This window comes from Nocardia sp. XZ_19_369, assembly GCF_015355715.1.
Taxonomy (GTDB): Bacteria; Actinomycetota; Actinomycetes; order Mycobacteriales; family Mycobacteriaceae; genus Nocardia.
Genome location: NZ_JACVED010000013.1, coordinates 111,043 through 226,385, shown reverse-complemented (window position 1 = coordinate 226,385; position 115,343 = coordinate 111,043). Strand labels below are relative to the sequence as shown.

The 115,343-nt window shown below is 67.8% G+C and carries 101 protein-coding genes and 1 tRNA gene (2 of these 102 only partly in view); 55 read left to right on the top strand and 47 right to left on the bottom strand.

Features of this window, described 5'->3' with window-relative positions:
- The 4 genes from IBX18_RS38670 to IBX18_RS38655 all read right to left on the bottom strand — a co-directional run.
- Nucleotides 1–1,011 carry the 5' portion of an ABC transporter ATP-binding protein gene (locus IBX18_RS38670; protein ID WP_194838363.1) on the bottom strand. 696 nt of this gene lie to the left of the window's left edge, so the window shows 1,011 of its 1,707 coding nt (coding positions 1–1,011); it begins with the start codon at nucleotides 1,009–1,011; the stop codon falls past the left edge of the window.
- Nucleotides 1,008–1,985 carry an ABC transporter permease gene (locus IBX18_RS38665; RefSeq protein WP_194838362.1) on the bottom strand — a complete coding sequence of 326 codons (978 nt, stop codon included), beginning with the start codon at nucleotides 1,983–1,985 and terminating at the stop codon, nucleotides 1,008–1,010. The genes IBX18_RS38670 and IBX18_RS38665 overlap by 4 nt, the downstream gene beginning before the upstream one ends.
- The gene (locus tag IBX18_RS38660; RefSeq protein WP_135234443.1) at nucleotides 1,978–2,904 is read right to left on the bottom strand and encodes an ABC transporter permease; all 927 of its coding nucleotides are present in this window, start codon (nucleotides 2,902–2,904) and stop codon (nucleotides 1,978–1,980) included. Before IBX18_RS38660 ends, IBX18_RS38665 begins: the two co-directional genes overlap by 8 nt.
- A 61-nt stretch (nucleotides 2,905–2,965) precedes the next feature.
- On the bottom strand, nucleotides 2,966–4,555 hold the full coding sequence (locus tag IBX18_RS38655) for an ABC transporter substrate-binding protein (protein WP_194838428.1): 1,590 nt from the start codon (nucleotides 4,553–4,555) through the stop codon (nucleotides 2,966–2,968).
- 414 nt (nucleotides 4,556–4,969) lie between these two features.
- Between IBX18_RS38655 and acs the strand changes: the two genes are divergently transcribed.
- The 4 genes from acs (at nucleotide 4,970) to IBX18_RS38635 (ending at nucleotide 9,845) form a co-directional block, all read left to right on the top strand.
- Nucleotides 4,970–6,922, top strand: coding sequence for an acetate--CoA ligase (gene acs, locus IBX18_RS38650; protein WP_194838361.1), 1,953 nt, complete (start codon nucleotides 4,970–4,972; stop codon nucleotides 6,920–6,922).
- 178 nt (nucleotides 6,923–7,100) lie between these two features.
- Nucleotides 7,101–8,360 (top strand): Na+/H+ antiporter NhaA, encoded by a 1,260-nt coding sequence (nhaA, locus tag IBX18_RS38645; RefSeq protein ID WP_306796598.1) that lies wholly within the window; start codon nucleotides 7,101–7,103, stop codon nucleotides 8,358–8,360.
- Nucleotides 8,357–8,863, top strand: a complete 507-nt coding sequence (locus tag IBX18_RS38640) for a phage holin family protein (protein ID WP_107653774.1) — start codon at nucleotides 8,357–8,359, stop codon at nucleotides 8,861–8,863. The genes nhaA and IBX18_RS38640 overlap by 4 nt, the downstream gene beginning before the upstream one ends.
- A 46-nt stretch (nucleotides 8,864–8,909) precedes the next feature.
- On the top strand, nucleotides 8,910–9,845 hold the full coding sequence (locus tag IBX18_RS38635; RefSeq protein WP_194838359.1) for an alpha/beta fold hydrolase: 936 nt from the start codon (nucleotides 8,910–8,912) through the stop codon (nucleotides 9,843–9,845).
- Nucleotides 9,846–9,910: 65 nt separating this feature from the next.
- Here the strand turns inward: IBX18_RS38635 and IBX18_RS38630 are convergent, their stop codons facing one another.
- From IBX18_RS38630 to nth, 4 genes are read right to left on the bottom strand one after another with little or no spacing between them, the layout of a single operon-like run.
- Nucleotides 9,911–11,104 (bottom strand): MarP family serine protease, encoded by a 1,194-nt coding sequence (locus IBX18_RS38630; RefSeq protein WP_147132046.1) that lies wholly within the window; start codon nucleotides 11,102–11,104, stop codon nucleotides 9,911–9,913.
- Complete coding sequence (locus IBX18_RS38625; protein ID WP_194838358.1) at nucleotides 11,101–11,817, bottom strand: CoA pyrophosphatase; 717 nt, start codon at nucleotides 11,815–11,817, stop codon at nucleotides 11,101–11,103. The genes IBX18_RS38630 and IBX18_RS38625 overlap by 4 nt, the downstream gene beginning before the upstream one ends.
- Nucleotides 11,814–12,452 carry a TlpA disulfide reductase family protein gene (locus tag IBX18_RS38620; protein WP_194838357.1) on the bottom strand — a complete coding sequence of 213 codons (639 nt, stop codon included), beginning with the start codon at nucleotides 12,450–12,452 and terminating at the stop codon, nucleotides 11,814–11,816. Before IBX18_RS38620 ends, IBX18_RS38625 begins: the two co-directional genes overlap by 4 nt.
- Nucleotides 12,449–13,282, bottom strand: coding sequence for an endonuclease III (nth, locus tag IBX18_RS38615; RefSeq protein ID WP_194838356.1), 834 nt, complete (start codon nucleotides 13,280–13,282; stop codon nucleotides 12,449–12,451). The genes IBX18_RS38620 and nth overlap by 4 nt, the downstream gene beginning before the upstream one ends.
- A gap of 106 nt (nucleotides 13,283–13,388) precedes the next feature.
- Here nth and IBX18_RS38610 point away from each other — a divergent pair, with 106 nt between their 5' ends.
- Together IBX18_RS38610 and IBX18_RS38605 are read left to right on the top strand one after the other, a co-directional pair.
- Nucleotides 13,389–13,616 (top strand): hypothetical protein, encoded by a 228-nt coding sequence (locus IBX18_RS38610; protein ID WP_107659949.1) that lies wholly within the window; start codon nucleotides 13,389–13,391, stop codon nucleotides 13,614–13,616.
- A 249-nt stretch (nucleotides 13,617–13,865) separates the two neighbouring features.
- Nucleotides 13,866–14,540, top strand: a complete 675-nt coding sequence (locus IBX18_RS38605) for a Crp/Fnr family transcriptional regulator (RefSeq protein WP_011206875.1) — start codon at nucleotides 13,866–13,868, stop codon at nucleotides 14,538–14,540.
- Between the two features lie 94 nt (nucleotides 14,541–14,634).
- On the opposite strand, the gene IBX18_RS38600 is transcribed toward IBX18_RS38605, so the two are convergent.
- From IBX18_RS38600 to IBX18_RS38590, 3 genes are read right to left on the bottom strand one after another with little or no spacing between them, the layout of a single operon-like run.
- Nucleotides 14,635–15,426, bottom strand: coding sequence for an MBL fold metallo-hydrolase (locus tag IBX18_RS38600; protein WP_194838355.1), 792 nt, complete (start codon nucleotides 15,424–15,426; stop codon nucleotides 14,635–14,637).
- A gap of 46 nt (nucleotides 15,427–15,472) precedes the next feature.
- A complete protein-coding gene (locus IBX18_RS38595; protein ID WP_107653768.1) occupies nucleotides 15,473–15,940 on the bottom strand; it encodes a RidA family protein in 468 nt (155 codons plus the stop codon).
- A gap of 11 nt (nucleotides 15,941–15,951) precedes the next feature.
- A complete protein-coding gene (locus tag IBX18_RS38590; RefSeq protein ID WP_014981181.1) occupies nucleotides 15,952–16,113 on the bottom strand; it encodes a DUF4177 domain-containing protein in 162 nt (53 codons plus the stop codon).
- Between the two features lie 172 nt (nucleotides 16,114–16,285).
- Here IBX18_RS38590 and IBX18_RS38585 point away from each other — a divergent pair, with 172 nt between their 5' ends.
- A complete protein-coding gene (locus tag IBX18_RS38585; RefSeq protein WP_194838427.1) occupies nucleotides 16,286–17,305 on the top strand; it encodes an ArsA-related P-loop ATPase in 1,020 nt (339 codons plus the stop codon).
- A gap of 2 nt (nucleotides 17,306–17,307) precedes the next feature.
- On the top strand, nucleotides 17,308–18,438 hold the full coding sequence (locus IBX18_RS38580; protein ID WP_194838354.1) for an ArsA family ATPase: 1,131 nt from the start codon (nucleotides 17,308–17,310) through the stop codon (nucleotides 18,436–18,438).
- Nucleotides 18,439–18,535: 97 nt separating this feature from the next.
- Here the strand turns inward: IBX18_RS38580 and IBX18_RS38575 are convergent, their stop codons facing one another.
- Nucleotides 18,536–18,859 carry a WhiB family transcriptional regulator gene (locus IBX18_RS38575; protein ID WP_014981178.1) on the bottom strand — a complete coding sequence of 108 codons (324 nt, stop codon included), beginning with the start codon at nucleotides 18,857–18,859 and terminating at the stop codon, nucleotides 18,536–18,538.
- 359 nt (nucleotides 18,860–19,218) lie between these two features.
- Between IBX18_RS38575 and IBX18_RS38570 the strand changes: the two genes are divergently transcribed.
- Complete coding sequence (locus IBX18_RS38570) at nucleotides 19,219–21,588, top strand: transglycosylase domain-containing protein (protein WP_194838353.1); 2,370 nt, start codon at nucleotides 19,219–19,221, stop codon at nucleotides 21,586–21,588.
- Between the two features lie 57 nt (nucleotides 21,589–21,645).
- On the opposite strand, the gene IBX18_RS38565 is transcribed toward IBX18_RS38570, so the two are convergent.
- Nucleotides 21,646–22,110 carry a GatB/YqeY domain-containing protein gene (locus IBX18_RS38565; RefSeq protein ID WP_107653764.1) on the bottom strand — a complete coding sequence of 155 codons (465 nt, stop codon included), beginning with the start codon at nucleotides 22,108–22,110 and terminating at the stop codon, nucleotides 21,646–21,648.
- 146 nt (nucleotides 22,111–22,256) lie between these two features.
- Between IBX18_RS38565 and IBX18_RS38560 the strand changes: the two genes are divergently transcribed.
- The 7 genes from IBX18_RS38560 (at nucleotide 22,257) to IBX18_RS38530 (ending at nucleotide 29,164) form a co-directional block, all read left to right on the top strand.
- On the top strand, nucleotides 22,257–23,219 hold the full coding sequence (locus IBX18_RS38560; protein ID WP_135234433.1) for a metallophosphoesterase: 963 nt from the start codon (nucleotides 22,257–22,259) through the stop codon (nucleotides 23,217–23,219).
- 38 nt (nucleotides 23,220–23,257) lie between these two features.
- Nucleotides 23,258–25,111 (top strand): hypothetical protein, encoded by a 1,854-nt coding sequence (locus IBX18_RS42940; RefSeq protein ID WP_194838352.1) that lies wholly within the window; start codon nucleotides 23,258–23,260, stop codon nucleotides 25,109–25,111.
- A 96-nt stretch (nucleotides 25,112–25,207) separates the two neighbouring features.
- Nucleotides 25,208–25,281, top strand: a tRNA-Pro gene (locus tag IBX18_RS38550).
- Nucleotides 25,282–25,491: 210 nt separating this feature from the next.
- On the top strand, nucleotides 25,492–26,682 hold the full coding sequence (locus IBX18_RS38545; RefSeq protein WP_194838351.1) for a DUF418 domain-containing protein: 1,191 nt from the start codon (nucleotides 25,492–25,494) through the stop codon (nucleotides 26,680–26,682).
- A gap of 111 nt (nucleotides 26,683–26,793) precedes the next feature.
- Nucleotides 26,794–27,546 carry an SDR family oxidoreductase gene (locus tag IBX18_RS38540; RefSeq protein ID WP_194838350.1) on the top strand — a complete coding sequence of 251 codons (753 nt, stop codon included), beginning with the start codon at nucleotides 26,794–26,796 and terminating at the stop codon, nucleotides 27,544–27,546.
- Between the two features lie 179 nt (nucleotides 27,547–27,725).
- Nucleotides 27,726–28,247 carry a GNAT family N-acetyltransferase gene (locus IBX18_RS38535; protein WP_194838349.1) on the top strand — a complete coding sequence of 174 codons (522 nt, stop codon included), beginning with the start codon at nucleotides 27,726–27,728 and terminating at the stop codon, nucleotides 28,245–28,247.
- Nucleotides 28,248–28,330: 83 nt separating this feature from the next.
- Nucleotides 28,331–29,164 carry a hypothetical protein gene (locus tag IBX18_RS38530; RefSeq protein ID WP_194838348.1) on the top strand — a complete coding sequence of 278 codons (834 nt, stop codon included), beginning with the start codon at nucleotides 28,331–28,333 and terminating at the stop codon, nucleotides 29,162–29,164.
- Nucleotides 29,165–29,239: 75 nt separating this feature from the next.
- Here IBX18_RS38530 and IBX18_RS38525 read toward each other — a convergent pair whose 3' ends face one another.
- The 5 genes from IBX18_RS38525 to IBX18_RS38505 all read right to left on the bottom strand — a co-directional run bounded on the left by IBX18_RS38525 (nucleotide 29,240) and on the right by IBX18_RS38505 (nucleotide 35,152).
- Complete coding sequence (locus IBX18_RS38525) at nucleotides 29,240–30,223, bottom strand: SCO2521 family protein (RefSeq protein ID WP_194838426.1); 984 nt, start codon at nucleotides 30,221–30,223, stop codon at nucleotides 29,240–29,242.
- Between the two features lie 3 nt (nucleotides 30,224–30,226).
- Nucleotides 30,227–31,252, bottom strand: a complete 1,026-nt coding sequence (locus IBX18_RS38520) for an SCO2522 family protein (protein ID WP_194838347.1) — start codon at nucleotides 31,250–31,252, stop codon at nucleotides 30,227–30,229.
- 6 nt (nucleotides 31,253–31,258) lie between these two features.
- On the bottom strand, nucleotides 31,259–32,179 hold the full coding sequence (locus IBX18_RS38515) for an SCO2523 family variant P-loop protein (protein WP_194838346.1): 921 nt from the start codon (nucleotides 32,177–32,179) through the stop codon (nucleotides 31,259–31,261).
- 3 nt (nucleotides 32,180–32,182) lie between these two features.
- Entirely contained in the window at nucleotides 32,183–34,081 is a 1,899-nt protein-coding gene (locus IBX18_RS38510) for an SCO2524 family protein (protein ID WP_194838345.1), read from the bottom strand.
- A 387-nt stretch (nucleotides 34,082–34,468) separates the two neighbouring features.
- Nucleotides 34,469–35,152, bottom strand: a complete 684-nt coding sequence (locus tag IBX18_RS38505; RefSeq protein WP_306796592.1) for an arsenate reductase ArsC — start codon at nucleotides 35,150–35,152, stop codon at nucleotides 34,469–34,471.
- Between the two features lie 176 nt (nucleotides 35,153–35,328).
- On the opposite strand from IBX18_RS38505, the gene IBX18_RS38500 reads away from it, so the two are divergent.
- The 3 genes from IBX18_RS38500 to IBX18_RS38490 all read left to right on the top strand — a co-directional run bounded on the left by IBX18_RS38500 (nucleotide 35,329) and on the right by IBX18_RS38490 (nucleotide 39,220).
- Nucleotides 35,329–36,030: a GntR family transcriptional regulator gene (locus IBX18_RS38500; protein ID WP_194838344.1), complete on the top strand. Its 702-nt coding sequence runs from the start codon at nucleotides 35,329–35,331 to the stop codon at nucleotides 36,028–36,030.
- Nucleotides 36,031–36,119: 89 nt separating this feature from the next.
- Nucleotides 36,120–37,844, top strand: coding sequence for an allophanate hydrolase (atzF, locus tag IBX18_RS38495; protein ID WP_194838343.1), 1,725 nt, complete (start codon nucleotides 36,120–36,122; stop codon nucleotides 37,842–37,844).
- A 143-nt stretch (nucleotides 37,845–37,987) separates the two neighbouring features.
- A complete protein-coding gene (locus IBX18_RS38490) occupies nucleotides 37,988–39,220 on the top strand; it encodes an FAD-dependent monooxygenase (protein ID WP_194838342.1) in 1,233 nt (410 codons plus the stop codon).
- 56 nt (nucleotides 39,221–39,276) lie between these two features.
- On the opposite strand, the gene IBX18_RS38485 is transcribed toward IBX18_RS38490, so the two are convergent.
- The 4 genes from IBX18_RS38485 to IBX18_RS38470 form a co-directional block, all read right to left on the bottom strand.
- A complete protein-coding gene (locus tag IBX18_RS38485; RefSeq protein WP_194838341.1) occupies nucleotides 39,277–39,867 on the bottom strand; it encodes a TetR/AcrR family transcriptional regulator in 591 nt (196 codons plus the stop codon).
- A complete protein-coding gene (locus IBX18_RS38480; protein ID WP_194838340.1) occupies nucleotides 39,864–41,090 on the bottom strand; it encodes a cytochrome P450 in 1,227 nt (408 codons plus the stop codon). Before IBX18_RS38480 ends, IBX18_RS38485 begins: the two co-directional genes overlap by 4 nt.
- A 793-nt stretch (nucleotides 41,091–41,883) precedes the next feature.
- Entirely contained in the window at nucleotides 41,884–43,371 is a 1,488-nt protein-coding gene (locus IBX18_RS38475) for a catalase (RefSeq protein ID WP_194838339.1), read from the bottom strand.
- Nucleotides 43,372–43,441: 70 nt separating this feature from the next.
- Entirely contained in the window at nucleotides 43,442–43,867 is a 426-nt protein-coding gene (locus IBX18_RS38470; protein WP_194838338.1) for a Fur family transcriptional regulator, read from the bottom strand.
- Nucleotides 43,868–44,202: 335 nt separating this feature from the next.
- On the opposite strand from IBX18_RS38470, the gene IBX18_RS38465 reads away from it, so the two are divergent.
- Nucleotides 44,203–45,555: a serine hydrolase gene (locus IBX18_RS38465; RefSeq protein ID WP_194838337.1), complete on the top strand. Its 1,353-nt coding sequence runs from the start codon at nucleotides 44,203–44,205 to the stop codon at nucleotides 45,553–45,555.
- A 68-nt stretch (nucleotides 45,556–45,623) separates the two neighbouring features.
- Nucleotides 45,624–46,964 (top strand): serine hydrolase, encoded by a 1,341-nt coding sequence (locus IBX18_RS38460; RefSeq protein WP_194838336.1) that lies wholly within the window; start codon nucleotides 45,624–45,626, stop codon nucleotides 46,962–46,964.
- 1 nt (nucleotide 46,965) lies between these two features.
- On the opposite strand, the gene IBX18_RS38455 is transcribed toward IBX18_RS38460, so the two are convergent.
- Complete coding sequence (locus tag IBX18_RS38455; protein ID WP_194838335.1) at nucleotides 46,966–47,466, bottom strand: PaaI family thioesterase; 501 nt, start codon at nucleotides 47,464–47,466, stop codon at nucleotides 46,966–46,968.
- 76 nt (nucleotides 47,467–47,542) lie between these two features.
- Between IBX18_RS38455 and IBX18_RS38450 the strand changes: the two genes are divergently transcribed.
- The 3 genes from IBX18_RS38450 (at nucleotide 47,543) to IBX18_RS38440 (ending at nucleotide 51,403) form a co-directional block, all read left to right on the top strand.
- Nucleotides 47,543–48,172 carry a TetR/AcrR family transcriptional regulator gene (locus IBX18_RS38450; RefSeq protein ID WP_194838334.1) on the top strand — a complete coding sequence of 210 codons (630 nt, stop codon included), beginning with the start codon at nucleotides 47,543–47,545 and terminating at the stop codon, nucleotides 48,170–48,172.
- A 64-nt stretch (nucleotides 48,173–48,236) separates the two neighbouring features.
- Complete coding sequence (locus IBX18_RS38445) at nucleotides 48,237–48,839, top strand: TetR/AcrR family transcriptional regulator (RefSeq protein WP_194838333.1); 603 nt, start codon at nucleotides 48,237–48,239, stop codon at nucleotides 48,837–48,839.
- Between the two features lie 125 nt (nucleotides 48,840–48,964).
- Nucleotides 48,965–51,403 carry a glycoside hydrolase family 3 protein gene (locus IBX18_RS38440; protein WP_194838332.1) on the top strand — a complete coding sequence of 813 codons (2,439 nt, stop codon included), beginning with the start codon at nucleotides 48,965–48,967 and terminating at the stop codon, nucleotides 51,401–51,403.
- 51 nt (nucleotides 51,404–51,454) lie between these two features.
- Here IBX18_RS38440 and IBX18_RS38435 read toward each other — a convergent pair whose 3' ends face one another.
- Both IBX18_RS38435 and IBX18_RS38430 read right to left on the bottom strand, forming a co-directional pair.
- Complete coding sequence (locus IBX18_RS38435) at nucleotides 51,455–52,489, bottom strand: aspartate-semialdehyde dehydrogenase (protein WP_194838331.1); 1,035 nt, start codon at nucleotides 52,487–52,489, stop codon at nucleotides 51,455–51,457.
- A 3-nt stretch (nucleotides 52,490–52,492) separates the two neighbouring features.
- Complete coding sequence (locus IBX18_RS38430) at nucleotides 52,493–53,758, bottom strand: aspartate kinase (protein WP_107653739.1); 1,266 nt, start codon at nucleotides 53,756–53,758, stop codon at nucleotides 52,493–52,495.
- Nucleotides 53,759–53,997: 239 nt separating this feature from the next.
- Between IBX18_RS38430 and IBX18_RS38425 the strand changes: the two genes are divergently transcribed.
- Together IBX18_RS38425 and IBX18_RS38420 are read left to right on the top strand one after the other, a co-directional pair.
- Entirely contained in the window at nucleotides 53,998–54,567 is a 570-nt protein-coding gene (locus tag IBX18_RS38425) for a hypothetical protein (protein ID WP_194838330.1), read from the top strand.
- Between the two features lie 157 nt (nucleotides 54,568–54,724).
- Nucleotides 54,725–55,159 (top strand): secondary thiamine-phosphate synthase enzyme YjbQ, encoded by a 435-nt coding sequence (locus IBX18_RS38420; protein ID WP_194838329.1) that lies wholly within the window; start codon nucleotides 54,725–54,727, stop codon nucleotides 55,157–55,159.
- A gap of 87 nt (nucleotides 55,160–55,246) precedes the next feature.
- Here IBX18_RS38420 and IBX18_RS38415 read toward each other — a convergent pair whose 3' ends face one another.
- Together IBX18_RS38415 and IBX18_RS38410 are read right to left on the bottom strand one after the other, a co-directional pair.
- On the bottom strand, nucleotides 55,247–55,822 hold the full coding sequence (locus IBX18_RS38415) for a dihydrofolate reductase family protein (protein ID WP_194838328.1): 576 nt from the start codon (nucleotides 55,820–55,822) through the stop codon (nucleotides 55,247–55,249).
- 29 nt (nucleotides 55,823–55,851) lie between these two features.
- Nucleotides 55,852–56,415 (bottom strand): dihydrofolate reductase family protein, encoded by a 564-nt coding sequence (locus IBX18_RS38410; RefSeq protein WP_194838327.1) that lies wholly within the window; start codon nucleotides 56,413–56,415, stop codon nucleotides 55,852–55,854.
- 73 nt (nucleotides 56,416–56,488) lie between these two features.
- Here IBX18_RS38410 and IBX18_RS38405 point away from each other — a divergent pair, with 73 nt between their 5' ends.
- The 4 genes from IBX18_RS38405 to IBX18_RS38390 all read left to right on the top strand — a co-directional run bounded on the left by IBX18_RS38405 (nucleotide 56,489) and on the right by IBX18_RS38390 (nucleotide 59,416).
- The gene (locus IBX18_RS38405) at nucleotides 56,489–57,094 is read left to right on the top strand and encodes a TetR/AcrR family transcriptional regulator (protein WP_373889267.1); all 606 of its coding nucleotides are present in this window, start codon (nucleotides 56,489–56,491) and stop codon (nucleotides 57,092–57,094) included.
- Between the two features lie 30 nt (nucleotides 57,095–57,124).
- Nucleotides 57,125–57,310 (top strand): DUF1918 domain-containing protein, encoded by a 186-nt coding sequence (locus IBX18_RS38400; RefSeq protein ID WP_194838325.1) that lies wholly within the window; start codon nucleotides 57,125–57,127, stop codon nucleotides 57,308–57,310.
- A gap of 333 nt (nucleotides 57,311–57,643) precedes the next feature.
- Nucleotides 57,644–58,114: an SRPBCC family protein gene (locus IBX18_RS38395; RefSeq protein ID WP_194838324.1), complete on the top strand. Its 471-nt coding sequence runs from the start codon at nucleotides 57,644–57,646 to the stop codon at nucleotides 58,112–58,114.
- Between the two features lie 90 nt (nucleotides 58,115–58,204).
- Nucleotides 58,205–59,416, top strand: coding sequence for a low temperature requirement protein A (locus IBX18_RS38390; RefSeq protein ID WP_194838323.1), 1,212 nt, complete (start codon nucleotides 58,205–58,207; stop codon nucleotides 59,414–59,416).
- Here the strand turns inward: IBX18_RS38390 and IBX18_RS38385 are convergent.
- The 4 genes from IBX18_RS38385 to IBX18_RS38370 form a co-directional block, all read right to left on the bottom strand.
- The gene (locus IBX18_RS38385; RefSeq protein WP_194838322.1) at nucleotides 59,394–60,233 is read right to left on the bottom strand and encodes an ion transporter; all 840 of its coding nucleotides are present in this window, start codon (nucleotides 60,231–60,233) and stop codon (nucleotides 59,394–59,396) included. The genes IBX18_RS38390 and IBX18_RS38385 overlap by 23 nt on opposite strands.
- 71 nt (nucleotides 60,234–60,304) lie before the next feature.
- A complete protein-coding gene (locus IBX18_RS38380; protein WP_228542433.1) occupies nucleotides 60,305–61,951 on the bottom strand; it encodes a GMC oxidoreductase in 1,647 nt (548 codons plus the stop codon).
- A 178-nt stretch (nucleotides 61,952–62,129) separates the two neighbouring features.
- A complete protein-coding gene (locus IBX18_RS38375) occupies nucleotides 62,130–63,749 on the bottom strand; it encodes an alpha/beta hydrolase (RefSeq protein ID WP_194838321.1) in 1,620 nt (539 codons plus the stop codon).
- 147 nt (nucleotides 63,750–63,896) lie between these two features.
- On the bottom strand, nucleotides 63,897–64,664 hold the full coding sequence (locus tag IBX18_RS38370; RefSeq protein ID WP_107653728.1) for a sulfite exporter TauE/SafE family protein: 768 nt from the start codon (nucleotides 64,662–64,664) through the stop codon (nucleotides 63,897–63,899).
- Nucleotides 64,665–64,933: 269 nt separating this feature from the next.
- Between IBX18_RS38370 and leuA the strand changes: the two genes are divergently transcribed.
- Complete coding sequence (gene leuA, locus IBX18_RS38365; RefSeq protein ID WP_194838320.1) at nucleotides 64,934–66,730, top strand: 2-isopropylmalate synthase; 1,797 nt, start codon at nucleotides 64,934–64,936, stop codon at nucleotides 66,728–66,730.
- Nucleotides 66,731–67,050: 320 nt separating this feature from the next.
- On the top strand, nucleotides 67,051–68,682 hold the full coding sequence (locus IBX18_RS38360) for a MinD/ParA family protein (RefSeq protein WP_194838423.1): 1,632 nt from the start codon (nucleotides 67,051–67,053) through the stop codon (nucleotides 68,680–68,682).
- Nucleotides 68,683–68,735: 53 nt separating this feature from the next.
- Here IBX18_RS38360 and IBX18_RS38355 read toward each other — a convergent pair whose 3' ends face one another.
- A complete protein-coding gene (locus IBX18_RS38355; protein ID WP_194838319.1) occupies nucleotides 68,736–69,995 on the bottom strand; it encodes a KasA/KasB family beta-ketoacyl-ACP synthase in 1,260 nt (419 codons plus the stop codon).
- A 242-nt stretch (nucleotides 69,996–70,237) separates the two neighbouring features.
- On the bottom strand, nucleotides 70,238–71,152 hold the full coding sequence (locus IBX18_RS38350) for a LysR family transcriptional regulator (protein WP_194838318.1): 915 nt from the start codon (nucleotides 71,150–71,152) through the stop codon (nucleotides 70,238–70,240).
- 115 nt (nucleotides 71,153–71,267) lie between these two features.
- On the opposite strand from IBX18_RS38350, the gene IBX18_RS38345 reads away from it, so the two are divergent.
- The 10 genes from IBX18_RS38345 to IBX18_RS38300 all read left to right on the top strand — a co-directional run bounded on the left by IBX18_RS38345 (nucleotide 71,268) and on the right by IBX18_RS38300 (nucleotide 81,184).
- Nucleotides 71,268–72,227: an EamA family transporter gene (locus IBX18_RS38345; protein ID WP_194838317.1), complete on the top strand. Its 960-nt coding sequence runs from the start codon at nucleotides 71,268–71,270 to the stop codon at nucleotides 72,225–72,227.
- A 275-nt stretch (nucleotides 72,228–72,502) separates the two neighbouring features.
- Nucleotides 72,503–74,278, top strand: coding sequence for an FAD-dependent oxidoreductase (locus tag IBX18_RS38340; protein WP_194838316.1), 1,776 nt, complete (start codon nucleotides 72,503–72,505; stop codon nucleotides 74,276–74,278).
- A gap of 57 nt (nucleotides 74,279–74,335) precedes the next feature.
- Nucleotides 74,336–74,959 carry a pyridoxamine 5'-phosphate oxidase family protein gene (locus IBX18_RS38335; protein WP_194838315.1) on the top strand — a complete coding sequence of 208 codons (624 nt, stop codon included), beginning with the start codon at nucleotides 74,336–74,338 and terminating at the stop codon, nucleotides 74,957–74,959.
- 68 nt (nucleotides 74,960–75,027) lie between these two features.
- A complete protein-coding gene (locus IBX18_RS38330; protein ID WP_194838314.1) occupies nucleotides 75,028–76,260 on the top strand; it encodes a MurT ligase domain-containing protein in 1,233 nt (410 codons plus the stop codon).
- Entirely contained in the window at nucleotides 76,260–76,970 is a 711-nt protein-coding gene (locus IBX18_RS38325) for a type 1 glutamine amidotransferase (protein ID WP_194838313.1), read from the top strand. Before IBX18_RS38330 ends, IBX18_RS38325 begins: the two co-directional genes overlap by 1 nt.
- Nucleotides 76,971–77,083: 113 nt before the next feature.
- The gene (locus tag IBX18_RS38320) at nucleotides 77,084–77,812 is read left to right on the top strand and encodes a DUF2637 domain-containing protein (protein ID WP_194838312.1); all 729 of its coding nucleotides are present in this window, start codon (nucleotides 77,084–77,086) and stop codon (nucleotides 77,810–77,812) included.
- A gap of 61 nt (nucleotides 77,813–77,873) precedes the next feature.
- Nucleotides 77,874–78,317: a hypothetical protein gene (locus tag IBX18_RS38315; protein ID WP_194838311.1), complete on the top strand. Its 444-nt coding sequence runs from the start codon at nucleotides 77,874–77,876 to the stop codon at nucleotides 78,315–78,317.
- Nucleotides 78,318–78,477: 160 nt separating this feature from the next.
- Nucleotides 78,478–79,365: an ABC transporter permease gene (locus tag IBX18_RS38310; protein ID WP_194838310.1), complete on the top strand. Its 888-nt coding sequence runs from the start codon at nucleotides 78,478–78,480 to the stop codon at nucleotides 79,363–79,365.
- Entirely contained in the window at nucleotides 79,362–80,429 is a 1,068-nt protein-coding gene (locus tag IBX18_RS38305; RefSeq protein WP_194838309.1) for an ABC transporter substrate-binding protein, read from the top strand. The genes IBX18_RS38310 and IBX18_RS38305 overlap by 4 nt, the downstream gene beginning before the upstream one ends.
- Nucleotides 80,426–81,184 (top strand): ABC transporter ATP-binding protein, encoded by a 759-nt coding sequence (locus IBX18_RS38300; protein ID WP_194838308.1) that lies wholly within the window; start codon nucleotides 80,426–80,428, stop codon nucleotides 81,182–81,184. The genes IBX18_RS38305 and IBX18_RS38300 overlap by 4 nt, the downstream gene beginning before the upstream one ends.
- 12 nt (nucleotides 81,185–81,196) lie before the next feature.
- On the opposite strand, the gene IBX18_RS38295 is transcribed toward IBX18_RS38300, so the two are convergent.
- The 4 genes from IBX18_RS38295 to IBX18_RS38280 all read right to left on the bottom strand — a co-directional run bounded on the left by IBX18_RS38295 (nucleotide 81,197) and on the right by IBX18_RS38280 (nucleotide 85,776).
- The gene (locus IBX18_RS38295) at nucleotides 81,197–81,571 is read right to left on the bottom strand and encodes a type II toxin-antitoxin system VapC family toxin (RefSeq protein ID WP_135234389.1); all 375 of its coding nucleotides are present in this window, start codon (nucleotides 81,569–81,571) and stop codon (nucleotides 81,197–81,199) included.
- Nucleotides 81,568–81,825, bottom strand: coding sequence for a type II toxin-antitoxin system Phd/YefM family antitoxin (locus tag IBX18_RS38290; RefSeq protein WP_194838307.1), 258 nt, complete (start codon nucleotides 81,823–81,825; stop codon nucleotides 81,568–81,570). Before IBX18_RS38290 ends, IBX18_RS38295 begins: the two co-directional genes overlap by 4 nt.
- Before the next feature lie 130 nt (nucleotides 81,826–81,955).
- Nucleotides 81,956–82,870 (bottom strand): transglutaminase family protein, encoded by a 915-nt coding sequence (locus IBX18_RS38285; RefSeq protein WP_194838306.1) that lies wholly within the window; start codon nucleotides 82,868–82,870, stop codon nucleotides 81,956–81,958.
- A complete protein-coding gene (locus tag IBX18_RS38280; protein WP_194838422.1) occupies nucleotides 82,867–85,776 on the bottom strand; it encodes a circularly permuted type 2 ATP-grasp protein in 2,910 nt (969 codons plus the stop codon). Before IBX18_RS38280 ends, IBX18_RS38285 begins: the two co-directional genes overlap by 4 nt.
- Before the next feature lie 406 nt (nucleotides 85,777–86,182).
- On the opposite strand from IBX18_RS38280, the gene IBX18_RS38275 reads away from it, so the two are divergent.
- Together IBX18_RS38275 and IBX18_RS38270 are read left to right on the top strand one after the other, a co-directional pair.
- Complete coding sequence (locus tag IBX18_RS38275) at nucleotides 86,183–86,389, top strand: hypothetical protein (protein ID WP_147132265.1); 207 nt, start codon at nucleotides 86,183–86,185, stop codon at nucleotides 86,387–86,389.
- A gap of 25 nt (nucleotides 86,390–86,414) precedes the next feature.
- Complete coding sequence (locus IBX18_RS38270; RefSeq protein ID WP_107659937.1) at nucleotides 86,415–87,059, top strand: hypothetical protein; 645 nt, start codon at nucleotides 86,415–86,417, stop codon at nucleotides 87,057–87,059.
- Between the two features lie 13 nt (nucleotides 87,060–87,072).
- Here IBX18_RS38270 and IBX18_RS38265 read toward each other — a convergent pair whose 3' ends face one another.
- From IBX18_RS38265 to IBX18_RS38255, 3 genes are read right to left on the bottom strand one after another with little or no spacing between them, the layout of a single operon-like run.
- Nucleotides 87,073–87,690 (bottom strand): LysE family translocator, encoded by a 618-nt coding sequence (locus tag IBX18_RS38265; RefSeq protein ID WP_147132269.1) that lies wholly within the window; start codon nucleotides 87,688–87,690, stop codon nucleotides 87,073–87,075.
- Nucleotides 87,691–87,748: 58 nt separating this feature from the next.
- Nucleotides 87,749–88,357 (bottom strand): recombination mediator RecR, encoded by a 609-nt coding sequence (gene recR, locus IBX18_RS38260; RefSeq protein WP_107653712.1) that lies wholly within the window; start codon nucleotides 88,355–88,357, stop codon nucleotides 87,749–87,751.
- 20 nt (nucleotides 88,358–88,377) lie between these two features.
- Nucleotides 88,378–88,719, bottom strand: a complete 342-nt coding sequence (locus tag IBX18_RS38255; protein WP_107653711.1) for a YbaB/EbfC family nucleoid-associated protein — start codon at nucleotides 88,717–88,719, stop codon at nucleotides 88,378–88,380.
- 166 nt (nucleotides 88,720–88,885) lie between these two features.
- Between IBX18_RS38255 and IBX18_RS38250 the strand changes: the two genes are divergently transcribed.
- From IBX18_RS38250 to IBX18_RS38240, 3 genes are read left to right on the top strand one after another with little or no spacing between them, the layout of a single operon-like run.
- On the top strand, nucleotides 88,886–89,449 hold the full coding sequence (locus IBX18_RS38250) for a hypothetical protein (RefSeq protein WP_194838305.1): 564 nt from the start codon (nucleotides 88,886–88,888) through the stop codon (nucleotides 89,447–89,449).
- Between the two features lie 54 nt (nucleotides 89,450–89,503).
- Nucleotides 89,504–90,319 carry a MerR family transcriptional regulator gene (locus IBX18_RS38245; RefSeq protein WP_194838304.1) on the top strand — a complete coding sequence of 272 codons (816 nt, stop codon included), beginning with the start codon at nucleotides 89,504–89,506 and terminating at the stop codon, nucleotides 90,317–90,319.
- A 16-nt stretch (nucleotides 90,320–90,335) separates the two neighbouring features.
- Nucleotides 90,336–90,686, top strand: coding sequence for a VOC family protein (locus IBX18_RS38240; protein WP_194838303.1), 351 nt, complete (start codon nucleotides 90,336–90,338; stop codon nucleotides 90,684–90,686).
- Between the two features lie 57 nt (nucleotides 90,687–90,743).
- Here the strand turns inward: IBX18_RS38240 and IBX18_RS38235 are convergent, their stop codons facing one another.
- Nucleotides 90,744–91,178: an SRPBCC family protein gene (locus tag IBX18_RS38235; protein WP_194838302.1), complete on the bottom strand. Its 435-nt coding sequence runs from the start codon at nucleotides 91,176–91,178 to the stop codon at nucleotides 90,744–90,746.
- 207 nt (nucleotides 91,179–91,385) lie between these two features.
- Here IBX18_RS38235 and IBX18_RS38230 point away from each other — a divergent pair, with 207 nt between their 5' ends.
- Both IBX18_RS38230 and IBX18_RS38225 read left to right on the top strand, forming a co-directional pair.
- On the top strand, nucleotides 91,386–92,825 hold the full coding sequence (locus tag IBX18_RS38230; protein WP_194838421.1) for an FAD-binding oxidoreductase: 1,440 nt from the start codon (nucleotides 91,386–91,388) through the stop codon (nucleotides 92,823–92,825).
- Complete coding sequence (locus IBX18_RS38225) at nucleotides 92,822–94,138, top strand: class I SAM-dependent methyltransferase (protein WP_147132288.1); 1,317 nt, start codon at nucleotides 92,822–92,824, stop codon at nucleotides 94,136–94,138. The genes IBX18_RS38230 and IBX18_RS38225 overlap by 4 nt, the downstream gene beginning before the upstream one ends.
- 7 nt (nucleotides 94,139–94,145) lie before the next feature.
- Here IBX18_RS38225 and IBX18_RS38220 read toward each other — a convergent pair whose 3' ends face one another.
- The 5 genes from IBX18_RS38220 to IBX18_RS43555 form a co-directional block, all read right to left on the bottom strand.
- Nucleotides 94,146–97,724 (bottom strand): serine/threonine-protein kinase, encoded by a 3,579-nt coding sequence (locus IBX18_RS38220; RefSeq protein WP_194838301.1) that lies wholly within the window; start codon nucleotides 97,722–97,724, stop codon nucleotides 94,146–94,148.
- A 467-nt stretch (nucleotides 97,725–98,191) separates the two neighbouring features.
- The gene (locus IBX18_RS38215) at nucleotides 98,192–99,298 is read right to left on the bottom strand and encodes an esterase-like activity of phytase family protein (protein WP_306796591.1); all 1,107 of its coding nucleotides are present in this window, start codon (nucleotides 99,296–99,298) and stop codon (nucleotides 98,192–98,194) included.
- 117 nt (nucleotides 99,299–99,415) lie between these two features.
- Complete coding sequence (locus IBX18_RS38210; protein WP_306796590.1) at nucleotides 99,416–101,566, bottom strand: 3-hydroxyacyl-CoA dehydrogenase NAD-binding domain-containing protein; 2,151 nt, start codon at nucleotides 101,564–101,566, stop codon at nucleotides 99,416–99,418.
- Between the two features lie 116 nt (nucleotides 101,567–101,682).
- Nucleotides 101,683–102,897, bottom strand: a complete 1,215-nt coding sequence (locus tag IBX18_RS38205) for an acetyl-CoA C-acetyltransferase (RefSeq protein WP_107653703.1) — start codon at nucleotides 102,895–102,897, stop codon at nucleotides 101,683–101,685.
- Between the two features lie 291 nt (nucleotides 102,898–103,188).
- Nucleotides 103,189–106,203 carry a DNA polymerase III subunit gamma and tau gene (locus tag IBX18_RS43555; protein WP_373889266.1) on the bottom strand — a complete coding sequence of 1,005 codons (3,015 nt, stop codon included), beginning with the start codon at nucleotides 106,201–106,203 and terminating at the stop codon, nucleotides 103,189–103,191.
- 469 nt (nucleotides 106,204–106,672) lie between these two features.
- On the opposite strand from IBX18_RS43555, the gene IBX18_RS38195 reads away from it, so the two are divergent.
- From IBX18_RS38195 to IBX18_RS38170, 6 genes are all read left to right on the top strand, one after another.
- A complete protein-coding gene (locus tag IBX18_RS38195) occupies nucleotides 106,673–107,497 on the top strand; it encodes a hypothetical protein (protein WP_147130387.1) in 825 nt (274 codons plus the stop codon).
- A 134-nt stretch (nucleotides 107,498–107,631) separates the two neighbouring features.
- Nucleotides 107,632–108,933, top strand: coding sequence for an ammonium transporter (locus tag IBX18_RS38190; protein WP_194838300.1), 1,302 nt, complete (start codon nucleotides 107,632–107,634; stop codon nucleotides 108,931–108,933).
- A gap of 86 nt (nucleotides 108,934–109,019) precedes the next feature.
- Complete coding sequence (locus tag IBX18_RS38185; protein WP_194838299.1) at nucleotides 109,020–111,302, top strand: MMPL family transporter; 2,283 nt, start codon at nucleotides 109,020–109,022, stop codon at nucleotides 111,300–111,302.
- A complete protein-coding gene (locus tag IBX18_RS38180) occupies nucleotides 111,299–111,976 on the top strand; it encodes a TetR/AcrR family transcriptional regulator (RefSeq protein ID WP_194838298.1) in 678 nt (225 codons plus the stop codon). Before IBX18_RS38185 ends, IBX18_RS38180 begins: the two co-directional genes overlap by 4 nt.
- A 115-nt stretch (nucleotides 111,977–112,091) precedes the next feature.
- Entirely contained in the window at nucleotides 112,092–112,796 is a 705-nt protein-coding gene (locus IBX18_RS38175; RefSeq protein ID WP_194838297.1) for a hypothetical protein, read from the top strand.
- A 406-nt stretch (nucleotides 112,797–113,202) separates the two neighbouring features.
- Nucleotides 113,203–114,492: an ROK family transcriptional regulator gene (locus IBX18_RS38170; RefSeq protein WP_194838296.1), complete on the top strand. Its 1,290-nt coding sequence runs from the start codon at nucleotides 113,203–113,205 to the stop codon at nucleotides 114,490–114,492.
- Nucleotides 114,493–114,619: 127 nt separating this feature from the next.
- Here IBX18_RS38170 and IBX18_RS38165 read toward each other — a convergent pair whose 3' ends face one another.
- Nucleotides 114,620–115,343 carry the 3' end of a DUF2207 domain-containing protein gene (locus IBX18_RS38165; protein WP_194838295.1) on the bottom strand. Its footprint extends 908 nt past the window's final position, so the window shows 724 of its 1,632 coding nt (coding positions 909–1,632); its start codon lies off the right edge, out of view; it ends in the stop codon at nucleotides 114,620–114,622.

Here is a 115,343-nt window from a genome sequence, read left to right as displayed (position 1 = left end):
CGAAACATCCTCCACCGCAAGGAAGTCGGTCGACTTCCACGGGGCGTTGCCCCGGATCTTGAACGCCTTGGTGAGGTTCTCGACCACTACCACGTCGTCGGGCACCACGGACAGCTCGGTGTCGGCCGCCGCGATCTGCTCGGCCACCTGCACCGCCTGTTCGCGGATCTCGATGCGCTGCTTCACCGAGGACAGCCGCTGCGACGCGAGCGAGGGCGCCGAGTTCACCAGCCGCTTGGTGTACAGGTGCTGCGGTTCGCGCAGAATCTGCAGGGCCGGACCGGATTCCACGACGCGGCCGCGATACATCACCACCAGATGCTCCGCGCGCTCGGCGGCGAGGCCGAGGTCGTGGGTGATCAGCAGTACCGCAGTACCGAGTTCGTTGGTGAGGCCTTCGAGGTGATCGAGGATCTGCCGCTGCACGGTGACGTCGAGCGCCGAGGTCGGCTCGTCCGCGATCAACAGCTTGGGCCGGCACGCCAGACCGATGGCGATGAGCGCACGCTGGCGCATACCGCCGGAGAACTCGTGCGGGTACTGGTTCACCCGGCGTTCGCCGTCGGACATGCCCGCTTCGTGCAGCAGTTCGATGGCCCGTTGCTTGGCCGCCTTACCCTTGGCGATGCCGTTGGCCTCCAACGTCTCCCGGATCTGGAAGCCGATCTTCCACACCGGATTCAGGTTCGACATCGGGTCCTGCGGGACCAGCCCGATGCCGCTGCCACGAACCGCGATGACATCCTTCTTCGACGCCTTCGCGAGATCCTTGCCGTCGAACAGGATCGAGCCGGAGGTCACCTGCCCGGTGCCGGGCAGCAGATCGATGATCGCGTGCGCGGTGGTGGACTTGCCCGAGCCGGATTCGCCGACGATCGCGACGGTCTGGCCCGGATACACCGACAGGTTCACATCGCGGACGGCGGGTATTTTCTTGCCGTCGGAGGTGAAACAGACGTTCAGGTCCTTGATTTCGAGCAGGGGCGACTGCGCGCTGCGGACTTCACTCATCGCTTCCTAGCCTTCGGGTCGAGGGCCTCACGCAGCGCGTCGCCCAGCAAGATGAAGCTCAGCACCGTGAGCGCGAGTGCCGTGGCCGGATAGAACAGGATCGCTGAGGTGCGAATCTCCTTCTGCCCCGACGAAATATCGGCGCCCCACGACACGATCGTGCGCGGCAGGCCGACACCGAGGTAGGACAACGTCGCCTCGGTGACGATGAAGACGCCGAGCCAGATCGTGGTGACCACGATCAGCGGGCCCGCCGCGTTCGGCACCACATGGCGCAGCAGCGTGCGTATTCGAGAGACGCCCAAAGCCTTTGCCGCCATGACGTAATCGCTGTTCTTCGCCTGGATCACCGCACTGCGTGCGATCCGGGCCGCCTGTGGCCAGGTGAACGAGGCGAGGACCAGGACCACGGTCCAGATGGTCCGCGCGTCGAGCAGCTGCATGATCACGATCGCGGCCAGCATCAGTGGGATCGCGAAGAAGACTTCCGCGATACGCGACACGATCGAGTCGAGTAGCCCGCCGTAGAACCCGGACAGTGCGCCGAGGACGCCGCCGATCAGCACGAACAGGACGGTCGAGCCGACGCCCGCCATCACCGAAGCCCGTGCGCCGTACACGGTTCGGGCGTAGATGTCACAGCCCTGCTTGTCGAAGCCGAACGGATGACCGGGACCGCGCGGATCCATGCTGAAGTCGCCGTTGCAGTAGCGCGGATCCTGGCTGGTGAACAGGCCGGGCCAGATGACGACGATGAGCACGAACACGATCATCAGCATGGCGACGATGAAGATCGGGTTGCGCCGCAACTGTCGCCAGGCGTCCTGCCAGATGCTGGTCGGCGAGCCCGCGTCGACGACCATGTCAGTGGCGAGCACCTCGACCTCGTCGGGCGGTGCGACGAAGTAGATCTGCCTGCCGCGGGCCGCGCTCTCCGCGAGATCGATTCCTTTTCCTTTGTCGAGGTCAGGCATAGCGAATCCTCGGATCGAGTGCGGCGTAGAGCAGGTCGACGACCAGGTTGGAGATCAGGAAGATGATGATCAGCACCGTCACGAACGACACGACGGTGGGCGGCTCACCACGGGTGATCGCCTGGAACAACGTGCCGCCGACGCCGGGAATGTTGAAGATGCCCTCGGTGACGATGGCGCCGCCCATCAGGGAGCCGAGTTCGGCGCCGAGGAAGGTGATCACCGGGATCATCGAGTTACGCAGGATGTGCACCGTCACCACCCGGGGCCTGCTCAGTCCCTTGGCGGTCGCGGTGCGGACGAAGTCGGCGGACATGTTCTCCGCCACCGAGTTCCGGGTCAGCCGCAGCACATAGGCGAACGACAACGATCCGAGCACGAAAGCGGGGACCAGCAATTCGGTGAAACTCGCCTTGCCGGTGACGGTCACCGGTGCGATCCCCCACTTCACCCCGAGCAGGAACTGCGCGAGGAAGCCGATGACGAAGATCGGCACCGCGATCACGACCAGGCTGACGACCAGCATGGTCGAGTCGAACAGCTTGCCCTTGCGCAGCCCGGCCACCAGGCCGAAGATGACGCCGAACACGGCCTCGATGCACACCGCCATGGCGGCGAGTTTGATGGTGATCGGGAAGGCTCGCGCCAGCTCGTCGCGCACCGGCCTGCCGGAGAAGGCGGTGCCGAAGTCGAACGTGACAATGCCCTTCAGATACAGCAGATACTGCATGATGAAGGGCTGGTCGAGGTGGTACCGCGCGCGGAGCTGGGCTTCCACTGCGGGGGTCATCGGTTTGTCGCCGGCGAGGGCCTGAATCGGATCGCCGGGAATGAGGAATACCAAGGCATAGATGAGCAGCGTCGCCCCGAGGAACACGGGGATCATCTGAAGCAGACGCCGCACGACATACCAGGCCATTTCGTCTCCTGGGTCAGTGGTGAGCCGCGCCGTCGGGTTCGACGGCGCGGCTCATCAGCGGCTACTTCTCGATGTTTTCGAAGTCGAACAGACCGTTCCAGGCGAGCTCGGCCTTCTTCACCTTGTCCGAGCGACCGGCGTTGGCGATGTAGTCGAGCACCGGGATGTCGGCCATGTCCCTGAGCATCAGGGTCTGCGCCTGCGCGACGATCTTGTACGACTCTTCCTGGGTCGGCGCGGCGAGCGCGGCGTCGAGCAGCTTGTCGAACTCCGGGTTCTTCCAGTCGACGTTGTTGGTCTCGGAGTAGCTGTAGTACTGCGAGGTCAGGAACTGCAGCATGGTCGGGTAGTCACCCTGCCAGCCGTAGCGGAACGCCTTGCCGATGCTCTCGGCGTTCACCTCGTCGCGGATGTTCTTGAAGGTCGGGTACGGCGCGCCGACGGCCTCGATGCCGAGGGTGTTCTTGATGCTGTTGGCCACGGCTTCGATCCACGCCTGGTGGCCGCCGTCGGAGTTGTAGGCGATCTCGTAGCGACCCGACCACGGGGAGATGGCGTTGGCCTGGGCCCACACCTTCTTGGCCTCTTCGGGGTTGAAGTTCAGCGCCTCGGAGCCGGGCAGGTTCGGGTTGAAGCCGGGCAGCGAGGCCGAGGTGAAGTCACGCGCGGGCAGCCGGGAGCCGTGGAAGATGTTCTGGCAGATCTGCTCTCGGTTGATCGCCATCGACAGCGCCTTGCGGCGCAGGACGCCTTCCTCGCCACTGAAGTGCGGGACGTTGGCCTGGATGCCGATGTGCTGGTTCTGCGCGGTGGGCTTGGTGATCGCCCGATCGCCGAGGTCCTGCTTGTAGGAAGCGAGCGCGCTGTCGGGAATCGTGTCGAGCGTGTCGAGGTTGCCTGCGAGCAGATCGGCATAGGCCGTGTCGAAGGACTGGTACATCACGAACCGCAAGCCCTTGTTCTTCGGCGCGCGGCCGCCCTTGTAGTCCGGGTTGGGCACCAGGTCGATCTGGACGTTGTGCTGCCACGCACCGTTACTGGCGAACTTGTACGGGCCGTTGCCGATCGGGTTCTCGCCGAAGGCCTTCATGTCCTTGAACGCGGCTTCGGGCAGCGGGTAGAACGGCGCGTAGCCGAGTTCGGTCTCGAAATCGATGGAGGGCGACTTGAGCTCAACAGTGAAGGTGCGGTCGTCGACCACCTTCAAGCCCCGGAGCGTCTGGGCCGTCGGCTTCTCCGCGGACACCTCCTCGAACCCGACGATCGGGGTGAACACGTAGCTCTGCAACTGTGCGTTGGTGCCGAGCGCGCCGTAGTTCCACGCGTCGACGAACGACTTCGCCTTGACCGGGGTGCCGTCGCTGAACTTCCAGTCCGGCTCGAGGGTGATCTTGTAGTTCTTCCGGTCGGACGACTCGATCGACTCAGCCATCTCGTTGTGCGCCACACCGTTGGCGTCGTAGTACTTCAGGCCGGCGAACAGCCGGTCGACTACGCGGCCGCCCATGTTCTCGTTGGTGTTGGTGGGCACCAACGGGTTCTGCGGCTCACCACCACCGGTGGTGACGATGCCCTCGTCGGTACTGCTGTCCGACGAACACCCGGCCAGGCCGAGGCTGGTAGCCAGCAGCGCGGCCGCGGTCAGCGCCATTGCTCTGTTGAATCTCAACGCGTTCTCCCGTTTTCGAGAAGGGCGGAATCCGTGGCATGCGCATGAGGTCACCAGGCGCATGCCAGCACAATCCGCCTTGGGTGTCTCGGAGGGTAGCCACCGAAACGGACTCTGTCATCGGATTGACCAAGGTTCATTCCACTTGTTACCAATCCGGCAACACGGTCGAAACACCAAAAACATCGCGCGAAAACGACCTATCCACCGGAACATTGCCTCCGTAGAGGTCGCCCGGCATCTCTCGGGTCGGGCCCCTCCGTTGCGGATTACGCGACGGCGTGACGGGACCGAAACCCGGTGGACACACCGGACGCGGCGTAGGTCACAGTTGATTACTGTCGAACGTGCTGCGTTTGAATTGTGCGCTCAGGCTACGTGGAAAGAAGATCCGAGATGACCGAAACCGCCGACCACAAGGACTCGTACTCGCCGAGCGCGGAGTTCGCGGCCGCGGCGAACGCCGGTGCCGAGCTCTACGAGCAGGCGTCGGCCGATCGCGACGCGTTCTGGGCCGAGCAGGCGAGCCGGTTGCACTGGCATCAGCCGTGGGGTCAGGTGCTGGACTGGAGCGACGCGCCGGTGGCGAAATGGTTCGCCGACGGCAAGCTCAACGTTGCCTACAACTGCGTGGACCGGCACGTGCTGGACGGCCACGGTGACCAGGTCGCCATCCACTGGGAGGGCGAACCGGGCGACTCGCGCGCCGTCACCTACCGCGAGTTGCTCGCCGAAGTCAGCCGTGCCGCAAACTATTTCACCGAGCTCGGCCTCGAAGCCGGCGACCGCGTCGCCATCTACATGCCGATGGTGCCCGAGGCCATCGTCGCGATGCTGGCCTGCGCCCGGCTCGGCCTCACCCACTCGGTGGTGTTCGCCGGCTTCTCCCCCACCGCGCTGCGCCAGCGGGTCGACGACGCGAGCGCCCGGCTGATCGTCACCACTGACGGGCAGTGGCGCCGCGGCAAGGCCGCCCCGCTGAAGGAGGCGGTGGACGAGGCGCTGTTCGCGAACGGCGATGTGCCGCACAGCGTTGAGCACGTACTGGTCGTGCGCCGCACCGAAATTGAAGTGCCGTGGACCGAGGGCCGCGACCTGTGGTGGCACGAGACTGTCGCCGAAGCTTCACCGGAACACGAGGCGCAGCCGTTCGATGCCGAGCACCCGCTGTTCATCCTCTATACATCCGGCACCACCGGAAAGCCCAAGGGCATCCTGCACACCTCCGGCGGCTACCTGACCCAGGCGTCCTACACCCACCACAACGTCTTCGATCACAAAGCGGGACAAGACGTCTACTGGTGCACCGCCGACATCGGCTGGGTCACCGGACACAGCTACATCGTCTACGGACCACTGTCCAACCGCGCCACCCAGGTGATCTACGAGGGCACGCCCAATTCGCCGGACGAGCACCGGCATTTCCAGATCGTCGAAAAGTACGGCGTCAGCATCTATTACACGGCGCCCACGCTGGTGCGCACGTTCATGAAGTGGGGCCGCGAGATCCCCGCCGCGCACGATCTGTCCAGCCTCCGGCTGCTCGGCTCGGTCGGCGAGCCGATCAACCCCGAAGCCTGGCGTTGGTACCGAGAAGTCATCGGCGGCAACCGGACTCCGATCGTGGACACCTGGTGGCAGACCGAGACCGGCGCGATCATGATCTCGCCACTGCCCGGCGTCACCGCGACCAAGCCCGGCGCGGCGATGGCACCGCTGCCCGGCATCTCGGCACTCGTGGTGGACGAGGAGGGTAAGCCGGTGCAGCGCGGCGAGACCGAGGCGAACGGCTACCTCGTGCTCGACCAGCCGTGGCCGTCGATGCTGCGCGGCATCTGGGGTGACATGGAGCGGTACCGGGCCACCTACTGGGAGCGCTACGCCGCGCAGGGCTGGTACTTCGCCGGTGACGGCGCCAAGCTCGACGCCGACGGCGACCTGTGGGTGCTCGGCCGGGTGGACGACGTGATGAACGTGTCCGGCCACCGGATCTCCACCGCCGAGGTGGAGTCGGCGCTGGTCGGGCACTCCGGCGTGGCGGAGGCCGCGGTGGTGGGGGCCAGCGACGAGACCACCGGGCAGGGCATCGTCGCGTTCGTCATCCTGACCGCCGAGGCCAAGGACACCGGCGCGGCGCTGGTCGACGAGCTCAAGGCCGAGGTGTCGCGCGAGATCAGCCCGATCGCGCGGCCGCGGGAGATCCACGTGGTGCCCGAGCTGCCCAAGACGCGCAGCGGCAAGATCATGCGCCGGTTGCTGCGCGACGTCGCCGAGGGCCGGGAACTCGGCGACACGTCCACGCTGGTCGATCCCAACGTCTTCGAGGCGATTCGGGCGACCAAGGCGTAGCCAGTTCAGCGGGGCACACATAGTAGGGCCGGTGGCGGTGTTTCGTCACCGGCCCTACCCGTTAGGATTGCGTAAGGTGTGCCGGGAAGTCTGGTCGGCCTGCGAGCGTGCCCGACCGCCGAGTCGGTGGATGGCGTGGTCGCAGCGTTGACCGACCGACGCCGAAAGGTTCTCCGTGATCACGCAGGTGCGCTCGGAACTATCCCGCTATCTCCGCACCGAAACAGTCGGCGGTGCCATCCTTCTCATCGCGGCCGCCGTGGCGTTGCTGTGGGTGAACTCGCCGTGGGGCGACAGCTACGTGACGATGACCGAGACGCCGCTGGCCATCGCGCCGCTGCACCTCGATCTCACGCTGGCGGACTGGACCAAGGACGGCCTGCTCGCCATCTTCTTCTTCGTCGCCGGGCTGGAGCTCAAACGCGAGCTCGTGGTCGGCGAACTGGCCGACCCGAAGCGGGCGGCGCTGCCGATCATCGCCGCGATCGGCGGCGTGGTCACCCCGGCAGTGATCGCCCTGGCGGTCGGCTTCGGCGAGCCCGGCATGGACCGCGGCTGGGCCATTCCGGTGGCCACCGATATCGCGTTCGCGCTGGCCGTGCTCGCCATGACCGGTTCGCGCATCCCGGCGAGCGCGCGGGTGTTCCTGCTCAGCCTCGCGGTGGTCGATGACCTGGTGGCCATCATCCTCATCGCCGTCTTGTTCACCACCACGCTGTCGCTGCTGTGGCTGCTGGCCGCCGTGGCCTGCTTCGCGGGCTGGGCGCTGGCCCAGCACAAGCGGATCAGCACGCCGTGGCTCTATGTCCCGCTGGCGCTGGTGTCCTGGTACGCGCTGCACGAGGCGGGCATCCATCCGACGCTGGCCGGCGTGGCTCTCGGCCTGCTCACCAGGGTGCGCCTGGACCCCGGCGAGGAGCAGGCGCCCGCCACCCGGTTGGAGCATCTCGTCCAGCCGGTCTCGGCCGGACTGTGTGTGCCGCTGTTCGCGTTGTTCGCCTCCGGAGTTCCGTTGGACGGCAAGGTGTTCGGCGACCTGTTCAGCGACAGGCTGGCGCTGGCCGTGATTCTCGGCCTCTTGCTCGGCAAGACCTTGGGAATCTTCGGGATCAGCTGGCTCGCAATCCGGTTGGGCGTGGCGAAGCGCCCGGCCGGATTGGGCTATCGCGACATGTTCGCCCTGTCGGTGCTCGGCGCGATCGGGTTCACCGTTAGCCTTCTGGTGGCAGAACTCGCGCTTGCCGACGTCGACGACGGCTCCGCGGTCGAATTGGCGAAGGCCGCTGTGTTGGTCACATCAATGGCGGCGTCGCTCGCCGGTTCGGCGCTACTGTTGCGACGTGGGCGTGTCCACCAGGCGCGGCGGGACGCCCGTGCGCTACAACGAAAGAGTGAGGCCGAAGCAGTGCCTGGACAGGGAGAAGGGTCTACCAAGTGAGTTTCACAAACGGCGGTAACGGGAACGACGCACAGCGCGGTCGTACAGTGACCTCCATCCCCCTGTCCGACGCCAACCCCAGCGGCAGCGCCAGCTTCGGCACGCTGGTGCGCGACGCGACCGAGCAGATGTCCACCCTGGTCCGCGCGGAGGTCGCCCTGGCCAAGGCCGAGGTGACCGGCGAGATCAAGAAGGGCCTGCAGGGCAGCGTCTACTTCATCCTCGCGCTGACCGTCCTGCTGTTCAGCACGTTCTTCTTTTTCTTCTTCCTCGGTGAACTGCTCGACGTGTGGCTGGCCCGCTGGGCCGCCTTCCTGATCGTGTTCGCGCTGATGATCGTCGCGACCGCGCTGCTCGCCTTCCTCGGCTATCTGCGGGTGAAGAAACTGCGCGCACCGGAGAAGACGATCGACTCGCTCAAGCAGGCCAAGGCGGTGCTGCCGCACGGCTTCGGCGCGGCCGCGCACGACGACTACCGTTCGCTGGAAAAACCCGCTTCGTAACCGCTCGCTCGCGCGCGGATACCCCGAACTACTAGGCTGCCTCGGCGTGTCGTCGCACTTCATTCCGGATCCGTCCAGCGTCCGTTTCGACGGACCGTGGGCGCATCGGGACGTTCATGCCAACGGCATTCGCTTCCACGTGGTGGATGCCGCCCCCGAGCGCACCGACGCGCCGCTGGTCGTGCTGTTGCACGGCTTCGCCGACTTCTGGTGGTCCTGGCGACATCAGCTGACGGGGCTCGCCGAACTCGGCTACCGCGCGGTGGCGGTCGACCTGCGCGGTTACGGCGACAGCGACAAACCGCCGCGCGGCTACGACGGCTGGACCCTGGCCGGCGATATCGCCGGGCTCATCCGCGCGCTCGGCTACACCGACGCGACCTTGGTCGGGCATGCCGACGGCGGGCTGGTGTGCTGGGCGACCGCGGTGCTGCACCCCCGGCTGGTTCGGTCCATCGCGGTGGTGAGCTCGCCGCATCCCGCGGCCCTCAAGAGCGCGGTGCTGCGCAACCGGCACCAGCGCGCGACCTGGCTGCCGAACTTTCTGCGCTACCAGCTGCCCCGCTACGGCGAACGGCTGCTGACCACCGGTGACGGGTTCGAGGTCGAGCGCATGCTGCGCGCTCGGGTGAGCGGATCCTGGTCCGGCACCACCGAATTCGTCGACACGGCGCGGCGCATGCGCTCGGCCATCCAGATTCCCGGCGCGGCGCACTGTGCGCTGGAATATCAGCGCTGGGCGTTCCGCAGTCAGTGGCGCCCCGACGGCCGCCGCTTCATGGCCACGATGCGCGAGCCGATCCGCATCCCGGTGCTGGCCATGCGTGGCGACCTGGACCCCTACGTGCTCGGCAGCACCTTTCGGCGCGGCAGTCACCTCTCCCCGGACCGCCGTCTGGCCACCATTCCCACTGCGGGGCACTTTGCGCACCAAGAGAATCCGGACGTAGTGACTGCGGAGCTGGCGAAGCTGCTCGCGTAGCGCGGCCGTGAGCCAGCCGGGTCCCGGGTCGAGTCCGACTGTGTCGAACCAGACCCGGGACCGTCTCAGCTCAGTACGCAGGCACCGGTGCCCACGGGGATATTCGACCCGGTCGCGGCGTCGAGTTGGGCGCGGACCTCGGCCAACGTGAGCACATAGCCCGTGTCGTCGTCGGTCACGGCGGCGCCGAAGACGACTCCGAGCACCTCACCCTCGGTGTCCACCAGCGGCCCACCGGAGTTTCCCGCGCGGACGCGGCCACGGACGGTGTAGACCTCACGTTCCACGGTGCCGTCCCGGTAGATCGTGGGACCGGTGAGGTCCAACGTCTCGCGGATACGGGCCGCACTCGCCGTGTACGGACCACCGCCGGGGTAGCCGAGCACGATGGCACTGTCGCCGGGCCGCGCGGCGGCGGGCGCCTGCGGCACCACCGGGGCGGTGAGCCCGGGCACCGCGAGCACCGCGACGTCCTTGGAGGGGTCGAACAGCACCACGTTCGCGTCCAGCGGTCCACGCACCGTGTCCACCACCACGCTGGTGGTGCCGGCGACCACGTGGGCGTTGGTCATGATCCGCTCGGGGGCGATCACGAAACCCGAACCTTCCAGTGCCCGCTGGCAGCTCGGCGCGACGCCGCGGATGCGCAGCACGCTCTGCTGCAGTGCGGCGGCGACCGGGCTGGACAGCACGCTCGGGTCCGGCGCGTCGACGGCGGCGATCGGGGCGCGGCCGAAGGGGCCGATCACGTCCGGCAGGCCGGAGGTGTTGAGCAGCTTGGAGAATTCGTTGGGCAGGCGGCGCAGCCAGTTCGGCGCGACCTCGTTGACGTCGGTGAGCACCCGCGAACCGTTGATCGCGGTGGCGATCGACGGCTGCGACGAGGTGGCCAGCGGCAGCGCGAGCAGCCACGCGGTAACCAGCACGGCCACCGCCTGCAGCACGGCACCGACCACGCTGTCGACGCTGCGGGTGAACGGATGCCGCATGCCGCTGCGCGCGGCGCGCCCGAGCACCATGCCCGCGACCTCACCGATGATCACCAGCACCACGATCAGCAGCACGCCGGTGAGCACCCGGGTGCGGCCCTCGTCGACGTGGATCAGGATGTGCGGCGCGATGAGAATGCCTGCGACCGCGCCGAGCACCACGCCGAGGAAGGCGAGAGCGGACGCGACCGCGCCTTGCCGCCACCCCGAGGAGGCGGCCAGCAGCGCGAGCAGCACCACCGCGATATCGAGCCAGGCCGAGGAGGTCATAACGTCATGCCCACGTCGGCGAGGGCGGTCTCTAGATCACGAACATCCTTGTGGTCCCACTCGCATTCCCAGCCCGCGGCTTTGAAGATGCCCGCCAGGATGCCGCCGGTGAGACCCCAGACCAGCATGCCGTCCACCTGGAAGGCGGGGCTCTGATAGCCGAGGCTGCCGCGCACCAGGAAGCGGTTCGCCGGGTCGAGCAACGCGGACAACGGCACTCGCACCACCCGTTCGGTCTCGCTCTCGTCGACCACGCCGACCTCGCTGGGGGTGCGCCAGTAGGCCACCACCGGTGTCACATCGAAACGAGACGGCGGCACGAACAACTTCGGCAGCACCGCAAGGGGTTCCACGCCGGAACGTTCGAGTCCGGTCTCTTCGCAGGCCTCGCGCAGTGCGGTGTCGATCGGACCGGTGTCACCGGGATCCACCGCGCCGCCGGGGAACGCGACCTGGCCGCGATGCTGGCGCATGGTCGCGGCGCGCTGGGTGAGCAACACTTCCGCGTCGGCGGGCAGACCACCCGGCGCGGCCGGATCGGCCTCGGGCGAGCCGCCGAACAGCACCAGGACCGCCGCCTGCCGCGGGGTCGCGGTGAGCGACATGGCGCGGCGCAGCGTGCGCGCGAGGGTGAGCGTGTCCGAGGTATCCGCCGCGGGCTCGGTGGCTTTGCTCAGCCACTTCGGAATGTCTTCGGGGACCGGGATGGTCATGCGGCGACTCCCAGTTCCCGCGCGACGGTGTCGCTGATGTCGTCCACCCCGCTGAACGCGCGCACCACGACCTGCGCGACCGAACCGTCCGCACGCAACAGCACCGAAATGGGCAGCACCGCGGGAGCGCCGACCGCCGTGCGCACCCGCGCGTCGGCATCGAGGACACCAGGGAGTTTCACGTTCAATCCGGTCAATCGTGAAATCGCCTTGGCCTCATCAGGGTCGCTGTGCACGGTCAGCACGGTAATCGCGTTTCCGGCACGTTGGGCGAACTGCTGCAAATACGGCAATTCTTGCGCACACGGTCCGCACCAGTATGCCCAGAGATTCAGCAGCGCAGGCTTACCCGCGAGCGCGGCGGCCAGGTCGACGGTTCCGCCGTCGGCCAGGCAGCCGACGGTGAGGCCGGCCAGCGGGCCGGAACCGGTGGCGCCCGCTGCGGGTCGCGGGCAGGCCGCGAGGTTCGCCGCGAGACGTTGCTGCTCGGACACCCCGGCACCGGCGCGGGCCTGTTGGCCGTTGTCCGCAGCGGTATCGGCCGCACGGTCCCGCGGCCACAGCGCAACCGCCAGCGCGATCACCGCGATCAATCCGGCCAGCGCCCATCGCCAGGCGGCCGGGAGTTGTCTCACCGGCCCACCAGCGCGAGCAGATGCTCCTTCTCCGGACCCTTGACCAGCTCGGCGGCGGTGTCCGGGTCGGTGGGGCCGGTCCCGAACGAGGGGCAGTCCTTGGCGAGCACGCACACACCGCAGGCCGGTTTGCGGGCATGGCACACCCGGCGGCCGTGGAAGATCACCCGGTGCGACAGCATCGTCCAGTCTTTGCGCTCGATGAGCTCGCCGATGATGTGCTCGACCTTCACCGGGTCTTCCTCATCGGTCCACTGCCAGCGCCGGACCAGCCGGCCGAAATGGGTGTCGACGGTGATGCCCGGCACACCGAACGCGTTGCCGAGAATCACGTTGGCGGTCTTGCGGCCGATCCCGGGCAATTGCACGAGTTCGGCCATGGTGTGAGGCAATTCACCATCATGTCGCTCCAGCAGCGCCTGACCGAGGCCGATCAGCGAGTTGGCCTTGTTGCGAAAGAAACCCGTCGAACGGATGTATTCCTCCAGCTCGGCCCGGTTGGCCTCGGCATAGGCACGCGCGTCGGGGTACTTGGCGAACAGCGCCGGCGTGGTGAGATTCACCCGCACATCCGTGGACTGCGCGGAAAGTATTGTCGCGACCGCTAATTCGAGCGGTGTGGTGAAGTCCAGCTCACAATGCGCATCCGGGAAAGCGGCGGCCAGTGTGCGATTCATCCGGCGCGCCCGGCGGACAAGTCCGAGTTGGGTTTCCGCCTGTCGCGCGCGGGATTTCCGTTTCGGAGCGGCGACCGCGGCGGGTTGCGCATCGGTCGCCTCGGGGGCGGACGCACGCCCGTTTCCGGCGGCTGCAGAGGGGGTGACACGCACCTGTCCACCATACGGAACCGTCGGCCAACGTTGCCCGTCCAGTTCGGTTGCCGTGTTCCATCTGAGACCTAGACCGTGTTTACTCCTCCGTATGCAAGGACTCGCTGTGGTGCTCTTCCCAGTGCTGTTGATGCTGTTCGCACTGGGTATGGAGCGGGTCGAGAACCGGCTCCGCAAACTTCTCGAACCCGACGAAGAGGTTCAGCAGTACCTGGACAAAGCAAGCAACGCAGAAGTGAAAGAGCTGACGAGGCTCGGCCTGCCGGCGGCCGTGGCACGGATGCGCAAGCGCCGTACCCGCGGCGAAGAGCTGGATGTGGCCCGGGCGAGTTAGCGCTCGCCCGAGGCGGGAACCGCGCACCATCCGCCGGGGCCGCGACGGGCCCGGCGGCGGCAGCTCGCACAAACCAGGTAGGGACCTGCGAACACCGCCGACAAACACTGGTACGGTTCTTCGCTGCGCCACGCAATCCACTCGTTACGTGGTGTCTGTCACTACGCTGTCATCATGCCGCGTAGACTGCGCTGTTGGCCGAGTCGCTTTCGGTCCAGTACGGAGCCATTTCCCATAAGGAGCACATAAGTGGACGAGGCCCTCGCCAGAGCAGGCATCTTCCAGGGCGTCGAGCCCACTGCGGTGGCCGCCCTCGCCAAGCAATTGCAGCCGGTGGATTTTCCGCGCGGCCACGTCATCTTCAACGAGGGTGAGCCGGGAGACCGGCTCTACATCATTACCTCGGGCAAGGTGAAGATCGGCCGCAGATCGCCGGATGGCCGGGAGAACCTGCTGACCATCATGGGCCCGTCGGACATGTTCGGCGAGCTGTCGATCTTCGATCCGGGCCCGCGTACCTCCACCGCCACCACGGTGACCGAGGTCCGCGCCGTCACCATGGATCGCGACGCGCTGAAGTCCTGGATCGACCAGCGGCCCGAGATCGCCGAGCAGTTGCTCCGCGTGCTCGCGCGTCGCCTGCGTCGCACCAACAACAACCTGGCCGACCTGATCTTCACCGACGTGCCCGGCCGGGTCGCCAAGGCGCTGCTGCAACTCGCGCAGCGGTTCGGCACCCAGGAGGCCGGCGCGCTGCGGGTCACCCACGACCTGACCCAGGAGGAGATCGCCCAGCTGGTCGGCGCCTCCCGCGAAACCGTGAACAAGGCGCTCGCCGACTTCGCGCACCGCGGTTGGTTGCGGCTGGAGGGCAAGAGCGTGCTCATCTCCGACTCGGAGCGACTGGCGCGCCGCGCGCGCTGACGCGAGCGCGAGACGACCGGACAACACGCTGGGTTCAGAGCTCCTGGAGCCCAGCGTGTTGTCGTGCGCTCAGCCTTCGGCTGGTAGGTGCCGCTCAGCCTTCGGTGCGTAGGTACTCCAGCTGCGCCTGCACCGAACTGCGGGCGGCCAGCCAGAGTCGCTTGTCGACGTCGGCGTAGACGCGACGGACCACGTCCATCGCGCTCGCCTTCGGGCCGAGCACCCGCAACGCCTCGCGTACCTGATCGAGGCGTTCCTGCCGGTGCGTGATGTAGTACCGGGCGACCGGCGCCAGATCGGGATGGTCCGGTCCGTGCGCGGGCAGCAGTGCCTTCCCCGCACCGACCTCGACCAGCCGGTCGAGCGACGCCAGGTAGTCGGCGAGGGTGCCGTCGCTCGAATCGAGCACGGTGGTACCGCTGCCCAGAATCGTGTCACCGGTCAGCACCGCGTCGTCGAGCAGGAAACTCGTCGAATCCCCGGTGTGGCCCGGTGTCGCCACCACGGTGAGGCGCAGGCCCGCGGCCTCGATCACCTCACCGTCGACCAGCGGTGCGTCCGAACCGCGCAAGAAGCCGGTGTCCTTGGCGCGCACGGGGGTTCCGGTCAGTTTCACCAGGTGATCGATGCCGCCGGTGTGATCGTGGTGCCGGTGCGTGATCAGCGTGAGTGCGATATCGCCCCCGGTGACCTCGGCGATCTCGGCGCTGTGCGCCTTGTCCTTCGGACCGGGATCGACCACCACACAGTCCGACCGCCCCGGCGCCCGCAGGATCCAGGTGTTGGTGCCGTCCAGCGTCATCTGGCCGGGGTTGTCCGCCAGCAGCACCGCTGCCGTCGGGGTGACCTGCCGTAGTTGTCCGTACGCGGGATGAGTCAGCGTCATCGATGTACCCCAGTCGATCGAATCCCAGTCCGGGACTTTTCAGTTGTTACCGCACCTCGGCGATGAGTTCTACCTCGACCGGGGTGTTCTTCGGCAGCTCGGACACGCCGACCGCAGAACGCGCGTGCACGCCCGCGTCACCGAAGACCTCGGCCAGGAACTCCGACGCGCCGTTGATCACGACCGGCTGGTCGTTGTAACCCGGTGCAGAGGCGACGAATCCGACCACCTTCACGATGCGCACCACCGCGTCCAGGCCGACCAGGCTGTGCACCGCCGCCAGCGCGTTGAGCGCGCACAGTCGGGCGGCTTCCTTCGCCTGCTCGGTGGTCACCTCGGCGCCGACCTTGCCGACCGCCGACAGCTCGCCGTCCACGAACGGCAGCTGGCCGGAGGTGTAGACCAGCGAACCGGTCCGGATCGCCGGAATGTAGGCGGCCACGGGCGCGGCCACCGGAGGCAGGGTCAGGCCGAGGCGGGTGAGGTTGGTCTCCCATTCGGTCACTGCGGTCATCCCCTTCTCCTTTACTTCGGGCGCTTGAGATAGGCGACGTGCTGCTCGCCGGTCGGCCCGGGCAGCACGGTCACCAGCTCCCAGCCGTCGGCGCCCCACTGATCGAGAATCTGCTTGGTCGCGTGCGTCAACAACGGCACGGTCGCGTACTCCCACAAGCTCGCTTCACTCATGCGAGTGAGCGTAGCTGTGTCTAATTTGCCGCGCCTGCGGCACGGCGTTGCTTACCGCGCAATCATCCGCTGTCTGGTACAGGTACACGCCCTGGACCAGGCACTAGGCGGATCCCTCGGGCGCGATCTCAGAACGAGTTATAGGCTCGCGAGCGTGGGAGTACCAACAGCAGTGCCTGTTTCGGCGGAGCCGGGACTGGAAACAGGGTGGCCGAAGCGTGCCGAGAAGGCGCGTCTGCACTATGTCTCCGGGAAGGGCGGCACGGGCAAGTCCACGGTGGCCGCGGCGCTCGCCTTGGCGTTGGCCGCGGGTGGACGCCGGGTGTTGTTGGTGGAGGTGGAGAGCAGACAGTCGATTGCGCAGCTGTTCGATCTGCCGCCGCTGCCGCCGACCGAGACCAGGATCGCCACCGCCGACGGTGGTGGCGAGGTGGTGGCGCTCGCGCTCGACATCGAGCATGCGTTCCTCGAGTACCTGGACATGTTCTACAACCTGGGCTTCGCGGGCCGGGCGATGCGCCGGATGGGCGCCATCGAATTCGTCACCACCATCGCGCCCGGTCTGCGGGACGTCATCCTGACCGGCAAGATCAAGGAGACCGCGGTCCGGGTGGACAAGGCGGGCAAGCGGGTCTACGACGAGATCGTGGTGGACGCCCCGCCGACCGGCCGGATCGCCAGCTTCCTCGACGTCACTCAGGCCATGCTCGAGGTGGCCAAGGGCGGGCCGATCGCCTCACAGGCCGAGGGGGTTTCCAAGCTGCTGCACTCCGATCAGACGATGATCCACTTGGTCACCCTGCTGGAGGCGCTGCCGGTGCAGGAGACGGCCGACGCGGTCGCGGAATTGAAGGCGGCGGATCTGCGCATCGGCACGGTGATCGTGAATCGCGCCGCCGAGGGCCAGCTGCCCACCGAGTTCCGCGCCAAGGCCGCACAGGGGCATGTCGACACCGACGCCGTCCGAGCCGGACTCGCCTCGGCGGGGATCACCCTGGCCGACAACGACTTCCAGGGCTTGATCACCGAAACCGTCGAGCACGCAGCCACTTTGCAGGCGCAGGACGACAGCGCAGCCGACCTCGCCCAAGTCGATGTGTCCCGCATGTACCTACCCGCCCTGCCGGACGGCATGGACTTGGGTGGGCTGTACGAACTAGCCGAACACCTGAGCAAACAAGGGGTGCGATAGCCATGACGACGCCGACTGTGGCCGCGCCACTGGATGTTTCGGACATCATCGACGACCGCACGGCGCGGGTGATCGTCTGCTGTGGCTCCGGCGGCGTCGGTAAGACGACCACCGCGGCCGCGATCGCACTGCGCGCGGCCGAGCAGGGTCGCAAAGTGGTGGTTCTCACCATCGATCCGGCCCGTCGACTGGCCCAGTCACTCGGCGTCGCCGACCTCGGCAACACCCCGCAGCGGGTGCCGCTCGGCCCGGCGGCCAAGGGCGAGCTGCACGCGATGATGCTGAACATGCGGCGCACCTTCGACGACATGGTGCTCGAGCACACCAGCCCGGACAAGGCCGAGCAGATCTTCGCCAACCCCTTCTACCAAACCGTCGCCTCCTCGTTCGGCGGCACGCAGGAGTACATGGCGATGGAGAAGCTCGGCCAGCTGGCCGGGCGCAAGGAGTGGGACCTGATCGTGGTCGACACTCCCCCGTCGCGCAACGCACTGGACTTCCTCGACGCGCCGAAGCGGCTCGGAAACTTCTTGAACGGCAGGATGATCCGGGTGATCATGGCGCCGGGCCGCGGCGTCACCCGGCTGGTCACCGGCGCGATGAGCCTGGCGGTGCGCGGGGTGTCCACCATCGTCGGCGGCCAGATGCTCAAGGACGCGTCGAACTTCCTGCAGTCGCTGGACTCGCTGTTCGGCGGCTTCCAGGATCGGGCGGACCGCACCTACGCGATGCTGTCCAAGCCGGGCACGCACTTCCTGGTGGTCGCCGCCGCCGAGCCGGACGCGCTGCGCGAGGCGTCGTTCTTCGTCGACCGGCTCTCCACCGAGCGGATGCCGCTGGCCGGGCTGGTGCTCAACCGCACGCATCCGGCGCTCAGCTCGCTGTCCGCGGACCACGCGCTGACGGCGGCCGAGCAGCTCGGCGACGCCGATCCGCTCACCGCGTCGGTGTTGCGGATCCACGCGCGCCGGGTCGCCACCGACAAGCGCGAACAGCATCTGCTGCACCGGTTTACCGGCGCGCACCCCCGGGTACCGATCGTCGCGGTGACCGCCCTGCCGTTCGAAGTGTCGGATCTGGCGGCACTGCGTGCGGTCGGTGATCAGCTCACCGGCCACCGAGCATCTGCTTGATACATAGACGCATCGGCTATTGGTCCAAACGGAAGTATTTGCCCCCAAACGGAACTGAGCCCGCTTTCGCAGGCTCAGTTCCGAATGTCGGTCGGGGCTACATGGCCACCTGATGTTGGCGTTGGGCCTGGAAGAAATCGGCCCACGAGGTGACCTCGGGATGCTGCTTGAGGAGCGCGCGACGCTGCCGCTCGGTCATACCGCCCCACACACCGAACTCCACTCGATTGTCGAGGGCGTCGGCACCACACTGCATCAGCACCGGGCAGTGCCTGCAGATCGTCGCGGCTTTGCGCTGCGCAGCGCCGCGGACGAACAACTGATCGGGATCCACTTCCTTGCATCGGGCCTGGGCTACCCAGGCGATCCTTGCTTCGGCCTGCTCCACGTCCAATCGAGCGATGGGGGTTGTCATGTGCATTTGGTGTGCCCCTTTGCAGTCCGAACACCGGGTCAACGGCGCTCCAGAATCGCGTGTCAGCGTCGCAGCAACCCAAACCCCGCTGCGAACTGCACCACATTCCACTTTGAGTGTTAGCTCTATCACACTGGGTTCTCAATCTAGGTAAAGGTATGGGCCTAGCGCAAGACCGCCCTCGGAATTTTTGGTACGTCCGTCCCTGCAAAATGCCGGGAGCGGCGGCGGGTCCGGCACATTCGCGGCGCGCCGTCCCGCGACACGCCAGACTCGCGGCCGCGACACGCCCAATCGCCCACACGAATCGGCTTCCGGTAAACGCACGGAAGAACCCTCGGACCCCACCCCGTAGGCTGGGGATCGTGCCGATCACACAAACGCTAGCGAGGCTGGCCGGCAGCTGCGCGCTGGCCGCCGTGCTCGTCGCCGGGTTGCTGTTCCCGCTCGCCGGTGGCTTCGGGTTCGTCTCGAACCGAGCCGCCGACGCCGTCGACAACGTGTCCTCGGAACTGGTCGAGGGCACGGTCCCCGCCGTCTCGACCATGGTCGACGCGAGTGGAACACCGATCGCCTGGCTGTACGAGCAACGCCGCTTCGAAGTCCCCAGCGACAAGATCTCCAACAACATGAAGCTGGCGATCGTCTCCATCGAGGACCGGCGCTTCGCCGAGCACGAGGGTGTCGACTGGCAGGGCACGTTGCGCGCGTTCCTGACCAACACCTCTAGCGGTGAGGTCCAGCAGGGCGCGTCCACCCTCGACCAGCAGTACGTGAAGAACTTCCAGCTGCTCGTCGTGGCCAAGACCGACGCCGAGCGCCGGGCCGCCATCGAGACCACACCTGCGCGCAAGATCCGCGAGATCCGGATGGCGCTCACCCTGGACCGCGAGCTGACCAAGGACGAGATCCTCACCAGGTACCTGAACCTGGTCCCGTTCGGTAACTCCTCCTACGGCATCCAGGACGCGGCGCAGACCTACTTCGGCGTCGACGCCTCCGAGCTGAACGTGCCGCAGTCGGCGATGCTCGCGGGCATGGTGCAGAGCTCGTCCAAGCTGAACCCGTACACCAATTCCGAGGGCGTGCTGGCTCGCCGCAACACGGTGCTGGACACGATGATCCAGAACATCCCCAGCCGCGCCGACGAATTCCGCGAAGCCAAGACCATGCCGCTCGGCGTGCTGCCGGAGCCGAAGGGCCTGCCGCGTGGCTGCATCGCCGCCCACGACCGCGGCTTCTTCTGCGACTACGCCATCCAGTACCTGGCCAACGCGGGCATCAGCAGGGAGCAGATCGACAAGGGTGGCTACCTGATCAAGACGACGCTCGACCCGGTCGTGCAGGATTCGGTGAAGCGGTCGGTGACCGACGCGGCCAACCCGAACCTCGACAACATCGCGCAGGTGATGTCGGTCGTAGCGCCCGGCCAGGACTCGCACCCGCTGATCGCGATGGCGAGCAGCCGCACCTACGGCCTGAACCGCGACGCCAACGAGACCGTGCAGCCACAGCCGTACTCGATGGTCGGCGACGGCGCGGGCTCGATCTTCAAGCTGTTCACCACCGCCGCGGCCATGGAGAAGGGCCTGGGCATCAACGCCCAGCTCGACGTGCCGAACCGGTTCGAGGCCAGGGGCATGGGTAACGGTGGCGCCCGCGGCTGCCCGCCCGCCACCTACTGCGTCGAGAACGCGGGCAAGTACAAGTCACCGATGTCGGTGACCGAGGCGCTGGCGACCTCGCCGAACACCGCGTTCGTCAAGCTCATTCAGGCCGTCGGCGTCACGCCGACCGTCGACATGGCGGTCCGGCTGGGCATGCGCTCCTACACCGAGCCGGGCAGCTCGGGCCACGGCAACCAGAGCCTCGCCGACATGATCAAGGAACAGAACCTCGGTTCGTTCACCCTCGGCCCGGTCGCGATCAACCCGCTGGAACTGTCGAACGTCGCCGCGACGATCGCCTCCGGCGGCAAGTGGTGCCCGCCGAACCCGATCAAGGAGGTCGTCGACCGCCAGGGCAAGCAGGTGCCGCTCACTCAGCAGGCCTGCGAGCAGGTCGTCGAGCCCGGCCTGGCCAACACCCTGGCCAACGCGATGAGCAAGGACGACATCAGCGGCACCGCGGCGGGCGCCGCCAAGTCCGTCGGCTGGAACGCGCCGATGTCGGGCAAGACCGGAACCACCGAGAGCCACCGCTCGTCGGCCTTCGTCGGCTTCACCAACGCGCTGGCCTCGGCCACCTACGTCTACGGCGACAGCCCGACGCCCGGCGAGATCTGCTCGTTCCCGCTGCGCAACTGCGGCGACGGAAACCTGTTCGGCGGTAACGAACCCGCCCGGACCTGGTTCAACTCCGTCAAGCCGATCCTCGACCGGTTCCCGGCGCCCGCACTGCCGCCGCTGGACGACAAGTACGTCCGCGGCTCGAACAACGCGCAGGTGCCCGACGTGGTCGGGATGACCCAGGGTCAGGCGACCGCGGCGCTGGTCGGCGCGGGCTTCCAGGTGACGCCGGTGACCGGTCCCGGCGCGCAGGCCAAGGGCACGGTGATGGGGACCGCGCCGAACGGTTCGGCGATCCCCGGTTCGGTGATCACCCTCTACATCAGTGACGGCACCCAGCGCGCGGCACCGCCGCCGGGCCCGCCACCAGGACCACCGGGGATCCCCGGGCTGCCTCCGCCACCACTGTTGCCGCCCATCCCGATCCCCATCCCCATCCCGCGCTGACAAAAGGGGCCGCGAACCAAAGGTTCGCGGCCCCTTTGCGTGGGACTCGAAAGGTGCTTACAGCCGGGCTTTCACGGCCGCCGACAGCCGGGAACCGTCGGCCTTGCCCTCCGCCAATGCGGTGGCGACCTTCATGACCTGGCCCATCTGCCGCATGCCCGGCCGCTCGCCGAGCTCCTCGGCGACCTGCGCGATCGCCGTGTCGGCGACATCGGCGACCTCCGCCTCGCTCAGCTGAGTGGGCAGGTACTCGTCGATGATCCGCGCCTCGGCGTGCTCGTTGGCGGCCAGCTCACCGCGACCGTTCTGGGTGTAGATCTCGGCCGACTCGCTGCGCTTCTTCGCCTCTTTCTGCAGCACGGCGATCACGTCGGCATCGGAGAGTTCGCGCGCCTCGGTGCCTGCGGTCTCGGCCGTCTGGATGGCGGCGAGCAGCATCCGCAGCGTGGCGAGGCGCAGCGTGTCCTTGGCTTTCATCGCGGCGGTCATGTCCGTCCGCAGTTGCGCTTTGAGTTCCGACATGAGGCTCACGGTAGCTGGTCCTTCGCAACCCGCCCACCACATTTGCGCTGCTGCGGCGAATCCCGACGCTGTTTTCCGGGGCCTGCGCAAGCACTTGTGCGTAAACACACTCGGCGTTCCCCAACGGGGTCACCTATGCTGGGCAAATGCCCGTAATCTCGACCTCTGCTGTCCGCACGACCGCGTTGGGAGCCGCCGGGGCGGCCGTGGCCGGAATCGGCTATGCCTCGCTGGTCGAACGCAACGCCTTCGTTCTGCGGGAGGCCACGATGCCGGTCCTCGCGCCGGGGTCGTCGTCGCTGCGGGTGCTGCACATCAGCGATCTGCACATGACCCCCGGTCAGCAGCGCAAGCAGCAGTGGCTGCGGGAACTGGATCGGCTGGAACCGGACCTGGTCATCAACACCGGCGACAACCTCTCGCATCAGAAGTCGGTACCCGCGGTAGTCCAGGCCCTCGGCGGATTGCTTTCCCGCCCGGGGCTTTTCGTTTTCGGGAGCAACGACTACTTCGCGCCGGTGCCGAAGAACCCGATGAAGTACTTCAAGAAGGACCACCGGCGCGTCTACGGCGCCCCGCTGCCGTGGAAAGACCTGCGCGCGGCCTTCACCGAGCGCGGCTGGCTGGATCTGACGCACATCCGCCGCGACCTCGAGGTCGCAGGCATCCGGATCGCCACCGCGGGCGTCGACGACCCGCACCTGCACCGCGACCGCTACGACACGATCGCGGGCGCCCCGAACCCGTTGGCCGACTTGCGCATCGGCCTGACCCACTCCCCCGAGCCGCGCGTGCTCGACCGCTTCGCCGAGGACGGCTACGACCTGGTCATGGCCGGGCACACGCACGGCGGTCAGCTGTGCCTGCCCGGTTACGGCGCGCTCGTCACCAACTGCGGCATCGACCGGTCCCGGGTCAAGGGCGCGTCCAAGTGGGGCGAGCACACCCAGCTGCACGTCTCCGCGGGCGTCGGCACCTCGCCGTGGGCGCCGTACCGTTTCTGCTGCCGTCCCGAGGCCACCCTGTTGACGCTGGTCGCCGCGCCGCCGAAGCGGCCGTCGGCCGACACCGGCCAGGGCGTGTCCACATCGGAGGCCGTCGCCCGCTAAGGTCGCGTGCCGAGACGTGTGTCAGGCAGGGGACAACTGTGAGTGGATTCGACGACCGGCGCGACGACCCGACGGTTCTGGGCCGACCCGGTGCGGCCCACCCAAATCAGCAACAGCCATCCGGCGCTGACCAATTCGACCAGGCAGGCGCGCAGGACGAGGCCGAGCGGCAGGCGCCCGCGCGGCCGTGGAAGCGGGATTCGGGCTTCCACGAGCAGGTGCAGTGGCCGCCTGCCGACCCGGGCGCGCAGTGGCAGCAGGGTGCGGCGGGTTCGAGCGGGTCGTCCACTCCTGATCCCACCGTGCAGTGGCAGCCGGGTCAGACGCCAACGCCCGACTATCAATGGCAGCCAGGCCCCAGCGGGCAATCTCAACCGGCACAGCAGTGGCAGGCCGGCGGCTCGCCCGCGGCCGACGCCCAGTGGCAGCCGACCGGCTCGACCCCCGACGCCAACGCCCAATGGCAGCCCAGCGGCAGTTCAGCGCCCAACGCGCAATGGCAGCCCGGCGGGAGCGGCCAGGCACCGCCGACGCCGCAATGGCAAGCCCCCGCAGCGAGATCCGGTCGCGCCGACCCAACTCAATTGGCACAGCCCGTATCCGGCGGGCAAGCGCAGTGGCAGCCGTCGACCGCCACGCCGGGACAAGCCGACCCAACCCTGTTGGCACAGCCGGTTTCCGGCGGGCAAGCGCAACCCGCGCAGTGGCAGCCGTCGACCGCCACGCCGGGGCAGGCCGACCCAACCTTGTTGGCACAGCCGCTTTCCGGTGGACAAGCCCAGCCAGCGCAGTGGCAACCGCCGACCGCCGCACCGGGGCAAGCCGACCCAACCCTGTTGGGACAGCCGCAGTCCCGCGACTTCGGTGAACCCGTCGGCCTGTGGCAGCCCAGCCTCGGCACGCCCGAGCCGAGTCAGCAGGCGCCGAGCGAGGCGGCACCGACCATGCTCGGCTACCCCAACGCCACTCGACTAGGCCAGCCCGACCCGGCCCTCCAATGGCAGCCTGCGCCCTCGGCACCCACCTATGCCGCGCCGCAGTACGGACAGCCGGTAGCGGGGGCGTACGCGCCGCAGGGCGGGTTCGGCGGACCGCCGGGGCAACAGCCACCCGGCTACGGTGCGGGCGGTCCGCCGCCCAGCGGGCGCGGGAAAGCGGTACTGCTGGTCGGACTGGTGGTGCTGCTGGTCGCGGCGGGCGCGGTGACCGCGGTGACGCTCGCGAAGCGCGGTTCGGACAACTCCGATTCGCAACGCAATTCACCGTCCATGGTCAGCGCGCTGACCACCAGCGCCGAGGCTTCCCCGACCCCCTCGAAGTCCAGCACCCCGACCACGCCGGCCAACGGCCGCAACGAGCCTCCCCTGATCCCCGGCTACCAGGTGGTCGTCGCCCCCGACCGCGGCGCGGCCTACGACGTGCCCGCAGGCTGGACGATCGCACCGGAGACCGCCATCGGCGGGTTCGGTGAGCCGCCGAACGCGGTGGCGGGCAAGGGCTACGCCAGCGACGGCAAGGGCTACTGCCCGGGCTCGACCCGCACCGCGTCGTTCCTCACCGGCTCGAAGGACCCCGATTCCGGCGCCGCCGCAACCGAACTCGGCACCCGAACGGCCAAACTCGCCTACACCGCCTCCGCCGACGCCCACCCGGCCCCGCCCGTGCCGATCGATTCGCTGGACGGGACGCAGCACGGCATGTTCGTGGAGACCAAGGGCACCGTCACCGAGGCCAAGCCCGGCTGCGCCACCGCGTACTCCGTCTACACCGCCGCCTTCCCCACCGAGAACGGCAGCTTCGTCATGGTGATCGCCGCCGACACCGGCGTCCCCAGCGCGCTGGACGCCGAGACCGCCAAGCGCATCTTCACCAGCATCCGCCCGCACGACTGACCGACCCGGCACCGAATCGCTCCGCAATAACCCCCTCTGAGCTGGGGGTTTAACGTCTACACCGACCTTGTTGTAAGGTAGTCCAGGTTCGATTCACGGGGTGTGGCGCAGCTTGGTAGCGCGCTTCGTTCGGGACGAAGAGGTCGCAGGTTCAAATCCTGTCACCCCGACTCGTGGTTGAGACGAACACTTTGCCCCCGGCCTGCCAAGGCCGGGGGCAAAGTGGTTTCCGGGCGGTGCCATTCGGCGCGGACCTGTTGAGACGCAAGCCATTCAGCTGAGGTGAAGCCGCGCGTGGTCGAGCAGTATCCGAATTAGTATTCATCATATAGTATCTGTCACATACTTACTTACCGCCCGATCGACGGAAGCCGAAAACCATGACCGATCAGCTGGTCGCACCCCGCGCCCGCATCTACGACGTAGACGCCCTGCGCGGGTTCGCGCTGCTGGGGATCTTCATCGTCAACATCACCTTCATGTCCTCCGGATACCCCGGCAACCTCGCGATCGACCCCGCCTACACCGCGCCGCTCGACGACCTGGTCCGCGCGCTCTCGTCGATCTTCGTCGACATGAAGTTCTATCTGCTGTTCTCATTCCTGTTCGGCTACAGCTTCACCCTGCAGATGAGCGCCGCTGCCCGGGCGGGCGCCGCCTTCGAACCACGCATGCTGCGCCGGATCGCAGGCCTGTTCGTGCTCGGCGCGCTGCACATCGTGTTCCTCTACGGCGGTGACGTTCTCACCACCTACGCGCTCGCCTGCCTCGTCCTGTTCTGGATGCGCGGGGCCACCGACCGCACCGCGCTGCGGGTGGTCGCCGCGATGTATGTCTTCGTCTTGGCGAGCCTGCTGCTGAGCGGCCTGCTCCTGGACACCTCGGCGATGCTGCCCTCGGCCGCCGAGGCGCAAGCCAACGGCAGGCAGGCCACCGACGCACTGCTCGGCGGCTGGGGCGAGATCATCGGCGGGCACCTGGCCGGACTGCCACTGCTCGTCCTGCAGGCGGTCACCCTGCAAGGACCGACCGCACTCGCCATGTTCCTGCTCGGCCTGATCGCCGGGCGCCGGAAACTGCTGGCTCAGGTGTGCGGCGACGAACCGATCCTGCGGCGCATCCAGTGGATCGGCTTCCCGGTGGGCCTGGCAGGCAGCGTGCTCTACACGCTCGGCGGCGGCACCGGCACCGCGCTGCCCGTCGCGGTCAGCGTCGCCACCGCGCCGCTACTCGCCGCCGCCTACGTCGCGACCCTGCTGCGCATGATGCACAGCCCGCGCACCGCCTGGCTGCGCACCGCGCTCGCGCCCGCCGGACGGATCGCGCTGACCAACTACCTCGGCCAGTCGCTGATCGGGCTGCTCCTGTTCACCGGCGTCGGGCTCGGCGCGGCGGGCCGCCTGTCCCCGTTGGCCACGCTCGCGGTGGCGCTACTGGTGTTCGCGGCCCAATTGGCGGTCAGCGCAGCGTGGTTGCGCCGGTATCGGTACGGACCAGCGGAGTGGCTGCTGCGCTGGATCACCAACGGCAGCCGCCCCGCCTGGCGAGCGGTCGAGAGTCGCACGGGGTAGCGAACCGGGGTCGATTCAGCCGGTCCCGGAATGCATACTGGCTCTGCCGGGTCACCCAGCGGCGAATGTGTCTCTGCGGTGGTGGTTTCCGCACAACGGAAAGGCGAAGTCATGAACGCGACCGGCCCGCTCGCCGGCAAGACGGCCCTGATCACCGGTGCGGACGCCGGGATCGGCAGGGCCATCGCCGGCACCCTCGCCAGGCAAGGGGCGCAGGTGGTGATCCAGCATCCGCACTCCCCGGAGTCGGCCGCCGACGTGGTGAAGGAGATCACCGCAGCCGACGGTTCGGCGCTCGCCCTCGCGGCCGACCTCGGCGATCGCGCCGAGTACGACGAGCTCATCCAGGTCCTGCTCGAGGACTGCGGACACTGGGACCTCCTGGTGCACACCGGGTCCACGGCCCTCACCACACCGCTGCGGGAGCTCTCGGCGGAAGAGTTCGAGCTCGGTTTCGCGGCTCCGGCCGAAGCCCTCCTCAACGGTATGCGGCTCGCCGCAACGCACCTCGCCGACGACGGCCGCATCATCACCGTCGCCGCGGCCACCGCGCCGGGCAACGCCGTCGACAACGCCGCCACCGGAGCCATCGCGGAGTTCACCCGCCTGCTCGCCACCGACTTCGCGGCGCGGCGCATCACCGTCAACGCGGTCACTTCGGCCGCGCATGCGGACGCCCGAGCTGAGAGCGACGACCAGGACAAGAGCGAGCACGAGCCGAGTTACGCACCGGGGTCGAGCGTGCTCGATCGACTCGCCGCGGCAACCGAGATCACCGATGTGGTGGCCTTACTGGCAAGCGAGGACGCCGCAGCGGTGACGGCACAGCACATTCGAGTCGGCGCCAAGGCCTCCGGAAGCTGACCCGCAGGTGAGGCAAATTATTCGCAAATGTGCGGCAACTGGAGTGCACGTACGATGGGAGGTAGCAGTGTCGCAGGATGGCGCGGCGGCGCGGCGCGGGGGGGCATAAACTACCTCGATGCGGATCGCGCGAGCCGGGTTCACCTCGACCGGCCGAGCAAACGCTTACGCTGTGGTTTATGACCCGTGTTACCGCGCAAGGGAGCACATTGGACATCGCGACGACGAAAATCGCGACGACGTCACCGACGCCCGTGTATCGGATTGCCGCGCTGTCCGATCTGGACGGCGTCGCCGCGATCGAGACCGAACGCTTCGGCGATCAGTCCTACCCGTACTTCGCGCTGCGCCAACTCTTCGACCTGCACGGCGCCAACTGGCTGATCGTCGAGGTCGACGGTGCCGTCCTCGGCCACGTACTGGTGGCCATGCTGCCGGATCGGCGCGCGTGGCTGCTCAGCCTCGCGGTTACCCAGGAAAGCTGCGGACGCGGCTACGGGTCGGCCCTGCTGACCGAAGCGATCAAGCTGTGCCGCAAGCAGAAGATGCGCAGCGTGCTCATCACCGTGCGCCCGACCAACCAGTCGGCATATAACCTCTACCGCCGCATCGGCTTTCAATGGACCGGACACCATGAAGAGCGCTATTTCGGTGCAGGCGAGCCACGGGACGTGTTGGAGTACAGGCTGTCCAACGCCTGATCAAGGGCTCCAGAAACTCCCTCGAACTCGGTAATCTGGATCAGGCGCGTCCAGGCGGGTGCCCGAGCCCCCGGGGGAGCTGAATGACCGAGCAGGAACCGCGTTCGGAATTCGTCGAATCGACCACGACGCGCATCCTGCGCCGGGCAGCCAAATACGCCGACGAGACCTACCGCGACAGCGCTCCCGGCGAGTACGCGCTGCTCGACGGGCTCAATGCCGACGTCGAAGCGGTACTCGGCAGATACCACCCGCCGAGCCCGTGGCGGCGCGGCGACAGCCTGGTGTTCGCACACCTCTACGCCGATGCCCGGGACGTCACCGCGGCGACCGACGAGGACGGACGCGCAGTGGTGGACGTGATCGCCGCGCTGCTCGCCGCCGAGGTCGAGTTCCGCGGGCCACTGCGGCTCAGCCATACCCAGAACACCCTGCTCGCGCAGGTATACGAGCGACTCGGCGCCCAACTGCGCCCGCTCGGCCTGCCCGCGCACGCCGTCCTTTCCTTCGGCCGGGCGGCCACCCTGCACCGCCTGAACGAGGACATGGACGCGGTGGACCGATGCGGACTGCTACAGGCGCGGGCGCGGCGCCAGGCGAAGCCACGCGGCTTGCCACGCGTCGGTTCGCTGCTGTCGGACCTGCTGTGCGGCTACGGATACAAGCCCTTCCGGCTGCTCGGCTGGATCGCGGTCCAGCTGGCCGTGTTCAGTGTCGCGCTGGACCTGCTGAGTCCGGAGTCGTTCGGCGACACGCTGTATCTGAGCATGACCAGTTATCTGAATCCCATGGGGCTCGAGGATACCGGCACATTGGCCGATGGCGGGCGGGCGTTGCTGGCCACCGAGTCCTGGGTGGGCACGGTGTCGCTGTCAGTGTTCTTCGCGCTATTGGTTCGCCGCTGGTTCCGTCTATAAGACTGCGCTGCAACGTAATTCGACGCGCGGTTGAAGTTCTGCCGGAAGTATTCTTGTGAATGTGCCTGTGCACGATCACCACTCGGTGGTGCTCACCTGAATACGACGGGAAAGGTTGTTCCACTGCGCCACTCGCAGCCGATCCCGCACCTGCCCGATCAGCGCGGTCCACTGGCGGGAGAATCCTGGATCGGATTGCAGATCCTTCCACAGGCTGCGCAGGGCGGGCGGGGTGTGCGCGCCAGGCATCCACAGGTGCGCGAGATGCTCCAGCACCGCGGCCAGGATCTCCATCTGTTCCCGGCTGGACGCGGGAAATCGATCGGCCTCCTCGATCGCGGTGTCACCGATTGTCAGCAACCAGTCGTGCGCCGCCAGATCCTCGCAGAACCGCTGTGCCGCATCGAGATCCGTCTCGCTCCGGAGGATGATCCAGGCCGAGCGCACCGAGTCGTCGTCCAGCCGCAGGCGCACCTTCGGCCCCGCCGAGCCGCCCACCTTCGCCGTCCAGCGCAGCCGCGTGGTCGCTACTTGCAGCGGCGCCTGCTGATCCAACCTCGGGTCGGCGCGTAATCGGGCGAGCAGGCGTTCGCTGATCGAGGCGAGATCGAGGGTGTCCGTCGAGGGGCGGCCGTCCAGGTAGCCGTCGGCCAGCGCGTCGCAGGCCGTCTCCCGGTCGCCGAGCCGGTCGAGCACCTCGGTCACGCCGACCCGGCTCAGGTAGTGCGACCAGGTCTGGCGCCGCCGCTCCGCCGCCCGGATCACCTGGGTGCGCACCGAACTCTGCAGCACCCGCCCGCCCGTCACGACCGCGCGACCCGCGACCGTGCCGACCACCCGCACCGGCTCGGCGTCCGGCAGCAACAGCTTGCAGTCCACCCCGACCGGTGTGGTCGGCGAAACGGCCAGCGTGCAGGGCCGTTGCCGCCACAGCACCCGCCGGCCGGGGACCAGGGCGAGCAGCTCGCCTGCTTCGGCACGGTGCAGGGTGGCGGACGCGGGGACCAGGCAGGTGCGCACCTCGCCGAGGGCGATCAACGGAGTGGTCGACGGCCCCATCACTCAGGATCCGTCGAGCAATAGGTGGGATAGGCGTTCGGTGACCTTGCGCGACACCGTCACCGGCACTTCGTCGTAGACGCCGCACCGGATGATCTGATCGACCACATCACCGTCCAGGTCGATGTGGTCGAGGATGAGCCGTACCGAATGTTCGATGGCCAGATAGCGTTTCGGCAACATCGACAGCGCCTTGTAGGCCGCGAACGGGGTGGCGTCCGAATTCAGCTGCACCACAGCGGGGATCTCGCGCCACCGACTCGGCCAGCCGTCGCCCGCCCGCCACGGCTGCGGCGCCACCACCGCCGCGCCGTCGTAGCGCAGCATGCCGAGCCGCAGCAGATGCCAGACCGAGGCAAGGAACGCGCACGACCATTTGGTGTGAATCTCGTTGCGCCCGTTGACCACCTCCGGTCGCTTGCTCCACAACTGCACGTCCAGGAAGATCGAGTGCTCGCGCCTGCCGAACTCCTCCGGCGGCCGGTACGGCTGCACCCGCATGGCCTGCGCCGGTTCGTCCAGCGACGACCGCCGCCCGTTGCACAGCCAGCCGGATTCGGCGGTCGGCGGCCGACGGCCGGTCGACGACGAAATCTCCGGCTCGGCAACGATTCTCGCGGCGACCATCTCGGCCAGCCGGATCGGCTCGTCCAACGGCACCCCGTCGACGAACGGATCCGCCTGCCAGCAGCCCGACTCGCGCGCCAAATAGTCGATGCGCAAACCGGTTTCGTCCGCGGCGGTGAGCAGCTTGCCGAGGATCTCGCGCGGATCGGTGTCGGGCTGGAAGTAGTCATCGATCAGATAGCAGGTGCTCACCCGTGCCCGCGGGCCGAATTGCACCCTGGCCGAGGCGATGAAGGCCTCGACCAGCGGCACGATCCGGCGGAACTCGCGGACCACCTGATCCATGTCGTTGGCGATCTCGTTCATATAGAAGTGCCCGACCTCGATCGACAGATGCGACAGCGGCACCCGATCGATCCGCGCCCGTTCGGTTTCTTCGCTGTACCCCACGGAGTCCCTCACGGCGGATCAGAACCTCTCCCAGGTCGCGGCGTCCAGCAGGCGCCTGGCCAGGTCGGCATACGCCGCCGTGGTGGCAGGGTTGGCGATCTTCGCGTCCACGTCCATATCCATGATCACCTGTTCCCGCCACTGCAATACCGGCTCCATCGGCGTCTCGCCGAGCAGCGCGCTGGCGCCGAGCTGGTTCGCCGATGCCAGCCGCTTGAGCGCGGCATTCTGCTCCATCAACCAGGCCGTCTGGGCGGGTCTGCGGTCCACCGAGCCGGGCAGGGTCGGCGCGGGTACCGCGGTGCGCACGTAGCGAACCGACTCCAGCAGCTCCACCGGGTCGTGCCCGCACTCCTTGCCCGTCTGCGTCAAACCGTGCGGGCCGTGCACCAGCCCGCTCGCCGCCAGAATGTGCTGGCGGGTCCACCGGTGAAAGATCAACCAGCGGGCGGTGAACGAACGCAGCTGCGGCAACGCGGTGGCCTTCAACACCAACTCCAGCGCGACCGAGCGGCCCGCGCTCAGATCGACCAGCACCACCTTGAACTCCTGCTCCAGCGCGAGCAGCAGTTCCGCGCACCGCGCGACGACCGCGTCGCCGGCCGTCAGGAATTCGGCACCGCCCTCGTCACCCGGCAACAGCATCAGCTTGCCCGCCCGTGGACCCAAGCGGCGCAACGCGGGCCGGTCCGACGCTGTGCGCACATCGATCCTGGCTGCCACGCCCGTTTCGCCCAGCAGATACGAATGCACGCCGTCCTGAAGGGGCGTACCGCGTTCCACCGCACTGATTTCGAACAGCGCGCCCGCGGTCGGTGACCCGAAATCGAAGTCTACGTAAGCGACATTGCGACCGCTCGTACACAGGCGATACGCGAGGTTGCAGCTGGTCACCGAGCGACCGGTGCCACCCTTGTCCGAAGTCGAGAACACCAGCATGGGTCAGGCCCTCGTCGCATCACGTCGCGCGTAGGCCAACTCGTACAACTGCAGCAGCGCCTGCCCGGCCAGGGTGAACGCGGTCGCCGGCTGCTCGTTCGACAGCCGCCGCGCCTCGTCGAGCTGATGTTCGATCCGCGACAGCATGACCTGCGAGACGTCCGGATCGCCGACCTCCAGCATTTCCTGATTGAGCAGATGTTCGGCCTCACTGCGCATCTCGACGGCGCGCGTGATCATCGACCGCATGGCCAGCGGTGGCTCACGGAAGTAGCGGTCGGCGGAGACCAAGCATTCGACGATACGCTCGGTCAGGTACCACGAGGGTTGCACCGCAACGTCTTCCGTTTCGGGCTCGAACTCGGGCTCCGCCGCCGTTCTCGCCAGACCGGGCCGCTGGCTGTCCGCCACCCGCTCCGCGTCATCCCAGAGACCGGTCGCCGGGCCGGTGCGGATCTGGCGCCTGCCGAGGTGATCCATGGTGAGTTCGGCCAGCGACATCAACCGGTCGCGCATGGCCACGTCGCCGGACAGCTTCCACGCCTGCAGCGACCGTTTCAGCAACAGCGTCGCGAAATCCGGCACCACCCACACCAGTGGCGGGCCGCCGCCGATGCCCTCGCTACCCGGCAGCGCCATCTGCACGCCGGGATAGTGCAGTGCCACAGCCGGATCGCCGGCGGTCAACCTGCTGATGATGCGCCCGCGCCTGGCGAGCTGGTCGAAAACGGCCACCAGCTCGGGTAATTCCTCGGTCGCCTGCCGATTGGCGAAGTCCTTCAGCACCATTGTCGCGACGGCCATGGTGTAGTAGTCGGATTCCTCGCCATCCGAAGTGCGCCACGGGATGTCCTCGAGCGGCCAGCGGCCGGGGCCGTAGCGCGCGGCGGTGGACCAGTAGCGCTGGGTCAGATCCCAGCGCAGCTCCAGCGCGTCCGCGAGCAGGCGTTGTTCGTCGTTGAGCAGGTCCATTTCCCGGGTGCGACGCCAGGTCAGATCGTCGATGCCGTCCAGCGCGACGATGGTGAAGTACAGGTCGGGACGGGAAAACGCATAGCCGGGCTGGCTGCCGATCCGGCCTGACACGAAGTCGATCGGCGACGCCTTCTGATCAATTCCCCAGCTCCAGCCGCACTCGAACAGCAGCAGATCGTCCTCGAGATCGATGTCCGGGGTCTGCCCCATTTTGACGTCGTTGGCCATCTGCACGCGGACCCGGTCGAGACGGCGGGCGATACCGGCGATCACCACGTCCTCGGGTGCGCCGATCTGGTTGAGCATGCCCAGGATCGCTTGTCCCTGAGCGGATTTCGGGCTCGGGGTGTGCACGACGAAGCTGCGCACCAAACCCGTCATCGCGGCGGTCAGCCGAGTGCTGACCTGCGGCATCAGTACCCGGATGCGGGCCGAGAGTTCCCTGGCCTCGCGCCGCACCTCCTTGTCCACGAACCGCTGGAAGACCCGCAGGAAGCGCAGCGACGCGATACACAGGGTGAGCGACATCGAGTATGCGTCGACCACTTCCAGGCCGTACTGCTCCGCGCTCGGTTCGCGCTCGTCGGTCGTGCGCAGATAGCTGCCCGCCGCGAAGATCGGTTCCCCGTCGGGCGCGGTGTAGCGGGTGAAATAGTCCTCGAGCACCCCCACCAGCGCCCCGCCGATCCGCGTTTCCTCCCCCAGCGGAATAAGCACCGAACGAATGTCGTCGGACATATCGTCGGGTTGATCCAGTGCGAATGCCTGGATCTCGGTGGCCGGATACAACAAACAAAGCAACTGCTCGGTATCGCTGATCGAGTTCGCCCCGTCGCGCCCACCCCAATGCCACGCCCCTTTGTCGTAGCAAGCGGAAAGCAACGACCGCCACACTTCCAAAAGCTGCTGTCGCGGCTGGATCCTCATCAGCCCCCCCGTTCTCGCTACGAACACTGACTGCTTAAAGTGTCCCCCCGTTCCGACTATTTACCAAGAGTATTGACCGACAACACGATCTACGCACGCTGTAGTAATCGGATATTCGGCGAGGTCACCGCGGTGTTGAAAACCGTTCGAGGACACGTCGGTACACCTCCCGGCGCGGCAGAACACTGATTCAACACCCTCCCCTCACGCCGCTCCCGTACCTTGCGGTCCATTTCTCCCCTCCATTCTCGAGCTGGATCCCCCCATTGCAAACAGATGCAGCATGGTTCAGCCGAGTGAATGTCCCGATGTCTGCAATCTAGAGACAAATGCGGTGTTCTGGCCCAAGTTCGGTGACATCAGGACATCGCAGCGAGCAAGAGGCAACTAAACAGCGACACCGAGTTCGGTGAGCAGGTGTTCTACTCGGGTGCGGATGGTGTTGCGGATGGGGCGGATTTGGTGGAGCGGGAGGCCGGCGGGGTCGTCGATGAACCATTCTTCGTAGCGGGGGCCCGGGACGAGGGGGCAGGTGTCGCCGCAGCCCATGGTGACGATGACGTCGGCGGCGCGGATGATTTCGTCGGTCCAGGGTTTGGGGTATTCGTTGGCGATGTCGACGCCGATTTCGGCCATGGCGGCCACCGCGGCGGGGTTGAGGGCCTGGCCGGGGTCGGAGCCGCCGGACCAGGCGACGGCGCGGCCCTTGGCGAGGTGAGCGAAGAAGCCGAGGGCCATCTGGGAGCGGCCCGCGTTGTGCGTGCAGAGGAACAGCACGGTGGGGCGCGGGCGGGCGACCTTGCCCTGAACCTTGGCCAGTGCCTGCAGCCGCTGCCTGCCGAAGCGTTCGGCGAGCAGCGGGAGGTACCGCGTTACCGTTGCGCGCGAAGCGAATTCGTCGTACGACGAATGCAGGTAGTGGTGGATGGCGGCGAGGTCGAACATGGTGGCGAACTCTTCGCGCAGCCGTGCTTCGGCATGCTCGAGCGCCGTCTGGTGATCGAGGGAGAGCAGGCGGTATGCGGGTGTCGCGGAGCTTTCGGTCGTACCCGACTTTTCAGGCTGAGACACCCACCCAGGGTCTCAGGCGGGCATTGACCTGGGCAAACGAACACCCTGTAAACCACGTCACACCGAGGTGAACGCGACACCGCGACGAGACGATCCGGCGGGCGGTGAGCAGGCCCTTACACCTCGCTAACCTGTCGTCACCTCACCGAAACGCGAGGTCCATAGCGTATACACCCATGTCGACACGGTTGGCCACACTCGAAGACGCCGCGGGCCGACCGCTGCGCGACGTGGTGTACGACGCACTGCGCCGCGAGTTGATAAACGGGGACATCAAGTTCGGCGAGCGACTCACCGAACCGAAACTGTCGGCCCGCTTCGGGATTTCCCGCACGCCGATCCGAGAAGCGTTGACGGTGCTGTGCTCCGACGGACTGCTGCAGCGCGAAGACTACGGTTTCAGCCCGGTGCGCCCGAGCGTGCCGCTGATCCGTGACCTCTACGAACTGCGAATCACGTTGGAGCTCGGCGGAATCCAGCGTGCGATGACCAACCCGGCGGTGGCCCACGACCGCGCGCTACTCGAGGTCGAGCGTGACGCCTGGCTGGCGTTGCGCGCCGACCCGCCCGAGCAGGAACCGGGATTCGTGGTGCGCGACGAGGAGTTCCACGTCACCTTGCTCACCGCGGCAGGCAATGCCGAAATGGTGCGGGCGCTGCGCGCGGTGAACTCGCGGATCAGGCACGTCCGCATGTACGACTTCATGGTCAACAACCGCATCGAGACCACCATCGCCGAACATCTCGGCATCCTGGATGCCGTACTGGCCGAGGACCTTCCGCTCGCCTACCAGCTGCTGCACACCCACATCGGCGAATCCCTCGATGTCGTGCTCGAGCGGGTCACCCGCGCCATCGCCGCGATGGCCGCCGAATAACGCCCACCGGAAGAACCGAATTCGCAAGCACTGGTCACGCAAGTGCCACAGTAGAACTGCGAACCATCAGCAGCGATCGGAGTCGACCAATGTCTGCCGACAGCCCAGGCAACAGCGCATCACCCACCGAGCGAGTCCGGGCCGCGTATCGGCGGATCGCCGAGGTGGATCGGCCCGAGGTGTGGATCACCCTGCGGCCGGAGCACGAGGTCGCCGCCGACGCCGCGGCGGTCGAGCAGCAACTCGCCGACGGTGCGTCGCTCGCGCTGGCGGGCGTGCTGCTTGCGGTCAAGGACAACATCGACGTCGCCGGGCTGCCGACCACCGCGGCCTGCCCGGAATTCGCCTACACCCCGGACGTCACCGCGTCCGCGATCGAGCGACTGGTCGCGGCGGGCGCGATCGTGCTCGGCAAGACCAACCTCGACCAGTTCGCCACCGGCCTGGTCGGCACGCGCAGTCCGTACGGCGCCGTGCGCAACGCGCACGATTCGGCGCTGATTTCCGGCGGTTCCAGTTCCGGCTCGGCGGCGGCGGTGGCACTGGGCATCGCCGATATCGGAATCGGCACCGACACAGCGGGTTCCGGTCGAATCCCGGCGGCGCTGCACGGAATCATCGGCCTCAAAGCCACGTTGGGCATCATCCCGGCCCACGGTGTCGTGCCCGCCTGCGCGGACTACGACGCGGTCACCGTATTCGCCGCCGACCTCGCCGACGCCGTGACGGCCGCCGCGATCATGTCCGGACCGGAGCCGCGCGATCCGCGCAGCCGCGGCTGGCCCGCCGATGTCCGGTTGGCGGCACCGCAGGCACCGCGCATCGCGATCCCCCGTGCCGCGGACCTCGCCCCGTTGAGCGGGCCGTACCGGGACGCCTTCACGCGGACCGCCGCTGCCGTAGCGGCATCCGGCGCGAAGCTCGACGAGATCGACATCTCCGGCCTGCTCGACGCCGCGCTGCTGCTCTACGACGGCGCGATCGTCGCCGAGCGGCATGCCTCCGTCGGCGCTTTTCTGGCCACAGCACCCGCGGGCGCCGATCCCACGGTGGCCGCCATCATCGAAGCAGCCGGTAAGACAACAGGTCCCGACTTCGCCGCCGATCTCGACGCACTCGCCCGAGCCCGGGCAGCGGCGGCCGTACTACTCGACGGCTTCGACGCGCTCTTGCTGCCGACCACCACCGAGCACCCGAGTATTGCTGCGGTACAAGCGGATCCGATAGGTATCAACAGGCGGCTGGGTACCTACACCAACTTCGGCAACCTGCTCGACCTGGCGGCGATCGCGATCCCCGGCCAACCCACCACCGACGGTGCACCGTTCGGCGTCATGCTGGTGACGCCGGCCTTCGCCGATCAGGTCGGCGTCGATCTCGCCGCCCGCCTGCTCGGTGCCGAGTCCACGCCGCTGCTGGTCGAGCGCGGTGTCGAGCTGGCCGTTTTCGGCGCACATCTGCGTGGCCAGCCCTTGCACTGGCAGCTCGAGCAGATCGGGGCCCGCTTCACCGGAGACATTCGCACCACCGACGCCTACCGCCTGACCGCCCTGGCCACCACACCGCCGAAACCGGGTCTCGTGCGCCATGGCGACGGCCGCGGTGCACCCATCGCCGGTGAGCTATTCCGCGTCGCCGAGGCGGGGCTCGGCAATTTCCTCGCCAATCTTCCCGCCCCCATGGCGCTCACCAGTATCGAATTGTCCGACGGCCGTTCGGTTATCGGCTTCGCCTGCACCTATGAGGCCGCGGCCACCGCGACCGACATCACCTCCTTCGGCGGCTGGAAGGCCTACCTCGAACAGCGCCCGTAGGTAGCACACCAGCCTCGATTTTCCGTGCTCCCAGTACCTCGGCCTTGCCTGCACATCAGTCTTACACATATGTACTAGACATTTGTGCAAGAGCCCTGTAGACATAGGTCCAAGACATTCGGAGTCGAGCAAGGGAACAGATCATGAGCGCCACCACCACCCAGCCCCGCGTCCTCATCGCCGGCGGCGGCATCGGCGGCAATGCGGTTGCCTTGCAACTGCTTCGGGCGGGCATCCGGGCCACCGTGGTGGAGCGCGCCGAGGCGCCGCGACCGGGCGGGCAGGCGGTCGACCTGCGGGGCCCGAGCGGCGAGGTCGCGGAGCGGATGGGGCTGATGCCCGGGATCCGCACGTATCAGCTCGACGAGCGCGGCTTGAAAATCGTGGACGCCACGGGCCGCACCCTGGTGCGCATGCCCACCGAACTGTTCGAAGGCAAGGGTGCCGTCGCCGAAATCGAGATCACCCGAGGCGATCTCAACCAGGTGCTGCTCGACGCGCTGGCCGAGGCGGGCGGCGTGGACTACCGCTACAGCGAGTGGATCACCGCTATCGAGCAGGACGCGACCGGCGTGCAGGTCACCTTCGCCTCCGGCGCGCAGCAGCGCTTCGACCTCGTCATCGGCGCCGACGGCCTGCACTCGGGCACCCGCCGAATGGTGTTCGGCCCGGAAGAGCAGTTCTCGACCTACCTCGGCGGTTACATGTCCTTCTTCACGCTGCCGTCCCCGGACGACGTGGAGCACAACTGGTTCACCATGCACTCGCTGGTCGGCGCGACCAGTATCGGACTGCGCCCCGACGCCGACCCGGCGACCGCCAAGGCCCTGATCACCATCCGTACCGACGCCGATCCGGCACTGCGCCGCGATGTCGCGGCCCAGCAGGACCTGATCCGGCAGCGGCTGGCCGGTGGCGGTTGGGAATCGGCCAGGATCGCAGGCGCGATGGGCGAGGCGACCGACTTCTACTTCGACGAGCTGGCCAGGATCGACATGCCGAGCTGGTCGAAGAGCCGGGTCGTGCTGCTGGGCGACGCCGGGTACTGCGGTTCACCACTCACCGGCAACGGCACCGCGATGGCACTGATCGGGGCGTACGTGCTCGCCGGTGAAATCGCCGCGCACGCAGACGATCTCGCGCAGGCGCTGGTCCGCTACGAGGAAGTGCTGCGCCCGTTCATCGCCGAGGCGCAGCAACTCCCGCCGGGCGGGCTGAAGGCCATGACCCCCCAGACCAGCTTCGGCATCCGCGCGGGCCTGACCCTCAGCAAGCTGATGACCACGAAGGTACTGCGGCCGCTCATGCTGAAGATGCTTACCAAGAACGAGTCCTACGAACTGCCCGACTACACCACTCAGACCGTCGACCGGTAGCTCGAAAACGCGACGACCGCAGCCGATCCCGGGCTCCGGTCGTTTGCGCACAGCCGTTACTCGATCGTCGTCCCCTGGTCGAGCAGGAACGGCAGCGCGAAGTTGCGCAGCAGTGCCCGCTCGTCGTCTTCGGTCGCACCGGGCAAGGTAAGCAGCGACACCATCACGCGCACGAACCATTGGCCGAGTCGGCGGGCAGCCGGCGCGGGGAGGTCCGGCCGGAAGCCACTGACGAAATCGGTCGCGAGGGTGTCCACCACATCCGACGAATTCGACAGCTGCGCAACGATTCCCGCATTGGCGGGCGCGAACCATACCGCCAGATGCGGGGTTTTGCGCACCTCGGCGAGCAGCGCGGTGAGACCGTCGAGCAGTCGCTCGCCCGGGTCGGTGGCGGCGGAAACGGCCGGGTCGCGCCACACCCGCTCGACCACCTGGCGGGCCTCGCGTCCGGCGAAGGCGACGTACAGCGCTTGCCGGTTGTCGAAGTAGCGGTAGAGCGTCGCCCTGGAACAGCCTGCGGCCTCGGCGACTTCGGCCATGCCGACGCCGCTGACCCCCTTGTCGATGAACAGCGCGCGGACCGCGTCCAGGATGCGCTCGCTCGCCAGCTCGGCGCGCCCGTCCGCCAGCCAGTCGCCGGTCATCCGGCACACCGGAACGGAACCGTGGTCGGCCTGCGCACGTATGGCCCCGGTGCGTATTCGACGGCGTCGATATCCACCGCGAAGTTCGGGAAGCGATCGAGCAGCTCTTCCAGGGCCACCCGGGCCTGCATCCGGGCCGCGGCCGCACCGAGGCAATGGTGCGGTCCGTGCCCGAAAGTGAGTATCCGCTGCGGATTCCGGTCGATGTCCAGCGCTGCCGCATCGGCACCGAAGGCGCGCTCGTCACGATTGGCGGAGCCGAATACGAGTAGGACCTTGCGCCCCGCGGGAATCGCCTTGCCGCTCAACTCGACCGCGCGCGTCGTCGTACGCGCCAAACACTGCACCGGCGCTGTCAACCTCGCGAATTCCTCTACGGCCGTGCGGATCCGGTCCTTGTCCGCGACCAACGCGGCGCGCTGCTCCGGATGTTGTTGCAGCAGTTGCACCGCACCACCGAGCAGCCCCGTCGTGGTGTCGTTGCCGCCGGCGACCATCGTCCAGGCGTAGGCCAGAATCTGCACCAGGCCACGCACATCCGCGTCGTCCGCCGCCATGCCCGCCTGTACGAGCAGCGACACCGTGTCCGTCCCCGGGTCGGTGCGCCGCCGCTTGATGAGTTCGGTGAAGTAGCCCATCATCGCCATCGATGCGGGCATGGCTTCGGTGCTCGCCCGATCGGTACTGCCCGCGACCACCGCGTCGGTCCATCCGTCGAACCGATCCCGATCCTCGGCGGGCACCCCGAGGTAGTAGGCCACCACCATGCTCGGCAGCGGCTTGAACAGCTGCTTGACGATGTCACCGCCGCCGTCCGCGGCGATCCGGTCGAGGCGTTCGCGGACGAAGGCGCGCACCACCGGTTCCACCTCGCTGACTTGACGCGGCGTGAATCCGCGGGCGACGAGCTTGCGAAAGTCGGTGTGCTCCGGCGGATCCTGCATCACCAGCGGCGGATTGTCGGTCAGCCCGATCTGTTCCAGCTCGCCGTACTCCACGGTCAGCCCGTCGCGCGAGGAGAAGGTCTCGCTGTCCCTGGCCGCCGCGTACACGTCCTCGTGCCGGGTGAGCACCCAGTAGTCGTGGTCGGGACGCGTCGGTGGCACCACGTGATGCACCGGATCATGTTCGCGCAGTGCGGCGTACATCTCCCACGGCGACGTCCAAGTGGCGCCGGAGCGGAGCTCGAAGACGGGAGCGGGCCGATACGCATCGATCACCATGTAGTGACGGTAAGACAGATAGACGATTATGTCTAGAACGAGTTCTAGTTCGGTGGCGCCGGGCCGATCACCCTCCGAAACCGGTCCGGCTGCCCTCCCGAGTCGGGACCGTGCCGCGCACCCGCGGTTACCTTCGGCAGTGGCAACACGGTGATCGTTGCCGGTCAGCTCCCGGAAGAGCCTGCGAAAACGTGTCCGGTACCCGAGTGGCCCGCCAGGCCGGTCACCCCTCGAAGACCGGCCCGGCAAGCACTCTCCCCGAGGCCCGACCTGTCAACCCCTCGAAGACAGGTCGGACCCCGTTCCCCACCCCCGGCGGTGGATCCAACACCGCCACCCGGCTCCCCCACCCGGCTCCCCATCCGGGTTTCCCACCCCCGAGTGGCGGTGTTGACACAAACAATGCACGGGCGGGCTTAGCACGCACTTAAGAACACCTTGCAGGCGGAAAGACGCTGGTGATGCGGCCATCTGGGCGGCGGATGCGCCGAGCCTGTAGCACCCGGCCCCCGCAGGCGGATGATAGAGGTGAGTGGCCGAGGAGATTGGGAGCGACGATGGAAACCGCAGTGGTCTGGGTGCTGGCCTGCCTGCTTTATTGGTGGGGCCTGCTGTAGTCATATCTATGCAGCCACGCCGGATCTCGGCGTCGGTCCCGCATTCACCCGATTACGTTGGGCTACCGCTTGTTCGCGGTTGACGACGACCGGTAGGCGAACGATTCGCGGGCAAAACGGACAGCAGGTGCGCACCCGAACGGGTGCGCACCTGCTGGTTATTTATCTAGCGTCGCTCAGCCCTGCGAAGGCGGCGGCGTCGGCGCACCGTCGCGCCCGGCGCGGACACCTTCCTCGACGCGCTTGCCCAGGTCGGGATCCACGTTGGTCCAGTACTCGAAGACGCGGCTCAGCACCGGCTCCTGCACACCGCCGAGCACGTGCCCGACGATATTGCTCACCAGCCGGTCGCGCTGATCATCGTTGAGCACCTCGCGGACCAGCGTGCCCGCCTGGGTGAAGTCGCCGTCCTCGGCATGTTCGACGTAGCCGGCCCGCACCATTGTCGGGTCGAACTCCCAGAGTCCGCCGTCGGGCGCCAGCGCCGGATCGGCGTGCGGGCCGCCGAAGGAGTTGGGCGCGTACACCGGCACGCTCGCGTCGTTGTAGAAGTACCGCATGGCGCCCTCCTTGGAGTAAGAGTTCACCTCCGCGGCCCGCGGCAGGTTCGGGGGCAGCTGCGCGTAGTTGGTGCCGATCCGGTAGCGGTGCGCGTCGGCGTAGGCAAAGACGCGGCCCAGCAGCATCTTGTCCGGCGAGAAGCCGATGCCGGGAACCACATTCGAGGGCTCGAAGGCGGCCTGCTCGATGTCGACGAAGTAGTTGGCGGGGTTGCGGTTCAGCGTCCACTTGCCGACCTCGATCAGCGGGTAGTCCTTGTGCGACCACACCTTGGTCAGGTCGAACGGGTTGAACCGGTAGCCCTCGGCCTCGGCGACCGGCATCACCTGCACGTGCACCGTCCAGCTCGGGAACTCGCCGCGCTCGATCGCGTCCCACAGATCCTTGCGGTGGTAGTCGGCGTTCTCGCCCGCGATCCGGTCCGCGTCGGCCTGGGTGAGGTAGTCGACGCCCTGATCGGTCTTGAAGTGGTATTTCACCCAGAAGCGCTCACCCGCCGCGTTGATCCACTGGTAGGTGTGCGAACCGTAACCGTTCATGTGCCGGTAGGTCTTCGGGATGCCGCGATCACCCATCAGCCAGGTCACCTGGTGCGCCGTCTCCGGGCGCAGGGTCCAGAAATCCCACTGCATGTTGTGGTCGCGAAGTCCGTTGCCGGGCAGGCGTTTCTGCGACCGGATGAAGTCGGGGAACTTGATCGGGTCTTTGATGAAGAAGACCGGGGTGTTGTTACCGACGAGGTCGTAGTTGCCGTCCTCGGTGTAGAACTTCACCGCGAAGCCCCGCGGGTCGCGCCAGGTGTCGGGGCTGCCCTGCTCGCCGGCGACGGTGGAGAACCGGACCAGCGACTCGGTCCGCGCACCCGGCTGGAACAGCTTGGCCTTGGTGTAGCGGCTGACATCGTTGGTCACCATCAGTTCGCCGTAGGCGCCCGCGCCCTTGGCGTGCACGATCCGCTCCGGCACCCGCTCCCGGTTGAACTGCGCGAGCTTCTCGATGAGGTAGTGGTCGTGCAGCAGGATCGGGCCCTGAGTGCCCGCGGTGAGCGATTCGTTGTCGCTCTCCACCGGCGTTCCGGTGTTGGTGGTTGTCGGCTTGGTCATCGTCGAAGCCTCCTCGGCTGGTGAACAACGTCCCGGGTGGGCTGACCCGGGCTGGTCAAAATGGCTGCCGCTACGCCGAACGGCAGGTCGGGCACAGTCCCCAGAAGACGACCTCGGCCTCGTCGACCGAGAAGCCGTGCGCGTCATCGGGTTCCAAGCAGGGCGCGCTGCCCACGACACAGTCGACGTCGACGACCGTGCCGCAGTTCCGGCACACCAGGTGGTGATGGTTGTCCCCGGTCCTGGCCTCGTACCGCGCGGCCGAACCGGCGGGCTCGATGCGCCGCAGCAGGCCGGCGTGCACGCAGGCGTGCAACACGTCATAGACGGCCTGGGTGGACACCGAACCCAACGCTGCGCGCACGGTGGCGGCCACCCGATCCGCATCGGCATGCGGGGTGGCGGCGACCGCCTCCAGCACCGCGACCCGCGGGGCGGTGACCCGCAGACCGGCCGCGCGCAGTTGCGCCGTGGCGTCGGTGTGGTTGGTGTGCATGTACTCGATACTCCTCCTTTTCTGGAATTAGTCAAGAAAATGATCCGATCCAGCGTGGCGCAGATCACCTTCGGCCGCGTGGAATACATCCGGGCGGATGGTCGTTGAAGCTCACTGTCGGCGTCCGGACAGCCCCGGGCCTCACCCCTTTGTCGCTACGAGCGACCACCCGCCGAGAGGCGCTTGTGGGACGTCGACCTCGAGTCGTGACGCTGGCGTGGCGTCCGGCGACTCAGCGCCGCCAGGTTTTGCGACCTGGCGGCGTTTGCGATTTCCGGCCCGGCTCGCCGCTCGGTGGCCGGGGTTGGCCGAGTGACCGCGATAGCCTCGTGCGCATGGGGCGATTCGGTGGGTTTCTCGTCGTGCTCGCTGCGTTATCGCTGGTGGCGGGCAATATGTCCACCAGTAAGGCGCAGGCGGTACCCCATCACGCGTCGGATGAGGTGCGCTGCACGCCGCAGTCCGGGCGCGAGTTCGCCCGGGCGAAGCCGGAACAGGTCGGCCTCGACAGCGAACGCCTCGCGGCGGCGTTGGCCTTCGCCAGCACCCGCAACCGGCTGAATGTGCAGGTGTTCCGGCACAACTGCCTGATCGGCGAGGGCCCGACGAACGACCAGACCGGCAATGTCGCCTGGAACATCTGGAGTTCCACCAAGAGTGTCGTCTCGCTCGTCGCGGGGATCGCCTGGGACCAGGGCAAACTCGATCTCGCCGCACCGATCGACCGCTACCTGCCCGCCGAGCTCGGCGACTCCGAGCATCGCTCGATCACCGTGCAGAACCTGCTCACCGAATCCTCGGGACTGAAGATCGGCGCCCTCACCGAGGGCATCACCGGGGTGGTCCCGATCGATCCGAACAGTGCCGTGCAAGCGCTGGGCATGCCGCTGGAGAATCCACCGGGTACGGAATTCAGCTACAGCCAGCGCAATGTCGACCTGCTCACCTATGTACTCGAACTGGCTGTCGGCGAACCGCTGCAACAATTCGCGCAGCGCGAGCTGTTCGATCCACTAGGTATCCAGCGCGACGACTACTACTGGGCGCGCGATCGAGCCGGGCACACCTACGGCTACGCCCATCTGATGATCCCGCCGAACGATTTCGCCAAACTCGGGCTCCTCGTCAGCAATGACGGGCAGTGGGGCACAAAGCAAGTCATCTCGGAGAAGTATCTGCGGCTGGCACTGACACCCTCGTCCGCCAACGACTGCTACGGGTATCTGTTCTGGGTCGGACCCGAGTGCGCGGCAAGCTTGTACAACGTGCCGCCCGACCTGTTCATGATGGACGGCCTCGGCATGCAGAACGTCTTCGGTATTCCGAGCCTGGACCTGACGGTGGTGTGGACCGGATTCTTCGGCAATCGCAGCAGCAAGGGCCTGACCGGCACCCTGCAGAACCAGGCGGAACTACCGTATGAGTTCTTCCGCAAATTGTTCGCCGCATTCCACCAGCGGCCGCTGCCCGATCCAGGTCCGTTCGTCGAACCGCAGGTGGAATTGGACCCGAGGCAGTTCGTCGATCCGAACATCCTGCTCGCCGTATTCGGTATCGGGCCGGACACCTATCCCGGCTGCAATGTCTTCTCCTGCCTGGACTATCCGCTCGCCCCACCCTTTTGGGATACCGCGCCGGGTTGCGCGATCCTGGTGTGCCTCGGTCCCGGCGCTCCCGGCATCGACTGACGACCCCCGGCACACCACAACACGCCATTCCCCCGTCCACGGCGACCGCGCACGATAGCCTCGTGCGCATGGGGCGATTCAGTGGGTTCCTGGTCGGGTTCGCTGCGTTATCGCTGGTGGCGGGCAACGTATTCACCGGGAGTGCGCAGGCCGCCGCGGACCCGGTGTCCTGCGACGTGCGCTCCGACCGCGCATTCGCCCGCGCGCTACCCGAGCAGGTCGGTATCGACAGCGCGGGACTCGCGGACGCCTTGGCTTTCGCCGCCACCCGAAACCGGATCAATGTTCAGGTATTTCGGCACAACTGCCTGATCGGCGAGGGGCCGACGAACGCGCAGACCGGCAATGTGGCGTGGAATATCTGGAGTGCCACCAAGAGCGTCGTCTCGCTGCTCGCCGGGATGGCCTGGGATCAAGGCAAACTCGATATCAGCGCACCGATCGACCGGTATCTGCCGCCTGGACTCGGTGACGTAGCGCATCGGTCGATCACCGTGCAGAATCTGCTCACCGAAACCTCGGGCATGAAGGTCGGCGTATTGACCGAGGGCGCGACCGCGGTCGTGCCGATTGATCCGAACAGTGCGGTGCAGGCGCTCGGTGTGCCGCTGGACAATCCGCCGGGCACGGTATTCAGCTACAGCCAGCGCAATGTCGACCTGCTCAGCTATGTGCTCGAATTGGCCGTCGGCGAACCCCTTCAGCAATTCGCGCAACGGGAACTGTTCGATCCGCTCGGTATCGAACGCGGCGACTACTACTGGGCGCGCGATCGGGCCGGGCACACCTACGGCTACGCCCATCTGCTGATCCCGCCGAACGATTTCGCCAAACTGGGGCTGCTGGTCAGCAACGAAGGGCGTTGGGGCACACAGCAAATCGTGTCGGCCGGTTATCTGCGGCAGGCACGTCAACCCTCACCGGCCAACCGGTGCTACGGCTATCTGTTCTGGCTCGGGCCGGGCTGCGCGGAATCCGCGACCAACCTGCCGCCCGACACCTACATGATGGCCGGGCTCGGTTTGCAGAACGTCTTCGTCATGCCGAGCCTGGATCTGACGGTGGTGTGGACCGGGTTCTACGGCAATGTCAGCCGGTACGGACTGACCGGCACCATCCAGAACATCGCGGAGCTGCCGTACGAGTTCTTCCGCAAGCTGTTCGCGGCGTTCCATCAACAGCCCATCCCCGACCCCGGCCCGTACGTCGAACCACCGGTGCGGCTGAACCCGAGCCAGTTCGTGGACCTGAACTTCGTGCTAGCGGTATTCGGCGCGGGGCCGTACGCCTACCCGGGCTGTGATGTGCTGTCCTGCTTGCACTATCCCCTCGCGCCACCCTTCGCGGATACCGCGCCGGGGTGCACGATCGTGATCTGCCTAGGCCCCGGCGCGCCCGGCATTCGCTGAATCACACACCGAGGAAAGGCAATTCGCCGTCTTCGGCGCCGTGGGCGCGGAAATGATCCGGCGATACCACGACGAACAGCGCGTCCGCCTCGGCGATGAGTTCGCCGTCGAGTTCGAGCCGCGCGTAGATGTGCAGCTTGCGGGTGCCCTCGCGGCGATCCACGTGCGCGGACACCGTCATCGGGCGGTGCAGCGGAGCGGGTTTGGCGTAGTTCACCGTGATTTTCGCGGTCACCGCCGGGATTCCGGCGCCGGTCGGGACGCTGCCGCAGGCCTCGTCCAGCACTGCGGCGACTACCCCGCCGTGCGCCAGACCTGGTGCGCCCTGGTGCCTTCGGTCGAAGGTGCAGCTACCGGTGAGGCGGCCGTCCACCAGCGTGGACACCATCGCGACACCGGCTCGATTCTGCGGGCCGCAGCCGAAGCAGTGGTCGCCGTGCGGGGACAACGCGTCGCCCGCGTCGCGCAGGCCGCGATCGGACGCTTCGGCAAGTCCGGTCATCCGCACTCCTCAATCGGGAATCAACTGTCTCCTGATTGAAGCTAGATTTAGGAAACATCCGTGTCAAGATGGCGTGGTGGCGAAGCAAGCACGGACCTACGGCGGGGTATCCGCCGATCAGCGCCGCGCCACCCGGCGCGAGCAGCTGCTGGAGGCGGCGTTCGAGGTACTGGCGCTGGACGGGCCCGGCGGGCTGACCATCCGGGCTGTCGCGAAGCAGGCGGGGCTGTCCACCCGATTCGTCTACGAGAGTTTCACCGATCTCGACGAACTGGTGGTGGCGGCGTTCGAGCTGGCCTTCCGGCAGATGGCGGCGGCGGTCGACGCGGCGGTCGCGGCTGCGGGACCGGACCGCCGTGCTCAGGTCACGGCGCTGGTCGAGGCGCTGGCCGACTTCTTCCTGAGCGCGCCCGCCAAGGGAAAGTTGCTGTCCACCAAGGCTTATGGGCATCCGGCCGTGGCGGCCCGCCGGCTCGCACGGTCCGAGGACGTGTCGCGGACCTACGGCGCACTGCTGCACGGACTGCTGCCCGACCGGCCGGCGGATGATCCCGCCATCGATCTCACCGCACGATTCCTGGTCGGTGGCTTCGGCGAAACCAGCACCGCGTGGATCCAGCAGTCGCTGCCCTACCCGCGGGACGAATTCGTGCACGACAATGTCGAGCTGTTCCTAGCGGCCATCGCCGCCCTCGAGCGGCTGTAGGGCCGAGCACCTCGTCGGCGATGACCTGAGCCGGTCTGAGATCACACGCAACTACGCTCGACCCGTGACGCAGGAACAACGAGGTGGGCGTGCGGGGCAGGCGGATCGGCGCCGGGCGGAGATCCTCGATGCCGCGCGGGAGGTGATCGCGGAGCGGGGGTATCGCGGGGCGTCGCTGGGGGCGGTGGCCGAACGGGTGGGGCTGACGCAACCTGGGTTGTTGCACTATTTCCCGAGCAAAGAGCACCTGCTGGTCGCGGTGCTCGAGGAGCGGGATCGATGGGATACCGCGGCGTTCCTGGCGGGGCCGTCGGAGAGTTGGCGGTTGTCGCATCTCGAGCAGTTGGTCGAGTACAACGCGATGCGACCGGGTGTGGTGCAGACGTTCACCGCGTTGGCGGGTGAAAGCGTGACCGGTGGGCATCCGGCTCGGGAGTATTTCATCGAGCGGTACGCGCAGGCGAGGGCGCGGCTGGCCGAGCTGCTGCGGGCGGAGTTCGGGGAGCGGTTGGCCGGTGGCCGGACGCCGGAGCAGGTGGCGCCGTTACTGATCGCGGTGCTGGATGGTTTGCAGACGCAGTGGTTGCTCGATCCGGAGGCAGTCGATATGGGTGTGGCGTTCCGGGACTTCGTCGCTTTGCTCGAGCCGAGTGCCGACGCCGAATAATATAACGAGCCAATAACAACACCTACTATTGATTAGGTGAGTGCGGCGGACCTGCGGACGCCCGCTCGGACTCATGGCATGCGTCAACCCGGTCCGCAACGACATCGGCCGACAAAGGAGTTCTCATGAGTCCAGGCGACGTAACCCGGGAAGCAGCGGTGACGGCGGCCCTCGGCAAGCTCGACCTGACCGCCAAAGCTCGACTGCTGATGGGCCAGGACATGTGGTCGCTGCCCGCACTGCCCGAGATCGGGCTGCGGTCACTGGTGATGTCCGACGGCCCGATCGGGGTGCGCGGCGTGCGCTGGACCGCCGACGACCCGTCCATCGCGCTGCCGTCGCCGACCGCGCTGGCCGCGACCTGGGATCCGGAACTGGCCAGGCGGGCCGGGCGGCTGCTCGCGCAGGAAGCGCGGCGCAAAGGGGTGCACGTACTGCTCGCGCCCACCGTCAATCTGCATCGATCACCGCTGGGCGGACGGCATTTCGAGAGCTACTCTGAGGATCCGTACCTGACCGGGCGGATCGGTACCGGCTATGTCAGCGGCGTGCAGGACGGCGGAATCGGCACCACCGTCAAGCATTTCGTCGCCAACGACGCCGAGACCGAACGCTTCACCGTGAACAATGTGGTCTCCGCACGCGCGCTGCGCGAGCTGTATCTGGCGCCCTTCGAAGCGATGGTGCGCGATGCCCGGCCGTGGGGCGTGATGGCCGCCTACAACCAGGTCAACGGCACCACGATGACCGAGCACGGTGCGCTGCTGAACGGAATACTGCGCGGCGAATGGGGTTTCGACGGCATCGTCGTCTCCGACTGGATGGCCGCGCGGTCGACGGTCGCCGCGATCACCGCGGGGCTGGATGTCGCGATGCCGGGACCGCGCGGCGTCTACGGCGACGCCCTCGTCGCGGCGGTGCGCAACGGCGAGGTCGACGAGTCCGTGGTGGACGCGGCGGTGCGCAATGTACTGCGGCTCGCGGCGCGGGTCGGCCTGCTCGAAGGTGCCGAGCCCGCGGTGACCACGCTGCCGGAACAGATCGACGGAGTCGCGTTGGCCCGCGAGATCGCCTCGCGCGCTTTCGTTCTGGTACGCAACGAGACGATCGGCGAACGCCCCGCCCTCCCCCTCGACGGGAAACGAACGAAGGTGGCGCTGAGCGGTCTGGCCGCCCGGGATGCCCGCATCCTCGGCGGCGGCTCGGCCACCGTCTTCCCGGAATCCGTGGTGTCGCCGCTCGACGGTCTCACCGCCGCGCTGCCGGCGGGCGCACTGAGCTACTCCGTCGGTGCCGCCCCGAGCGACGTCCTCGGTGCCGCGGACCGCGGATTCGACCTGCACGCCCGCGTTTTCGACGCCGAAGGGACCCTGCTCGGCGAGAGCTCGCTGCCCAACGGCATGGTCAACTGGCTCGGCGAACTGCCCGACGGTATCGACTACGACGCACTGCACACCGTCGAGGTGCGCGGCACCTTCACTCCGGCGGAAACCGGCGCGCATGCGTTCGGCACCAAGGGGGTCGGTGATTTCCGGCTCGTGGTCGACGACACCGTGCTGTTCGAGGGCGCCGAAACCCTCACCGGCGCAGACCCCTTCGAGGCTTTCTTCGGTACGCCGACCGAACGCGGCACGGTCGAACTGACCGCGGGCACGACGGTCGAGGTGGCGATGACGCACACGCCGATGAAGTTCGCGGACATGCCGATCCAGGCGATCCTGTTCACCCTCGCGCACGGCGACCCCCGCCGTGATCCGGACGAGCTGATCGACGAGGCCGTCGAAGCGGCACGCGCCGCCGACGTGGCGGTGGTGGTCGTGGCCACCACCGAACAGGTCGAGTCCGAGGGCTTCGATCGCACGAGCCTGAAACTGCCCGGCCGCCAGGACGAACTGGTCAGCCGGGTGGCCGCGGCCAACCCGAACACCGTCGTGGTCGTGAACGCCGGGTCGCCGGTGGAGATGCCGTGGCGGGACGAGGTCGCCGCGATCCTGTTGAGCTGGTTCCCCGGGCAGCAGGCCGGCGCAGCTCTCGCCGAGGTACTGCTCGGCGACGCGGAGCCGGGCGGTCGATTGCCGACCACCTGGCCGGTCGCGCTGGCCGACTGCCCGGTCTCGGAGGTGACCCCGACCGACGGCGAACTCGTCTATCGGGAAGACCTTTTCATCGGCTATCGCGCCTGGGAGCGGGCAAGCACCGCGCCGGCTTTCCCGTTCGGACATGGATTCGGTTACACGACATGGGATTACGAGTCGATCGACCGCACCGGGACAACGGTGACCGTTCGCCTGCGCAACACCGGTTCACGCCGGGGTGCCGAAGTCGTGCAGGTCTACCTTGCCCCCGTTGCGGATTCGGTGCTGCGCCCGGCCCGCTGGCTGGCCGGCTTCGCGCGCGTCACGGCCGATCCGGGTGAGCTGGTCACCGCCGAGATCCGAATCCCGCAGCGCGCCTTCGAGATCTGGGACGACAACGCCTGGCGCTCGGTGCCCGGCTCCTACGAGATCCAGGCGGGTTCTTCCTACGCCGACCGCCCATTGACCATCGGGTACGAAGCGGAGTAAACGACGACGGCCGTGGATCCACCGGGGATCCACGGCCGTGCCGACAACGCCTCAGCGATTGCTGAGCAGCACCTCGGCGATTTGAATGGTGTTGAGGGCGGCACCCTTTCGCAGGTTGTCACCGGAGATGAAGAGCGCGAGCCCACGGCCGTCCGGCACGCCCGGATCCTGGCGGATCCGGCCGACCAGCGAGTCATCCGCACCGGCCGCCTGCAGCGGCGTCGGCACGTCGACCAGCTTGACGCCGGGCGCCTTGGCCAGGATCTCCTTGGCCTGCTCGACCGACAGCGGCTCGTCGAACTCGGCGTTCACCGACAGCGAGTGACCGGTGAACACCGGAACGCGCACGCAGGTGCCGCTGACCAGCAGGTCGGGCAACCCGAGAATCTTGCGGCTCTCGTTGCGCAGCTTCTGATCCTCGTCGGTCTCGCCGGAGCCGTCGTCGACCAGCGAACCGGCCAGCGGCAGCACGTTGAACGCGATCGGCGCGACGTACTTGTTCGGCGCGGGGAAGTCGACGGCGCTGCCGTCGTGGGTGAGCTTCTCCACGTCGTCGATCACCGCACGCGCCTGTGTCGCAAGCTCTTCCACACCGGCCAGGCCGCTACCGGACACCGCCTGGTAGCTGGACACGATGAGGCGGCGCAGCCCGGCGAGGTCGTGCAGTGGCTTCAGCACCGGCATGGCGGCCATGGTGGTGCAGTTCGGGTTGGCGATGATGCCCTTGACCAGGTTGCGGGTCTGCTCGGGATTGACCTCGCTGACCACCAGCGGGACATCGGGGTCCTTGCGCCAGGCCGAGGAGTTGTCGATCACCGTGACGCCCGCTGCCGCGAAGCGCGGGGCCTGCACCCGGGACATGGTGGCACCGGCCGAGAACAGCGCGATGTCCAGGCCGGCCGGATCGGCGAGCTCGGTGTCCTCGACGACGATCTCGCCGCCGCGCCACGGCAGCTTCGTACCCGCCGAGCGCGACGAGGCGAAGAAACGCACCTCGTCGGCCGGGAAGTTGCGCTCCTCCAGCAGTTTCCGCATGACGGCGCCGACCTGCCCGGTCGCGCCGACGACGCCTACTCGAATGCCCATGGTTTAACGCCCCGTTCCCGCGTGCACCACGGCGACCTCGTCGCCGCCCAGCTCGAAGGCCCGGTGCAGCACCTTGACGGCCTCGTCCAGTTCGGTGTCCTTGACCAGCACCGAGATCCGGATCTCGGAGGTGGAGATCAGATCGATGTTGACGCCCGCCTCGGCCAGCGCCTCACAGAACTTGGCGGTCACGCCGGGGTGGCTCTTCATGCCCGCGCCCACCAGCGACACCTTGCCGATGTGGTCGTCGTAGAGCACCTGCGAGAAGCCGATCTCGTCCTGCTGCTTGGTCAGCATCTCCACGGCGCGCGCGCCGTCGGTCTTGGGCAGGGTGAAGGTGATGTCGGTCTTGCCGGTATCGATCTTGGAGATGTTCTGCAGCACCATGTCGATATTGATCTCGGCATCGGCGACCGCGCGGAACACCTTGGCGGCGTAGCCGGGCACATCGGGCAGCCCGACCACGGTCACCTTGGCCTCGCTGCGGTCGTGCGCGACGCCCGTGAGGATTGCTTGCTCCAAGGGGATGTCCTCCATCGATCCGTAAACGTAGGTGCCCGGCTTGTCGGTATAGGACGAGCGCACATGCACAGGCACGTTGTACCGGCGCGCGTATTCGACGCAGCGCAGCATCAGCACCTTCGCGCCGCAGGCCGCGAGTTCCAGCATCTCCTCGTAGGAGACCTGCTCGAGTCGCTGCGCGTCCGGCACGATCCGCGGGTCGGCGGTGAAGACGCCGTCCACGTCGGTGTAGATCTCGCAGACGTCGGCCTCCAGCGCCGCGGCCAGCGCGACCGCGGTGGTGTCGGAGCCGCCGCGCCCGAGCGTGGTGACGTCCTTGCTGTCCTGGCTGACGCCCTGGAAGCCGGCGACCAGCACGATCTGCCCGTCGTCGAGCGCCTGACGCAGCCGGCCCGGGGTGACGTCGATGATCTTGGCGTTGCCGTGCGCACCGGTGGTGATCACCCCGGCCTGCGAGCCGGTGAACGAGCGGGCCTCGGCGCCGAGCGAGTGGATGGCCATGGCGACCAGCGCGTTGGAGATGCGCTCACCCGAGGTGAGCAGCATGTCCATTTCCCGGGCCGGCGGCGCGGGCGCCACCTGCTGGGCCAGGTCGAGCAGTTCGTCGGTGGTGTCGCCCATGGCCGAGCAGACGACCACCACGTCGTGGCCCGCCTTCTTGGTCTCGACGATCCGTTCAGCGACGCGCCGGATGCGCTCGGCGGTAGCCACCGAGGATCCTCCGTACTTCTGAACAACGAGAGCCACGACAGGGTCCTCCAAGATCGACTACCAGCTGCTAACAGCCACTCAGCGTACCGGCCGTGGTCCAGCGGATTCCGCCTGCCTCCTCAGGCGACCGGTCCCGAGGACCTGCCGCGCAGGTCGGGCCCGGTGGGGACCCCCACCGGACCGCAGATCGGCGAAGCCGAAGACCCGGACACATCCGAAGACCCTTCCGTATCGAACCAACTAGGCCGAGTCGGCTTCACTACGTAGGAGGAATAATGGCCAAACCGCTGGCCGCACTGATTGCAGCAGGATTCTCGGCTGCACTCATCGCCGTGGCCGCCGCGGCGCACGCGATTCCCGCTCCGATCGCCGATCCCGGCGAGCAGGCGGCAGCGTTGCAACAGGAACAGGCTAAAGACAATTTTGCCAAGTGGTCGAAGATCGCGGACGAGTTCTGCTCGGGGGAGAAATTCAGCGATCAAGGAATCAGGGACTACTACGAGGCCTACAAGCTCTCCCCGCTGCAGTATCGGAACAACGTCCATCCGGCCGACGAGGCTCGCCGCGCCTTGATGGGGCCGGACCGCAAGTACGCGCCGCCGCTCGGCTCCTCAGACGCGGACGCGCTGCGGCATTGGCAGCATCTGATGTGCAGCAGTGCGGAATTCAAGGCCGACTGGAGAAACGCATTCAAGACTTATGAGGAGCAACTCGGTACGAAGATGAAGCCGGGTATGGACGAGGAAGAGGCGATCCTCGAGCTGTACGACAAGAAGATGCAGATGATGCTGAAGGTACTGGCAAAGGAAAACGGGGAGGGACCGGCGGACGACGAAGAAGACTGAAACCGCAATCACTGTCCCAGCGGGCAGACTTTGGTGTTGCGGCGGTTGCCCTCGAGTACTGAGCCCCCGGCGTGGAGCAATGCCACGTCGGGGGTGAAGCTGGTCCTGGAATCACTTCGGGGGGACCCGGGCATTGCGCGCCGACGAAACCGGGTGAATGACGCACCATGGGGTCACGAAGAGCACGGTAATCACGGTGACCACCGGACGGACCGAGGTCGTGCAGGACATCACTGGGCAGTGCGCGTCCTTCGTGCGCGACGCCTCCGGTGGCGGTGACGGACTGCTGAACGTCTTCGTCCCGCACGCCACGGCCGGCCTGGCGGTGATGGAACTGGGCGCGCGCAGCGACGACGATCTGCTCGCCGCGCTGGGGGATCTGCTGCCCGCCGACGATCGCTGGCGGCACGCGCATGGGTCGCGCGGGCACGGGCGCTCCCATGTGATGCCCGCGCTGATCGCGCCGTACGCGACGATCCCGGTGATCGGCGGCGAGCTGGCGCTGGGGACCTGGCAGTCCATCGCCTTCGTCGACCTCAATGTCGACAACCCCGATCGCCAGGTGCGGTTGTCGTTTCTGCGCGAGGGCTGAGTTACCCACGACCGTCGAGCCGGGGCCGACTCGGTGAGACGACGACGGCCCAGCGGCGAGTACCGCTGGGCCGTCCGTGGATTCGGGTCAGGCGCGGGTGAGCCAGGTGACCTGGTTGCCGTTGCTGAATTCCCGGCGCCCGGTCGGGGTGAACAGGGTCGGGCGGAACTCTCCGGCGAAAGCGGGGATGCCGGTGCCGGCGACGACCGGGTAGCTCTTGATGATCATCTCGTCGATTTCACTCAGCAGAGCGGCGGCCAGCTTTCCACCGCCTGCCAGCCAGATATCCAGGCCCTCTTCCTTTTTCAGTTGTTGCACCAGGGCCAGCGGGTCTCGCTCGACCAACTCGACGGTCGGGTCATCGATCCGGCCGAGCGTGGTCGACACCACGTACTGCCGCATATGCGCGTACGGGCTGGTCACCCCGATGGCCAGGCCGGGTTCGTAAGTCCCCCGGCCCATTACCAAAGTGTCGAACTTCTGATTCGGCGCGTCCGCCGCGACGCCGAAATACGAACGAGCATGGGTGGGCAGGGTTTCCGGGTAATCCTGTGCGATCCAGCCGGTGAAATCCTCGGGCAGCGGATAGAAATCGATTCCGCCGTCGGGTCCGGCGATGTAACCGTCGAGCGACATACCGACGAAGTAAACGAGTTTTCGCATAGCAGAGCCTCTTTCGTGCAGGGGATTGATCAGGCGCGGGTGAACCAGGCGACCTGCGCGCCGTTGCCGAATTCTTTGCGCCGGGTCGGGGTGAACATGGTCGGCCGGAACTCCCCGGCGAAGGCGGAGATGCCGCTGCCCGCGACGACCGGGTAGCTCTTGATGATCATCTCGTCGATCTCGCCCAGCAGCGCGGCGGCCAGCTTGCCGCCGCCGCACAACCAGATGTCGAGGCCCTCTTCCTTTTTCAGCCGCTGTACCAGGCCGACCGGGTCGGACTGCACCAGTTCGACGGCCGGGTCATCGACGCTGCCGAGCGTGCTGGACACCACGTACTGCCGCATGTGCGCGTACGGGTTGCTCACGCCGACGGCGTACGTGGCGCGGCCCATGAGCACCGTGTCGCAGCGCGTGTTCGGCGTATCCAGGGGCATGCCCACCTGCGGCCGGAACGACGTCGGGACGAAGTCCGGGTACTGCGTGTTGAGCCAAGTAAGCATCTTTTCGTCGTAGGGGTAGAAGTCGAACTCGCCCGCCGGACCTGCGATGTATCCGTCGAGTGACACGGCGACGTAGTAGACGAGCTTTCGCATTCCGGGACCGCCCAACCTGTTGTACTCTGATCGAAGTGGTTGAAATGTAGTACTACAGATGGAGTGGTGTCAAGTGCGGACCAACCCTGAACGTCGACAGGCGCTGCTCGACGCCGCGATCGAGGTCCTGGCCAGTGACGGAGCCCGCGGACTCACCTTTCGCGCGGTGGACAAAGAAGCGGGCGTGCCCGCGGGGACGGCGTCGAACTACTTCGCGAACCGCGACGATCTGCTGACCCAGGCGGGCGGGCGCTTCTACGAGCGGTTGCAGCCGACCGAGGCGACCATGGCCAAGCTGGCCGAAGGGCCGCAGACCAGGGCGCACATCCTCGAACTGATGAAGGAGACCGTCGGCCGCATCGAGGCGTTCCGCACCGGCTACCTCGCGCTGCTGGAGCTACGCCTGGAAGCGACCCGGCGACCGGAACTGCGGGCGGTGCTGACCGATCGGGTGCGCGCCGACATCGACTTCAATGTGCGCAACCATCTCGACGCGGGCCTGCCCGGCGACGAAAAATCCGTGCTCCTGCTCTATCTGGCGTTGAACTGGCTGATCGTCGACCGGCTCACGCTGCCGGACGTATTCACCGAACAGCAGAGCCAGGAGCTGATCGAGGCGGCGGTCGATCGGGTGATCGGCCGGGAAGACCAGGAGGTCTCCATACCGGAAACCTTGTGACCCCTGTCACTTACGTCCGATAATGGGGCGATGATCGCGAATGTCGGAGATCGACTGCTCGTACACGGACACGTTGTGGGCCAAGGTGATCGCCAAGCAGAGATCATCGAGGTCCGCGGACCGGAAGGATCGCCGCCCTACCTCGTGCGCTACGCCGACGGACACGAGTCGCTGGTGTACCCGGGGCCGGACGCTGTCGTCGAACCGGCGGGCTGAACCGGCCCGACCAGGCCTGGGGGCGCGGAATGACAGTGCCCGCACGGCAACGTGCCAGTGCCCGCGGTACCGCGCGGCGGCGTCCGCACAGCGATTCAGCAAGCGACGCCGCACACCTGGCTTTTCGATGACAACTCGCCCGAACACACGCGCGATGTTGTACCAAACCATTCCACCTGCAAGTTGTTCACCGTTCTCCCGAGCTACGTTCTGGACACATACGTCCATGTCGACCCCTCGACGGACCATTGACCAGGACGTCGAGGTTGACGAATCAGATAACCGATAGAGAGAATCGGGCTGAGTTGTCCATCGGGGGTCGGAAGGTTTTACATGCGCACGAGAACCGATATTCGATTCGTCGTCGACGCCGATTCCGCGCAGGTGATGGATGCGTTGGCAGCTGTCGAAATGCTCCCGGAATGGTCGCCCGGATATACCGATGCCCGAGTCGCCTCCCGCGACGACCGAGGAAGGCCGGTTCGAGTTTTCGTCAAGGCCGAACTGATGAACGGCTCGGATCTGCAAGTGCTGGAATATGATTGGACCGACGTCCGGTCGTCCTGGCAGGTCACCGACAGCACCAGGGGCGTCAAGGGCGGCGGCTGGTTCGAGGTCTCCGACGGCCGGGAAGGCACCGACGTCTGGTTCCACACCGAGATCTACCTACCCATCCCGGTGCCCGGCCTACTACTCAAGCGCACCGTGCGGAAGCAGAATGAGATCGCGGTGCAGAATTTCATCGAATTTGCCGAGGGATTTCCCGATCCGGAAACAATCAAGCCGTATAGCTATAACGAATAACCACCGGTAGACGTACGCGCAGAGCGAAATCGGGTGACGCGGGGCGCGGCTGACACGCGCCGACCCGATCGGGGTGCGACTATGTGCACCATGATCGGTTCCAAACGGGTTCGGCTCCAGCCGGTGGCCGAAGGTGCGTCGGTGACGCAGCTCGAGCTGTTCTTCGACCTCGTCCTCGTTTTCGCGTTCACCATGGTCACCGACCTGGCAGCGGAAGAGACCAGCGCCAAGAACATGCTGCGGGCGTTCCTGGTGCTCGCCCTGATGTGGTGGCTGTGGATCGCCTACTCCTGGCTCGGCAATGTGATTCGCGCCGACGAGGGCTTCGCCAGGGTCGCGATGTTCACCGCGATGGGTGGCGCGTTCCTGGCCGCCCTCACCATTCCCGAAGCGTTCCACGACCTGCCCGGCGGCTGGTACGGGCCGCTGGTCTTCGCGATCGCCTACCTGGTGGTCCGGCTGGTCCACGTCATCATGTTCTGGCTCGCCAGCACGGAGGACGCGCAGTTGCGCAACCAGGTGCTGCGCTGGGCCCTCGGGTCGATCACCATCGGTACCACCCTGCTGGTGATCGCCGCCATGACCTCCGGCACGCTGCAGATCGGCCTGTGGATCGCCGCGATCGCGGGCGACTACCTGTGGACCCTGCTCGCGGGCACCGATTGGCGGCTGAATTCGGCGACCCATTTCGCCGAGCGATATGGGCTGATCATCATTGTGGCGCTGGGCGAGTCGATCGTCTCGATCGGTATCGGCGTGGCGGGACTGCCGATTTCGTGGCCGATCGCCGTCGGCGCACTGCTCGGGCTCGCGGTGTCCGGACTGCTGTGGTGGACCTATTTCGATGTCGCCGCGCTGTCGATCGAGCACGAGCTGAAGCACGCCGACGGCGCGAAGCAGATCAAGATCGCGCGCGGCGCCTATACCTTTTGGCATTTTCCGATGATCGTCGGGATCATCGGGCTCTCACTGGGTTTGAAAAAAGTTCTCTACTATGTCGGTGACTCTTCCCATCACACGTTGAAAGACGCGCTGTACGGAATTCCGTTGTTCGCGTTGTACGGCGGGGTCGTGCTGTATCTGATCGCGTTGGTCGGCGCGAAACACTATGCGACAGGGATGATCAGCGTGCCCCGCGTGGTCACGATCGTGCTGCTGCTCGCCTTGATCCCCTTGGCGGCCGCGCTGCCCGCGCTGGCGTCACTGGCCCTGCTGTGTGCCGTGCTCGGCGCGCTGATCGTCTGGGAGACAATCAAACTGGCGCAGCCGCGCGACGAGATCAGGCACGGGGTATCCGGCTGAGGTGATGCCGCACGCCGTGTTCGTCGGCCGTCGGCCCGTACGCGGACGGCGGCACCCGGATATCGTGCTGCACCGCCAGCCGGATCTGATCGATGTTCTCCCGCAACACATCTGAGACCAGTTCGTCGGTGCGCGGATCCTCCAGCACCTGGAACAGGATGCGGAAGGTGGTGTCGGCGATCAGCCGGATGATGTCGTCGTGGAACGGGATGTAGCGCACCCGGCCCGCCTGCGGGTCCTTCTTGATCAGCTCCAGGATCATCTCGTCCAGCTCGGACCGGTTCTCCTGCAGCGCTGCCGCGATATTGCGGGTGTAGTGGCCGGTGCGCATCACGTGGGCGACCTCGTCCATCACCGCGATGGTCATCGGCCGCTTGATCGTCTCGACGATCGTCGAGACGAACCGGTTGACCAGCGCGGCGGTTACCCGGTCGCCGAACACGCGATCGGCGACGCGGCCGAGCCGGACCACGATCACCACGATCCGCAGCAGCCGGAACCCGCGGAAGAACGGGCTGGTCACCGGGATCATGCCGAGGACCTCGTACCAGTAGACGAACGGAAACGTCCACGGCCAGCCGGCCCGGCGCCAGCGCCACAGGAACTCGATGGCGAACACCCCGCAGACCGCCCAGTCGACGATCACGATCGTGCGATAGGTCTGGTCGGACACCGTGAAGAAGGTGATCCAGCCGACCAGCACCACCGAGACGATGGCCAGCGCCAACATCACGAAGTCGGTCCACAGGGTGGGCGGCTTACGCGGGTAATCGCCCTCCGGGAGTTCCTCGCTCACCGCAGTGGTGCTCGCAGCCATCACCTGGGTTCCCTTCAACGCCGAACGGTCAGGCCGAGGGTAGTCGGCAGCACCGCCCAGCGGCGGTAGGTCTACTTTCCGGTGCGGATGATGGCCTCGATATTGCGCTCGGCGAGCGCGGCGATGGTCAGCGACGGGTTCACGGTTCCGGTGCTGCCCGGAATGGCGGCCCCGTCCATCACGTACAGCCCCGGGTGCCCGTGCACCCGCCCGTAGCCGTCGGTCGCCTTGCCGAGCACCGCGCCGCCCAGTGGGTGTGCGGTGAACAAAGCGTTCGCGTCGTAGCCGAGGGCGCCGTATTCGAGGACGGCATCGGCGCGTTCGGCGATCCGGTGGTCGACCGCGCGGGCCGCGGCCACCATCTCGTCCCGGTTCCTGCTCGGCCAGGACAGCCCGACCCGGTTGGCCGCCGCGTCGTAGCCGAACCGCGTGCGTGCCGGGTCGAGCACCATGCCGAGCGAGGCGAGCGCACCCGTCTCGAACGGGATGCCGGGGATGTACCAGCTTTCCAGGCTGAGCGGCAGCCCGGACTCGTCGAAGATCCGGCTGGCGCTGGGCACGCCCTGGCCGAGACCGGCCAGCGCGCTCGCGCCGCGGCCGAGGACCACGTCACCGTTGGTGCCCCAGCCGTCGCCGATGTGCTCGTTGAGGTTCGGCAGCGCGCCGGTCGCCTGGGCCCGGACCAGCAGCTCCGAGGTGCCCACCGAGCCTGCGCCGAGGAAAAGCCGGTCGCAGGTGAGGGTGCGGGTGCCGAGCACCTCGCCGGTCGGCGCCAGCTTCGTCACCCGGACCGAATACCGGCCGCCCGGCTCCTGGGCGATGGACTCGACCTGGTGGCCGGGGAAGATCGCGGACCGGCCGGTGCCCTCGGCGTACTTCAGATAGTTCTGGTTCAGGTCGAACTTGGCGCCGTTGGAATTGCCGAGATTGCTGCGGGCGGCGGTGGCCGAGGCCCGGGTGCTGCCCGCCAGCTCGCCGCGCAGGATGTCCCAGTTGAAGATCGAGTCGTTGGGCATCGGCTGGTAGCCGGCCTTGCGGACCTGATCGTCCCAGGCTCGCGAGTGGGTGAACGGCTTGGCGGCGTAGATGTCGCCCGGCATCGAGCTCAGCCGCAGCATCTCCCGCACCCGCGGGTAGTAGACACGGTCCAGCTCGCCGTACTCGACGGTGCCGCCAAAGAGGTGGTCGAAGAAGCGCCGTTCCGGGGCGACCATCGCGCCGGTGAAGATCACCGAGCCGCCGCCGACCGCCGACGCGCGCCACACGTCGATGCCGGGGTATTCGGTGCAGTCCAGGACGCCGCCGAAGCTGGCGAACCGCATCGGCACCTTGCTGACACCGGTGAAGCTGGTGCGATGCCAGAAGCCGCGGCCGTCCGGCAGGTCGTCGCCGGTGAAGATCTCCCGCCACGGGTCGTTGGGCCAGCGCGACCCGCGCTCCAGCACCGTGTTGGCGATGCCCGCCTCGGCCAGTCGCAGCGCGGTGACCGCGGCGCCGAAGCCGGAGCCGACCACGATCGCGGGCGAGTGTTCGGGCGGATCGAGTAGTGGCGCAAAGATTTCCGGCACCCAGGACTGGAAGAGCACATTCCAGGCCGGGTCGGCGGACGCCGGTCGGGCGGGCAGCGACGTGCTCGCGGCAGCACCGAACAGCGCGGCTGCACCAACAGCTTTGAAGAAGGCGCGTCTACGCACCCAGCCACCTCCCTCATCACGCATGGCCGAGCGCAGATTACCGGTATTCCTGGCGGCTGAACAGTCGTCGTCTGCCCGTCATCCGTTGTCCCCCTTCCGTTGTCCCGCCGGATGAGCCTCGAGGACCGCCGGGCGGCAGGAACGGCCAGGTGACGAGCAGGCCACGAAACGCCGCGGCAAGTGGACGCCAGGAGTCGGCGGCTCAGCCCGCGAACGGCGGCCGATCGGCTTCGCAGGTCGCGCCGGGGGCGGGAAGTTGCTGGTCGATGAGGTAACGCTCCTGCAGCCGCCGGGTGCAGTCGAACGTGGTGTCGTGCCCGTAGCCACCCTCGACCACCACCAGGCGCGCGTTGACCAGGGCCTGCTGGGCCTTGCGCGCGGCGGTCAGCGGCGTCGCCGGATCGAACCGGTTGTTGAACAGCAGCGCGGGTACGTCCGAGCGCAGGATCCACGGTCCGGCGTAGCGCTGCGGGTAGCCACCTTGCGGGGACGGCCACGCGGCGCACGGTTGCCGCAGGTACAGCCAGAACGCGCCGAAGGTCGGTCCGTCCGCGCCCAATTCCGCGGCCAATGCGGGCCACTGCTCCGGGTCGCGGGGAAAGGTGTTGTCCGCGCAGGAGATCGCGGTGAACGAGTCGAGGAACGCGGGCGACAACTTGCCCGCGTCGAGGATCGCGCGCACCACCTCGGGGTTGCCCGCCGCGCCGCGCTCCAGTTCGGCGAGCAGCTGGGCCAAGGCGGGCCAGCCTTCCTCGGCGTCGTACAACAGCAGCGCGTGCGTGGACATGACCTCGGTATAGGTGATCGGCCGGGCGCGCTCGCCTTCACCGACCACTACCGGCCCCTGCCGCAGCCGCTCCAGCAGCGCGGTGTCGCGGACCCGCAAATCCTCACCGCCACTGGGCTTCTGGTCGCTGCGGATCTGCTCGATCGGGTCGGCGGGCGCCTTACCGCCCGCCGCGAAAGCACAGCGCGGTTGGCCGGCTCGGGCACACAGCCGGAAGAATTCCGACAGCACCTCTTCGGTGCCCGCCGCCATGGCGGCGATCTCGGAGCGGGTGTCGGCGGTATAAGCATCCGGGTCGATCATCGAGCTCAGACTCAGCGCGCGCACCCGGTCACCGAAGACGGCGCCGTACACCTCGCCGAGATAGCTGGCGTAGGAACCACCTTCGTAGGTCAACCGCTTGTCACCGACGGCACGGCGCAGCAGATCCAGGTCGCGCGCGGCATCCACGGTGGTCAGATGCGGCAGCAGGGCGGGGCTGTGCTCGGCGCAACCGGCCGCCAGGTCCCGGCTGGCACGCGCCTGCGCGGCCGCCTGCTCGGCTCCCACCGGCGGCAACCGCACACCGGACCAGAATCGTTGCGCCGCTTCGGTATCGGCGAAGCAGCGGACCGGCGAGCTGCGCCCGAGACCACGCTGATCGAAGGTCACCACATCGAACCGGCGCGCGATCTCGCCGGGGAACATCTCGCCTTTGCTCGCCCAGTTTATGCCGGAGGCACCGGGTCCGCCCGCCGCGGTGAAGAGGGTGCCGATGCGGCGCGACTGATCGGTCGCGGGCTGGCGGACCAGCGCGAGCCCGAGCGTCGGGCCCGCGGGCTGCGCGTAGTCGACCGGTACCGCCGCCGTCGCGCATTGCAGCTTGCTCAGGGCCTTCTCCTGGCACGGCACCCAGTCCAGCCGCGGGGTCGGCGCGGCATCGGCCTGGGCGACCAGGTCGGCCACTGCCTGTTCGTGTTTGGCGGGCGTGCCGCAACCGCTCACTGCCAGCGCCGCGGCCAGTGCGGCAACGACGACGATCCTCCACCCACGCATACCGATCATCTTGTGCCGCAACGGCGCGGGCGTCGTCCGTCGTAGGGATGAATTGCACCCTGAGAATTCCGGTGCCGCAGACCCCGAGCGCACCACTACGCCGGAACCAGGCCTGGGCCGCGGTTCGTCGACACCACGCGCCACCTCCTAAGTCATCAACAATCGGACCACCGCGATGAGGCCGACCACGACGATGACCGCGCGCAACGCGGTCGGCGGCATCCGCCTGCCCATCTTCGCACCGAGTTGTCCACCGATGATCGAGCCGAGCGCGATCAGCAGCACCGCCCGCCAGTCCACGTCGGCGATCACGATGAAGATGACCGCGGCCACCCCGTTGACCAGCATGGCGAGCACATTCTTGATGCCGTTGAGCCGCTGCATGTCCTCGTGCACGAACACCCCGAGCAGCCCCATCAGCAATACGCCCTGCGCCGCGCCGAAGTAGCCGCCGTAGATGCCGGTGGCGAAGATCGCCACGAACAGGATCGGGCCACCGTGTTTCGGCGCCGGGCTGTCGCCGTTCTCCCGCCGCAGCTTGACCCAGCGCGAGAGCCGCGGCTGCACCACGACCAGCACCAGCGCCGCGATGATCAGCACCGGCACGATCGCCTTGAACGCGTCGGCAGGCAGGGTGAGCAGCAGTATCGCGCCGGTGATGCCGCCGAGCAGCGACGCGGTGCCGAAGCGGAGCAGCCGCTCCCGCTGCCCGGCGAGTTCCCGGCGATAGCCGTGCACGCCGCTGATCGAGCCGGGAACGAGGCCGATCGTGTTCGACACGTTCGCGGTCACCGGCGGCAGCCCGAAGGCGAGCAGTACCGGAAAGGTGATCAGGGTGCCCGAACCCACGATCGTATTGATGCCGCCGGCCGCGATGCCCGCACCGAAGACGGCCAGTTGTTCTAACCAAGTCATGCCCGAGTCCGTTCGACGTCCCGTCGGATCGCCAGATCCGTACAAGCGTTTGCTTCTGGCGCGAACGCTAGCCGCCACGTCGGATGACCCGACGACGGGACCGGGGTTCCGGAGGTGTATTGCCACACGGTAAACTCGCCGACATCATGCAGCGGGCACTTCTTCTCAGCCGCCGCGACGGGGTCTGATCGGACCGGCTCCCGCCGCGGGGTTTTGCCGCGCCGGTCGACCCACCCTTTGGGAAACACCACACCCTCGGAGAAATCGCCATGTCCCCTGCTGACGCTTTCGTATCCGGCGCGCGCACCATCACGCCGCCCTCCAAGCCTGCCCCCGGCGACCAGCCCGCCTGGAACACGCAGAAGAACTCCTCGATGCCGACCTTCCGGTACCGGCCCTTCGCCGAGGAGGTCGAGCCGATCACGGTGCCCGACCGCAGCTGGCCCGACAAGATCATCGACGTCGCGCCCGGCTGGTGCGCCGTCGACCTGCGCGACGGCAACCAGGCCCTGATCGACCCGATGAGCCCGGCCCGCAAGCGCCGCATGTTCGACCTGCTGGTGCGGATGGGCTACAAGGAGATCGAGGTCGGCTTCCCGTCGGCCAGCCAGACCGACTTCGACTTCGTCCGCGAGATCATCGAGGACGGCGCGATCCCCGACGACGTCACCATCCAGGTGCTGACCCAGTGTCGCGCCGAGCTGATCGAGCGCACCTTCGAGGCCTGCGCGGGCGCCCAGAACGTGATCGTGCACTTCTACAACTCCACCTCGATCCTGCAGCGGAAAGTGGTGTTCCGCGCGGACCGGGCCGCGGTCAAGAAGATCGCCACCGACGCCGCGACGTTGTGCCTGCAGATCGAGCAGCGCTACCCCGACACCAACTGGCGCTACGAATACAGCCCGGAGTCCTACACCGGCACCGAACTGGCGTATGCCAAGGAGGTCTGCGACGCGGTCTCCGAGATCATCGCGCCGACCCCGGCCAAGCCGCTGATCATCAACCTGCCCGCGACCGTCGAGATGGCCACGCCGAACGTCTACGCCGACTCGATCGAGTGGATGAGCCGCAACCTGGCCCGCCGCGACTCGATCGTGCTGTCGCTGCACCCGCACAACGACCGCGGCACCGCCGTGGCCGCCGCCGAACTGGGCTACCAGGCCGGCGCGGACCGGATCGAGGGCTGCCTGTTCGGCAACGGTGAGCGCACCGGCAACGTCTGCCTGGTCACCCTGGGCATGAATCTGTTCTCCCGCGGCGTCGACCCGCAGATCAACTTCTCCGATATCGACGAGATCCGCCGCACCGTCGAGTACTGCAACCAGCTGCCGGTCGCCGAGCGCCACCCGTACGGCGGCGACCTGGTCTACACCGCGTTCTCCGGCAGTCACCAGGACGCCATCAACAAGGGCCTGGACGCGATGAAGGTCGCCGCCGACGACGCGGACGCCGACGTGGACGACATCACCTGGGCGGTGCCGTACCTGCCGATCGACCCGAAGGACGTCGGCCGTACCTACGAGGCCGTCATCCGGGTCAACTCGCAGTCCGGCAAGGGCGGCGTCGCCTACATCATGAAGACCGATCACGGCCTGGCGCTGCCGCGCAGGTTGCAGATCGAGTTCTCCCAGGCGGTCCAGCGGATCACCGACGGCGAGGGCGGCGAGGTCACTCCCAAGGAGATGTGGGACGTCTTCGCCGACGAGTACCTGAGCCCGATCCGGCCGCTGGAGCGGATCCGGCAGAAGGTCACCGCGTCCGAAACCGACGGCGGCACCGACACCATCGCGGCGGTGGTGAAGGTCGACGGCGCCGAGCAGGAGATCACCGGCACCGGTAACGGCCCGCTCGCCGCGTTCGTGGACGCGATCGCGACCGTCGGTTTCGACGTCCGTGTGCTGGACTACTCCGAGCACGCCATGTCCGCCGGTGACGACGCGCAAGCGGCCGCCTACGTGGAGTGCGCGATCGGCGACAAGGTGGTGTGGGGCGTCGGCATCGCCACCTCCATCACCACGGCGTCGCTGCGCGCGGTGGTCTCCGCGGTGAACCGCGCACACCGGTAGCAACCGCATCGGTGCGCGGTGGGCTCCTCGGCCAACCGCGCACACCGATAGCGCAGGTCGAGTACGGTAGAGCCGGATGCGGAGGTCGTTGATCGGCCCGGCATCCGGCTCTCGATCTTGCTGTCGGAGACCAGATATCGGCGGTGTGTCATCCATGCGCGTCTGCCGTCCATACCGCGACGCGAGCCCGCGAACCCCGTGCTAGCGTTGGTTTCGCACTCAAGCGCCGAGCTCTCTGCTCGTAGTCCCGAGCAGATGGGGGAACTGTGACAACAAACGACCACAACCCGACCTCACCGCCCTGGCTGCAGAGTCAATCGGTGGACACGGCCGACGCGAAAGAGTCGGAGCCCGCCGCCGATCCGTCGGCGGAGCAGTCCGGCGACGTGGAAGTGGCCGAGCCCGAGACGGCCGAGGCGCAGCCGGAACAGGAGCCGGCCGAGCCCGAGTTCAGCGGCTCGACCGACCAGACCGTGTCCTACCCGCACGCGATGTCGCAGCAGTCCTACGGTCCGCCCGAGGGATTCGCGCCGCCTGCCCAGGCCGAGCAGCAGTACGGTGGCTACGCGCCGCCGAACGCCGGACCGTTCGCGCCACCCGGCGCATATGAGCCGTACCAGACCGGCCAGTACCAGCCGGCCGCCGCGCACAGCGGTAGTCACCAGATCGCGCCCGAACCGCAGAACCCGGGCTACGGCGAATACCGCCAGGAGATCGGCCCCGACGGGCTGGTCCGCCGGGTGCCGCAGGAACACGCCGAAGCCGCTGCGCCGCAAGCCGAACAGCAGGCCGCGCCCATCTACAGCTGGGCGCCGCCGCCACCGCCGGTGACCCATCAGCCACCGCCGCAGCCTGCCTATCAGCCGCCGCCCGCGCCGATGGGACAGCAGCAGCCGCCGGCGATGGGACAGGTGCCCCCGCCGAGCTGGCAGGGTGGACCGAACCCGCACCAGCCCGCGCAGCCGTTCCAGCCACAGCATGTGCCCGCGCCGGGCCAGCCCGGCCACTCGGTCAACGACCTGAACCTGCTCAAGCGGGCCCGCCGGGCGCCGCGCAGCGGTTGGCGGCGCGCGGTGCACAAGGCCACCGGTGGTGTGCTCAACCCGGGCGAGTCCGCGGCCGACGTCGTCTACCGCGACCTCGTCGACCGGGTGAATCAGCCGGTGCGCGGCGACTATCGGATCGCGATCCTGTCGCTCAAGGGCGGTGTCGGCAAGACCACCACCACGGTCGGCCTCGGCTCCACGTTCGCGTCGCTGCGCGGTGACCGCGTCATCGCGATCGACGCCAACCCCGACCTCGGCACGCTGGCGCACCGGGTGCCCCGGCAGACCCGGTCCACCGTGCGCAACCTGCTCGAGGACCAGCACATCAGCAGGTACTCGGACGTGCGCGCACACACCTCGCAGGCGCCCAGTCGCCTGGAAGTGCTTGCCAGCGAACAGGATCCGGCGGTCTCCGAGGCATTCAGCGAGGCCGATTACCGCAAGGCCATCGGCATCCTGCAGTCGTTCTACAACATCATCCTGACCGACTGCGGCACCGGCCTGATGCACTCGGCCATGGCAGGCGTGCTGGACATGGCCAGCTCCCTGGTGCTGGTCACCTCGCCCGCCATCGACGGCGCCCGCAGCGCCTCGGCCACGCTGGACTGGCTGGACCACCACGGCTACGGCAAGCTCGTCGAGCGCACCGTCGTCGTGGTCAACGCCTCCCGCCGCGGCGCCTCCACCGTCGACCTGGACCAGCTCCGCAAGCTCTTCCTCGACCGCACCCGCGCGGTCCAGGTGGTGCCCTTCGACGATCACCTCGCCGAAGGCGCGGAGATCGACCTGGAACTGGTGAGCAAGCCGACCCGCCGCGCCCTGCTGGAACTGGCCGCGATGGTCGCCGACGACTTCGGTTACGTCGGCGCGCAGCAGTACCACCACCCCGGACCGATGGGTCACTGAACGATCGAAAGACGGTGCGGCCCCGATGTATTCACATCGGGGCCGCACTCTTTTCAGTATTTCCCGAACAGCACCGCCGCATTGTGGCCGCCGAATCCGTACGAGTTGTTCATCACGTACCGGATGTCCGCGTAACGTGCTGCGCCGCCGACGATGTCGAGATCGATGTCGGCGTCCTGGTTTTCCAGGTTCAGGGTCGGCGGTATCACCCCGTCGCGTAGGGTCAGCACCGAGATCGCCGCCTCCAGCGCACCGACCGCGCCCGCCGAATGACCGAGCGCCGATTTGGGCGCGTAGACGGCGGGATGCTTGCCGATCGCGGCGGCGATCCCCTTGGCCTCGGCCAGATCTCCGAACGGCGTTCCGGTGGCGTGCGCGTTGACGTGGTCGACCTCGGTGCCGTCGACGCCCGCGGTCTGCAGCGCGCGGCGCATGGCACGGGCATTGCCGCGACCCTCGGGATCTGGTGCGACCAGGTGGTAGCCGTCGGCGGTCAAGCCCGCCCCGAGCAACCTGGCCAGCGGCCGGGCACCGCGCCCCAGGGCGTGCTCCTCGGACTCCAGCACGAGCAGGGCCGCGGATTCACCGAAGACGAAACCGTCCCGGTCGCGGTCGAACGGGCGCGACGCGCGTTCCGGCTCCGCCACCCGCGAACTCAGGGCGCGCATGTTCGTAAAGCCCGCCAGCGCAAGGGCATTGATCCGCCCCTCGACCCCACCGGCGACAATGATGTCGGCCTCGCCGAGGATGATCGATCGCCACGCGTGCACCAGCGCCTCGCACCCCGACGAGCAGGCCGACACCGGCGTCACCACACTCGCTCGCGCGCCGAGTTCCAGCCCGACCACCGCGGCGGGACCGTTCGGCATGGCCATCGGGATAGCGAACGGGGAGACCTTGCGATAACTCTGGTCCCGCAGCAGGTCGTTCGAGTCGACGATGACTTCGGCGCCGCCGATGCCGGTGCCGATCGAGATGCCGAGCCGGTCCTGGTCCACCTCGGGCGCGCCCAGCGTTTCCCAGACCCGCTTGCCCATCACGTAGGCGACCTGCTGGACATAGGACATGCGCCGCTTCTTGATTCGATCGAGCTCGGCGGTCGGATCGCTCTTGAACTGCGCACCGATATTGATCGGCAGCTGCCTGCTCTCGATCTCCGCGTCGTCGAGCGCCCGGACACCACTCTCGCCCGCCACCAACCCTTTCCAAGTGGACTCCGCATCGGCGCCGAGGGCGGAGGACACCTCGACCGCGGTCACCACCACGCTTCGGAATCCGCCGTTGCGGGTGGAGAACTCGGAGATATCACGCATCGTGTCGAAAATCCTTCATCGGTTCGGCTGGACTGTCCTGCAATCTATTTGGCTGTCGCGCGGTCAGGGCATGTGTGGAACTCTCACAGAGCGGGCACGGATGTTGTGAGAATGTGCCAACGACGCAACGGGATTCAGAGCCTACGCTCTACACCCGACGGCTGTACCAGTGCTTTCGCGAGCCGGTCCGATGGGCGTCGCAAGCCCGACTGTGGATACTCGACAATGACCTCGTCGGCGGATCACTGCCCGTTCGTCACGGATTCGGCAGTGACGCCGGCCGCGGCGGCACGGAAGGCCGCGATCACCGCGGCGATGGCGGGGCTGCCCTCGGCACGGGGGCGGATCGCCAGTTCGAACAGGCGGGCGGCGCGGACGCCGGTGAGCAGCAGCACCGAGAGCTCGGGGTGGGCCACCGAATAGCGGGGCATCAACGCGACACCGTACCCACTGGCGACCAAGTTCTCGATGACGCGGAAGTCGTTGAGTCGCTGCGCTATTCGTGGTTGCACCCCGGTCAGGGTGGCGATCGAGCGCTGCACGTCATCGATCGGGAAGCCGCCACGAACGCTCAGCCAGGTCTCGTCGGCCAACTCCTCGGGGGTCACCGCGGTGCGACCGGCCAGCCGATGAGTCGGCGCGACAACCACATCGATGGGTTCGCGCATGAGCAGGTGCACGGTGACCCGCGGGTCGGTGATGGGCTCGGCGCGCTCGTCCCGATGGGTCAGCACCACGTCGTAATCGGCGAGCAGCCGCGACACCTCGCTCGGCGGCAGGTCCACATCGCTCGCGACGAGGTCGACACCGCTGTCGGCCATGGCGGACAGCACCGCGGGCAGCAGCAGCGCGCCGCCGGAGGGGAACACCGCGACGCGCACGCGGCCGCGTGGCGAACCGCGGTAGTGCGCCATCTCGGCCACCGCGCGATCCAGCGCGGCGAGCACCTCGTCCGCGCGTACCACCAGCGCGCGGCCCGCGTCGGTCAGGCGGACCCGACGGCCGTCGCGTTCCAGCAGCGCCACGCCCGCTTCCATCGCCAGCACCTTGAGCTGCTGGGAGACGGCCGAGGGCGTCATCGACAGCGCGGCGGCGACCGCGGCGATGGTGCCGCGATCGGCGAATTCGCGCAGCACGCGCAGCCGATCCACCGACATCGACGGTGCCACGTCAGTGCCGGACGTCTTGCGCTGCGATCATGAAGCAAAACTACCGCAATACTCCAACTCAATTCGATTGTCCTGAACGTTCGTGACGCTAACGATGGACCGCGTGAACACTCGTGACCGCCTGCTCGGGCTGACCGTCGTCCTGCTCTGGGGACTGAACTTCCTCGCCATCCGAGTGGGGCTCGATCACTTCCCGCCCTTCTTCTTCGCCGCGCTGCGCTTCGCGGTCATCGCGGTGCCGGTCCTGCTCTTCGTCCCGCGCCCGAAGGTGCGGATGCGCTGGATCCTGCTGTACGGCACCGGCTTCGGCATCCTGCAGTTCGCCTTCCTGTTCACCGCGATGCGGATCGGCATGCCGACGGGGCTCGCCTCCCTGGTGCTGCAATCGTCGGCACCGTTCACCGTGCTGCTCGGCACGCTGTTCCTGCGCGAACGGATCCGGCCGGTACAGGTCGCCGGCATCGTGGTCGCGATGGCGGGCATGGCGGTGATCGGCTGGGACCGCCTCGAACACGCCAGCCTGCTGCCGGTGCTGCTGACCTTGGCGGGCGGGCTGGGCTGGGCCTTCGGCAATATCGGTGCGCGCCGGGCCACCCTCGAATCGCCGGGGCTGAACACTTTGCACCTGACGTTGTGGATCGCCGTCATCCCGCCGCTGCCGCTGTTCGCACTGTCCGCCGCCGCCGAAGGACCGACCGTCGGGCTGCGCGCCGTGGCCGACTCGTTCTCCGCGGCAGGCTGGCCTGCCCCGGTGGCGCTGGCCTACATCGCGGTGCTCGCGACCGTGGTGGGCAGCAGCCTGTGGACCTACCTGATGAGCCGCTACCCGGCGGGCGTCGTCGCGCCGTTGACGCTGCTGGTTCCGGTCGTCGGTATCGCCGCCGCGTGGATGTTCCTCGACGAGACGCCGACGCCGCTGGCACTGGTCGGGGGTGTCATCGTCATCGCGGGCGCGTTCGCCGCGACCTCGGGCAAGCGCCCGGCGGTGGCCGCCGATCAAGCGGTGGAGCTCGACGCGGCCGCCGGGCGACGCCCAGGCACACCGCAACTCGTGCAGACCTGAGACTCCCGTTGCCAACGTCGCGCGCCGCGCACACGCTGCGACGGCCCCGGTGTCGAATCCCAAAACAGCGCGGATATTTATGTGTGCCAACGGGTTCGAGAAACCGTCATCACAGGTTCGCCTATCCGAACCCGAATATCGCTATGCTCACATCCGCCGTCCGAATCAGCCTTCACCTCGGGCCAGGCACGGGGCGGGTACGCCGGTGCGGACCTGCCGCTTTACAGTAGTGACAACGTGTAACAAAGGTCCCGAGGCTAGGCACAGTGCGGCGCATGGCAGATGATCGGTGGACCGTATCGCGGAGGACAGTACTTCGCGGAACGGCTACGGCGGGGGTAGCGACAGCGGGGGCACTGCTGACCGGTGCACTGAGATCGGGGCCTGCCGCCGGTACTCCGGGCGGTAGGCGGGTCGCGGTACTCGGCGGTGGCGTAGCGGGCTTGACCGCGGCGCACGAACTGATCGAACGCGGTTTCCAGGTAACCATTTTCGAGCGCCGCGCCTGGGGCGGCAAGGCCCGCAGCGTGCCGGTGCCGGGCACCGCTTCCGGCGGCAGACCGGAGTTACCCGGCGAGCACGGCTTCCGGTTCTTCCCCGGCTTCTATCAGCACGTGCCGGACACCATGCGCCGGATCCCGTTCGCGGACAACCCCAATGGCGTGTGGAACAACCTGGTCGCGGTGCCGGAGGCGCGCTTCGCCCGGCGCGACGGCGACGATTTCCGGCTGCCGCTCGGCCCGCGAGCCCGAATGGCGTTCAACCCGGACAGCTTCCGCGAAACCCTGGGCGCCGCCCTCGCCACCACCCTCAAAATGCCTGGCAGCGAAGGTGTCTACTTCGCCAATCGCCTGCTGGTGTTCAACAGCAGCTGCGATGCCCGCCGCCTCGGCCAGTGGGAGCACACCTCCTGGCGCGACTATGTCGGCGGCCACGTCCGCTCCCACGAATTCCGCGCGCTGCTCTCGCGCACGCTGACCAGCATCATGGTCGCGGCGAAGGAGGACGTCGCCAGCGTCCGCACCATCGGCAACATGGGCGAACAGTTCCTGGGCAATCCGGCTGAGATCGGCAACGACGGCGGCCTCGACCGGGTGCTGAACGGGCCGACCAACGCCGTCTGGATCGACCCCTGGCTGCAGCGGATGCGCGAGCTCGGCGTGCAGTTCGAGCTCGGCGCCGAGGTGCGCGGGCTCGAGGTGCGCGACCGCCGGATCGCCGCGGCCCGCATCGTGGACCGCACCGGCACCCAGCGCACCATCGACGCCGACTATTTCGTGGTCGCCGTACCCGCCGAGCAGGCCCGCGCCCTCTGGTCGCCCGATGTACTCGCGGTGCGGCCCGAATTGGCCGCGATGGACCGGCTTTTCAGCGACTGGATGAACGGCATCCAGTTCTATCTGCGCACCCCCGCCGACATCTCGCGCGGCCACACCGCCTACATCGACGCGCCGTGGGCGCTCACCTCGATCAACCAGAACCAGGTGTGGGCCCGCAAATTCAGCGAGTTCGGCGACGGCACCGTGCAGGACTGCCTGTCGGTCGACATCTCCGACTGGAACACACCGGGCATCCTTTTCGGCAAGCCCGCCAAGGAGTGCACGCACGAGGAGATCGCCCGCGAGGTCTGGGCGCAGCTGACCGCACACCTGGACGACCGCGGCGACCTGCTGCGCGAGGCCGACCTGCACTCCTGGTTCCTCGACCCCGGCATCACCTGGCAGCCGGACCAGCGGCGCAATACCAACGCCGACCCGCTGCTGATCAATACCGCGGGCTCGTGGGAGTTCCGGCCGGAACCGCACGGCGCGCTCGAAAACCTGTTCCTCGCAGGCGATTACGTGCGCACCAATGTGGACCTGGCCACCATGGAAGGTGCCAACGAATCCGCCCGCGCGGCGGTGAACGCGCTTCTGGACGTGGCGGGCTCGAACGCGGAGCGTTGCCGGATGTTCACGCTGTACCGGGCGACCGAACTCGAACCGCTGCGCCGCATCGACGCCGACCGCTACGCCGCGGGCGCTCCCAACATGTTCGACCTCCAGCTCTGAGGCGACCGATCGCCCTACCGCAGCACCGGATTCGGCACGACGATGCTTGAATCGGGTATGCGTGCGATCACCGACCCGGCCGAACTGCGACAACTGCTCGGCGAGGTGCCACCCCGCGCCGCGAACAAGGAGCGCGTCGCGCTGCACCCCAGGGACCGCGACTGGATCGCCGCCAGCCCGTTCCTGGTGATGAGCACCAGCGACGCCGCGGGCAACTGCGACGCGTCGCCGAAGGGCGATCCGGCGGGCTTCGTGCGAGTGCTCGACGACCGCACCCTCGCGATTCCCGAGCGCCCGGGCAACCGGCGGGCCGACGGTTACCTCAACATCCTCAGCAATCCGCACGTCGGGCTGATGTTCGTAATCCCGGGCCGCAGCCAGACCCTGCGAATCAACGGCCGCGCGAAGCTCATCGGCGACGCCCCCTACTTCGACGACATGGTGGTGCGCGGCCACCGCCCGATCCTGGCCGTCGAGGTGGCGATCGAGCAGATCTTCTTCCACTGCGCGAAGGCCTTCCTGCGCAGTCACCTCTGGGAGCCGGAGCAGTGGCCCGACGACGGCCTGCCGTCGTGGGCGCACCTGGTCAAGGAAGTTCAGGCCGACACCGCCGAGAGCATCGAGGAGCTCGAGCACCACTACGCGCCCGCCAACTACAACGCCAAGCTCTACCAGGGCTGACCGGCCGGGTGGGCCACGCCACTGGACCGGGCCGCGCCGGGAACCGGCGCCGAACATAGACTCGCGGCGTGGCAGACATTTCGGTGCGTGGGCGTATTGCACTGCGGGCGGCGGCGGCAGCGTCGTGGGCCTCGCAGAAGGCGGGGCGCGGCAAGGGATCGATGATCGGCGGGCTCATCGCCCTGCAGATCGACAAGACGATCATGGGCCAGCTCGGCCGTGGCAAGCGCACGGTGCTGATCACCGGCACCAACGGCAAGTCGACCACGACCAGGATGACCACCGCGGCGCTGAGCACGCTCGGCGCGGTCGCCACCCAGGCCGACGGCGCCAATATGGACGCGGGCATCGTGGCCGCGCTCAGCGTGCACCGGGACGCGCCGCTCGCCGCGATCGAGGTGGACGAGCTGCACCTGCCGCACGTCACCGACGCGCTCGACCCGGCCGCCGTCGTGCTGCTGAACCTGAGCCGCGACCAGCTGGACCGGGTCGGCGAGATCAACATGATCGAGCGCAAACTGCGCGCGGGCCTGGCTCGTCATCCCGACACCGTGGTGATCGCCAACTGTGACGACGTGCTGGTGACCTCGATCGCCTACGACCACCCGAACGTGGTGTGGGTGGCCGCCGGCAGCGGCTGGTCGATGGACGCGACCAGCTGCCCGCGCAGTGGTGAGCCGATCCTGTGGGAGGGTGCGCACTGGCGCAGTACTGGTGCCGATTTCGAACGGCCCGAACCGGATTGGTGGCTGGACGGGGACGACGTGGTCGGCCCCGACGGGCTGCGGTTCCCGCTGACGCTGGCGCTGCCCGGCCGGGCCAACCGGGGCAATGCCGCACAGGCGGTGGCCGCGGCGATCGCGCTCGGCGCCGATCCGGCGGCCGCGGTCACCGCGACCGGCACGGTGCGCGAGATCGCGGGCCGCTACCGGACGGTGCAGGTCGGCGAACACGCCGCGCGGCTGCTGCTGGCGAAGAACCCGGCGGGCTGGCAGGAAGCGCTGTCGATGATCGAGCCCGCCTCGGCCGGACTGGTGATCGCGGTGAACGGGCAGGTGCCCGACGGCGAGGACCTGTCCTGGCTGTGGGACGTGCGGTTCGAGCACTTCGAAGGCGTGCAGGTGGTCGCCTCCGGTGAGCGGGCCACCGATCTCGCGGTGCGTCTCACCTATGCCGGCGTCGAACACACCACGGTGCCGAACCCATTGCGCGCCATCGCCTCCTGCCCGGCGGGCCACGTCGAGGTGCTGGCAAACTACACCGCATTCCGGGATCTCAACCGCGACCTCGAGGCGAAGTAATGAGCGAATCTACCTTCCGCATCGGTCTCGTACTGCCCGATGTGATGGGCACCTACGGCGACGGCGGAAACGCGCTGGTGCTGCGGCAGCGGCTGCGGCTGCGCGGCTACGAGGCCGAGGTCGTCGAAATCACGCTGGCCGACCCGGTTCCCGACTCGCTGGACATCTACACCCTTGGCGGTGCGGAGGATTCGGCACAGCGGCTGGCGACCCGGCACCTGCAGCGCTACCCGGGCCTGCAGCAGGCGGCCGCGAAAGGCACTCCGGTACTGGCCATCTGCGCCGCTATCCAGGTGCTCGGCCAGTGGTACGAGACGTCCACCGGCGAGCGGGTCGACGGCGTCGGCATGATCGACGTCACCACCGCGCCGCAGGCCAAGCGCGCGATCGGCGAGGTGACCACCGCTCCCCTGCTCACCGGGCTCAGCGCGGCGCTGACCGGTTTCGAAAACCACCGGGGCGGCACGAAACTCGGCGGCGACGCGACCGGGCTGGCCCGGGTGACCCGCGGGGTCGGCAACGGCGTCGGCGACGGGCTCGAAGGCGTGGTGCAGGGTTCGGTGATCGGCACCTACATGCACGGTCCGGCCTTGGCCCGCAATCCCGAACTCGCCGACCTGCTTTTGGCGCGGGCGCTCGGTGTCGCGGAATTGGCGCCGCTGCCGATGCCGGAGGTCGAGCAATTGCGCCGCGAACGCTTGCGCGCGTAGGTTACTCCGCCTGCGGGCAGCACAATGCCAGGTCGCGTCGTGATTGATCGACAAACGCGACTCGACCGATAGGCTCCGGGGTGTGCGGCTATTTGCACGCTACGCTCCCCGCTATGACGACGATCACGCCGGGGTCACCTGCCGAATCAATGACGCAGCCGGTAATGCCACGCCGTCCACCGATTTTGGCTCGCTGGCGCAGCCTGCTATGGCCGCGTCCGTTGTATCTGTCGCTGATCGTTTCCTCGGTAGTGGCGCTCAAGGCGTTCGAGATGTCTTTTGTCGCACTGCACCATCTGGCCGTACGCAACCTGGTGGAACCGGAACTGGCGGCGAATGTGCCCATCGCCATCGACGGGCTCGTCGTCGGTTCCATCGTCGCCACCGCGTCATTTCCCAAACGCAGTGCGGGATGGTGGTATGCGACGGGACTTTTCGTGGTCTCGACGCTGGTTTCGGTCGCCGGAAATATCGAATACGCGCGGGAAATCGGCGGCGGGCCGGTGTCGTTGATCATCTACGCCGGAATGCCGCTGACCCTGCTCTTCGCGGTGCACCTGACCCTGATCCTGCTGGCACGCAACACCGCGACACGACGCGCCGCCGTTGCCGCGGAAGCCGAGCAGCTTGCGGTCGAGGATGCGCCAGAGCTGGTGACCTCGCCGCAGCTCAACGGGCACGCGTCGACGAACGGGCACGCGCAGAACAACGGCCAGGCGCAGAACAACGGCCAGGACCACCCGCAGCCCGGTCCCGCGGTGCCCTTCGCCACCGGGCCGAACACCCCGATGCGTTTCAACACCTTCGACGCCGACGGCCGAAAGCTGGTCAACCACCGATAATCCCGCCGCGACGTCCAGGTAATCACTCACCCACGCTCGACTACTTCGATGGAGAAAAACAATGTCTCTAACAGTCTGGCAGGACCAGGACGTCGATCAGTTCCGTGAAGTAGCAAGCAGGCTCGCCTCGGTGATCCAGAGCAGTGTCGATCGATCGGGTGCGTTGAGCCAACTCACCGAGTCGGTGGAGAGCGGGGACGCGTTCACCGACCTGTTGATCGAATTCGCCGGTCGCTGGTTCCACGAGACCGGCGGGCAATCGGTGTTGATCGGGCCGGAATTGTTCTGGCTGCTGTCGGAACCGAACCTGCGCAAAGGCATCAGCAGTTCGTTGCGCGGCCCGGAAGCCGCGCCCGACCTCGAGTACTCGGTGAGCAGGCGCAGTCGAAAGCTGTTGCTCATCTGCGTTTTCGAGACATTGGCGCAGAACCAGTGGCTGGCGGGCAACATCGGCGAACACGTCGGCATGAACGGCATGAATGGAAGTGTCAACGGAATAGGGTGATCGGCACCTCGCGGACCCGCCGCGGCCGATTAAGTTCACGGCGTTTCTAACTCTCCCCTCGGCACCCTCGCCACCGATAGCGTCGAGGTTTGCCGAGTGTTGAGGAGAGTGCCGTGTCCGAGGTGGGCCTGCGTCGGCGTGGACTGTCACCGAGCGCCGCATGACCGCGATCAGCACCCGGGACACCCAGCCCGTCCGGGCGGACCAGCCTGCCGTCGCACCGCGGCGACCGCGCGACTATCGCCGTCTGCTGGCTCCGGCGCTGACGCGGGTCGCGGCGCTGGCGCTCGTGCTCGGGCTGTGGGCAGTGGTCACCGCCGCGGGGTTGGTCGATCCGTTGTATCTGCCGTCGCCGCGGGCGGTGTGGGACGCGTTCGTACGGGCCAACTCCCGGCATCCGATCGCGCCGGGCGTGGACCGCACGGTGATCGGTGAGCAGAACTACTACCTGTGGGAGCATCTGCTCGCCAGCCTGCAGCGGATCGCCGTCGGCGTCGGTATCGCGATCGTGGTCGGGCCGCCGGTCGGCTTCGTGATGGGGATGCTCACCCCCGTGCGCCTGGTCACCGAGCCGATCCTGAACTTCCTGCGGTCGCTGCCGCCGCTCGGCTATATCGGGCTGTTGATCGTCTGGTTCGGCATCGGTGATCTGTCGAAGGTCTGGCTGCTGTTCCTCGCCGCGTTCCCGCCGATCGCCATCGCGACGCTGAGCGGTGTCACGGGCGTCAAGCAGGACTATCTCAATGCCGCCCGCTCGCTGGGTGCCGGTCGCGCCCAGGTCATCTCGCGCGTGGTGCTGCCCGCGACGCTGCCCGAGGTGATCGGCGGCATCCGGATCGCCACCGCGTTCGCCTGGACCACCGTGGTCGCCGCGGAGCTCAACAACGGTATTCCCGGCATCGGTGGGCTCGCGTATATCGCAGGCACGCAGCTGAACACGCCGCTGACCATCGCGTGCATCATCGTGATCGGCTGCGCGGCACTCGTACTCGACTCGGTCATCAAATTTCTTGGCACCAAAGCAGTTCCGTGGAAAGGCAAAGCATGAATGCCGCAGTCCGTCGCATGGTCACGACCGGCCTCGCCGTGGCCGCCGTCGTTGCGACGACCGTCGGGTGCGTCGAGTCCGGCCGCGGCGACACCGGAGTCGATGGGGCGCAGGCGAGTTGTCCGTTCGCCGCGGATCCCAGCGTCACCACGCAGGCGCGGATCGGATTCCAAGCCATCCCCAATGCCGATCTTTTCGTGAAGGATCGCGGCCTGCTGGCCGCCTGCCTGCCGAACGCGAAAGTCACCTGGAGCCAGTTCTCCGCCGGGGCCGATGTGGTCCAGGCGTTCGGCGCGGGCAGCCTCGACATCGGCACCATGGGGTCGAGCCCGGCGACCAAGGCGCTGTCCGCGCCGTTGCGGCTGCCGGTGCGGGTGCTGTGGATCCACGATGTGATCGGCAAGTCGGAATCGCTGGTCGCCAAGGACAAGTCGGTCAGCACGCTGGCCGGGCTGCGCGGCAAGCGCGTCGCGACACCGTTCGGCAGCACCGCGCACTACAGTCTGCTGGCCGCGCTCGGCAAGGCCGGGCTGGCCGGTGACGTGCAGGTGATCAACATGGCGCCCGACGCGATTCCCGGTGCTTGGAACGGTGATCAGATCGATGCCGCCTGGGTGTGGGATCCGACCCTGTCGAAGCTCATCGAGGCCGGCGGTCATCTCGTCACCTCCAGCGCCGACACCGCGGCCGCGGGCGCGCCGACCTTCGATCTGGCGGTCGCGAGCACGAAGTTCCTCGACGAGAACCCGCGATTCGCGGTGGTGTGGGCGAAACTGCAGGACTACGCGGTGACGCAACTGCGGAGCAAGCCGGAGGATGCGGCCGTGTCGATCGGTGCGCAGCTCGGCATCGCACCCACGCTGGTCGGGCCGCAATTGGCCGGATATACCTATCTCGGCGCGGCCGAGCAGGCCGACGCGAAGTACCTGGGCGGCGGATTCGCCGCCGATCTGCGCAAGACGGCCGAATTCCTGTTGAGCCAGGGTGGTGTCGACTCGGTCGGTGACGAAAACGCCTACCGCAGTGGGATTTACGCTGCCGCGGCCGAGGGTGCGTCCTCGTGACCGCGCCGGATGAGCGCCGGGTCGTCCTCACCGGCGTGAGCAAGAGCTACCGGGGCGACGACGGCCCGACGCAGGTGCTCGCACCGACCGACCTGACCATCGAGAGCGGCGAATTCGTCTGCGTCGTAGGCCCTTCCGGCTGCGGCAAGTCGACCCTGCTGAACATCCTCGCCGGATTCCTGGAGCCGACCGAAGGCACGGTCCGGGTCGGCGGCCGCCCCGTCACCGGACCCTCGCCCGACCGCGGTGTCGTCTTCCAGCAACCCAACCTCTACCCCTGGCTGTCCGTCCGCCAGAACGTCGAATTCGGCCCCAAAGTCCGTGGCGTACCGCGCGATGAGCGCCGCACCGAAGCCGAACGCATGCTCACCCTGGTCGGCCTCGACCACCTCGGCAACCGCCGCCCCTACGAACTCTCCGGCGGCCAGCAGCAACGCGCCCAAATCGCCCGCGTACTCGTCAACGATCCCCAGATCATCCTGATGGACGAACCTTTCGGCGCCCTGGACGCCCTGACCCGCGAAAACCTCCAGGATGAACTCCGCACCCTCTGGCGCGACCGCCGAAAAACCGTCCTCTTCGTCACCCACAGCATCGACGAGGCCCTCCTCCTCGGCACCCGAGTCCTCGTCATGGGCACCCGCCCCGGCCGCATCATCTACGACAACCCCACCCCCACCCAACCCCGCACCCACCCCGCCTTCACCCACATGCGCAACGAAGTCTCCGCCCACATCTACGCCGCCCACGCATAGCAGGGCCCTACGTCACGCGGCGAGAATCGGGACCTCGTACTTCTGGCACCACGTGTCATGGGTGACCAGCGTCAGACCTTCACATTGCGCCTGCGCCACCAACATTCGGTCGAATGGATCGCGGTGGATCAATGGCAGCCGACCGGCCAGCGTCGCATGCTCGGCGCTGATGGGCAGCGGAAGGAACCCGCTGCCCATGACGTGCTCGGGCAGGTCGATCGGGCCGGTCAGTTTGCCCAGGGCCTGTTTGATGGCGACTTCCCACACCGTCGCCGCGCTGACGTAGATATCCGGATCGTGTTCGATCCGCTCCTTGAGGTCATCGGACAGCGCGGGATCGTCGGTCAGCCACCACACGATCACGTGGGTGTCCAGCAGGAGTCTCATGCCGTCGTGCCGAAGTCGTCGGCGATCTGCGCGTTGGTCGCGTCGGAATCCCAGTCGGCAGCGAGCACGAGTCGCCCCCGCAGCGAGCCCCGGCCGACCCGGTTGACCCGCCGGACCAGCGGGACCACTTTCGCGACGGGGTGACCGGCGCGACTGATGACGATCTCCTCGCCGTGTTCGACCCGCTCGATGATGCGCGACAGATTCGTCTTCGCCTCGTGGATATTGAACTGCTCAGCTGCGCTGCCCGACATGGCCCACCTCCTTAGCTAAGAGCTTAGTCCGGCAAGGTCCTGAGTGCAACGGACTAGCCGTAACCACGGCCTGAGCGGGGCTTGGCGACGCAGCGGTCGTGGGCGATGAGGCTGGTGGAGCTCACGCGGGTCAGCTCTGCACCGGGGAGACGTCTACCGAGACGGTGATGGTGCTGTTTTTGGCGTCGGTGTAGATGATGCCGCGTAGTGGGGGGACGTCGGCGTAGTCGCGGCCCCAGGCGACGGTGACGTAGCGCTCGTCGCCGAATTGGTCGTTGGTGGGGTCGAAGTCGAGCCAGTGGCCGGTTCGGTCGTGGTCGTCGGTGCCGGGGATCCAGACGGCGGCCCAGGCGTGGGTGGCGTCGGCGCCGATCATGCGGTCGCGGCCGGGGGGTGGGTCGGTGGCGAGGTAGCCGGAGACGTAGCGGCCGGCCAGGCCGTGGGAACGCAAGCAGGCCAGGGCGATTCGGGCGAAGTCCTGGCAGACGCCGGCGCGGGCGGCGAAGACGTCGGCGACCTTGGTGGAGACGGTGGTCGAGCCGGACTGATAGGTGAAGTCGGCGTGGATGCGGCTGGTGAGTTCGGCCACGGCGTCGAGCAGCGGGCGGCCGGGAATCAGTGATTCGGCCGCGTAAGCCCTTACCTCGCTGGTGATTTCGGGCGGGTGCAGATCGAGGGTGAACTCCACGGCGAGCGGGCCTGTCGCACCGGTCGGGCGGGCCAGTTCCCACGGCCGGCCCGCCGGACCGTCCGCGGCGTGGTCGCGGTGATCGACTTCGACGAGCGAGTCGCCGGTGACCACCAGGGTGCGATGGGGGGCGGTCACGTGGAAGTAGGAGGTGGTGTTGCCGTACACATCCGGGCCGATCGACTGATCCGAGGGCACCGGGTCGATCGAGATTTCGTGCGAAAGCAGCTGCTGCCCAGGGAATTCGCGCGGCGTCAGGTAGGCACGCCCGTAGGAACTGGCGACCTCGTCGGAGTAGCAGTACGTGGTGCGGTGTGCGACCCGGTAGCGCCGGACCGAACCGTCGCGGTCGATCATCCGACCACCCGCGTGCTACCCCACAGCGGCTGGAAGCCCGCGGGCAGCGACAGTGTCGAGGTCTCGAACGAGTCCGACAGCTTGCGCAGCCGCAGATGCACACCCTCCAGCAGCTCGAGCAGTTCGGTGCGTATGCCTTCGTCGTCGGTGACGTCGAGGTCGTCGGGGTCGACCCGGCGCAGCATGCGTTGCGCGTCGGCCAGCAGGCGTTGCGGCCGAGACGATCCCGAGGCGCCGGGCAGGGTGTGCAGGTCGGCCTCGAGCCGATCCAGCTGGTAGGCCAGCGAGCGTGGATTGGCGGTATCGAAGAGCAGCAGTCCGGCGACCGCGGAGATACGCACCGAATCACCGTGGCGTCGGCGGTAACTCACCTGCGACTCGGTGGCCCGCAGCACCGATGTGGTGACCACCCGTTCGGCCTCGTCCGGAAACTCCTGCGTCAGTGCGGCCGACATCAGCGCGGTGAGCGCGAGCCCGCGCTCGATCCGTTTGCCGATATCCATGACGTACCAACCGGAGTCGCGCACCAGCGATTCGGCGCCGATGCCGGACAGCGACAGCAGCGCGGCCAGGGTCAGCGAGTGCACCGCCGACAATGCCGCCTCGCGGTCACCCTGGGTGCTCCGATACTCCGTGAGCGCGCGATCCACGGCGCTCAGAATCATCCACGTGTCCCCGGACAGTTGATCGCGCACGGCGCGGGCGGCGTTCTCGTACCGGTCGATGGCGAAGGCCAGCGAACCGGGCAGCTCGCGGTCGATTGTCAACGCCGCCAGGTATTCGTAACCCTCCCGGGAGGCTCCGGCCGTCGGCGGCGGACCCAACGACCCGGGTACCGGAATACCTTGCTCCTGCGCCGCATTCGCCGCGGCCACGATCGCCCGCTGCAGCACTCCCGGCCGGATCGGCACATGTGTTTCGTCGGCGATATCCGCGACATCCGCAGCGTCGGATTTCGCCGAACCAGGCTCGCTCCCAGCTGGGTTCGACACACCTTCGTCGTCTGCGGACAGCGGACGGTCCGCAGACGCAAACCACGGCGAATCCTGCTCTGCCGCACCACTATCAGCGTCCTCATCGGAATCCCCCACCACTGCTGCCGGAGCAACGGTAGAGGTGGCGCGAGCCAGCGCCGCCATCAGCACCGGCATCGCCTCGGCCCCCTCCAACCACGGCCGATAGCGGAAATCCTGATACCGGTCGTGCGTGGCCATGAGCAGCCGGGCAGCCGACTCGGCCCGCTCCCCGTACCGCCCCATCCAGAACAGATCGTTGAGCACACGCGGGGAACTGACCGCCGCCACCACCGGGGCAGCACGCCGCTCGCGTTCCTCGTGCGGCGCCTCGGTACCGACCGCGGGCACCGGACTCGGCGCCGCCCTGACCCAAATGTCCTTGGCCGCAATCCTGATCACCGCCCGGTCGGGCAGTGTGCGCTGATGCAGCCGCCCAAGGCCACCGGCCATCGCGGTGTACCCACTGCGGCGCGCCATCGAGAACAGCCGCATGCCGACCGGCGCCGGCGTCAAGCCGCCGTAACCCTCGACCGCGGGCGCCACCGAGAACTGCGCGGGTTCCTGCCCGACCCACTGCCAACCGGTTTCCTCGATCCGGTCCCGCAGATCAGCACGCTGCCGGATCGACAATTCCGGCCCGAAGAGCGTGGCACCGTCGACCGCAGACCGAATGATCAGCCGGTGCAGATTCTTGATCAGCTGCGCGCGTTCTTTATCGTCACCGCCCCAATAGGTCGGTGCGCTCTCCAATTGCAGGTCTTCCCCCAGCAGCGCCCGGGACAGGCGCGGCAGGAACCCGGTGAGCGCCGGATTCTCCAGCAGTCCACTGCCCAGCGTGTTCACCACGGTGACCGCACCCCTGCGCAACACCTCGACCAGCCCGACCACGCCGAGCCGCGAATCCGGCCGCAGATCAAGCGGATCGGCGAACTCCGCGTCCACCCGGCGCAGCACCACATCGACCCGGCGCAGCGTGCCGAGCGATCGCATCCACAGCGCACCGTCGCGCACCACCAGGTCCGCGCTCTCCACCAGGGCGAAGCCGAGCATCGAGGCGAGATTGGCCTGATCGAACGCGGTCGCGGAGTGCACGCCGGGGCTCAGCACCACCACGAACGGATCGTCGGCCTCCCCCTGCGCCGATTCGATCAGCATCAACCGCATCGCCCGGGCGAACGGCGTCAGCGGGCGCGGATTGGAATGCTCGAACGCCTCCGGGATCGCGGTGGACACCACCCGCCGGTCGGCCAGCGCGTACCCGGCGCCGGACGGGGCCTGCGCCCAGTCGGCACTCACCCGGAACTGCCCGTCGCTCCAGCGGCTGATATCGCAGGCGTGTAGGAACAGCTGGTGCCGGCCCGGCACCGTAATGCCATGGGCGGCACGGACATAGCCGCAGTAACCGAAGATCACCTCGGGCGGCAGCAGTCCGCTGGTGAGTGTGCGGCGCGGCCCGTAGACATCGGTGAGCACCTCGTCGAGCACCCGCGAGCGCTGCACCAGGCCCGCCTCCAACCGGGTCCAGTCGTCCGCGGAGATCAGCAGCGGGATCGGATCGAGCCGCCACGGCGTGGCCACCGCCTGCTCCCCCGGACCGAGCACCTCGGTGTAGGTGATGCCGTCGTCCTCGATCAGCCTGCGCACCCGGTTGTCGAGCCTGCCGAGGCCGGTGGTCCCGAGCTCGACGAAATCGGCGGACAGCTCCGACCACATCCGGCGCACCTTGCCGTCCGCGTCGACCAGCTCGTCGTAGTAGCCCGCAGTAGGCCTGCCGCATTCGTCGTAGGGCGCGGTCTCGACGCCGCCGGTGCGGTACCGCGCGAATTGCTCGGCCACTTGCTCGCGCAGACCGGTCGCCGCGTCCGTCTCCCGCAGAGCGTCCTCGCGCATCGTCACCGCGCCGACCTCACTTCCGCTGCCAGACGTGCCTAACGGTCGCTGACCGATCCCTGGACGGTCCATACCCGCGCAGATCGAGCAGGCCTTGCGCGCCGCCGTCCAACGATTGTGTTGCCATTTTCGCACGTAGCTCACCGCGATCCAGCCGTATCGCGATGTGCCCGGTCACCTCGGAGCGCCGGTTGCGCGGTGATTGCGCCGGCACCGCACTGAACGGGGCCGGAGCACCCGGTTGGGCCACTAGATAGTCGCGGTCGCCACATCGATCGGGGTCTCGACATAGGCGTGCCACCCGGGTGCGCCACGCCCGGCCCGCGACACACATCGCCGACTTCCCCCAGCGTGCGACCCGGAAGTGGTAGACAAAGATAACGAACCGATCACGTCTGGAGGTCACATGCGTGCGCCGGATTGTTCGTCCTGCGAATCCGCCGTCGACCACTGCCACGGCACCCTCATCGTCCATGCGGGCAGGCTCACCGAATGCACCGAAAACGACTGTGTCGACCTGGATTACGTCCGACACACCTTCGTGGTGGACTGCGCCGACGTAGCGGGCGGCTGCGCCTGTGCCGAGCCCGACACGGCCCGTCGCCTGGCCTGAACCGCGCCGTACGTACCCTGTGCGGGTGAGCTATGACCACGTCTTGCTGCCATCAGGTGTCGCGTCATCGATCGCCGAGGTGGACGCTTACCTCAGCACCCAGCAGGGACTCCCGGAGGCGGGCATGGTCGCGCAGATCGCGGCCGAACTGAACAAGGCCAACGCCGAGGTTCCCGAGGACGACAGTTTCCTCAGCGTGCACCCGGTCGGCGGCGTCGCGACCGGCGCGGCGCTACAGGTGCCGTGCCCGTACGACGCGATCGGCTTCGTCCGCCAGCTGCTGTTCGCGATCGCAACGCCGCTGAACTACGCGGTCTACGATCCGCAGCTGGCCTGGCTGATCGATCCGGCCGGGCACGTGCCCGCGACGGTCACCCACGGCGGCGCGGGCGAGTTCCCCTACCTGACCAAACCCCTTGCCGATCAATGGGTTGCCGAGCTGGCCCCGCCGAATCCGTATCTGGTGGTGGAACGAGACGATCAGGTCTACATGCAGACCTACCGGGAGAAGACCGGCGCGTTCACCCTCGAGTACCGAGATGGCTCCCCGGACAAGCACTTCGGCACCACGGTGCTGGACGCGCCGACGGTGTCCGCGGTGATCTGGGACTGGGCCACCGACGACCGCAGCCGCATGCAGACGCTGCCGTGGTCGCGCGTCGAACTCTGAGTCGCGTTGCCGCCTACTGGTTTTGCAGTGCCAGGCGCCCGGCCAGCGCGATGAAGGAGACGCCGAACACCCGGCGCATCCAGGTCACCACCATGGGTCGCGAGATGACGTGGCTGCGGACGGCCGCCGCGCACACGCCGTAGATCGCGAACACCACGAAGGTGGCGAGCATGAAGATGGCGCTCAGTTCGAGCATGCGCGCCAATGCGTTCGGTGAACCGGTGGGCACGAACTGCGGCAGGAACGCGAAGAAGAAAATGGTCAGCTTCGGGTTGAGGATATTGAGCAGCACCGCCGAGGTGATCACCTTGCGGGCCGAATAGGCGCTCTGCTCGCTGCCCTCGGGCACGGTCAGCGCGCCCTTGTCCCGGAAGGTGCTCCACGCCATGTAGATCAGGTAGGCGACACCGAGGTACTTGAGGGTCTGGAAGGCGACCGCGCTGGTGTGCAGCAGCGCGGCGAGGCCGGTGATCGCCGCGAGCATGTGCGGGACGGTGCCCAGTGTGCAGCCGAACGCCGCGATCACGCTGGCCTTCGTCCCCCTGGAAAGACCGGCCGCCAGGGTGAACAGCGCGCCGGTGCCGGGGGTGGCGACGATGACGAGCGTGGTCAGCATGAATTCGATGCTCATCCCCGACACAGTAACCAGCGCGGGAGGCCCCGCAACCCCCCGAGATCAGGGGCAGGAGTCAGAGCGCGCGCCGGCCGGACAGCGCCCGACCCAACGTCAATTCGTCCGCGAACTCCAGATCGCCGCCCATGGGCAGCCCCGAGGCCAGCCTGGTCACGCTGAGGCCGGGGAAATCGCGCAGCATCCGCACCAGGTAGGTGGCCGTGGCCTCGCCCTCGGTGTTCGGGTCGGTCGCGATGATCACCTCGGTGACATCGATGCCGTCGGACTGATTTCCGATGCGCGCCAGCAATTCCCGGATCCGCAGCTGGTCCGGCCCGATGCCGCTGAGCGGGTCGAGCGCGCCGCCGAGCACGTGGTAGCGGCCACGGAACTCCCTGGTGCGTTCGATCGCCTGCACATCCTTGGGCTCCTCGACCACACAGATCATGGTGCGGTCGCGGCGCGCGTCGGCACAGATACGGCACATCTCACCGTCGGAGACGGTGCCGCAGACCACGCAGAACTGCACGCCGTCGCGCACCTTCTGCAGCGCGGCCTGCAACCGGTCGATCTCCGGCGGCTCCACCTGGAGGAGATGAAAAGCGATGCGCTGCGCGCTCTTCGGACCGACGCCGGGCAGCTTGCCCAGCTCGTCGATGAGATCCTGAACCGGACCCTCGTACAACGGCTATGTCCCCGTGGCTCTCAGAAGCCCGGCAGCCCGGGCAGCGAACCGCCACCGAGCCCACCCGAGAGCGGGCCGAGCCGCTCGGCCGCCACCTGCTGTGCGTTGGCCATCGCGTCGTTCACCGCGCCGATCACCAGGTCCTGCAGCGTCTCCACGTCCTCCGGGTCGACCGCCTTCGGATCGATGGTCAGCGAAACAACCTCGCCGGACGCCTTGATGGTGACCTTGACCAGCCCGCCGCCGGCCTGGCCCTCCACCTCGGCCGCGGCGATCTCGGCCTGGGCCTCCATCACCGCCTGTTGCATCTGCTGCGCTTGGGCGAGTAACTGCTGCATGTCGAACTGACCACCGGGCTGCACGGCATATTCCTCTCTGGGGAAAGTGTCACTGATCAGCCTAGTCCCTGAGTTGAGGGCGGCACGCATGGCCGGTAACAGGTTGGGTAAGTCCAGCTTCAGAACATCAAGATCGACCTAACATAAGTAGATAGGTCGGGAGACCGTGCGGCAGTTCTGGAGTACCGATATGAACACGATGAGGGCACGTTTCCTGAGCACCATGGTGCTTTCCCTGGGGGTTCCCGGCATATTTCTCGGCGTGGCCGCCCCGGCGGCAACCGCCGATTCCGCCGATTACGGCGGTGGCTGCCTGCTCGACCCGGACAATCGAGCGGTCACGATCGACTCGCTGCGGTTCCGATGTGGACCCGAGCAGCAGGACGCTGTCTTCCGCGACGCCGAACGCGGCGCGGTCCCGATGGGCGTGAAGAACGGCTGGGTGACCCGGCCGCCGACGATGCAGGGGGTCGCGCCCGCCTTCTGGATCGGCAAGACCTTCTACACCGGCCCCGACGGCGGCTACCTGATGAACCGGGTCACCGGCGCCGGTTACGAGGCCTGGCCCGCGAACGTCTACACCGCGCCCGCGCTGCTCGACGGCAGGCCGACCTGGGCCCTGAACTACGACCCGTCCCCGACACCGCCCGTGTACGACGAGATCAGGGAGATCACCCCGGGTGTCTGGTTCGGCTACTCGTGGTGGCGCGGCGCGTTCCAGCACACCATGCTGCTGACCTTCGTGCTCGCCTGATCGACTTCGCGGAAAGTTGACTCTCCCCTGGCTGGAGGGTGTTCGCTAAAAGGCATGACCGCGACTGTCTCCATCGGGGAGTTCGCCAGGCTGACCTACCTGACCGTGAAAACGCTCCGGTACTACCACGACATCGAGCTGCTCGAACCGGTCGAGGTCGACACCGGCTCCGGTTACCGGCGGTACTCGACCGACCAAGTGGCGCAGGCGCATCTGATCCGGCGCCTGCGTCAGCTCGACATGCCGCTGCCGGAGATCAAGGCCGTGCTCGCCGCGCCCGACGACGACATTCGCAACGCCGCCTTGCGCGCCCACTTGGAGCGGATGGAGGCGGAGCTGGCCAGAACCCGCGCGGTGGTGGCGTCGCTGCGGTCGCTGCTCACCCCGGCCGCGCCGATCGCCGTCGAATACCGCGCGATCCCCGCCTTTCCCGCGCTGGCGTTGGCCGAGGTGGTCAGCAGGGCTGATATCGGACCGTGGTGCGCGGCGGCGTTTCCGCTGCTGCACCAGACGCTGGGCGCCGCGGGCCTCGAATCCGCGGGCGTCGACGGCGCCACCTACGCCATGGAGTTCTTCGAGAACGACCTCGGCGAGGTGGTCGCCTACGTGCCGATCCCACCGGCCGCCCGGCTCGAACCCGCCGGCCGGACCTCGATCATCGAGCTGCCCGCACGCCGCTTCGCCATCGCGCTGCACGAGGGGGATTTCGAGGATTTCGACCGCACCTACGGCGCGCTCGGCAGCTACGTCGCCGAGCACGGCGGCGCGCTCGCCGAACCGGTCCGGGAGCGCTATCTGCTCAGCCCCGGCGACACCGACGACCCGAACACCTACCGCACCGAAGTCTGCTGGCCGATCGGCCTGCTCTGAGAAAGGGGAGAACCCTATGCCACTGTCGCTCGCGCACGTCACCGTCGACTGCCACGATGCCGCCGCCCTCGCCGGATTCTGGTCCGAATTACTGGCTCTGGCGGTCGACGAGGGCGCGTCCGAACACTTCGCCACCGTCGGCCGCGCGGCCGAGGTCTCGCCGGTGCTGATGTTCATCCAGGTGCCCGACAAGAATCCGGGGAAGAACGTGATCCACCTCGACTTCAACGCCGAGGAATGGCATCAGTACGTCGAGCGCGCGATCAGCTTGGGCGCCAAGCGGATCGGCGACTTCAGCGAGTACGGCGGGCAGTGGACCACGCTGGCCGACCCGGAAGGCAACCTCTTCGACATCGGCGCGAAGTAGCCGACCGTGGCGCCCGGCACCTGGTGCCGGGCGCCGCGCTGTGTCATGACCTGCGGGTCAGGCGAGTTCGCGCTGCAGGTTGCCCAGCACCTCGGCCTGGATCTTCTTCAAGCCGAGCGGCGCGAAGATGCCCTCGAAGATCCCAGCGACACCGCCCGCGCCCTGCCAGGTGGTGCGCAGGGTGACCTGCGAGCCCGCGCCGTCCGGCGTCACGGTCCAGGTGTTCACCATGGTGGAGTTCGAATCACGCTCGGTGACAATCGAATCCGACACGGTGACGACGGCGTGCACGTTGCGCGTGCGCTTCTCGGTGGCCTGCAGCGTCCACTCCGCCACGGTGCCCGCGCCCTTGCCGCCCTCGACCACCTTGTAGTCGCGGTAGTGCGCGGAGAGGATGCGCGGCCGCACCGTCTGGTAGTCCGCGATGGCGTCGAGGGTGCGCTGCGGATCCGCCGCCACGGCGATCGAACTGCTGGCGCTGACCTGTCCCACAATGAGCTCCTTGTCCGGGTACGGTATGTCGACCGGTGTCCATCCTGCCCTGCGGCGGGCGCCGCACCGCATACCGGTCGAGTCGTGTGGCGAACTTCTCCGAGTCGGCCGATATTCCGGTTCGCAACATCTGCGTGACATTTCTCCCGAGACCCCGCCCTCGTGGTGGTCTCCGAATGCGGTGCGTACTAGCGTCGAGGGGTGGCAGTGAGTCTGTTGGGGAAGGCCGGACGCGCACCGGCCGCACAGGAATCCGGATTTGCCGCGCATCGGGCCGGTGTGGACCGACTGCTGGCGAGTTATCGCGCTATTCCCGGAAACGCCAATGTGCGGCTGGCGAAGAAGACCTCGAATTTGTTCCGGGCCAGGGCGAAAAACCCCGCGCCCGGCCTCGACGTCTCCGGGCTGACCCGGGTGATCGCGGTGGACCCGGTGGCCAAGACCGCCGACGTGGCCGGGATGACCACCTACGAGAACCTGGTCGCCGCCACCCTGCCCTACGGCCTCGCGCCGCTGGTGGTGCCGCAGCTCAAGACGATCACTCTCGGCGGCGCGGTGACCGGCCTCGGCATCGAGTCGACCTCGTTCCGCAACGGCCTGCCGCACGAGTCGGTGCTGGAGATGGACATCCTGACCGGCGCGGGCGAGATCATCACCGCCACCCCGGACAACGAGCACGCCGACCTGTTCCGCGGCTTCCCGAACTCCTACGGCACCCTCGGCTATTCGGTCCGGCTGAAGATCGAGCTGGAGACCGTGCAGCCCTACGTGGCCATGCGCCACCTGCGCTTTCACGACCTGCGCGAGCTGGAGCGGACCCTCGCGACCATCGTCGACCAGAAGACCTACGACGGTGAGCGAGTGGACTATCTCGACGGCGTCGTCTTCACCGCCGACGAAAGCTATCTGACCCTCGGCACGCAGACCGACGAGCCCGGCCCGGTCTCCGATTACACCGGCATGGACGTCTTCTACCGGTCCATCCAGCACGACGACGAGCGGCCCAAGCGCGACCGGCTCACCATTCACGACTACCTCTGGCGCTGGGACACCGACTGGTTCTGGTGCTCGCGCGCGTTCGGCACACAGAACCCGAAGATCCGCCGGTTCTGGCCGAAGCGGTACCGGCGCAGCAGCTTCTACTGGAAGCTCATCGCGCTGGACCACAGATACAACATCGCCGACAAGCTGGAGGCCAGGCAGGGCAACCCGCCGCGCGAGCGGGTGGTGCAGGACATCGAGGTGCCGGTGGAACGCACCGCCGACTTCGTCGAATGGTTCCTGCGCGAGATCCCGATCGAGCCGATCTGGCTGTGCCCGCTGCGGTTGCGCGACACCGGCGCGCCCGCGACGACCGAGCGCACCTGGCCGCTGTACCCCCTCGAACCGAACCGGACCTACGTCAACGTCGGGTTCTGGTCAGCCGTCCCTACTGTGCCAGGACAGCAGGAAGGAGCGGCCAACCGGGCGATCGAGCGCACCGTGACCGACTTCGACGGACATAAGTCGCTGTACTCGGATTCCTACTACGACAAAGATGAGTTCGCGGCGCTGTACGGCGGCAACATTTACACCGAATTGAAGAGACGCTACGACCCAGACCAGCGGCTGCTGGATTTGTATTCGAAGGCGGTGCAACGCAAATGACGACATTCAAGGACCGTTCCGACGTCTTAGCTGACCTCGGAACCAAACTCAGCATTGCCGAGATCTTCGAGACGCTGATCGACGGCGAGGTACCGATCCGGCTGACCGCCTACGACGGCAGCACGGCCGGTCCCGAGGACTCGAAGTACGGGCTGGAGATCAAGACGCCCCGCGGCATCAACTATCTGGCGACCGCCCCCGGCGATCTCGGCATGGCGCGCGCCTACATCGCGGGCGACATGACCGCCAGCGGCGTCCACCCCGGCGACCCCTACGACATCCTGAAGGCGATGGAAGGGTTGAAGTTCCATCGCCCGTCCGCGCTGGCACTGGTCACCATCGCCCGCTCGCTGGGCTGGGAGCGGCTCAAGCCGGTCGCACCGCCGCCGCAGGAGACGCTGCCGCGCTGGCGCCGGATCGCGCTGGAAGGCTTGCGGCACTCCAAGACCCGCGACGCCGAGGCGATCCACCACCACTACGACGTCTCCAACAAGTTCTACGAGTACGTGCTCGGCCCGTCGATGACCTACACCTGTGCGTGTTACGGCGACGAGAACTGGACGCTGGAGCAGGCACAGGAGAACAAGTACCGGCTGGTCTTCGAGAAGCTGCGGCTGAAGGAAGGCGACCGGCTGCTCGACATCGGCTGCGGCTGGGGCGGCATGGTCCGCTACGCGGCCAAGCGCGGCGTCAAGGTGATCGGCGCGACGCTGTCCGCCGAGCAGGCCGAGTGGGCCCAGCAGAAGATCGCCGAGCAGGGCCTGTCCGAGCTGGCCGAGGTGCGCCACTCCGACTACCGCGACATCCCCGAGGGCAACTTCGACGCGGTGTCCTCGATCGGGCTGACCGAGCACATCGGCGTGCACAACTACCCCTACTACTTCGAGTTCATGAAGGACAAGCTGCGCGACGGCGGCCTGTTCCTGAACCACTCCATCACCCGCCCGGACAACACCAGGACTACCAAGGCCGGTGACTTCATCGACCGCTACGTGTTCCCCGACGGGGAGCTGATCGGGTCCGGCCGGATCATCTCCGAGATCCAGAACGTCGGACTCGAGGTGCTGCACGAGGAGAACCTGCGCGAGCACTACGCGCTCACGCTGCACGAATGGTGCAAGAACCTGGTGGAGAACTGGGACGCGTGCGTCGCCGAGGTCGGCGAGGGCACCGCGAAGGTGTGGGGCCTGTACATGGCGGGTTGCCGGCTCGGCTTCCAGCGCAACGTGGTTCAGCTGCACCAGGTGCTCGGCGTGAAACTCCCCGAGGACGGCGACTGGACGGTGCCGCTGCGCCCGTGGTGGCAGCCGTAGGTTTCGCTTACTGCCCGTCCTGATCCAGGAGCTCCTCCAGGAACAGGGCGGGCAGGTCTATGTCTCCGGTATGGGCTGCGGCCGTGGGCATTTCGGCGCGCAGCACGCGCAGGATGGAGACGACGCCGGGGCCCGCGTCGAGCAGTGGCCTGGTCCAGCCCAGCCGGGCGCAGGTCGCGGCCGACGGCAGCAGCAGGCCGGTGGCCTCGCCGACCCAGCCCGAGGCGGCCAGGCATTCGGCGAGCAACAGCGAGGCATCCAATTGCGCTCGGGGACGGCGCTTTTCGAGCATTCGGCCGTGCAAGGCGCGGGACCGTCGGACGGCCCGATCGTCGGAGCCTAGCCTGCCATGGGCCAGCAGCTCCCGGATCGCGGCGACCTCCTCGGCCTCCGCAGCCAGCACGGCGGCGCCGGTCATCCGATGCCCCGCGTGCAGCGGCGCCGACGGCGATTCGGGGCCGGCGAACTGATCGTCCGACTCGTCCAACGGCAAGCCGAGCCGCAGCCGTTCGGCGCGGATGTGCGCGGCCAGCCGGAACAGCCGGTTGTCGTTCGCGATGCGCGCGCCCTCGTCGAGTCTGGTTGCGGCCGTGAACAAGTCGCCGCGCACCGCCTTGACCCGCGCGCCGATGACGAACGTCGAGATCAGGAAGTCCACCGGGCCGACCCGGGCGGCCAGCTGATGGCTCTCGTCGAGCAGCCGGTCGGCGGTGTCGAGATCGCCGCGGCGATAGTTCAATTCGCCGAGCATCGCCGAGGCCACCCGGACGGCATGCGAGCGCGGACCCGACCGGGACTTGGCGACCTCCCACGCCTGCTGGAAACACGCTGTCGCGGTGGGGATGTCGAGCTGCTCATAGGCGGCGGCACCGCGCCCGCACAGCCCGAAGACCTCGCCGAGCGGATCCTTGGACCTGGCATGGTATTCCGTCGCCCAGTCCTGGATCTCGCGGGCGCCGTCGAAGTCGAACTCGCACAGGCGCACGAACGAGGTCAGGTTCGCCGCGGTGGACACGGTCCAGGCCGGCAGCTCGTCCGGCTTCTGCAGGCAGTCCGCGACCCGATCCAGCACGCCCTCGGTGTGATCGCGGGCGATCTGGTCGGCGGCGCCGAGCACGGCGGCCTGGCAGCGTTGCTGATCGACGTCCTCGTCGGTGGACGAGCCGCGGGCCAGGATGTTGGAGAGCCTGCCGAGTGCCGTGCGCGCCGCGCCGGACTGCTGCAGGTTCACGTTGGCCCTGGCCACCGCCATCAGCAGCTTGGACCGCGAAGCCACCTGCTGCATCGGCAGTTTCGACACCGTGCCGAGCAGCGTCGCCAGCCGGGACCGGTCGATCAGGTCCATGCCGCCGGTCTCGAGCAGATCCAGCGCCATCTTGAAGTCGGTGGCCGCCAGCGCGTGGTCGACCGATTTGCGCAGCAACTGATGTTCGGCGTACCAGCGGGCCGCCTTGCGGTGCAGCGACTTCAACCGACCAGGCTGGGCACGCTCGAGCCGGGCCCGCAGGTGTTCGGCGAACAGCGGCTGCATCCGGAACCACTCCGGGTCGTGCACGATCCGGCGCACGAACAGCTCGCGCTGCTCGGCCTGTTCCAGCAGTTGCTCGGCGTCCGCGTCCTCGGACAGCGCCGCGGCCAGCGAACCGCACACCCGCTCGGTCACCGAGATCGACATCAGGAAGTCGAGCATCCTGGGTTCCAGTGTGTCCAAGACGTTTTCGGCGAGATACTCGCGGATGCCGTGGTTACCCTCGGACAGATTCGCGATCAGCTGGGCGGGGTCGGCATTGCCGCGCAACGACAGGCTGACCAGCTGGATGGCGGCCGGCCAGCCGTCGGTCGCCGTATGGATCTGCTCCACTTGAATGTCCGTGAGCGGAAATCCGTGGTGGCGCACCAGGATCTCTTTGGTCTCCTCGGTGGTCAGGCGCAGCGCGGACGAGCCGATCTCGACCAGTTCGTCGTGCACCCGCATCCGGCTGGTCGGCAAACCGGACTGCTCCCGGCTGGTCACCACGAAGCGCAAGTGATGACATCCGTTGTCCAGCAACGATTCCATCGCGTGCTGCGCGCCCTGATCGGTGACCCGATGCCAGTCGTCCACGACCACCACGATCGTGGAGCCGCTCGCATGGATCTCATCGATGAGCGTGGAGATCACGAAGGCCGCCGCATCGGCGGGGCGTTCCTCGAGCGCCTGATCCAAACCGGTGCCCACATCCGGGCGCACCCGGCGGATCGCCTGGATGAGATGGGCGAGGAACCAGATCTCGTTGTCGTCGTCGAGGTCCACGCCGATCCAGGCGACGGGGATGCCACGCTCGGTCAGGTCGGTCCGCCACTGGGCGGCCAGGGTGCTCTTGCCGAAACCGGCGGGGCCGTGGATGACGGCGAGCCTGCGCCGTCCGCCGGCGCGAAGGATGTCCAGCAGGCGGGGGCGCGGGACCGGTTCCCTGGCCGGGGTCGGCGGCCGGAACTTGGTGGCCGCGGTGGGCGGCAGCGTGGTCGCCGAGCCGCCGGCACCGGTGTGCTGGGATACCGCCGGGCGCAGCGTCAGTGGCCAGCTGCGCCGGGCCGTCACCGCGGGCCGGGATTGGGTCGGCGTCGTGGAGTCGCTGGGATGCTCCACCGGCTCGGGCGCGGCGATGGTTTCCAGCAGCGCCATCTCGTCGGGCATCTGGTCGTGGCCGCGTTGCACCCCGCGCAGCAGCTGACCGAAGTCGTAGGCCGAGGACGGGCGATCGTCGGGGTCGGTGGCCATGGCCTGCTGGATCACGTCGGCCACATCCGGTGGAATGTCGTGCTCGCGCAGATCCGGCACCGGCTGGGTGGTGATCCGCAGGAACTGCGCGACCACCTTCTCCCCCGCCTGCCGCTCGAACGCAGCATGGCCGGTGAGCAGCGCGAACAGCGTCGCGCCGAGGCCGTAGACGTCGGAGCGGATGGTCGGGTCGTCGCCCTTGAGCACCTCGGGCGCGGTGAAGGCGGGCGAACCGGTGATCATGCTGCTAGAGGTCTGGAAGCCGCCGGGGATTCTGGCGATGCCGAAGTCGGTCAGCTGCGGTTCGCCGTAGCCGCTGAGCAGCACGTTCGCCGGTTTCACGTCGCGGTGCAGAATCTGGGCGCGGTGCGCGCTCTCGATCGCACCCGCCAGCTTCACCCCGGCGCGCAACGAGTCGCTCCAGGTGAGCGGACCCTGATCACGGATCACCTGTTCCAGCGAGCCACGGGTGCAGTAGGGCATCACGATGAACGGCAGACCGCTCATCGTCACGTCGACCTGCAGGATGTCCACGATGTTCGGGTGGCCGGACAGCCTGCCCATGGCCTGTTCCTCGCGCAGGAAGCGTTCGCGGCTCTCCACCTCGATCTCCGAGGAGAGCACCTTCACCGCCACCACCCGGTCCAGCGTCCGCTGGATGCAGCGATAGACCACGCCGAAGCCACCCCGGCCGATCTCCTTCGCCTCGGACAGCCCCATCGCGTCCAACTCATCGGCGATTCCGATGAGCGGGTGGCGCTGGGTGTCCGAGTCGGCCGGGGTCGAGTCGGGACCGACCTTGCCCGAACGCGTCCGTGGATTCACGTGACCACCTCGAACTCACATCGAATCGGCGTCACCGGCAACCAACAAGCACGCTGACACGCGGACATCATCGAAATCTCCGCGCGATGTCCGATATGTCTGCGCATACTCCAACGTAGCGCGGGCACGGCACCTGGTGGGAGAAGTTTCGAAACAGGATGTTTTCCACCTCGATCTTCCCCTCATTGTCCCTGCTCAGCGCTTCGCCGCCGGCCTGGTCGCCGGTGTGACCAGGAACGAGATTCGCTCTATTCCATTCTGACGCGTGGCGGGGCGGAAGGACGCAATTTCCCAGCGACCGGAAGTCGCGGATCTTGTCCAGCGCGGGGACCGAACGGGCGACAGTCCACATTCGGCGATGCGGATGTGGTGTGACATCCGCGGGTCTTCTCCAGCGATGGGTAGCCCGCCAGGAAGGCGGACCGGGGTCTATCGGCGCTGTCTGCGCGCGGCCGGGCTGGTCGCGGCTAGCGGACGGCGAGCGCGATGAACTGGGTGATCTGGTTGGCGGCGAAGTTGTTGTCGCTCACCAAGATCAGCGTGCGTTCGCCGGACGGCAGGCGTGGGCCCCAGGTCATGCCTTCGACGTTGTCGATCTTCGCGAGGCCGATGTCGTCCAGATCGACCAGCAGGCGCTTGGTGGCGGGTCGGGCGTTGCCGAGCGGAGCGTCCAGCACGTTGGTGGCGCCGCTCAGGTCCGCCTGGTAGATCCTGATCTTGTTACCGACACCGAAGACGAAAGAGCGTTCCAGGACAAGGACTTTCGTCGGGTCGACCGGGTCGGCGGCCAGGATCGAGGCGATACCGTTCCCACCGAGACCGGGCTGCGGGCGCGACTCGGCGAACACCGGCTCCAAGGGGTAAGCGTATTGGGCGAACACCGGGCCGAAGCGGGCCTGGACGGTGATCCGCGCGGTCGCACCGGCCGTTGTCGTCGCGACCGGACCATCCTGCAGCAGTGGATCTTCCACCGACGTCATGAACAACGAGCCACCGGCGGCGAAGGTCGCGCCCTCCAGGGCCGCGTTCTGCCGCGGACCCGAATCCGGCCGCATCCGTTCGTTGTTCGGAATCGGCAGCTCGCTCACGAACGTGCCGTCGGGGCGGGCGACGCGCACTGAGGGGTCGGCGAGCACGGTCTCGGTGCGCTCGCCCTCCTGCGTCCAGAAGTAGTTGCCGGACCAGGGGTCGACCCGAATCTCCTCCGGGTCCACCGACTTCGGGCCGTAGGCAGCGCCCGCGGCGGTCAGCAATGGCCGGGTTCCGGTGAAAGTCACCGGGCCTGCGCCATTTTCGCCGACCGAAAAGCGCGCGGTGTAGAACCGCGCCGGGTTGCGTTCCGAGCGGTCGTCACTGATGAGCACGTAATCGCCGGTGCGGGAATCGAAGTCGATCCCGGACAGGCCGCCGACCATCGTGCCCTGGAACTCCTGCGCGTGCGGCACGATCTGCTCGCCGAGCAGCCGGACCGCGGGGCCCGGCTCCGGCGCCGCGGCGGCGGGTGCGACACCCAGCGCCACCGCGATGGTCGCGACCAACAGAGCTTGTCCACCGCGCGGGCATCCACGTCTCACGGGAACCACGTTATCCACAATGCGGTACCGGCGGGTGAACATCACCCGAATCACCCGCGCTGGAAACGGCGAAAGCCCGCCACCGCGAATCGCGGTGGCGGGCTTTACCGTTGGTGACTACTTACGCAGCGAGGCGGGAACCTCGAAGCGATCGCCGTAGGTCTTGGCGAGGTAGTCGGCGCGCTCGACGAACGCCGCCTGCCCACCCGGGTAACCGACGATGAACTGGTGCACACCACCGGTCCAGGCCGGGAAGCCGATGCCGAAGATCGAGCCGATGTTGGCGTCGGCGGTGGTCTCCAGCACACCCTCGTCGAAACACTTCTGGGTCTCGATCGCCTCCGCGAACAGCATGCGGTCGATCAGATCCTGCAGCGGCACAGTGAAATCCGCCGTGGTCTTGAAGTGCTCACGCAGGCCGGGCCACAGGCCGGTGCGCTTGCCGTTCTCGTCGTACTCGTAGAAGCCCGCCTTCTCGAGGCGACCCGGACGACCCTCACCGACCATGTAGTCGATGACGTCCTGCGCCGGGTGGCGCTTCTTGCCCATCGTGGTGTCGCCCGCCTGCGCGGCCTCGATGGTCTCCTTGGCGATCTTCTGCATGAGCTTCATGTTCAGCTCATCCGAGAGCTGCAGCGGCGCGGCCGGGTAGCCCGCCTGCAGACCGGCCTGCTCGATGGTCGCGGGCTCGATGCCCTCGGTGAGCATGGCGATCGCCTCGTTGACGAAGGTGCCGATCACGCGCGAGGTGAAGAAGCCACGGCTGTCGTTCACGACGATCGGGGTCTTCTTGATCGCGAGGGTGTAGTCGAACACCCGGGCCAGCGCCTCGGGCGAGGTCTTCTCACCCTTGATGATCTCCACCAGCGGCATCTTGTCGACCGGCGAGAAGAAGTGGATGCCGATGAAGTCTTCCTGGCGCTTCACCCCGGCGGCGAGGCCGGTGATCGGCAGGGTGGAGGTGTTGGAGCCCAGCAGCGCGTCCGGGGTGACGATGTCCTCGATCTCCTGGAACACCTTGTGCTTGAGCTCGGTGTTCTCGAAGACCGCCTCGACCACGAAGTCCACGCCGTCGAAATCCTTGGCGTCGGCGGACGGAGTGATCCGGTCCAGCAGCGCCTTGGACTTCTCCTCGGTGGTCTTGCCCCGGGACAGGGCCTTGGCCTCGATCTTCTCGGAGTAGTTCTTGCCGCGCTCGGCCGCCTCGATGGTGACGTCCTTGAGCACGACCTGGTAGCCCGCCTTGGCGGAGACGTACGCGATGCCCGCGCCCATCATGCCCGCGCCGAGCACGCCGATCTTCTTGATGTCCTTCTTCGGCACGTCCTTCGGCCGCGAGCCACCGTTGTTGATGGCCTGCAGGTCGAAGAAGAACGCCTGGATCATGTTCTTCGCGACCGGCCCGGTGAGCAGGTGCACGAAGTAGCGCGACTCGATGAGCGACGCGTTGTCGATGTCGACCTGCGAGCCCTCGACCGCGGCGGACATGATCGCCCGCGGGGCAGGCATGTTGGTGCCCTTGAGCTGCTTACGCAGGTTGGCCGGGAACGCGGGCAGGTTCGCCGCGAAGGCCGGGGTGGACGGTGTGCCACCGGGGATCTTGTAGCCCTTCTTGTCCCACGGCTGCACGCCACCCTCGGGATTGGCCTTGATCCACGCCTTGGCGGCGGGCACCAGCTCCTCGACCGAGCCGACGACCTCGTTGATCAGGCCGATCTCCTTGGCCTTGGCCGGGCGGTACTTGTTGCCCTGCAGCAGCACCTGCATGAGCGCGTTCTGCAGACCGAGCATGCGCACGGTGCGGGTGACACCGCCACCGGCGGGCAGCAGGCCCAGGCTCACCTCGGGCAGGCCGAGCTGCACGCCCGGTACGTCGGCGGCGATCCGGTAGTGGGTCGCCAGGGTGATCTCCAGGCCACCGCCGAGCGCGGCGCCGTTGATGGCGGAGACGACCGGCTTGCCCAGGGTCTCCAGGCGACGCAGCGCGTCCTTGATGGCGAAGAGCTCATCCATCAGGCCCTGGCCGTCTTCCGGGCCGACCTTCATCATGTTCTTCAGGTCGCCACCGGCGAAGAAGGTCTTCTTCGCGGAGGTCAGCACCACGCCGGTGATGCTGTCCTTCTCGGCCTCGAGCCGCTCGACCGTCGCGGTCATCGACGACTTGTACAGCTCGTTCATCGTGTTGGCGCCCTGGTTCGGGTCGTCCATCGTCAGCGTGACGATGCCGTCCGAATCCTGCTCCCAACCGATCATGTTGGTTTCGCTCACAGCTCTGTGTCTCCTGTGTCTAATTGGCGGCGTTCGCGGGCCCTACGTGGTTACGCAAGCTTCCGCCTCCGGGCCTGACGCGAACGCCGCCGTGAATTCTCAGCTGCCGGTTGGGGTTAGACGCGCTCGATGATGGTCGCCACGCCCATGCCGCCGCCGATGCACAGGGTGATCAGCGCGTAGCGGCCGTTGCGGCGCTCCAGCTCGTCGACCATGGTGCCGGTGATCATCGCGCCGGTGGCACCCAGCGGGTGGCCCATGGCGATCGCGCCACCGTTGACGTTCAGCTTCTCGTCCGGGATGTTCAGGTCCTTCTGGAACTTGAGCACCACCGAGGCGAACGCCTCGTTGATCTCGACGAGGTCCATGTCCTCGATGGACAGGCCCGCCTTGGCCAGCGCCTTCTTGGCGGCCGGGGTGGGACCGGTCAGCATGATGGTCGAGTCGGCGCCGCTGGTGGCGGTCGCGACGACGCGCGCACGCGGGGTCAGGCCGGACGCCTTGCCCGCCTCTTCGGTGCCGACGAGCACCAGCGCGGCACCGTCGACGATGCCCGAGCTGTTGCCACCGTGGTGCACGTGGTTGATCTTCTCGACGAAGTAGTACTTCTGCAGCGCCACGGCGTCGAAGCCGCCCATCTCACCGATCACGGCGAAGGACGGGTTGAGCTTGGCCAGGTCCTCGGCGGTGGTGCCGGGACGCATGTGCTCGTCCTTGTCCAGCACGACGATGCCGTTCTGGTCCTTGACCGGGACGACGGACTTGGCGAAGTAGCCGCCGGTGGTGGCCTTGGCGGCCAGCTCCTGCGAGCGCACCGCGTAGGCATCCACGTCATCGCGGCTGAAGCCCTCGATGGTGGCGATCAGGTCGGCCGAAACACCCTGCGGCACAAAGTAGGTGTCGTAGTTGGTCGCCGGGTCGAGCGCCCACGCGCCGCCGTCGGAGCCCATCGCCACGCGGGACATGGACTCGACGCCACCCGCGATGACCAGGTCGTCGAAGCCCGAGCGCACCTTCTGCGCGGCCAGGTTGACGGCCTCGAGGCCGGAGGCACAGAACCGGTTGAGCTGGAAGCCGCCGACGGTGTCGGGCAGGCCCGCCACGGTCACCGCGGTGCGGGCGATGTCCATGCCCTGGTCACCGACGGGGCTGACGACACCGAGGATCAGATCCGAGATCCGGTCTTCGTCGAGGTTCGGGAAGCGGCCGCGCAGCTCCTGGATCAGACCAACAGTCAAGTCGATCGGCTTGACCGAATGCAGCGAGCCGTTCTTCTTGCCGCGGCCGCGCGGAGTGCGGATGGCCTCGTAAATGTAGGCCTCTGTGGTCATATCGGAGTGTTCCTTCCTTAAAGGTGCGGCGGCCGGACGTCGTCCGTCCGAGCGCTCTGTGCGGCTACTCCACGCGATGCGGAACAGCTGCGGGTAACCTCGCCGACCGGTCCTGCGACCGACCGTCCTGACGCTGTACAAAACGCGGCATGCGACGGCGGACGCAGGTTCCGATCGCCCGTACGCCTGGGCATACCATAGAACCTCGTCGTACCGGAGCTCACGGCCACCCGTCCATACTACCGTGGTGTGCGAACTCCGGTTAACTTAACGTCGTGACGGCGGTGGTTGTCAACCACTCAGCCGTGTGGCCCCCAGCTCACTCTTCAGCAATTCGAGGGCGACCTCGTCGGGGTCGCGCCGATCCTCCGGCGCCACCGGGACGGCCGCGGCGCGGATCATCTCCTCCTCGTCCTCCGCGGTGGAGGCGGGCACCACCCCGTCGGCGGGCAGACCACCGCTGCCATTGACCTCACTACCGACCGGGGGCTGCGCCGACTCGGGCGGCGCTGAATCAAAAGGGCCGGGATCATCCGGTAGATCCGGGAAATCGGGCGGGGGAATGTCGTCGTCGCCCCACGCGCGCGGTTTGTTTGCGGCGGGCTTATCCGCTGCGGCGCTCTTGGCTTGGCTCGGCCGCGAGAAACGCGGCGGGGCAGGGGCATCCGTGCCACTGCCGGCTGCGTTGCCGGATTCACGCCCCGCAGGCTGCCCGGCACCGCGCTGTGGTTTCGCCTGCGCACCGGCCCGCGCCGCCGCCGGTCGCTGCGCCGCACCGCCCGCTTCCCAGCGCACGTCGTGTTCGCGGCCGAGCACGGCATGAACCGCCGAACGCACCGCGTCCAGGTTGCGCGGGTCGGAGAGCCGCTGCGCCAGCGGCGCGTGCTGATGGGAGAACACGATCGTGTTGCCGTCGATACGCGAGACCGAGGCACCGGCCAGCATCGCCTGCACGGCGGCACCGAACTCCCGCACCTTGGTGCGGATGTCCGCCCAGGCGCCCTCGACCTCACGCAGCAGGTCCGCGTTCGACCCGGCCTGAGCCTGCTCTGGTTGCGCGGCTTCGGCGGACGAGGCGGTCGCGGCATTCGGCGTGGCGTCCGCAGTCGGCGCGGGCCCGGCGTTCGGCGCGGTGTCCGCAGTTGGCGCGGTTGCTGCGTTCGGCGCGGTCACGGCGTCCGGCGCTGCGCCAGCGTTCGCGGCGTTCGCTGCTGCGCCAGCGTTCGGCGCGGTCGCGGCATTCTGTGCTGCGCCAGCGTTTGGCGCGGTTGCTGCGTTCGGCGCGGTCGCGGCAGGCGGCATGGCCTCTGTAGCTGGCGCGGTCGCGACACTCGGCGCGGTGTCCGCAGTTGACGCAGTCGCGGCACTCGGCGCGGTCGCAGCGTTCGGTGCCGCGCCAGCGTTCGGCGCGGTTGCTGCGTTCGGCGGGGTCGCGGCGTTCGATGCTGCGCCAGTGTTCGGCGCGGTTGCTGCGTTCGGCGTGATCGCAGCGCTCGGCGCTGCGCCGGCGTTCGCTGCTGCGTCGGCGATCGGCGCGGTCGCGGCGGTCGGCGCGGTCGCGGCGGTCGGCGCGGTCGCGGCGGTCGGCGCGGCTTCGGTGGTCATCGGCGCAGACTGCGACGGCGCGGGTTGCCCTGCGGCGGGCGCCTGCTCGGCGACCTGTCCGCCACCGACATCTGTCAGCGAGACCGCCTGTGCGCCTTGGTGTTCCGTTGCGGGCGAAAGCCGACCGTCCGAATCCACCGGAGCTCGGTCGGCAGCCGGGGCCGACTCGGCCACCGGTCCGGCCTCGGCAGCTACCTGAGCCGACCGACCGATAGAGCTGTCCGAATCCATGCCGGTCGCAGCGTGCACCGGCGCACGACCGCCGTGGGCAACCGCACCGCCTACGGCATCGGCACCGACAGCCGCGTTGCCCGACGCACCGGCGACAGGCACCGGACCGCTAGCGGCATCTCGGCCTCCCACCGGCGTGGCACTCGCGCTGTCCGCTGCCGGCGCACCCGCGGTTTCGCGGCGAATGGCGGCGAGCGCTTCGGCACCGCGTCGGCGGTTCGATTCGGCAGGGGAAGCATTGACGGGCGCGGGTCGGGCAGCGGGGGCGGCGGGCGCAGAGCTCGGCGATGCGGCGGGCGCGGCGGGAACCGCGCCGCCGGCGAATCCGCGCTCGAGGCGTTCCAATCGCTGCAGCGTGGCGGACTCGGCATCGGATACCGACGGCAGCAGCATGCGCGCGCAGACGACTTCCAGCAGCAGGCGTGGCGACGTGGCGCCGCGCATCTCGCCGAGCGCCGCGTGCAGCAGCTCGGCGTAGCGAGCCAGGGTGGCCGGGCCGAGGCGCTCGGCTTGCTCGCGCATCCGGTCGAGGACGTCGCCGGGGCCGGAGACCAGACCGCGGTCGATGGCGTCGGGGACCGCGCGCATCAGGATCAGGTCGCGCAAGCGCTCGAGCAGGTCGACGGCGAAGCGGCGCGGATCGTGCCCCGCCTCCATCACGCGGTCGACGGTGCCGAACAGGGCGGCGCCGTCGTTGTCGGCCAGCGCGATGACGGCGTCGTCGATCAACGCGACATCGGTGACACCGAGCAGCGAGACCGCTCGGGAGTAAGTGACACCCTCCGGGCCGGCACCGGCCAGCAGCTGGTCGAGCACGCTGAGGCTGTCGCGCGGCGAACCACCGCCCGCGCGAATCACCAAGGGGTACACCGCCTCTTCGACAGTCACCTGCTCCTGGTCGCAGATCTTGCCGAGCAGTCCGCGCATGGTGGCGGGCGGCAGCAGCCGGAACGGGTAGTGGTGGGTGCGCGAACGGATGGTCGGCAGCACCTTGTCCGGCTCGGTGGTGGCGAAGATGAAGATCAGGTGCGCGGGCGGCTCCTCGACGATCTTCAGCAGCGCGTTGAAGCCCGCCGTGGTGACCATGTGCGCCTCGTCGACGATGAACACCCGGTAGCGGGATTCGGCGGGGGCGTAGAAGGCGCGGTCGCGCAGTTCGCGGGTGTCGTCGACGCCGCCGTGACTCGCGGCGTCGAGCTCGATCACGTCGAGATTGCCCGGCCCGCCCGGGCCGAGCGCGATACAGGAGGGGCACACACCACACGGCGTCGAGGTGGGCCCCTGCACGCAGTTCAGCGACCGCGCGAGGATGCGCGCGGAGGAGGTCTTGCCGCAGCCACGCGGGCCGGAGAACAGGTAGGCATGACTGATCCGGCCGGTGTCCAGGGCGATGCTCAGTGGGTCGGTGACGTGCTCCTGACCCACTACCTCAGCGAACGTTGCCGGTCGGTACTTCCGGTACAGAGCCACGGCCAGAGGTTACCGGCGCGCACCGACAAAGAACACTCGCGCTGACCGCCGGGCCAGGCGCGGCGAAACCCCACCTCAGGCGGCCACCACTATGTGATCCAAATCACAGGATTCTGCAGGCCTTCTTAACGCCCGCTGACCGATAACAGCAGCGGCAACGCACGAGCTATCGCTGACGAAGCACCGGTCGAACACGGGAAAATACCGCCCAATTCCCCCTTGTAGACCGGAAAATATGTACTCACGCCCCGATTTACCGCAGGTTTGTGGAGATAACGAAAGCGTCAACGCACGTGACACCGACGCAATCCGCTGGCTACCGTGGCAAACGGCAACTTCGGTAGCCAAACCTTCATCAGGTTGGTTGCCCCGGCCGGTCCCTCATCCCGACCGGGGCACAACCAAAGTTCCCGCACAACCAAAGTTCCAGCGCAGCCGAGTGCCACTTCCATCGGAGGAACTTCTCACCGTGCCGTCGCCTGATGACATCGCCGCCGCGTTGCTTTCCAGCACCGACTTCGCCGGCGACCGCTCCGCGGTCGATCTGCTGAGCCGCGCGATCAGCCCCCAGGACTTCGCGATCAAACGCGACTCGCTCCCGGTGGCCGCCGCGGCCGATCCCGCCACCTCCGCCGCCATCCTCGAGCTGCTCGAGCGCGGTCAGGTGCCCACCATGGCCGCGATCCGAACCCTCACCGCGCAGAACGAAATGCGCCGCGAGGCCGAACGCATCGAGCGCCTCGGCCGCCGTGCCCAGCGCAGCATCGACGACTTCGGCCGCGCGCTCGCCACCCTGGCCGACGCGCACTGGACCGCACACGGCATCGGCCCGACCCGGCGCGACGTGCTGTCCTCCGACGAGGTCATGTCCCTGATCCGGACCCGCATCGGCGACATCGCCCCGTCCGCGGTGAAACACCTCTGGTTGATCGAACGCGCCCAGCGCGCGGGCTGGATCGCCTCCAACGCCAACGCCGGATCGCTGTGCGCCGGGCGGCGGTTCTACTCCGACCAGTACGGCAACCGCGTCTCGCTGCGTCCGGTGAACACGATCGGCACCGCGGTGGCCGCCTACCTCGCCGACTACCAGGCCGAGCACGGGCGCGCCCCGCGCTGGTCCACCGTCGCCCAGGAATTGCGCGACGATCGCGGCCGCCGGGTCTTCCACAACACCGCCGACGCCCGCGTCCAGGAACGGTGGCTGACGACCGCCGAATGGGTCGCCATCCAGGACGATCTCCCGGTGCCCGGCAAGCGCGGTCAGCGCGCGATAGCCCGTAAATCCCGGGTCTGATAGCACCCGTTTTCACGGCGCCCATGGGCAAACATCCCATGTCCGAAGTGGCGCGCAACTCCTAGACCAGCGCAAATCCGGGAATGAGCATTCGGTAATTTCCTTGCAACGCACCCCGCGTGGAAGGAGTTACCTTGTCCACACCCCTGGATCCCGCGGCCACCGCCTGGCTGCTCATCAGCACAGCCCTGGTGCTGCTGATGACCCCGGCGCTCGCGCTGTTCTACGGCGGGATGGTGCGCTCGACCGGCGTGCTCAACATGCTGATGATGAACTTCATCGCGATCCCGCTGGTGACCGTCGCCTGGCTGCTGTTCGGCTACAGCCTGGCCTTCAGCGACGACGCGGGCGGCGGCCTGATCGGCAACCTCGACCATGTCGGCATGGCGGGCATCGATCCGACCACGCTGCGCGGCGCGGTACCGGAGCTGCTGTTCGCCACCTTCCAGCTGACCTTCGCGATCCTGACCGCTGCCCTGGTCAGCGGCGCGATCGCGGACCGCGCGAAATTCGCCGCGTGGATGATCTTCGTGCCGCTCTGGGCACTGGCGGTCTACGCGCCGATCGCGCACTGGGTGTGGGGGCCGGACGGCTGGCTCGCCTCGTTCGGCGCGCTGGACTACGCGGGCGGCCTCGTCGTCGAGATCGCTTCCGGCGCATCGGCACTCGCGCTCGCCCTGGTGCTCGGCCCGCGCATCGGATTCAAGATCGACGCGATGCGCCCGCACAATCTGCCCTTCGTGCTGCTCGGTGCCGGCCTGCTGTGGTTCGGCTGGTTCGGCTTCAATGCCGGATCGGCGCTGTCCGCGAATGGTGTTGCGGCGGCGGTCTTTTTGAACACGCTGGTGGCAGGCTGCCTCGGCATGCTCGGCTGGCTCGCGGTCGAGCAGATCCGCGACGGCAGGCCGACCACCTTCGGTGCGGCGTCCGGCGTGGTGGCCGGTCTGGTCGCCATCACCCCGTCCTGCGGGTCGGTGAATACGCTCGGCGCGCTGATCGTCGGGCTCGCGGCCGGCGTGGTGTGCTCGTTCGCGGTCGGCTGGAAATTCAAAGCGGGCTATGACGATTCGCTCGACGTGGTCGGCGTGCACTTCGTCGGCGGCATCGTCGGCACGGTCTTGATCGGCTTGCTCGCCACCCAGGTGATGACCGGTGGCGTCGACGGGCTGTTCTTCGGCGGCGGGCTGGCGCAGCTCGGCAAGCAGGTGGTCGGCGTGCTCGTCGTCGCGGCGTACGCGTTCGCGGTGAGCTTCGCGCTCGGCAAGCTGATCGATCGCACCATCGGCTTCCGGGTGAGCCCCGAGGACGAGACGGCGGGCATCGACTTCGCGCTGCACGCCGAGACCGCCTACGCCGAGGGTGTGCACGGCCACTCGCCGCGCCGGTTCGGTGAAGGCCATTTCGGCCAGGGAAACGCGGGTGACCGGGATCACTGAACGAGCGATAGTTCGCTCTATCGGCGCGGGATTAACGGCGTTACGCTAACGCCGTTAACCTACTGCGCCGAGCAAGGGAGCCGCGCGTGCTGATTCGGATTGCTCAGATCGCCACCCGATATCCACGGGCGATCCTGCTCGCCGCGGCCGCCCTGGCGATCCTGTGCGGGGTGTTCGGCGCGACGGCGGCTTCGCATCTGAAGTCGGCGGGCTTCACCTCGCCCGATGCGGAGTCGTCCGAGGTCGAGCGGCTCCTCGCGGACAATTTCGAGGGTGCCTCGCCCAACTACGTGCTGCTGGTGAGCTCGGAGGCGGGTGCCGACGCACCGGCCACCCGCGCGGCGGGCACCCATCTGGTGGACACGCTGCGCGCCCGCGCCGACGTCAAAGGTGTGCAGTCGTATTGGACCGCTCAGCCCGCGGTGGCCTCCGCGCTGCGCAGCACCAGCGGCAAGGACGCGCTGGTGCTGGCGTACCTGTCCGGTGACGAGACCGACGCGCAGCGGACCGCGGGCGAACTCACCGAGCAGCTCACCGGCACCACCGACGGCGTCACTATCCGGCAGAGCGGCATCGCCGCCGTCTATCACGATGTGAACAAACAGATCACCCACGACCTCGCCCTCGCGGAGGGCGTGGCGATACCGGTGTCACTGGTCGTGCTCGTGCTGGTGTTCGGCAGTCTGATCGCGGCCGCGCTGCCGCTGACGGTCGGCATCTTCGCCATCCTGGTCACGCTGGCCATTCTGCGGATGTTCACGCTGGTCACCGACGTGTCCATCTACGCGCTGAACATGACCACCGCGCTGGGTCTCGCGCTGGCGATCGACTACAGCCTGTTCATCGTCAGCCGGTACCGCGAGGAGCTCGGCAACGGCCTCGATCCGGTGCCCGCCACCATTCGCGCGGTGCAGACCGCTGGGCGCACGGTGCTGTATTCCGCACTGACCGTGGCGCTTTCGCTGGCCGTGCTGAGCATCTTCGACATCTACTTCCTGCGCTCGTTCGCCTACGCAGGCGTCGCGGTGGTCGCCACGGCCGCGGCGGCGGCGATCGTGATCCTGCCCGCCGCGCTGGCGCTGCTCGGGCACCGGGTGAACGCGCTCGACATCCGAGTTCCGTTGCGCCGCATGTTCGGCCGCTCGGCGCCTGATCCGATGGCACCGCTGGTGCCGGAACAGAGCCGCTGGTATCGCGTAGTGACCTGGGTGATGGGGCACTCCGTACCGGTCGCGCTGATCCTCGTCGTGCTGTTCCTCGCGCTCGGATCACCGTTCCTCTCGGTGAAATTCGGCTACCCCGACGACCGGGTGCTGCCGACGAGTGCCGCCAGCCGCCAGGTCGGTGACGTGCTGCGGGCCGAGTTCCCGGCGGCCAACTCGGGCAACAACACCACCGTCGTCCTGGACGGCTATCAAGGCGGGCCAGGGCCGGTCGGCGAGTACGCCAAGGGACTGTCCCGCACCGACGGGGTGTCGGCGGTGCTGTCCAGCGCCGGTGTCTTCGTCAAGGGTGCGCGAGTGGCCGGTGGCCCGCCCGGAATGGCCAACGGCACCGGCGAATACCTCAATGTCGCCACCCGGGTCGACCCGTTCTCGCCTGCGGGCGAGGCCCAGCTGCACGAGCTGCGGGCGGTGCCGGCGCCCTCGCCCGCGCTGTTCGGCGGGGCCGCGGCGGTCAATGCCGATGCTCTCGACTCGCTCGGCAAGCGCATGCCGCTGGCCATCGCACTGATCGCGCTCGCCACCTTCGTGGTGCTGTTCCTGTTCACCGGCAGTCTGCTGTTGCCGCTCAAAGCCATTGTGCTCAATACGCTTTCGCTGACGGCAGCGTTCGGCGCGATGGTGTGGATATTCCAGGACGGCCACCTGTCCGGGCTGCTCGGCTTCACCGCGGTGGGTTACATGACGCCGACGATGCCGATTTTGATGTTCTGCCTCGCGTTCGGGATGTCGATGGACTACGAGGTGTTCCTGCTCTCCCGGGTGCGCGAGGAATGGCTCGCCTCCGGCCGGGTGGTGGACGGCGTCGTGGTGCGCACCGCGAAGGACAACGAGCACGCGCTGGCGGTCGGCGTCGCCAGAACCGGCCGAATCTTCACCGCCGCAGCCGTTCTCATGGCCATCGTGATCGGCGCGATGGTGACCTCCAAGGTGTCGTTCATTCAGCTGATGGGCCTCGGCCTCACGCTGACCGTGCTCGCCGACGCCACCCTCGTCCGCACCATGCTCGCGCCCGCCCTGATGAAGCTGATGGGTACCGCGAACTGGTGGGCGCCCGCGCCGCTGGCCCGCCTGCATGCCCGAATCGGGTTGCGCGAGCACGCCGCTGCCGTTCCCGCCGAGCGCGTGCCGGCCGGTCGCGAATGATCCGTACCGGCCGATCCCGCTCGGCGCGCGGCAGCGGCGCCCAGCTGCGCACCGAAATCCTCGAGGTGGCAAGGGAATTGCTGGCCCGCACCGGCCATGCCGACGCGGTGTCGATCCGGGAGATCGGCAAGCGGGTCGGCGTGAGCGCGCCCTCGATCTATCGGCACTTCGCCGACAAGGACGAGCTCATCGAGGCGGTGGTCGTGCAGGTCTTCGAGGACCTGGACGCCGCGATCGCGGCCGAGACCGATCTGACGGTGTCCCCGATCACCCGGCTCTATCAGCAGGGGCTGGCGTATGTCCGGTTCGCCAGGGCGCATCCCGAGCAGTATCGGCTGGCGACCACACCGGCCACGGCAGGCGGTGCGGTGGATCAGGTGCTCGGAAGCGGTGCGTTCCAGCGTTTTTCGCAGACGGTGCAGGAATGCATGGACGCGGACGTGTTCACCCCGGGTGACCCGATGCCGGTCGTGCTCGACCTGTGGGCGGCCGCGCACGGCATCGCGTCGCTGCTGATCGCCAAACCGTTCGTCCCGTGGGGCGATACCGAGGTGGCGGCGGGCCGAGTGCTGCGCGCGGCATGCGTCGGCCACGTGGTGGTCGACATGATCGGTAGCGACGCGGCGCCGGACGAGGCCGCCGACTGGCTCGGCGAGCTGCGCCGCAAGCTCTGAACGGCCGCTCGCGCGCCGCCCGCATTGGAATCTGGCTGCGTTTTTCCCTCGTTCTCCTGGGCTTTCTCCTCGATGCTTTGCCTCGACAGCACCGTCTAACGAGGGATCGCAGTACATGAGGATGAGGAAGCTTGCCGTGGTCGCGGCGCTGGTGACCATGGCGACCGGAGTCGCCGCTGGCACTTCCGTCGCCGCACCGCAGACCACCGAGGGCCCGGTGAACTTCACCGCGCGCGCCACCGACAAGTCATCGATCATCACGACCGATTCCGGGTCGCTGGTCGTCGAGGACGATGCCTTCAAGATCAAAGCAGCCGACGGCACGGTGATCGCCGCGACACCGTTGCGGCTGCGCATCGACGACTTCGAATTCCCGATCGCCGCCCAGATTTCCCAGCGCACCGCCACGCTCACCCCGCAGATCGACGAGCAGCACGCCACCTACAAGCCGGTCGCGCTGCCCTTCGAGGACAAGGCGCCGTGGAAGTCCGAGTACGACCGTGAACAGGCCGCGTGGAGTCGGCTGACCAGCACGATCAGTGCGGGCGCGACCATCGGCACGCTCGTCGGTGGGCTGGGCGGCGCGGCCGTCGGTTGCGTGCTCGGCGGCATTCTCGGCGCCACCGCCGCCTCGGCCACCATCATCGGCCTGTTCGGTCCGTTCCTCCCCGCCGCGGCCATCGGTTGCCTCGGCGGCATCATCGCCGTGGGTGCCCTCGGCACTGTCGCAGGCCAGATCTTCATCACCGCTCCGGTCGCGATCGGTGCGGCGATCCAGTACTTCACCACGATCAACCAGCCGTTCAACCCGCCGAAGTAGCTCGCGGTCGCCACTGCCGCGACTAGGTCCCGCCCAGCCTCCGCTCGCTGGGCGGGACCTTTCATTTGCGACTGCTTTCCTCGCTCGACCGGCGCCGGAAGCCTCCGCGTCAGTCGACAAGGCTCGGCGGCGACCTGCGGAAACGGTGTGTGCGACAACACAGCGGCGGATTGAGGCTTGGTGAGTCGCGGGCAGCGGTGTTAATTTCATCTACATGTCTGCCAACCGATCGAGCGCCCTGCGCGTCACCTATGTGACCGCCGCGCTGGGTCTGCGGCTGCCATTGACCCGCGAACTGTGTTGTCGCCCTTGCTGCAGCTGAGCTGCTTTTCCGGCTCGTTTGCTGCCTAGTCGCCCATGTAGGCACGTCCCGCCAGTCGCGGGACCTCGGCAAGGAATCTGCACTATGTCCCTCCCTACCCTCGAACGATCCGTCGCCAGGGTTGGCGGCGGCCGCGTTCGCGTCCAGCGTCCCGTGGTCGCCCCGGAACTGCGCATCGCCGACAACCCGGCGGCCGCGGTGCTCCGCTCCGCCACCGGTGGCCCCGTCTCGCGCGACAATGCCGCGCGCTCAACGGGTTTGAGCATCGCGACGGTCAACCGCCAGGTGTCCGCGCTGCTCGCCGCCGGCCTGCTGCGCGAACGGCCCGACCTGACGGCCTCCGGTGCGGTCGGACGACCGCGGGTGCCCTTCGAGATCGACCACGAGGCGTACCTGACCCTAGGCATCCACATCGGCGCGGCGGTCACCAAGATCGTGGCGGCCGACCTGCGCGGCCGCATCCTCGGCGGGCTGGCCATCGCCACCCCGCAAACCGGCCAGGAATTCGCCACCACCACCGTCGCCCGCAGCGCCAAGGCGTTCCTGCAGCGCTGGCATCGGCGCAAGCCGCTGTGGGCGGGCGTCGCCATCGGCGGGCGGGTCGATCCGCTCACCGGCGTGGTCGACCATCCCAAGCTGGAATGGCAGGGCGCGCAGATCGGCGCAGTGCTCGGCGAGGTGCTCGAGCTGCCTGTTTCGGTGGCCCCGCATGTCGAGGCGATGGCGGCCTCGGAGTTGTTGCTGCCGACCATCGAAGCGCGCGACACCGCCAACGGCCGGGTCGCCGGTCCGGAGCGCGGCAGCAGCCTGTACTTCTACGTCCGCGAAACCGCCGGTGTCGCAGTGACTTTGGATGGTCGCGTACACACGCCGAGCAACGGGCCCGGCTCGATCGCGCACTTGCCGACCGGCTCGGATGTCGAATGCACCTGCGGCAGACGGGGTTGCCTCGAGGTAACCGTCGGCGACCGTTCGCTGCATTCGCGGGCCGTCGGTCGGGGCATCATCCCGGCGTACAACGGCAGCGCGGGCTCGACCATCGTCGACCTGTACCGGGCGGCCGAATCCGGTTCGGAACCGGCCAGGGAACTGCTCGCCGAGCGCGCCACCATCCTCGGCCACACCGTGGCCATGGTCCGGGACATGCTCAACCCCGACCGGGTGATCCTCGGCGGCCAAGCCTTCACCGGCTACCGCCCCGCCGTCGCCCACGTGGCCCGCGCCTTCAACCAGGGCTCCACTCTCCCGCCCACCGACATCCGGATCAGCGGATTCGGCGGCAAGGTCCAGGAATTCGCCGCAGTGGTCACCTCGCTGAGTGTGCTCTACGCGGACCCGCTCGCGGCCATCCGCCGGACCACCCTCGGCGACTGAGCAATAGACCCCGGAGTCGGCCTGAGCGGACACTCTTCAGGCCGATCCGGGCGAATTCGGTTCCCTTGCATCGATAGTGGGCGCGCAGGCCGCCTCGCTTCGCTACGGGTGCGGCGTGCCACGCCCACTACCGGTGCGGATCGCCCGCCTTGGCGAACAGTCCTTCCAAGGCCGTGATGAAGAACGGGAAGTGGCCTGCGAAGCGCTGGAGGTTGCGGTCGCGGTCGAAGCTGCCGAACCAGTAGAGGCCGGGTTGGGAGTCGGCGGAGGGGTTCAGGTCGCGGAAGGCGCGGATCCAGTTGTCGGCACGGCCGCCGATCACCATGAAGGGCAGGGCACGGGAGAACACCGTCTCCTGGTCGAGCGGCGGAACCTGCTCGCGCCGGGCCGATTCCAGGCCGCGCTGGAGTGCGCGGATCTGTCTGGTCAAGGTGAGACCGTGCGCGGTGCGCACCGGCAGGTACTTCGGGAGCAGCAGGGTGGCGACACCGGCGAGCGCGATCGCGACGCCGACCAGCGCGTGACCCGAGGTCAACGCAAGCGCGATCGTCGCGCCGACACCGCCGACGAGCAGCGCACCGCCCAGCCAGGTCGCCGGACCCAAGCCACGGCGATTACTGAAGGTGCCGCGGGTGACCGCGTCGGCGACGAGCGCAGCCCGCACCGGTCCGGACTGCACCCGGCCGGGTGCGCGCAGTTCGGTGATAGTGACGGCGTCGGTGCCATCGGGCAGCAGCGCCGCGTAGACGGCCTTCTCGTACGCACGCAACTGGTCGTCGGGCGCGTTGACCCGGGTGATCCGCCAATCCGTCTCACCGAGCGGCGTGATCCAGATGTACCGGCGCACAGCT

Bases quoted from the DNA above. Each gene is read 5' to 3' on its own strand.
- IBX18_RS38510 (WP_194838345.1), bottom strand. From the start codon at position 34,081: ATGAGGATCCAGCCGCGACAGCAGCTTTTGGAAGTGTGGCGGTCGTTG.
- IBX18_RS38240 (WP_194838303.1), top strand. From the start codon at position 90,336: ATGCCACTGTCGCTCGCGCACGTCACCGTCGACTGCCACGATGCCGCC.
- IBX18_RS38530 (WP_194838348.1), top strand. From the start codon at position 28,331: ATGACCGAGCAGGAACCGCGTTCGGAATTCGTCGAATCGACCACGACG.
- IBX18_RS38595 (WP_107653768.1), bottom strand. From the start codon at position 15,940: ATGACCGCAGTGACCGAATGGGAGACCAACCTCACCCGCCTCGGCCTG.
- IBX18_RS38320 (WP_194838312.1), top strand. From the start codon at position 77,084: ATGACGACGATCACGCCGGGGTCACCTGCCGAATCAATGACGCAGCCG.
- IBX18_RS38515 (WP_194838346.1), bottom strand. From the start codon at position 32,179: ATGCTGGTGTTCTCGACTTCGGACAAGGGTGGCACCGGTCGCTCGGTG.
- IBX18_RS38565 (WP_107653764.1), bottom strand. From the start codon at position 22,110: ATGTCGGAACTCAAAGCGCAACTGCGGACGGACATGACCGCCGCGATG.
- leuA (WP_194838320.1), top strand. From the start codon at position 64,934: ATGTCCCCTGCTGACGCTTTCGTATCCGGCGCGCGCACCATCACGCCG.
- IBX18_RS38250 (WP_194838305.1), top strand. From the start codon at position 88,886: ATGAACACGATGAGGGCACGTTTCCTGAGCACCATGGTGCTTTCCCTG.
- IBX18_RS38310 (WP_194838310.1), top strand. From the start codon at position 78,478: ATGACCGCGATCAGCACCCGGGACACCCAGCCCGTCCGGGCGGACCAG.
- IBX18_RS38295 (WP_135234389.1), bottom strand. From the start codon at position 81,571: ATGAGACTCCTGCTGGACACCCACGTGATCGTGTGGTGGCTGACCGAC.
- IBX18_RS38460 (WP_194838336.1), top strand. From the start codon at position 45,624: ATGGGGCGATTCAGTGGGTTCCTGGTCGGGTTCGCTGCGTTATCGCTG.
- atzF (WP_194838343.1), top strand. From the start codon at position 36,120: ATGTCTGCCGACAGCCCAGGCAACAGCGCATCACCCACCGAGCGAGTC.
- IBX18_RS38420 (WP_194838329.1), top strand. From the start codon at position 54,725: ATGACGCACCATGGGGTCACGAAGAGCACGGTAATCACGGTGACCACC.
- IBX18_RS38205 (WP_107653703.1), bottom strand. From the start codon at position 102,897: ATGACCACAGAGGCCTACATTTACGAGGCCATCCGCACTCCGCGCGGC.
- IBX18_RS38350 (WP_194838318.1), bottom strand. From the start codon at position 71,152: ATGTCGGTGGATCGGCTGCGCGTGCTGCGCGAATTCGCCGATCGCGGC.
- IBX18_RS38540 (WP_194838350.1), top strand. From the start codon at position 26,794: ATGAACGCGACCGGCCCGCTCGCCGGCAAGACGGCCCTGATCACCGGT.
- IBX18_RS38435 (WP_194838331.1), bottom strand. From the start codon at position 52,489: ATGGGCATTCGAGTAGGCGTCGTCGGCGCGACCGGGCAGGTCGGCGCC.
- IBX18_RS38315 (WP_194838311.1), top strand. From the start codon at position 77,874: ATGTCTCTAACAGTCTGGCAGGACCAGGACGTCGATCAGTTCCGTGAA.
- IBX18_RS38475 (WP_194838339.1), bottom strand. From the start codon at position 43,371: ATGACCAAGCCGACAACCACCAACACCGGAACGCCGGTGGAGAGCGAC.
- IBX18_RS38535 (WP_194838349.1), top strand. From the start codon at position 27,726: ATGACCCGTGTTACCGCGCAAGGGAGCACATTGGACATCGCGACGACG.
- IBX18_RS38630 (WP_147132046.1), bottom strand. From the start codon at position 11,104: ATGACCTCCTCGGCCTGGCTCGATATCGCGGTGGTGCTGCTCGCGCTG.
- IBX18_RS38340 (WP_194838316.1), top strand. From the start codon at position 72,503: ATGGCAGATGATCGGTGGACCGTATCGCGGAGGACAGTACTTCGCGGA.
- IBX18_RS38655 (WP_194838428.1), bottom strand. From the start codon at position 4,555: ATGGCGCTGACCGCGGCCGCGCTGCTGGCTACCAGCCTCGGCCTGGCC.
- IBX18_RS38470 (WP_194838338.1), bottom strand. From the start codon at position 43,867: ATGCACACCAACCACACCGACGCCACGGCGCAACTGCGCGCGGCCGGT.
- IBX18_RS38335 (WP_194838315.1), top strand. From the start codon at position 74,336: ATGCGTGCGATCACCGACCCGGCCGAACTGCGACAACTGCTCGGCGAG.
- IBX18_RS38400 (WP_194838325.1), top strand. From the start codon at position 57,125: ATGATCGCGAATGTCGGAGATCGACTGCTCGTACACGGACACGTTGTG.
- IBX18_RS38280 (WP_194838422.1), bottom strand. From the start codon at position 85,776: ATGCGCGAGGACGCTCTGCGGGAGACGGACGCGGCGACCGGTCTGCGC.
- IBX18_RS38500 (WP_194838344.1), top strand. From the start codon at position 35,329: ATGTCGACACGGTTGGCCACACTCGAAGACGCCGCGGGCCGACCGCTG.
- IBX18_RS38560 (WP_135234433.1), top strand. From the start codon at position 22,257: ATGCCCGTAATCTCGACCTCTGCTGTCCGCACGACCGCGTTGGGAGCC.
- IBX18_RS38325 (WP_194838313.1), top strand. From the start codon at position 76,260: ATGAGCGAATCTACCTTCCGCATCGGTCTCGTACTGCCCGATGTGATG.
- IBX18_RS38465 (WP_194838337.1), top strand. From the start codon at position 44,203: ATGGGGCGATTCGGTGGGTTTCTCGTCGTGCTCGCTGCGTTATCGCTG.
- IBX18_RS38275 (WP_147132265.1), top strand. From the start codon at position 86,183: ATGCGTGCGCCGGATTGTTCGTCCTGCGAATCCGCCGTCGACCACTGC.
- IBX18_RS38355 (WP_194838319.1), bottom strand. From the start codon at position 69,995: ATGCGTGATATCTCCGAGTTCTCCACCCGCAACGGCGGATTCCGAAGC.
- IBX18_RS38395 (WP_194838324.1), top strand. From the start codon at position 57,644: ATGCGCACGAGAACCGATATTCGATTCGTCGTCGACGCCGATTCCGCG.
- IBX18_RS38390 (WP_194838323.1), top strand. From the start codon at position 58,205: ATGATCGGTTCCAAACGGGTTCGGCTCCAGCCGGTGGCCGAAGGTGCG.
- IBX18_RS38425 (WP_194838330.1), top strand. From the start codon at position 53,998: ATGGCCAAACCGCTGGCCGCACTGATTGCAGCAGGATTCTCGGCTGCA.
- IBX18_RS38545 (WP_194838351.1), top strand. From the start codon at position 25,492: ATGACCGATCAGCTGGTCGCACCCCGCGCCCGCATCTACGACGTAGAC.
- IBX18_RS38485 (WP_194838341.1), bottom strand. From the start codon at position 39,867: ATGACCGGCGACTGGCTGGCGGACGGGCGCGCCGAGCTGGCGAGCGAG.
- IBX18_RS38385 (WP_194838322.1), bottom strand. From the start codon at position 60,233: ATGGCTGCGAGCACCACTGCGGTGAGCGAGGAACTCCCGGAGGGCGAT.
- IBX18_RS38580 (WP_194838354.1), top strand. From the start codon at position 17,308: ATGACGACGCCGACTGTGGCCGCGCCACTGGATGTTTCGGACATCATC.
- IBX18_RS38410 (WP_194838327.1), bottom strand. From the start codon at position 56,415: ATGCGAAAGCTCGTCTACTACGTCGCCGTGTCACTCGACGGATACATC.
- IBX18_RS38245 (WP_194838304.1), top strand. From the start codon at position 89,504: ATGACCGCGACTGTCTCCATCGGGGAGTTCGCCAGGCTGACCTACCTG.
- IBX18_RS38225 (WP_147132288.1), top strand. From the start codon at position 92,822: ATGACGACATTCAAGGACCGTTCCGACGTCTTAGCTGACCTCGGAACC.
- acs (WP_194838361.1), top strand. From the start codon at position 4,970: ATGACCGAAACCGCCGACCACAAGGACTCGTACTCGCCGAGCGCGGAG.
- IBX18_RS38290 (WP_194838307.1), bottom strand. From the start codon at position 81,825: ATGTCGGGCAGCGCAGCTGAGCAGTTCAATATCCACGAGGCGAAGACG.
- IBX18_RS38415 (WP_194838328.1), bottom strand. From the start codon at position 55,822: ATGCGAAAACTCGTTTACTTCGTCGGTATGTCGCTCGACGGTTACATC.
- IBX18_RS38170 (WP_194838296.1), top strand. From the start codon at position 113,203: ATGTCCCTCCCTACCCTCGAACGATCCGTCGCCAGGGTTGGCGGCGGC.
- IBX18_RS38305 (WP_194838309.1), top strand. From the start codon at position 79,362: ATGAATGCCGCAGTCCGTCGCATGGTCACGACCGGCCTCGCCGTGGCC.
- IBX18_RS38380 (WP_228542433.1), bottom strand. From the start codon at position 61,951: ATGCGTGATGAGGGAGGTGGCTGGGTGCGTAGACGCGCCTTCTTCAAA.
- IBX18_RS38375 (WP_194838321.1), bottom strand. From the start codon at position 63,749: ATGCGTGGGTGGAGGATCGTCGTCGTTGCCGCACTGGCCGCGGCGCTG.
- IBX18_RS38370 (WP_107653728.1), bottom strand. From the start codon at position 64,664: ATGACTTGGTTAGAACAACTGGCCGTCTTCGGTGCGGGCATCGCGGCC.
- IBX18_RS38625 (WP_194838358.1), bottom strand. From the start codon at position 11,817: ATGACCATCCCGGTCCCCGAAGACATTCCGAAGTGGCTGAGCAAAGCC.
- IBX18_RS38455 (WP_194838335.1), bottom strand. From the start codon at position 47,466: ATGACCGGACTTGCCGAAGCGTCCGATCGCGGCCTGCGCGACGCGGGC.
- IBX18_RS38265 (WP_147132269.1), bottom strand. From the start codon at position 87,690: ATGAGCATCGAATTCATGCTGACCACGCTCGTCATCGTCGCCACCCCC.
- IBX18_RS38490 (WP_194838342.1), top strand. From the start codon at position 37,988: ATGAGCGCCACCACCACCCAGCCCCGCGTCCTCATCGCCGGCGGCGGC.
- IBX18_RS38525 (WP_194838426.1), bottom strand. From the start codon at position 30,223: ATGGGGCCGTCGACCACTCCGTTGATCGCCCTCGGCGAGGTGCGCACC.
- IBX18_RS38575 (WP_014981178.1), bottom strand. From the start codon at position 18,859: ATGCACATGACAACCCCCATCGCTCGATTGGACGTGGAGCAGGCCGAA.
- IBX18_RS38480 (WP_194838340.1), bottom strand. From the start codon at position 41,090: ATGGTGATCGATGCGTATCGGCCCGCTCCCGTCTTCGAGCTCCGCTCC.
- IBX18_RS38590 (WP_014981181.1), bottom strand. From the start codon at position 16,113: ATGAGTGAAGCGAGCTTGTGGGAGTACGCGACCGTGCCGTTGTTGACG.
- IBX18_RS38665 (WP_194838362.1), bottom strand. From the start codon at position 1,985: ATGCCTGACCTCGACAAAGGAAAAGGAATCGATCTCGCGGAGAGCGCG.
- IBX18_RS38440 (WP_194838332.1), top strand. From the start codon at position 48,965: ATGAGTCCAGGCGACGTAACCCGGGAAGCAGCGGTGACGGCGGCCCTC.
- IBX18_RS38180 (WP_194838298.1), top strand. From the start codon at position 111,299: ATGATCCGTACCGGCCGATCCCGCTCGGCGCGCGGCAGCGGCGCCCAG.
- IBX18_RS38600 (WP_194838355.1), bottom strand. From the start codon at position 15,426: ATGACGCTGACTCATCCCGCGTACGGACAACTACGGCAGGTCACCCCG.
- IBX18_RS38285 (WP_194838306.1), bottom strand. From the start codon at position 82,870: ATGATCGACCGCGACGGTTCGGTCCGGCGCTACCGGGTCGCACACCGC.
- IBX18_RS38660 (WP_135234443.1), bottom strand. From the start codon at position 2,904: ATGGCCTGGTATGTCGTGCGGCGTCTGCTTCAGATGATCCCCGTGTTC.
- IBX18_RS38175 (WP_194838297.1), top strand. From the start codon at position 112,092: ATGAGGATGAGGAAGCTTGCCGTGGTCGCGGCGCTGGTGACCATGGCG.